Raw genomic sequence first — 91743 nt, 5'->3', positions numbered from 1 at the left:
TGTGCGCTCTGAAACAGCTTATTTCACCAGTTAATATGTTTTTTTACTCTGATGTTCGGATATGGTTAGAGGGTGCTGCGATTGCAACACCCCCTCAAACTATGTCCGTAAAACTATTGCCGCGCACGGTCAGATCATCTTGCTGATGGGTCCTGAACGACGTGCATACCTTTCCCCAGTGCGGACATAGGTGATGTCCTCGGAAAGCCCTGTTTTCAGCTTTATTTCGAGTTTCATGCTGTTTTTGTTTGTGGGAACTACGTCTATCCTGTCGATGATCGTGCGGGCAAGTTCGTCAACTTGTTCCTTTGTCATATCTCCTTCTGGACAGTACATAGTATTAAAATATTCTTCAATTTTTTTTAGCTCCGAAACATAGTCAACTTTCTCAGCGGCTGATTTTTCAAGCTCGGTGATGTCTTCTTCCAGCTGAGATATCAGCACGTTGGCATTGTCATTGCGCTTTTTGAATTCATCGCGGCTGATAGCGTCCTCGGTGTAAAGGTCAAGGAGTTTTTCACGCTTGGCTTTTTCCTTTTCAAGCTGAACTTTCAGCTCGTTTATCTGCTTCACGGCGTTCTTCTCGGCATTGGTCTCTTTGTAGATCTTCAGGAAGTCTGCCACATATTCTTCGATATGCTCAGCCACCATCTTGAAATGATCGGAGAGCATCAGGTAAAGGTCTTTTTCCATGATTGAGAATGATGAACATGACTTCGCACCCGAGCGCTTTTTCTCAGAGCATATCCACTGATATACAGGTTCGCCCTTTTCTACCGAGTTTGAATAACTTGTCCGCCAGTAGGGGACATTGTGAGCCCTGCACCATATCAATCCCGTGAACACGCTTTTATCCTTGAAAGAACGAGTTCGGCTTTTTATCGCCTGACTTCTCTCGCGAAGAATAACGTTGCACTTTTCCCATATCTCTTCGCTGACGATAGCGGGCACGACTTCACCTGTTTCGTCCTTGTACATCACCCATTCATCCTCAGGCAGAAATCGCTGTTCCCTTGTGCGGTAATCAGTGACTTTTACCTTGTTGCCGCAGTACCAGCCCTTGTATTTCGGGTTGGATATTATGCCCGTTATCGTGTTGTGGTGTATCTCTGTGCCGTTTCGTCCGCGGTAGCCTTTATCATAAAGCAGTTTCTGTATCTTTCGCGAGCTGTACTTTCCTGTGGAGTAAAGCTCGAATATCAGCCTGACCATTTCAGCTTCTTTTTCGTTTATGACCAGCTTGCAGTCATCCTTGTCATAACCGAATATCCTGTTGTTGCCCAGAACATTTCCGCTCTCGATAGACCTCTTGTGTCCCCAGCGAACTCTCTCGCTCAGCTTGCGGACTTCGTCTGCCGCTATACTTGACATTATCGTAAGGCGCAGTTCAGAGTCAGTGTCGATAGTGCAGATGTTGTCATTCTGGAAAAATACACCCACGCCTGCTCGCAGAAGTTCGCGGGTATAGGTCAGGCTGTCCACGGTATTTCTGGCAAAACGGCTGACTTCTTTAGTCAGCACAAGGTCAAATACCCCTGCCTTGCCGTCCTCTATCATGCGCATAAAGTTCGCGCGGTTTTCAGCGGATTCGCCCCGCACACGGTCAACATAGCCATCAACATAAGTCCAGTGAGGGTTGTTCTTTATCATGTCGGTGAAGAAGTTTATCTGGTTTTCGATAGAGTTTTCCTGTTCATCGCGGGTAGTTGAAACTCGCGCATAGAAAGTTACTTTTATATCCAGGTCAAAGATGGTCTTGCGCTCCATCTTCATTTTGTTTGCAGCGGAATAAATATCCATTGTATCACCTCGGTAAATTTAAAAATAAATGATTTATCCGTACCAATATTATTTTAGCACAGACTTGCAAAAAAGTCAAGACTTGTATTATATCGTCCTTTGTGATATAATACACATTAACAAGGACGGTGGAGAATATGAAAGAAAATGAACTGATCTTGTTCGAGACCCCGGATCATTGTGTTACACTTAGTGTGAATATGGACGGAGAAACGGTGTGGCTGTCCCTCGAACAGCTTACCGAACTTTTCGGACGTGATAAATCAACGATATCAAGGCACATTAAAAATGTTTTTAACGAAGGTGAGCTTGAACGAGATGCAACTGTTGCAAAATTTGCAACAGTTCAAACCGAGGGTGAACGTGAGGTTTCGAGAGATATCGAATATTATAATCTCGACGTGATAATCTCCGTGGGCTACCGTGTAAAATCCAAGCGGGGCGTTGAATTCCGCAAATGGGCGAACAAGGTGCTGAAAGACTACATAATGCGTGGCTATGCTGTAAATACTAAGCGTATAGAACAGATAGGTGAGGTCATACGCATTATGAAACGTGCAGAAAATCAGCTGGATGCAAAGCAGGTGCTGTCTGTTATCGAGAAGTTCAACAGGGCTCTTGATCTGCTTGATGATTACGATCACCAGACATTGAAGAAGCCCTCGGGCAACAAAGCGGTGTATGTTCTCGGTTATGATGAGTGCAGAAAGGTCATAAACGAGATGAAGTTTGCATCAGACAGCGAGTTATTCGGCAACGAAAAGGATGATTCATTCAAGGGAAGTATTGCCAATATCTATCAGGAATTTGCGGGAGTGGAGATATATCCCACCCTTGAAGAAAAAGCGGCGAACCTGCTGTACTTTGTCACCAAGAATCATTCCTTTTCCGACGGAAACAAGCGCATAGCCGCAGCAATGTTTTTGTATTTTCTCGACAAGAACCATGCATTATTTCTGGACGATGAAAAAACGGAAAAGGCTATATCCGATCAGACGCTTGCAGCCCTCACCATAATGATAGCGGAATCCAAGCCCACGGAAAAGGAAATGATGATAAACGTTGTAATGAACTGCATGGTAAAATGATCTCAGTACCGCACATCAAAAACAGAATCATCATAGTAAAATGACCGCCGGATAACAGCGGTCATTTTCTTTTATGCTTTTAGCTTGCCGATCGCTTCCACCATGCGGCTGCACCGCTCAATGTCGATCATACCCTCCTTGTACAGCAGGTTAGCCCATGCTTCGAGAGTCTGCTTTTTCAGTGCAAGCTCAGCTTTTTTGTCTTTCTTTTCTCTCATATCACCGACTCCTTTTCTAGTATTATTGGAAAGGGTGTCAGTTTTATTCGATGTATTTTCGATCCTTTTGTTCTCGCAGTTTGTATTCAAATCTTTTTCTCCTTTCGGTTTGAAAGGAGGTGAAGTGCTGTTTCGGCGGGTGGCAATTCCGCTGAATCAGCTCCTGCCGTCAAGGCATTACGGCAGGTATGCACGGAGATGATGTTTTATTGCAAAATATAAGGATTTTTATCTGCCGAAGCTGGCAAAACTTCGGATCATGATTTCGGGTCAGCAGTAACATTTTCACCCGGACAAGGCGAACTACCGGGAGTATTTTTGGCGTCGATGTTCTGCTTGACCTGCTCGTTTTTGAGTTTTTCCCGTTCAGCCTGATCGTGTTTCAGCTGCTCGATAAAACCTCGGTTGCGGTTGTCGTTCATTATCCTGTCGAACTTTTTGATGAAATCTTCGGAAGAAAGTGAGTAACCGAAAAGCGACATTACGTGCTCGTAGATCTTGTTCTTTTCTTTTTGTTTGATCTCTTCAAGCTCTGCATTGATCTCTTTTTCGAGCTTTTCATAGGCTTTATAGGTCGGCTTCATATCTTCAAGGTTCTTGTCGATACGGTGTTCGGAAAATCTGCCCGAACAGCAGGTACTAAAACATAGAAATCACCCCTTGACCGAAGTACGATCATATCATTTTTTTCTTTAGGTATTACTCATTATCATGGCATTAAGTAACATCTGCTGAATATTACGCGAGTTTCATATATTTGTGTATGCGTTAGAGTATTGTTAAGGGTCACGGGTCCCCCTTAACGTCCGGATCGCAGTGGGAGGAATGCGATCTGGAAGAAAGTGGTAAAGTATGCACCTCTTTCTATACTTGCTTTGCAAATAGCAAATACTGCCAGTAGATTATACCTATAAACAGCTGCTTTCGGAACAATATGATACACCAAAACGCTTCTGTCGATCAGGCGTGAACTCGGCGTAATATTCTTGTTTAAAATATTTGCATCATGATGCATAGATTCACCGAACTGTTGTTCGATAACTGAATTATATCACATCGAACATAAGTTTGTCAATAGGGTGAAAGAACATTTGTTTGAGAATCTAAAAAAGCGCATTTCGGACTTTTGGGTTTCGTTGATTTTATCAATTTTGATAATCAAGCGAACAAAAAAGTTTTTTACCTCTGCATCCGTTCATTCGCAAAATTACATATTTGTACTTCTCGACAAGATGTGATAATAGCTGAATGCACAATTGTCATAAGATATTTTTGTGTGATTTTTTTCTTTCAAAAAGGGAAAAGTCCGAAAATAGTTACCACAAACGGAGAAATATGTGATACAATATCTAAAATAAAAAGTATAAGAAATGGGGTGAGAATATGAACGAGTTTTCAAAGCACATACTTGACTATGAATTCAGATGCAACGAAGTTCTTGAACGTATCGAATATATTGATGACTATACTGCATTCAAATTAATGCAGAAACATTTTCCAAAATATGATAAATATAGCAGCATCTATTCTTTGATAAGCGATTATTCCGAACAAGTCAAAGAAGATTCAAACAGCTGCTTTGCTCTTCCAATGAGTTTTATGAAACAGCATTTAGTTTTGAATAGCGTACAAGATTCAAAGAAATTATATTATGATCTTATTGATAGCCTCATCAATACGCAGGGATATAAATTATTGATCGGTATAGATTATAACAAGTATGATGAGATCATAGATTCATTTATAAAAGCTGTGGATTTTGCTGTTTGTGTCGAAAAAACTTATTTCAATTATTCCGAAGAAGCAGTTATAGATATCGATTATAAACCGAGAGACGATAATCAGAGGATATTTATTGTAAAGAATAACAACGGTCTGACTGCTATGATCGAATGGTGTGAAATAGATTATGATTACCTGTTTGCTCAAAGAATCAGTAGATCCATTGAGATCCCGAAAAATATAACTGATAAAGTTATGGAGCTTTTGAGGCATGGATTACCCTTAGAACCGTATGGTCATCTCGCTTGGATATGCGATGACAGGTGGTGTGGTAATGATATTTTCAGGATAACTTTGTCTACCAAAGAAATGGATCCGCCTTGTAATAGTGAATGGTATTTAAGCGATCACGTCTATTTTGATAAAGGTAAAAATCCCGATAAAAAGGAATTAGCCGAGATGATGGACTATCTTTACGAAAACATGACCGATCAGGAACGTAAAATGTTTCCGTATAAACAAAAGGAGTAAAAACCATGAAAGTATACATTCAATCAAAACCCAACGGTATCCCTCACAACCATAATTTCTACAGTGCCTGCGAAGGCTTTTTTCAGATGGGCTTTGAGGTCATACCGTTTTCAAAACAGTCAGAAATTAAAAACAGCAATAAAGAAGATATCATCGTGGGGTATGTAAACAATGTCCGCGATCGTTTGTACGATTTCGGAATAATAACTCCCGAGATAGATTACCCCGAGTCGCTACAGAAATATCTTGGTCGGAAGATATGGACTTCGACGATAAACACCATCAACACTCACCCCGAACTTTGGCCTGTTTTCGTGAAGCCTGTTGAGGACAAAAAGTTCACGGGAGTGGTGGTCAGAAGTCCGAAAGACCTTATCGGGTGCGGCACATGTGGCACAGATGTCCCAGTGACCTGCAGTGAGATACTTGATATCCGCGCGGAATGGCGCGTGTTCGTCAGGTACGGAAATATCCTGGATGTGCGCAAATACAAGGGTGACTGGCGTCTGCATTACGAACCCGCAGTGATAGAAAATGCCATAAAAGAATTCACCGATGCCCCTGCGGGATATGCGATAGACTTCGGTGTGACAGCGGACGGAAAGACTTTTCTTATCGAAGTGAATGACGGCTATTCGCTGGGAAGCTATGGCCTGATGGAGAACTATTATGCCAAACTCCTCTCCGCCCGCTGGGCTGAACTTACGGGGACGGATGACGAGTGTGCGTTTGATCTGAGATGAAGGGCGGTGTTACTGTGTCTGCACATGAGAAGATAAAATTGCGTTTCACCTTTGATGAAACGATAGACGGATTGGTAAAAGGGCAGATCTATGATGCGGTGAAATGTGATGAAAAAGTCGGGCGGTTACCTGCTGTTCGGATCATATATGATGATGGTTTTATGCAGCTGTGTCCTGTCTTTTGGTTTGATCTGGTCGAAAACTATACTTATTTCATCGATGGGGACTGTGCTTTTGATTCATTTATATTGCATTCAACAATGTTTAAAGAGATCAAAATGGTAGATGTCAATTATAATGAGATAATTGCCGAAGCCGACCTGTACGAATCGAAATGGGACAGCGGATATGACATGGCTTGCATAGGATTGACAAATGGGTATTATTACAAACAAGATGAGATAAGATCAATTGAGATATTATAAAGGAGCTGATACCATGCTCGACAACTTCGACCTTTACATACGCTCCCTCAGCATCGACTGGGGTGCGATCCATGAAAACAGCTACCTGCGTAAGATACCGTCTATTGCTGCGCTTACCGAACTCGAATTCCACAATGCCGTGACTTTTTTCGTGGGTGAAAACGGCAGCGGTAAGTCAACTTTGCTGGAAGCTATCGCTGTGGGTTACGGGTTCAATCCCGAGGGCGGGACCAAGAATTACAACTTTTCGACTTTTGATTCGCACTCCGAACTTTGCGATGCGCTGACGCTGTCAAAGGGATATAAGAAAGCGAACTGGGGATATTTTCTGCGGGCGGAGAGCTTCTACAATGTTGCTACTGCTGAGGAGGAGTATGGCAGGCTGAGCAAATATCCTCAGCATTTCCACGAACATTCTCACGGCGAGAGCTTTTTGCAGCTGGCGCAGACGAACTTCAAACCGAATGGGCTGTACATCCTGGACGAGCCAGAAGCCGCCCTATCTCCCCAGAGACAGCTGACGCTTCTGCTGGAGATAGCTCGCTGTGTGAAAGAAGGCTCCCAGTTTATCATAGCGACCCACTCGCCGATACTGCTGGGTTTCCCCGATGCGGAGATACTGAATTTTGACGATGAACTGCGTCCGTGCAGATATGAGGACACCGAGAGCTATATCATAACTAAGATGTTCGTGAATGACAGGGAGCGGGTGCTCAGGCAGCTGATGGAATGAAAGAAATCACAGGAATAACAAATTATAGTGTAGATTAGAACAGTAATAAATAAAAATAGGTATGCATTTTAGATGTGGATCAGGCATGAAAAATCTGACCGATGATATCGGAATGATCCTTTGACCAAAATATACATTAATATGATCTTCTAATATGAATATGCAACGAATGATTAAGAAAATGTATCGAAATTATTGACATTGATATTGATGTGTGCTATCATATCTTGGGAAATATTGATATATATTGCCATATTTAACACGAGAATTTAGGAGGTCATTAAAATGCAGATGAAAAAAGTTTTAGCAGTATTGATGTCGCTTTGTATGACAGCAGGTGTTGTCAGCTATGGTGCGCCTATCATCACACAAAGTATAACCGCTGAGGCAGCTGATGCAAGCTGCTGCTCATTAAATTATGATACAGGCAGACTTACACTCAGTGGTCAAGTTGACGCTAGTGCTGTAAAGGCATATGCTAATAATAAGAATGTAAAATCCGTTGTAGCCGAAGAAGGAACTGTTTTTCCTGAAAACTGCAGTAAGCTGTTTCTTAATTTCAGATACTGTACTTATATGGATCTTTCAAAAGCGGACACAAGCAAAGTAACAAATATGAGTGATATGTTCAACGCTTGTTGTGAAATGAAAGAACTGAATATTAGCGGATTCAATACAAGCAATGTCACAAATATGCATGGAATGTTCTACTATTGTAAGGTTTTACCTGTACTTGATTTAAGCAGTTTTGATACAAGCAATGTTACGGATATGAGCAATTTTTTCTTTCTGTGTCGTAGTTTGACAACGATTGATATAAGCGGATTTGATACAAGCAAGGTCACAAATATGAGTTGCATGTTTCAAGAATGTTACAAACTGAGAGCAATTGATTTAAGCGGATTCGATACAAGTAAGGTTACAAATATGAGCAATATGTTCATGGGCTGTTCCGGTCTTTCTGCTCTTAATGTTAGTAGATTTGATACAAGCAAGGTTACAGAGATGCAATATATGTTCTATGGCTGTTCCGGTTTGACCACAATTGATCTGAGTAGATTTAATACAAACAATGTTACAAATATGAGTTATATGTTTTGGGAATGCCCCGGATTGACTGAACTTGATGTAAGCAGATTTGATACAAGTAAGGTTATAAACATGTGCTCTATGTTCAATGGTTGTTCCAATCTGACTACACTTGATCTAAGCAATTTTGATACAAGAAAAGTCACAAATATGAGCAGTATGTTTGCTGGTTGTCCTAGTTTGACCGCAATTGATCTGAGTGGGTTTGATACAAGCAATGTAACAAATATGAGCAATATGTTCAGCGGTTGTACCGGTTTTACAAAATTGGACCTAAGCGGATTTGACACAAGCAGTGTTACTAATATAAGTTCTATGTTTACTTGTTGTTCTAATTTGATCTCGCTTGATCTGAGCGGATTTGATACAAGTAATGTTATAAATATGGAGGGAATGTTCAATTACTGTATTTCTTTATACAGACTTGATGTAAGCAACTTTAATACAAGCAATGTCACGAATATGGATAATATGTTTTACGGCTGTTCAGGTTTAACTTCGCTCGATGTTAGTCGCATTGATACTAAAGGAGCTATTAAAACCGGAAATATGTTCAAGGGTTGTTCAAATCTTACTACACTCGACGTAAGTGGATTTGATGTAAGCGACGTAATATTTATGGATGGTATGTTTGAGGACTGCTCGGGTTTGACAGAACTTGATGTCAGCGGATTTAAAACAAACAATTTAACAAGGTCGAACAATATGTTTGCTGGTTGTTCGGGTCTGAGATCACTTGATCTGAGCGGTTTCAATACCAGCAAGAATCTGACCATGTACAATATGTTCTCCGGTTGTTCAAGCCTGATGTCACTTGACCTGAGCAATTTTGAGACCGGTAATATCACAGATATGAAAGAAGTGTTCAAGGGTTGTACCAATCTTACCACACTTGATATCAGCAACTTCGATACAAGCAAGGTAACAAATATGAGTGCTATGTTCGGTGATTGCAATAATCTGAAAACCCTTAAAATCGGTGAGAATTTCAAAATCATAAAAGAAGAGGCAAAGCTTCCTAATGGCGAAGGCTGGGTGAATGAAAATGCGCCTTCGACTGTTATCAGCGGCAGTGATGAATTTGCTGTTATTGAAAACAACGGCAGTAACACTTACAAGCGTTTCACAACGGTTGAAGAAGAATATGTGCCCACATATCCCAGAAATATCATGGTCGAATACAGCAAAGAATACCACCAGGTAAGATTCACATGGGATAAAGTAGAGGGTGCTGACAGGTACGGCATAGCAGTATATCTGGCAGGAAAGTGGAGAGTGCAGACACAGACTCTCACAAACACTACCTATACTTCTCCCAAGAACCTTACTCCAGGTAAGTCTTACAGAGTCGCTATCGCAGCAAGAGTAAACGGCAGATGGGATACCAAGAATGCTATCAAACATTCGGGTGTTGTTACTATAAAGTGATAGGCTTCACCGATCCAATTTAATAAAAAAAACAAAGCGGATAATCGTCCTATTCTGACGGTTATCCGTTTTATTATCGTAAGCAATCAAACCCTCCGCGCCTAGCTCACCAATGTCTAATAAAGTATAATAAACTCCAAGGAACACCATGAAGTAAATTGGACATTCCAAATTGGTCCATAAAGTTCATTGAAGTAGATTAGACAGGGGGTAAATATATGCAGTCAAAACGACAAGCATCACAACAATAAAGCATGAAGTACGCCTTCAGGAATGGTCTGCCCAGATCGAAGTGCAGCAGGCGAGCGGACTGACGGTCAGAGAATGGTGCGCAGAAAATGGGATCAAGCCTAACACGTATTACAACCGCTTAAGAAAAGTCCGGGAGCAGTATATCGAGAATTCTCCGACCATAGTTCCTGTATCAGTTCCTTGCTCAAACGAGAATATCCGCTTTGAGAAAAACGGACTTCAAATATCTCTTCCGGCAGATATATCTGCGGACACTCTGACCGCTTTGGTGCGCGAACTATGCTGAATGATCTCGCGGCAGACGCAACTGGCTATTCAGCAACACAGCCAACGGAGCGAAAGCGAGCGCGGTGCTGTATTCGATCATTTCAACTGCTCAGGCTAATGGTCTTGATGCTGAGAAATACCTGACCGAGCTGTTTTCACAGCCTGCGGGAACGATATTATTACCATGGAGGGAAGAAAATGAAACTTAGTAATGAAGATGCAAAGCTGTTTTATGAACTGTTTTTTCCACTGCTTGACTATGTGAACAGAGAATATCATATACTTCCTGAGGAAGATTATTTCGGGCAAGGAATGATCGACCCACAGGACGCTGCGGAGGTTGCCCACTTTTTATGGGATCGGACATGGATCATTGATGATTATCTTGAGCGATCGGATCTGCCCGAAGAACACATTGAGATACTTAAAAGCTGGAAAGGGTGCATCACCGGCAGATTTATCATTGAGCGAAATTTGAAAAAGGGATCGGTATTTATATCGATCGATGACAATTCTGTTTTTCTTGTAAACGGCATTGTCAGCAGTTGGGAGGAAATGCTGAGAAATGCACCGATGCCAACTTTGCTTGATGCAGCGCTTCTGCCATTTAAAAATGCGATCATTTCCGATGGCCTTGTATCTGTTATTCCGATCATATTCGGTCCTAACAGCAAAGCTGATTTCAAAGAAATATACATGGACGCAAAGAGAAATGGAGAAATCAAAGCCAGAATATGATGTTACAGCCGGGTGTTATCTGCCCGGCTGTTTGCTTTTATGATGCGAGGGTTATACGCTTACGTCGCACCTCCGAAGTTTTCCATTTTGATAACACAATTATATCAGATGGTTTTGCAAAAGTCAACATTTCACTGTGTGAACTATGTCAATTCCCTACTTTGAACCGATTGAATATTTTTCACATACGGCTCAAAAAAAGATATGTAATACGACAAAATATATCCACGAGGGCTTATTTGTTAATTTCACTTGCTGTCAAAACAATATAATTATATACTTATATTTTTATTATAAGCAACGAATATATGGAAGGATTTACCAAATGATATTGACGTTTATATTGCAGAGTGGTATAATGAAAATGCATTGATATATAGTTATCAATGTTGAAATTAAAGGAGGCATAATTATGCAGAAAAAAAGAATTTTAGCAGCAGTAATGTCATTATGTATGGTAGCAGGCGCAGTAAGCTACGGCGCACCCGTTATTTCGAACACCATAACCGCACAGGCAGAAACTTGTGCCGAGGGGTGTTATTCATTTGATGTACTAACAGGCACTCTTACCCTCATGGACGAGGTAAATGGTGATGCTATAAGAGACTTTATTTTCAAGGAGAATGTAAAAACTATCGTTGCGTCAGAGGGTACAATTTTACCCGAAGATTGTCGGAATCTGTTTTACAATTATATCAATTGTACTTCTATCGATCTTTCAAAGGCTGATACAATCAATGTTGTACGTATGGAAAATATGTTTGCTTGTTGCTCGTCTCTAACTTCGCTTGATATTAGCGGATTTGATACAAGCAATGTTGAAACTATGTATTTTATGTTCGCTGAGTGCTCGTCTTTGGCTTCGCTTGATGTAAGCGGATTTGATACAAGTAATGTTATATCTATGTGCGGTATGTTCGATGGTTGTTCCAGTCTTACTTCGCTTGACGTAGGCAGATTTGATACAAGCAAAGTTGAAAATATGTGCAGTATGTTCGAGGGTTGTTCAAGCCTGACCTCACTTGATGTAAGCGGTTTTGATACAAGCAAAGTTGAAGATATGGGTGGTATGTTCGAGAATTGCTCAAGTTTGACCGCACTCGATGTAAGCGGATTTGATACGAGCAAAGTTACAGCTATGTACGATATGTTCTATGGTTGTTCCAATCTTACGTCGCTTGATTTAAGTAGATTTGATACAAGTAAAGTAAGATTTATGGAAGATATGTTCCGTGATTGTTCAAGTTTGACAGAACTTGATCTGAGTAGTTTTGATACAAGCAATGTTTATACAAACATTTTTGTAAGTGCAGATGGTGTAAGTGTTTATGGAATGAATGGTATGTTCGCCGGTTGTTCAAACCTGACCGCACTGGATCTCAGCAACTTTGATACAGGAAATGTAACAAATTTCAGTGATATGTTCCGCGATTGTTCAAGTTTGACAGAACTTGATCTGAGTAGTTTTGATACAAGTAAAATTTATCCTGATTTTTATACATATCTTTGGGAAAATTCACTCGGTATAAGTGGTTATAGTATGAATGGTATGTTCGCCGGTTGTTCAAACCTGAACTCACTTGATCTGAGAAGTTTTGATACAAGCAATATAATTGATTTTACAGATATGTTCAGTGACTGTAATGAACTTAGATACATCATTCTTGGTGAGAATTTCAAAAATGTTCCCGAAGAAGCACATCTTATCAACGGTGACGATTGGGTAAAGGTCGGAGATCTTGCAAAAACATCCAGCGGTGATGGTGAATATGCTATCATTGAAAACGAAGGCAGCAACGAATACGTTAGATTTGTATACAAATACGAGCCCACATACCCCACCAACATCAAGGTCGAATACAGCAAAGAATACCACCAGGTAAGATTCACATGGGATAAAGTAGAGGGTGCTGACAGATATGGTATCGCAGTATATCTGGCAGGAAAGTGGAGAGTGCAGACACAGACTCTCACAAACACTACCTATACTTCTCCCAAGAACCTTACTCCCGGCAAGTCCTACAGAGTCGCTATCGCAGCAAGAGTAAACGGCAAGTGGGATACTGCAAATGCTATCAAGCATTCCGGTACTGTTACTATAAAATGACATAATTTTGATTTGATCTAATATATGCAAAACGGATAGGCGTAACTTATAATACGTCTATCCGTTTTTTAGTAACCATAGATTCCTTTGTACCTACCATTACGAAGTCTATCTTCAACAGATACTTTTACTATCCATCAATCATGACAAGTGATGTAGAACCCGTAGTTCTCTATAAGAATATGAATATTCGCTTGATTTTAAATGTTACTTTTAAAGCATGATTAAGTATAATATATTTTATAATAAATCTAATAAACAGTTAATTGCGTAAAATCTTTTAGCATTAAAAAGTGCCTAAATGCCAACTTGTACAGACAGTAAAAAAGTCTCTGAATGCCCGATTTTTCGGGAGTTTTTACGTATAAAAGACCATTGTTGTTCTGGGGTCATCATATTGCTATCATTGCCTGAACTTCTTCAAGCCTAGGCGGATAAAGCGGCAGCGGAAATCGCGATATCGCCACAGCTGAACACGCACTGGCAAACCGCACAAGCTCATCATCGCTCATACCTTTCAGCAGACCATAAACACAGCCTGCCTTAAATGTATCCCCTGCACCCAGAGTGCTTTTTACCTCCACATCAAAGGGCTTCATGCGGTGAATCTTTCCGCCCCGCCTTGCGTAAAGCATATCATCTCCGCCCTGGGTTATTATGGTTAGCCCCTCGCTCTCAGACTGCATCTGCGCCATTACTTCCTCCGCAGACATTCCTTCGTAGCGCATTGAAGTACACTCCCGTGAGACCACATTCACAGCCGCATGGCGGTGCAAAAAAGAACTGTGTGGCGTATCTATGGTCACATAGGGCACATCATTCGCCATGCAAAGCTTTGCCGCCAGCAGGGATTCTTCACCGAAAAAGGGGTCTATACCGGCAGCGCCGCAGCCTGCGATATCTTCTTCACGGGGTATGCTCCACCATCTTTTACCGCTTGAAAACAGCTGCTGAAATCTGCCCATGGGTGAGCGCACAAGACCTGCTATCACCACGTAGTCCATCACACCTGCATCGTCCTGCAAAGTTCCAAGTGATGAAAGATCAACGGACTTATCCTTGTAAAACTCCCTCAGCATCGGCGCAACTTCGCTGCCTATCTGCGTACCGTCCATTTTCGCGGACACTCCCAGTGATGCCAGCACAGTTGCCGCAGTACCTGTCTCACCACCCGGCAGAAAAAAATGCTCGCCTATCTCGGAATACTCATCGGGTCTGAGAAAGCCGTCTTTCAGCAGAAATGAATGTGTTCCAAGTATCTGTCCGTAAAGATATGCCTTGTTTTTATCCGCCATTTTCTCTTGACCTCCATTTTTACAGCCTTTATTCTACTGTCCTCATCTGATCTGTCAAGCTTTCCTTGTTTATCCTGTGCAATGTTATAACCGATGCTATAACAGCCGCCACAAATGCCACAGCAGCCGCTATCCATACCCTGGGCACAGGCTCTGCAAAGTTCACAAGATCACCCAGTTCATCGTCAAGCTTCACACGTTTCAGCACCAGCAGGGTCAATCCCATAAGAGCCTCTATCAGCCCTGTTGCCAGCACGCCCGATGTCAGCGAATACTGTAAACACTCCACAACTGTCATGCCGTACAGCTGACCTCTCGTCATGCCCATACACTGCATCGAAGCAAGCTCCGATTTGCGGTTCAGCAGACCTGTTGAAAGGATATTCACCATATTTACCAGAGCTATCATGGCGATAAGCACACTCAGGAAAGCCGAGCCTATCTTTATCGCACCCACACCCGAACGCATTTTCAGCAGGTCGCCGTGATAATCCTCGTCAAGAGTCATCAGCCATGCATTGGACTTCACAAAGCTCTTGGCTTTTTCATAGTCATCGTCGTTTATAAGGTCAACATGGATATACTCCACGCCCTCCAGGTTTGCAAGACTTCCTTTGCCAGCAAGCGTATAAGCGCTTTTGTTGTAGTAATCCAGAGTGCTTGCCAGTATGTATGCACTGCCAGACAATTCTTCCTCGGATGTCTTCTTTTTGCCCTCCTCGGTCTTGAACATAGGTGCAGCGGCAACTATATTTAGCGTAGTCGGATAAAGCTCCGTGGTGAAACGGTATTCCAGCTTTTTAGCACCTGTATTGTAGTCTTCGGTCATATACTCCTTGACATTTTCCTTTTCCTCAGCGCTCATAGCTGAATACTCTTCATCAGAGATAACGGTCTTCTCCATTACGCCGACTTCTATCTGCATAGGTTCATCATAAAGCTGTGCAGGTTCTTCATCGTTTACTGACATCATAATGTACGCGCCCTGCTCGGTGAGTTCATCATAAGTCACGGGCAGTTCGCCCTGGAATTTCTTTTCAAGCACACCTCTGGGATAGTATCTCAGCACGCAGGTCTGCAAAGTGCCGTCTGACATCTGTACATAAGAGACCTGTTCTTTGCAGAAATCATTCACCTCAAACAGACCGCTGTCCATTACAGCATCATAGCCTTCCTTGTAGCTTCTGGGCTTTTCCTGCTCGCTCTTTATCGCTATGCCCATATCATAATTGAGACCTACGATATCCACCAGCTTTTCAAAGGCGTTCAGTGACTGTTTCAGCACTATTGTGAATGATGCGAACAGTGCAATAGAAACTGTCAGCGATACTACAGTTATAACAAAACGCTTGGGCTGACGGCTGTTGTTGCGGGATGCGAGCTTGCCTTTCCAGCCGAACATCGAACCGAAGAAAGCTGCCTTTCTCACCTTTACAGTCTTGTCGCTGTCCCCGAATATCGCCTGTACAGGGGTCTTTTTGATAACTCTCATACCTGTCTGGTACGCCGAAAGGAATACCCAGACAAGTCCTGTCACCGCGGCAAGTACCATCATCAGCGGGTCGATATGCAGATGCATAAGTTTCTCAGCCTTTTCTGCGGTGAAAAACGTCTCTGCAACACCACTGGCTTCTACAACTTTCAGAGTGCCCTCACTTACTCCGATACCCAGCAGCATACCCAGAGGCAGTCCGATAACGCTTAGGAACAGACCTTCAAAAGTCACCATGCGGACTATCTGCGCAGGCTCAGCACCTACGCACTGCAATACGCCAAAGTGCTTTTCCCTCTCCTTTGAGCTTATCTCAAAGGCGGTATCGATCATAAGTCTAAGTGCGATGGCAAGCAGCAGTACAAACACGAAGAATGCCGCAAGGTCGCGGACAGCTTCGTACCTTGATGAAAAATCAAGCCTGTCAGCGCTTATCAGATCGTAGTTAACATCTATCTGCGATGTATCGAACTCCTCGTAACGATCGCTGTAAAGCTGTTTTTCAGGGAAAAGTTCGTATATAAAAATACCGATATCCTCGTGATAGCTTTTTATCATCGCCTCAGCCGATACTGTGCCGTCCGCCTCGTTTATACGTTCGCAGGAGCTGAGATCGTCATTAGCCGCCAGCTCATCGTATTCCTCATCGGTGAGCTTCATAAGTTTGAAATGGTAAGGCTTATCCATATACACCGAGCCGCGCATTATCCCGCGGAAAGTTGCATAGCCCGTAAACAGCAGCGTCATCAGCGCAAGTGCCACAGTTATGCTGCATATGGTGAAGATGCTGTGGCGCTTCTGTGCCTTTATGTATTTCAGCGCCAGTGATCTCTCGAACATACACCTCACCTCCCCGACTTCGTAAGCTCGTCGTTGACTATTTTGCCGTCGGACATGGTGATTATGCGGTCGCACTGTCTGGCGATATTGTCATCGTGGGTTATGATGATCATGGTCTGACCCAGCTTGATATTAGATTCGCGAAGCAGCTTGATTATCTCAGCCGAGTTCTTGCTGTCAAGATTGCCCGTAGGTTCGTCTGCAAGGATAACATCAGGCGCAGTAAAAAGTGCCCTGCCTATGGATACCCTTTGCTGCTGTCCACCGGAAAGCTGTGACGGCAGATGTCCGCTCCTGTCTTTTAAGTCCATAAGCTCCAGCATTTCCTCGACCTTTGCAGGGTCGGGCTTTTTGCCGTCCATAACGGTCGGCAGAGTTATGTTCTCAGCCGCCGTAAGCACAGGTATCAGGTTGTAGAACTGATATATCAGTCCCACCCTGCGCCGCCTGAACACGGCAAGCTCCTTGTTGTTCTGTGAATATACATCGGTGCCGTCGATGATCACTTTGCCCGAGGTAGGACGGTCAACACCGCCGAGAATGTGAAGCAGTGAGGATTTACCCGAACCTGATGCACCTATGATAGCAGCCATCTGTCCTTTTGGTATTGTAAAGCTGACATTATCCACTGCTTTTACGGCATTTTCGCCGTCTCCGTAGGTCTTGTATATAGCTTCGGCTGTAAGAAAACTCATGGTATGATCCCCCCCATTAATATATTAGTAATATTATACCATAAGTTTTCGCTTATTTCAATAATTAAACACAATTTTTTATCCGATATAAGTATAAAATGCATAATACACCTGAAAGCCCATGCAGCCACTCCACAATCCTGTATTTTTCAGTAAAGTATGTTACAAATACATCAAACTGACCTAAAACCAAACTTCCCGCATTATAGAATCTATACTCTCGATATTGATAAAGGGGCGGGGATATGATATAATATCTTTAAATAAAGACAACAACTATCAACAAACGAAAAGAGAGGACACAATGGATATTTTCAGAAAAAAAGAAAAAGAGAGCATTTACTCTCAGTACAGTGATTATAAACGTTCAGACAAGGGGCAGATCAGGCTGCGCCCTATAACAGAATACGAGTACGAGTCTATCCCGTCAAAATACAAGTCAAAGCTTCGGCTGTTTATGGGTAAAGGCGGTATAGGACTGCTTTTTACGGCTTTTTTCGTGCTGGGGAGCATCAAATATACGGCTGATCAGTTCATAAGCGGGAACAAGGACAGGTACATAAGCCTGATGATATTCGGCAGTGTCGATCTGTTCATGCTGGTGATCTTCGCCATGATAACAGCGTTTCACTTTGACAAATTAGTTCACCGCGATTCACTTGCAGCGGCAGGCGAGGTGCTTGAAGTAAATGTTGTGCGCAGAGGAAGAGGCGGCATAATGTACGCCGATCACACCATAGCCGTACACGCCACCCGTGAGATAGTGGTCATAAGGTATTACAAACCCTTTTACGCAGGCACTACTGTGCTGATAGTGAAATCACCGAAAATGAATTTCAACCTTGTGCCGATATCCCGTGATGCCGCGGATATGAACTACATTGGCAGTGATTACAGTGCCGAGATCTCCGAACGCAGCACAGCCAATATCGGCAACCTCAGCGAATATCAGAAGACCCCATTCACGGCGGTGCGCAAGCATTATCTGGACAGAGAGGAGTTTCTTTCCATACCGAAGAAATACCGTTCCGTGAGTCCATTCAGCCGTGGTCTGGCAAGCGGAAGCTGGGTAGTATTTACTGCGATAACAGCCTTCATGTGCGTACTACTCGCGAAGTTCATCCAAGCCTGCGACATTGAAAAAGCTTTCCCGCTGTTCGGCGGAGTACTGTGTATTATGATAATCGAGCTTTTACTGACAAAAGAAGTCTTCCGCACACCACTGAAACTTGGCAGGACCTACTGCCTTGACTGTGTTGTGATACGCAAAGAAAAGTTCTCGGGACAGTGCATAGTAAGCATCATACTTCCCGATACCAAACAGTATGTGGATAATATCAGGATAGACCCCATGGTTTTCGACAGTATTGAGACCAACACTAATGTAAGGCTGTATTTTAATATGAAGTATGGCGATGCAAAGTATGTTAGCGGGATAGTTTGAGCGGGAAATCAGATCGGCGGAAACTTCAAAAGAAACATAGCACAAAAATACGAGCGTGGACAATTTGTATTGTCCACGCTCTGAATTTTTAAGTTTATTCACACATTAAGTTTCTGCTATCAGCTTTTCTACACAGGTTTTCGGCGCATGCTTTACATCAAAAAGCAGGGGATACTGCTTTACAGCTGGTGCATTGTCATGAGGTACAAATCCGTCCATCCATGTGTAGTCATCGGCTACGCCCCATGTGGTCACGCAGTCTATCACATCGCTGTAACTGCGGTATATCTCGAAAAGTTTAAGATAGATATCCTCTATCGCTGCAATATCCTCGGGGCGTGAAGCTTTCAGCCTTTCGATATCCTCTGCACTGGGCGGGAAAACGTTATGCCCAAAAGTCGCCATGATGGATACATCAAGCTCGGTGATATGCAGGCGCAAACCAAGTCCAGCGTATATCTCGATAGAGCGTTTCAGCTCATCATAATCGGGAGAGCCGAAATAATGCTGCTGCATACCAAGTCCGTCCACGCGGCAGCCCTGTTCTTTCAGGCGCTTTATCAGGCTGACTATCCTTCCGCGCTTTGCGGGATCGCACTCGTTATAATCATTATAGAAAAGCTGCGCATTTGGAGAATACTTATCCATCGAACGGAAAGCCGCGGCGATGAAATCAGCACCGCAGAGCTTGAAATAGTCGCTGTCGCGGTAGATAGCTGCATCGCCCTCAGCACCCTCGGGGACAGCATCGGTCACAGCTTCGTTTACAACGTCCCATGCGTAAACATCGGCATTGTAGCGTTCGCACAGCGCTTTTGAATGCGCATCTATACGTTGATAGATAAGCTCGGGAGAAGCAGTCTTATCGCCATCCTTGAACATCCATGCGCCGGTCTGATTATGCCATACGGGGGCATGGGCGCGCACCTTGATACCCAGTGCTCGCGCTGTATCGAAGATCTTGTCCGCATCACCGAAAGTGAATTTGCCTTCCTCTGGCTCGGTGGAGATGTATTTCATCTCATTCTCGGGAGTTACGCTGTTGAAGTGTTCGCGCAGAACCTCGGTGTAGCTGTGGATATTTCCGCTGGCGACTGCCGCACCTATCTTGAAATACTTTTCGTAGCTTTTCGCAAGTGACAGGATATTGCTCATGATAAACCTCCTTGTTATTTGTTTTTTCATATTATAGCATACAATTCTAAATAGTTCAACCACTTATTTCCAATTTGTTGGATATTGTATTGATTTTACTACTGTTTGTGAAAATGTAACATTTAGCTGTATTGAAAAGTCTTTACGGCTGTGCATATAAACAAATTGAATATAACGGGGTTGACTATGACGTAACGTAATAGTATATAATGTAATCACACGAGGAGGTAAGGCTTATGAAAACAGTAAACGAGGTAAGCAAGCTGACAGGGGTAAGTATACGCACCCTGCAATACTACGACAAGATAGGTCTGCTGACACCTGCGATGCGCACGGAGGCGGGTTACAGGCTGTATGACGATACTGCGCTGGAACGTTTGCAGCAGATACTTCTTTTCCGCGAGCTTGAATTTTCCCTCAGCGATATCAAAGCCGTACTTGAAGCTCCCGATTTTGACAGAAAAAAAGCCCTGACCCAGCAGATAGAACTTCTGACGCTGAAAAAACAGCGGCTTGAAGCCATTATCGGTCTCGCTCGTGAAATAAGAGACAAAGGAGAAGATATTATGGATTTTAACGCATTTGATACAAGCAAAATAGAAGAGTATACCAGCCGTGCAAAGGCAGAATGGGGCGATACCAAAGAGTACGAAGAGTATGCCAAGAAAAGCAGTAAACGTACCAAGGAGGACGAAAACAACATCGCATCAGGGCTGATGGCTGTCTTTGCAGACTTTGGCAAACTTAAAGACGGTTCACCCGATTCTCCCGAAGCCGCTGAACAGGTGAGGGTATTGCAAAAGTATATCACCGAAAACTACTACCACTGCACCGATGATATACTCATGTCACTGGGACAGATGTATTCTGCAAACGGTGAATTTAATGAGAATATCGACAATGCAGGCGGCATCGGCACAGCGGATTTCGTGACAAAAGCGATAGGCGCGTATATAGGTAACAAGTGATAAATAAGAAAGGACAGCATTTTATATGCGATGCTGATATAGAAGTTTTTCGCCATAGTATTTCTAATGTAAGGTCAGAAGTACTATGGAGTTTCTGTTGACATGGCAGTAATACTGTGTTATAATGAATGCGAATACAAATCGGATCTGCATCGAGAGGAGCTATAAAAATGATATTATCCGATAAAACGATTATAAAAATGCTTGATGAAAACTCTTTGGTAATCAAACCGCTTATAAAAGAACAAATACAACCCGCAAGTGTTGATATACGGTTAGGCGATACATTCAGCGTTGTTGATGACACTCCTTCAGGAATAATTACCTTGGACAATAAGATAAGCTATAAGACCATTAAAACCGATACTTACTTGATTTTACCCGGGCAATTCGTTTTGGCAACAACGATGGAGTATTTTGAGCTGCCTGATAATCTAACGGCATTCGTTGAAGGCAGAAGTTCTCTTGGTCGAATGGGGTTGTTTATTCAGAATGCAGGGTGGGTCGATCCCGGCTTCAAAGGTGAGATAACATTAGAATTATATAATGCAAACAAATGTGCAATCGAGCTTAAGTGCGGACGTAGAGTAGGACAGTTAGTATTTGCAGAAATGGACGATCATGCACTAAATCCATACAATGGAAAGTATCAAGGACAAACAGGAGCAACAGGCTCAAAGGTCTTTATGGATTCAGATAAATCCTGATTTATCTGAGCAGGATAATTAATACAATGCCCCGAAGCGATTTGAAACGCTTCGGGGCAAAACTTCTATATGGGTATCTGTCATATGTGCTGTCCTTTTATATGTACTATATAGAAATATCATGATATGTCCGATCAGTATTTTCCTGCCACGGTTTTTACTATGTATATCAAAAAAAGATGTGCGGGATAGAAAATGTAGAAAAACCATTTTGTAAAAGCGGGATTTTTACCCTTTTCGCCATTGTAGAACAAAGTAACAATAAAATAACCCGCTATCAGGAAACAAAGATCGATCACCGAACCCACAATGCATAAATTAAAATACTCTGTCAGACCTTTTGAGTAATAAAGTGATGCGGCAGGCAGTGTTGTAATTAACAGGCTGCCAACACTGCATAGAGTGAAAAGTGAAAAGCGAAGTGTTGGTCTGTCTTTGAAATAATACAGTATCAGTATGATCGGGATACCGAAAATGAGCCATTGTATCTTCAGCAGATATGTAACTGCATCCAGAATTACAACAAGCGCGATCTTTGCCCACAGATTCAAATTGCTTTCGCACACTACCAGCGAGATCAATCCGAGAAACAATGTGAAGAATACATTCAGGTACGTATACATACCTGATAGAACCAGCGTTCCGTTGCACATCAGGCAGTATGGTATCTGAGTTATTACCGCGAATATGAACAGCCTTGATGCATATTTCTTTACCGAATGAGTATGCCTGAATCCTTCGGCAATGAAATAGAAAAATATCGGCGAGGCTATCAGTGAAGCTTGTGCCAGCAGAAAAAGGATCAACGAGTTCCTTAAACTTGCTGAAACACCGCAGTAGAAATCTACAAAATGTCCGATAGACATAGGTATTATGGCTATAAATTTGATCATATCACGATCAATGATCTTGTACTTTTGGTTTGTTTGCATTATGACCTCCCATTTTAAATTGGAAAAAGCATAATTATATTTCCAATTATTTACTAAAATTATAACACAAAAAAACGCAAATGTAAAGTCCCTGCGCGGGTTTACTCATTCCTCGATCATTTTCAGAATATCGCAGTATACCTTATGCTTTTCCTTTTCATGCAGGATATCATGGCGCATACCGTTGTACATCTTTCCGCGTACATTGGTGTAGCCTATCTTTTTCAGCAGGTGAAGCGCACCGATGAATCGCTTTTTTGAGATAGCACATGGGTCATTCGCACCGGAGAAGAACCTTATTGGCATATGGGGATTCTGCGGGGTGTAACCGCCGGAGTATGTCAGCATTGACATTTTGAGCATCTCTTCGTAACCGCTGAGGGTGAACCTGAACCTGCAAAGTGGGTCGTTGTTGTGTTCTATGACTGCATCTCTTTCGGTGTTTGTCCAGGCGTTTTTCAAGCCCTCTTTGCGGAACTTGAATTCGTAGTTTACGCCGATGATGAGCAGGTCAGCAAGCTTTGAACGTGCTTTTTTGCCCTCCAGCCGTTCAAGCGACCTCAGCATCATCAGCCCCTGACGTATCTTGCGGGACTTTGATGGCGAGCCGATAAGGCAGAGCTTGTCGATATCAGCGTCGTACTTCCTGATATAGCACCTTGCCGCCAATGACCCCATGCTGTGTCCCAGCAGTACGAATGGCAGGTCTTTTCTGCCGCAAACGTCCTCGGAATATCGCTTGACTTCCAGCGTTATCTCGTGAATGTCCTCGATAAGCGCCTGATGCCCGCCCTCGTAGAGATAGCCTCTATCCTGGGGATGATGTACGCTCTCGCCGTGACCGCGGTGGTCGTTGGCGATGGTAAGATATCCGTTAGCCGCAAGATATCTCATAAACGGCGCATACCGACCCTTGTGCTCGTTTTTGCCATGTACCATCTGTACGATGCCTTTTATGCTTTTGGGGTCGGTGGGTTCTATCCTCAGCACTCTCAGCGGAAGTCCGTCAGTGCCTGAAATATGAGTATAGGTGGTTTCGATTATATTTATAAGACTGTTCATGCGCCCTGCTCATCTCTGTAAACTTCAGCACGGATTATCTTTCTGGTGGTGTTTTTCAGGAAGGGGTACTTCCTTACTACAAGCTTTGAAAGCTGTTTGTAGGTTGGCTGCTGTTTGTTGTAATCGTTAAGTATCTCCTGAAGCGCATTTCTGATTTCTTCATCGCTCATACCTCCGGTCATATCAGGGTCGGGGAATATCCTTGCAGTCAGCAGATTGTCCTCGCCCGTAACCACTATCTCACCGATGAGGTCATTCAGTGCAAGACGGTTCTCTATCTCCTCGGGAGAGATATTCTCACCGTTTGAGAGTATGATAAGGTTCTTCACCCTGCCGTTTATGAAAAGGAAGCCGTCCTCATCGATGTAGCCCTTGTCACCAGTGTGGAGCCAGCCGTCTTTGAGAGTTTCTTCGGTCTCTTTCTCCATTTTGTAGTAGCCTTTCATCACGCTGGTACTGCGCACAAGTATCTCGCCGTCCACGAATTTTATCTCAACATTTGGCAGAGGTCTTCCGATCGAACCGGGCTTGCTGTCGCCTATCTTGTTGGAGCTTATAACTGGTGAACACTCGGACATTCCGTAGCCCTCGTAAACATCTATGCCGTACTTGTTAAATTCTTCGATGTAGTATGGTTCAAGATGTGCGCCGCCCGTGAATATGTATTTCAGGTTCTTGCCGAAGACTTTCTCGGATACCACCTCAGGCGGGATAGATGGGTCAAGAGTTCTCAGACGCTTGTAGATGGTCTCCACCATCAGCGGCACCATCAGCATAACATCGGGATTGAATATAGTCATATTCCTTACCATGTGCATCAGCGAATCATTTATGCAGAGAACAGCACCCATCCAGAAACCGTTGAGCCAGTCCATCACAAGGCAGAAACAGTGATGCACGGGAAGTACACTCAGGAAGATAAGCCCCGGGTCCATATCGTAAAGTATGGCTTCGATATTTGTGTAAAGATTGCTCTGTGTGAGCATAACGCCCTTGCTTTTGCCTGTTGTTCCCGAAGTGAAAACTATCATTGATATATCATCTTCTTCGGGGGCAGAGGGTTCATCAGCACCCTCGCCAGCGGCTATCAGGTCTTTTAGGGATTCTGTGCCTTCAATGGCTTCATCCGAAAGCATCCATATCTTTTTGACCTTTTTACATTTGTCCTTTATCTCGGTCGCAAGTGAAGCGAACTTAGGGTCAAGGAAAACACCCTCAGAATCCGAACGGTCGATAAGGTCGATGAGGTCATGGGCAGGCAGTGCCGAATCAAGGGGAACAGCGGTATTTGTACTTGTCACCACCGACATATAAGCTTCTATCCACTCAGCCGAATTAGTGCCTACCAGCGCGATATGTCTGTGCTCAAATCCCAGTGCATAAGCGCCTTTTCTCAGCCCGCTGATGACTTCATCAGCCTGCTTGTAGCTTATCTCTTTTATATCCTTTTTTACCAGCCAGCGCACAGCAGGGAGGTCGGCATAGTCTTTGGCACTTCTGTTCCATAGGGTGTGAATGGTCTTTTTCATGCTATCACCCCGAATCAGCCTACATACTCGTTAAGCAGGCCGATAGCATCACCTACAGTGCGGATATTGCCCAGCTTCTGCTCGTCAGCACCGAAGTCGAATTCTATATCGAACTCGTCTTCAAGGTCGCCGAGGAATGTCATAAGATCAAGGGAGCTGAGTCCCAGGTCTTCGCGTATAGCCATTTCAGGTGTTATCTCACCAACGTCGCCTTTGCAGTAGCGTGAAGCGATCTCTTTGAATTTCTGTTCCATAATAAACTCCTTTCGGGGGATATCCCCATTATATATAAACTTTCTTTTGTCTTTTAAACCATGTCGATTATCTCTGAAATAGTCCTGCCCGGGTCTTCGATGCCCCTGAACAGTATGCGCATCATGTAGTAGTACATCAGTTCTGCGTCCTTTTCAGTCAGGTGTGCTGTCTGATAGTGGTAGGAAAAATTCAGCTTTCTGTCAGGCAGATGGGATACCGTGAGGTACATCTTCTTAGTTGCCGCACCGTTGGCGAACCACTTTACATAAAGGGGGAGCTTCTGTGCGTTGGGGTCAAGGTCTTGGGAAGTCATGGGCGGCTGATAGGTGAGATATACGCTGACATAAGTAGTATCATCAGGGGTGTTGTAGCGCTTCTTCATCTCATCGCGGATAAACTCTGGATCGTATCCGCTGAACATATATATGCGGTTCTGATGGTTCTGTATCTTTCTCGCCGCATCAATGAAAGTGGTATCGCCCGAAATTACTGTTCGGCAAGGGAAACAGAGCGTTCTGCTTCCGCCCGAGGTCAGCTCATCATGGGTGGAGCGCCTTGATATGAAATTCTCCACCGTGATATCCTCCTGACCGCCGTTCACCTTTGAAAGATAGGTGCGTATAACCAGCAGTATCAGGTTGGTAGGGGATATCTGATTGTGCAGGCAGAAGTTTATCGCCCTCTGCATACTGTCAACTTCAAGCTGATAATCCTTTACTGCAACGAAAAGCTCTTTTCTCTCGATATCGGCGGCACGGAGATTCGGGGCGTTGTGCTTCCTGCGGGCTTCCTCCAGTACTGAAGTTCCCTGAATATCCGAATAAAGGGGCTCACCCAGTTCGTCAAGCTCTTCGTCCCAGAAACGCTTTGCCTTTGCGTGACGCTTTTCATTTGATGCTTTTTCAAGGTCGTTTATCAGCACTTTTTCAAAATCCGCCAGGGGAGCAGGCTCTTCATCTCCGAATTTGAAGTGCTTGTAAAGGTTCATGATATCCGTAGCCATGACAGCCACACCAACCGAATCATTCAGCCTGTGATCCATATGCACGAAGAACCCTGTGTAACCCTCGGGGAGCATTACTATGCGGAATTCGCACATGGGTATGTCGTCGCCGTCAAAGGTCTCATAAGCCCAATTCTGCATTATGTCGTCAGCTTCGGGCAGGGTCATATCCCTCAGGTCGTATTCCTTGATCTCCTCGGGCTGATATTCGGCTATGTACTGTTTTATTTCGCCGTTATCATCGGGCTTTGTGAAACGCAGTCTCAGGCACGAATATCTCTGCTTTTCCAGTTCGATACATTTTTTCAGCAGACCGATATCCAGTTCAGCACCGAAGGCCGCTACTATACTTAGTCCCGACACCTGCTGTGTGCCGTATTCCTTTATCCACCTGTAGTGCATTTTCTGCGCGGCGGTAAGTTCGTATCTCTTCTCCATGTTGTTCCTCCCGACATTTGGATTTTTGTCGCTCTCGCTTTTACGAGGTTAATTATACACCTGATTATTGACTTTGTCAATTATTAACAATGCTAAATATCATGTTCTGTAACAAAAAATTTTTGTTATATACACATATGCTATGGAATTTTATGGAAATGGCACTGTTCTTATCCTAATGGAAACTTGCTATCAATATAGAACAACAGCGTATAATATGCAGAAAAGCTCCAATTACTTGTATATATCGCTATAATATTCGCATATTTCCATAAATTGCAACTGATTGTTGCGTAATTTCAAACTCCTGTTGGTAGAAAAACGATTTCGGAAGTGGTATTATATTTTCAGAAACAGGGAAGTGCAAAGCTTTCGTTTCAGTGGGGATATTTAACAATTTGGTCATGTTTTGTCACTTTCAAACTGATATTATAAATAATAATTGTTCGTACTTATTGACAAATTCTCTAAGATGTAATATAATCATAATGTTAAATAGCCCATACGTCAAAATTACTGTCATAATTGGCAGAACAAAATTGATTTCTTTAAGGGAGGAAACCAAAATGAAAAAAATTCTGGCATCTGTTCTGGCGTTAACAATCGTATTCGGAGGTGCGGCAGTTCTGCCCGAGGGTACCATAAGTACTTTCAGGACAAGTATTACCGTTTCTGCGGAGGACCTGCAGACCGAGGGTCTGTTCCAGTACTACATCGACACGGAAACCGACAGCGCTGTTCTGAGCAAATTTCTGCCAAAGACTGACAGCAGTAACTATTCTGCAGTTGCTGTTGTGGATATCCCTGCAGAGATTGGCGGCAAGCCTGTCACCAAGCTGGGCGAAAAGCTGTTTATGAACTACAAGGAGCTTACAAGCGTAACTATCCCCGATACTGTTGAGGTCATAGACGAGGATGCTTTTTATGGCTGTTCAAATCTTCAGACGGTTGATTTTGGTGCAAATGTAACCGCGATCGAATTCATGGCATTTGCCGGCTGTACAAAGCTCAAAAACTATGATCTGCCTGCTAATATCGAAAAGCTCGGAACAAAGTGCTTCCAGAATACTGCAGTTGAGAGCATAACCATTCCTCTGTCACTCAAAACTGTCGAAACATCGTACCTCAGTCTTGATGCAGGTCCTTTCGATGGCTGTGAAAACCTCAAGACTGTGAAATTCAATGACGGTGATTACGAGCTCCCTATGGCACTGCTTGCAGGCTCTGGCGTTGAGAGCGTAGTTCTCCCCGATATGATAACTGTAGTACCGGATTATTTCTTTGCAAACTGCAAAAAGCTCACTTCGGTAACTATACCATCTTCCGTTACGACCATAAACAACAGTGCTTTCCGTTACTGTGAGTCACTTACTCAGATAGATCTGCCAAAGTCCCTTACAAAACTGGAAACATATGCGTTCTCAGAAAGCGGACTGACTTCTGTGACCATACCCAAATCGATAGAGGTAGCAGAGGTAGGCTTCCTTAATGCAGAAAAAGGACCTTTCTATAACTGTCCTTCTCTGACTGATGTTACTATAGAAAACGGCATCACAGTTATCCCCAATGGACTGCTCGCAGGCCTTAGTGCGATGAAACAGATAACCATACCCAAGACAGTCGTTACTATTGGCGAGGGCGCTTTCCGTTCTACGGGTCTGACATCCGTAGAGATACCCAACAGCGTAACAGAGATAAGTACATACGCATTCGCGGACTGTACCGGCCTTACAAGTGCAAAGTTATCTAAAAACCTCAAAATACTTGGCGCAAGCTCTTTCGAGAGCACAGGCATCACCGAGATAGATATTCCTAAGTCTCTTGAATCCGTTGACTGTGCATTATTAAGCAATGATGGTCCGTTCAGCAAGTGTGGATCCCTTAAAACGGTCAACATTCCCGACGGTGCTGTTGAAGTTGTAAACAACCTGCTGGCATATGCTCCTGCTGTTGAGGAGGTAAATCTTCCCGATACTGTTGTCAAGATCAGCGATCATGCTTTTGATAATTGTACTGCACTTAAAAAGGTGAACTTCGGCAGTAGCATTGAAGAGATCGGCGAATATGCTTTTGCTGAGTGTGCTGCTCTCACAAATATCGATATTCCCAAAACCGTTACAACTATCGGAACAGGCGCATTCAAGAAGTCTGCTCTGACCAAGGCAGTGCTTCCGGCTTATCTTAAAGAAGTTCCCAACTCCATCTATGAAGGCTGCACTCAGCTGACCGAAGTGACAGTATCCGAAAGCTGCAAAACTGTGGGAAACAAAGCATTTGAGGGCTGTACTGCTCTGACTAAGGTCAATTTCAGTGATAAGGAGATAATCGAAAAGATAGGTAGCTATACCTTCAAGGACTGTACCGCTCTCACCGAGATGACCCTGCCTATGGGAATCGAGAAGATGGGCAGCAGTGTATTTGAAGGTTGTGAGAATCTTGAAAAGGCAGTTCTTCCCGACAGCCTTACTGAGATGGGCGATGCCTGCTTCAAGAACTGCCCCAAGCTGACAGATGTCACCCTCAGCAGAAGACTGGAAGTTGTACCGAACGAAACATTCCGCTATGACCAAGTTCTCAAGGAGATAAAGATACCTTATTCAGTAAAGAAGATAGGTAACAATGTTTTCGGTGAGTGCATATCCCTCAAGGATATCTATGTAGGTTCCAACATCACTGATATCAGCGAGACCGCATTCAGCTATTTTGATGAGAACTTAGACGGCGAAACTATCACTCTCCACGGCGTAAAGGGTACTTATCCCGAGGACTATGCAGAAGTTCACGAGATGAAGTTCGTAGCCACCGATATCAAAGATGATACTCTCGGTGATTATGTAAGACCCGAGTATGTTGAACCAAAGGATCCCGGTGAGAGAAAAATGGGCGACATAAACGGCGATGGCAAGGTAAATGTTACCGATATCACAAAAGTTGCCGCATTCATCAAGGGCAAAAGAAAGCTTGACGCTGATGCTTTCAAATTGGCAGATATAAATAAGGACGGCAAGGTCAACGTCAGCGACCTTGCAAGGATAGCAGCTGCTGTTAAGGGATTAAGACCCCTGGAATAAGACGCTGTGTGCTGTAAAAACAGTGCTGAGATATCCTGATATCAGCAGATAAATAAAGCCCCCGAACGGTTCGGTGTGAACCTCGGGGGCTTAGTTTTATCCGTATTTTTTGCATTTACTCGTCGTCGGTATCAAGCCCGCAGTTTAGCAGCTGCGTATAGGCTGCGTTTGCCTGCTGACTTTCCTTGCGTTCGCGCCAGGTGTCTATCTCGCTTTTTATTGCCAGCATTTCATCGACGATCAGTTCGGTCTTTTCGGGGCGGACATAATTCACGTACCACGCCATGCGCTGTATTCCCTTGGGACTGCCGATGTACTTTGCTATGGTATCAGCAAACTCAGTGGGATAGCCTAAGGATTCCAGTGCCCGCCTTAGTTCATCGCGGCTGTCCGCCCACTGGCTTTGGTTGTCGGCTGTGCTGAAAATATCTTCGTTCATGCCCATGTACCGTTGCGGAAGATAGCTTCTCTTGTGCCGTCGGGTCTTATGCCGTCTATCGAAAGATCATCAGCACCTACCATGAAATCAACATGAATTATAGAATCGTTTATGCCACGCTCTTTAGCCTGCTCAACGGTCAGGCTGTCGCCGTCGGGAAGAACCTCCTTGAATCCCATACCGAGGGCGCAGTGACAGCAGGCATTTTCATCGAATAGTGTTTCGTAGAACAGGAAACCGCACTGATTGACTGGGCTCTCTTTAGGCACAAGTGCGACTTCGCCCAGCATACAAGCGCAGTCGTCCATTTTTATCATCTGCTCCAGAAGCTCCTGACCTTTGCCTGCCTTGCAGGAAACAGCCTTGCCGTCCTTGAAAGTGATGGAGAAATCCTCGATAAGCTGGCTGTTCCAGGAAAGAGGCTTCACTGCTACGAGAGTGCCCTCGCATTTGCCTGCATATGGTGAGGTGAATATCTCCTCTGTGGGTATGTTTGGGATATACTCAGCGCCGTTCAGGGGATTGAGGTCTTTTGCACCCTCCCATTTAGCGCCCTCTATCAGGCTTACCCTGAAATCCGTGCCGTTGGAACTCTTGTATTCAAGCGAGGAAAATCCCTGCTCATTCAGCCATGCCGCCTTGTTTACGATGGTATCCATGTGAGTCTTCCAGTCGGCAACAGGGTCGTTGTCCTCACTGACGCGGACAGTCTTCAGGATAGCTTCCCACAGCTTGTCAACAGCATTCTCGGCATCGGGAAAGCACTTCTTCGCCCAATTCTCCGAGGGATGAGCTGCTATCACCCACTGGTGCTTGCCCTCGATAGCGTTGCGGTAGGGCTTGAAAACAGCCTGTCTGCTCTGTGATACTGCGGATATCTTCTTGGGGTCTATGCCGTTCAGTGCATCGGGGTCGTCGGATACGATGAATATCCTGCATGGCAGGTCATCCACCATCTGCTTCATTTTTGCTTCTTCCCAGGGCAGAACTTTTGCAAGGGTATCCTGCTCTGCGTACATCAGGTCCAGCCTGTTCTGCACATCGCTTGTCCAGTTCATATTGACTTTCTCAGCACCAGCCTTGTAGCATTCCTCAGCTATCAGCGCCGCGAATTCGTGCTGTTCAACAGCCGCTGTCAGCTGAACTATCTGCCCACGCTGAACGTTTGCTCCTGTCAGGACTATCAGCCGTGCGTATTTTCTCAGCAGTTTTTCAGATATTGCCATTTAAGTATCCTCCGTTTTATTTCATCTATCGTTTGACCCGCCCTTGTCAGCTGACAGGAGCGGGTCAGTATTTTCATATCAAAGTTTCATTATGTGCATTTAAAGATATTTTATATCTTGAAGCACTTGTTGATGTCCTTGACCTCGCCGATAACGAAAGCCACATCGCCCTCCAGCATCGGCGAATCAGGTGACGGCAGGAAAACAGAGTTCCCGCGTTTGAAAGTCACTATATTTATATTGTATTTCTTTCTGATATCAACCTGTGCAAGGGTCCTGCCGTACCAGTCCTTGGGTATCTTCAGCTCGTATATCGAGTAGTTGTTGTCCAGCTGGATAAAGTCAAGTATGGTTTCGGAAGCGTACTTTGTTGCAATTCTGATAGCAGTCTGCTTTTCTGGGTAAGCTACTTCGTCAGCGCCCACCATTCTCAGGAACTTCATCTGAACATCGTTTGTAGCCCTTGCAAGAACGAACTTTGCACCAAGCTCTTTCAGTGTGCAGGTAGTTTCCAGCGATACCTGGAAAAGTCCGCCCACAGCGACTATACAGATATCATAATTGCCCACACCCAGTGAACGCAGGAACTCAGCGTCCGTGCAGTTGCCTATCCTTGCGCTGGTAACGTAGGGCAGTATCTCGTTTATGCGGTCTTCGTTAGAATCAACTGCCATTACCTCACAGTTGAGTTCGCACATTCTTCTTGCGATATGGGCACCGAATTCGCCCACACCTATTATCAAAGCAGTTGTCATTATTTATTCTCCTTTCGGTCAGCCTACGGAAATCTTTTCCATGGGCAGTTTGCTCTTAATTGTCTCGGGGGAGGGAAGTGCCGCGTAAATAAGCGTAAGTGCACCCACTCTGCCGAAGAACATCAGTATCATCAGCAGTATCCTTGAAGCAAGGGACAGCGTAGTGGTTATTCCAAGAGTAAGTCCTACAGTGCCAACTGCCGAGCCCGTTTCAAACAGGCAGGTGAGTATGGGCAGACCCTCAATGCGGCTGATGACTATTCCGCTTGTTATGAACAGCGTGAGATATGTAAACAGTATCGCCGCTGCATTACGCACAGCTTCCTCGGGAAGCCTGCGCTTGAAGCACTGAACATCGTTCTTGCGACTGAATACGGTTATAGCCGAGAAGAACAGTACAGCGAGAGTAGCAGTCTTCATACCGCCCGCTGTGGATCCGGGTGAACCGCCCACCAGCATCAGCATTATCATCACCAGTGTGCCCGAACCTTCCATAGCTGCAAGATCCTGTGAGTTGAATCCCGCCGTTCTTGCCGTTACTGACTGGAAAAGGGAGCTTATAACTCTGTCGCTCATGGGCAGACCGCTGTATTCGCAGAAGAAAAAGTATACAGCAGGTACGAATATCAGCAGCAGGGAAGTTAAAAGGACCACCTTGCTCTGGAGACTGTATTTCTGGAGATGGTGCTTGTGGGTCTTGATGTCGTTCCAAACAAGGAAACCGATACCGCCCACGATTATCAGCAGCATTATTACTATATTAAGATAGATATTGTCGTGATAAGTACACAGTGACGAGAATGGCTGGCGTACACCCATAAGGTCGAAGCCCGCGTTGCAGAAAGCGGATATGGAGTGCCATACCGAGTAACCGATGCCCTTTGCAACTCCGAAATCACTTATGAATACGGGCAGCAGCAGCAGCGCACCGATAAGCTCTATCATAAGCGAGGTTTTAAGTATAAAGCCCGTCAGCTTGACGATACCGCCAACCTGGGGCGCGGATATGGAATCCTGCATGGTACTTCGCTGTGCAAGACCTATCTTTTTGCCCGAAAGCCGCATGATGGTCAGACCAACTGTTATAACGCCCATGCCGCCTATCTGTATCATCAGCAGTATTATAGCCTTGCCGAACAGCGACCAGTAAGTAGCTGTGTCCCTTACCACCAGTCCTGTAACGCAGGTGGCAGATACCGCCGTGAAAAGGCAGTCCGAGAATGGCGTAAATGCTCTGCTCCGAGAGGATATCGGCAGCATCAGCAGCAGTGCGCCAAGAATTATCATTCCGAGAAAACCGAATATGATTATCTGGAATGAATTAAGATGTTTGTTTACTTTCTTTTTTTCCATATTGTTGTACACCTCATTTTTTCGATACGTTATAAATTATATCATATTTGAGATTAATATGCTATTAATAATTTGTAAATAATATTAGTGGTGCATGGTGATGCAGTAGCTCACGAATATATGAATATCTTCTGTAAATACGGCGCTGACTGATGCATGATTGAAAAATCTTTATTTCCCTCCGCCAGGTTTATTACCAACACAGCAAAATGAGGTATGAATGGCAGATCAAAATATCTGAATTTTGTATTAAATGCCCTTTACAAATAAGTCGTGATGTGATATAATATCTTGAAGAATGTTTAAAGGAGGATTTAAAGTGCAGAAGGCATATCTAATTCTTGAAAACGGCACAGTTTTTGAGGGCAAAAGCTTTGGCGCTGTCGGCGAAGCTGTTGGTGAGATAGTATTCACTACCGCTATGACGGGCTATCTTGAGACCCTTACCGATCCCAGCTATTATGGACAGATCGTTGTTCAGACATTCCCGCTGATCGGCAATTACGGAGTTATCCCCCAGGATTTTGAAAGCAGCCGTCCCCATGTAAAAGCGTATATTGTAAGACAATGGTGTCAAGAGCCCAGCAATTTCAGATGCGAGGGTGATCTTGACATTTTTTTGCGCAATAACGGCATTGTCGGTATGTACGGTATAGATACCAGACGTCTGACAAGGATAGTCAGAGAGCATGGTGTAATGAACGGTAAGATAGTTACTTCCACCGACGGCTCTGTGCCCGAGGAAGTAAAGAACTATAAAATAGTAGAGGCTGTAAAGAACACCACCTGCGATAAGGAAGAGACTTTCTCCCCCGAGGGTGAGACTAAGCGCCGTGTTGTTCTGTACGATTTCGGAGCAAAGGCTAACATCGGCAGATGTCTTGTCAACAGAGGATGCGAGGTAACAGTAGTTCCCGCATACACCAAGATAGACAGGATCAAGGAGCTGGCTCCCGATGGTATCATGCTGTCCAACGGTCCCGGAGACCCTGCCGAGAACGTTGAGATAATCGAAGAACTGAAAAAGATAAGCGCACTTAAAATACCGACCTTCGGTATATGCCTTGGTCACCAGCTGCTGGCACTTGCCCACGGTGCAAAGACCGAGAAGCTGAAATACGGTCACAGAGGTGCTAACCAGCCTTGTAAGGAGACCGCAACGGGCAGAGTTTATATAACCTCCCAGAACCATGGCTATGCAGTTATCAGTGATACTCTGCCTGCCGGCGCTGAGGAGAGCTTCGTTAATGCCAACGACAACACCTGCGAGGGTGTGCGCTATACCAGCGAACCCGCTTTCTCGGTGCAGTTCCACCCCGAGGCTTGCGGAGGCCCTCTTGATACGGGCTTCCTCTTCGACCGCTTCTGCGAGTTGATAGACGAGTACAAAAATTCTCCCGAATCTGAAAATGTCTGACAGAAAGGATAGATAAAAATGCCTTTGAATAAAGAGATACGTCGTGTTCTGGTCATAGGCTCGGGACCTATCGTTATAGGTCAGGCAGCCGAATTCGACTATGCGGGCACACAGGCTTGCCGTGCGCTGAAGCAGCAGGGTCTTGAGGTAATACTGATAAACTCAAACCCCGCAACCATAATGACCGACAACGCTATGGCGGATAAGATATATATCGAGCCCCTGACACTTGAAACAGTCAAGAGGGTTATAATCAAGGAGCGTCCTGACAGCCTGCTTTCCACACTGGGCGGACAGACAGGTCTGACCCTTTCGATGCAGCTGGCTAAGGAAGGTTTCCTCGATAAGTATAACGTAAAGCTGCTTGGCGCTAACCCCGAGACCATCGATAAAGCTGAGGACAGACAGCTGTTCAAGGATACGATGGAATCAATCGGTCAGCCCTGCATACCCTCCAAGGTAGTAAATACCGTTGAAGATGCTGTTGCTTTCTCGAAAGAGCCCGGCATCGGATTCCCGCTCATCATTCGTCCCGCATTCACACTGGGTGGTACAGGCGGCGGTATCGTTAATAATGAAGAAGAACTCATCGAGATCACCAGAAACGGTCTGTACCTCTCGCCTATCACTCAGGTACTGGTAGAGAAGTGCATCGCAGGCTGGAAGGAGATCGAGTTTGAGGTAATGAGAGACTCCAAGGGCAACGTTATAACCGTATGTTCCATGGAGAATTTCGACCCTGTTGGCGTACATACAGGTGACTCCATCGTTATCGCGCCTGCTGTTACCCTTGCCGATAAGGAATATCAGATGCTGCGTTCCGCTGCACTGAAAATAATCGATACACTGAAAGTAGAGGGCGGCTGTAACTGTCAGTTCGCACTGAACCCCGAGACTTTCGAGTATGCCGTTATAGAGGTAAACCCCAGAGTTTCCCGTTCTTCCGCACTGGCTTCCAAGGCTACGGGCTACCCCATAGCAAAGGTCGCTGCACAGATAGCTATTGGCTATACTCTCGACGAGATAAAGAATGCCGTAACAGGCAAGACCTATGCTTGCTTTGAGCCTGCGCTGGACTACGTTGTAGTTAAGCTGCCCAAGTGGCCTTTCGACAAGTTCGTTTATGCTAAGCGTGAACTGGGCACCCAGATGAAGGCTACAGGCGAAGTAATGGCTATCGGCACAACATTCGAGCAGGCTATAATGAAGGCTGTTCGCGGTGCCGAGATAGGTCACGACTGCCTTATCTCGCCCAAGATGCTTGAATTCTCTGATGATGAGATAAGATCAAAGCTGCATGAACCCAGCGATGAGAGAATGTTCGTTGTATACGAAGCACTCCGCCGCGGCGTGAGCGTTGATGAGATACACTCCATCACTATGATAGACGAGTGGTTCCTCAACAAGCTCTGCAAGCTGATAGATATGGAAAAAGAACTGGCTAAGGGCAACGTTTCCAAGGAAACATACTTTGAAGCCAAGAAGATGGGCTATCCCGATAAGGTAATCGAGCGCATCTCGGGCGAAAAGGTCAAAGAACCTGCTCACGCAGTATTCAAGATGGTTGATACCTGTGCTGCCGAGTTCGCTGCCAATACACCTTACTTCTACTCCACCTACGATGACGAGGACGAAGCTGCCGAGTTCATCGCTGAGCAGAAGCAGAAGAAGGATACCGTAATAGTTTTCGGTTCGGGTCCTATACGTATCGGTCAGGGCATCGAGTTCGACTATGCTTCCGTACACTGCGTATGGGCGCTGAAAGAGCATGGCTATGATGTAGTTATCGTAAACAACAACCCTGAGACAGTTTCCACTGACTTTGATACAGCTGACAGACTGTACTTCGAACCTCTCACCAACGAGGATGTTATGAACATTATCCGCGTTGAGAAGCCTGTGGGTGTAGTTGTAGCTTTCGGAGGACAGACCGCTATCAAGCTGACCAAGCACCTCAACGAGAACGGTGTTAAGATACTGGGTACACCTCCTGATTCCATCGATGCTGCCGAGGACAGAGAGCGTTTTGACGAACTGCTTGAAGACCTGCACATCAAGCGTCCCGAGGGCTTTACCGTTATGACTTGTGAAGAAGCTCTTGATGTAGCTGATAAGATAGGCTACCCTGTACTGATGAGACCTTCCTATGTGCTTGGCGGACAGAATATGATAATCGCCTTCAACGAGGCTGATATCAAGGAGTACATGGCTATCATACTCGACCAGGGTATCGAGAACCCCGTGCTTATCGATAAGTACCTCATGGGTATCGAGCTTGAGATAGATGCTATCTGCGACGGCGAGGAGATTCTTATCCCCGGTATCATGGAGCATATCGAGAGAACAGGTATCCACTCGGGTGACTCCATAGCTGTTTACCCCGCTTGGAACGTATCCGACAGACTTATCGACAAGGTAGTTGACTGCTCTAAGAGACTGGCTCTCTCCCTGAAAACAAAGGGTCTTGTAAATATCCAGTACCTCATCTATGATGATGAACTGTATGTAATAGAAGTTAACCCACGTTCTTCAAGAACTATCCCCTATATATCCAAGGTTACAGGCGTGCCTATGGTAGATCTTGCTACAAAGGCTATGCTGGGCGAAAAGCTCCGCGATATGGGCTATGGTGTAGGTCTGCACCCCAATTCGCCTTATGTGGCTGTTAAGGTGCCTGTATTCAGCTTTGAAAAGCTCATCGGCGTTGATAACCACCTGGGACCTGAGATGAAGTCTACTGGTGAAGTTCTGGCAGTTTCCAGCTCACTGGAAGAATCTCTGTACAAGGGTCTGACTGCTGCTGGCTACAAGCTTGAGCAGAAGGGCGGCGTGTTCATCACTGTCCGTGATTCCGATAAAAAGGAAATTCCCCAGACAGCTAAGATGTTCGCAGACCTTGGCTTCACCATCTACGCTACAAAGGGTACTGCAAAGGTGCTGAAAGAACACGGCATAGATGCTATCCCCGTGAACAAGATACACGAGAGCGACGAGAACACCCTCACCCTCATCGAGAGCGGTAAGGTGAACTACGTTATCTCCACTTCTTCCAAGGGTCGTATCCCCTCGCGTGATTCTGTTAAGATCAGAAGAAAGACAGTTGAGTGGAATATCCCATGCCTGACTTCCATAGATACTGCAAACGCTATCGCATCCTCCATCAGGAGCAAGTACAACGAGAGCAACACTGAGATAGTTGATATAAACAATATGCGCCGCGAAAAGACCACTCTGCACTTCACCAAGATGCACGGCTGCGGCAACGACTACGTTTACTTCAACTGCTTCGACCGCATGATAGATAACCCCGAGGGCTTTGCGCTGAACCTTTCCGACAGACATTTCGGTATCGGCGGCGACGGCGTAATACTGGTATGCCGCTCAAAGGTAGCCGACGGACGTATGAGAATGTTCAACCTCGACGGTTCAGAGGGTAAGATGTGCGGAAACGGCATACGCTGTGTGGCTAAGTTCATGCGTGATAATGGTCTGGTTGACCGCGACCTGATGACCATAGAAACACTGTCGGGCATCATCAAGGTCAAGCTCAGCAGACATTACGGCGAGGTAAATGGCGCTACCGTTGATATGGGTGCCGCTATCCTTGATCCAGTAAAGATACCCTGCACTCTCCCGGCTGACGAGAACGGTCACGTAGTTGACAGGGAAGTTGAGATAGCAGGCGAGAAGCAGCGTGTTACCTGCGTATCCATGGGTAATCCTCACTGCATCGTATTCATGAACAATATCGACGATATGGATATCGAGAAGGTCGGTCCTCAGTTTGAGCATGACGCTATCTTCCCTGAGAGAGTGAACACCGAGTTCATCAAGGTGATAGACGCTCATACCCTGAAAATGCGTGTATGGGAGAGAGGCTCGGGCGAAACATTTGCCTGCGGTACAGGTGCCTGCGCAGCTGTTGTTGCAGCAGTGCTGAACGGCTATTGTCCCAAGAACGAGGAAATAACAGTAATGCTGCGCGGCGGCAACCTGAAGATCCGCTACACAGACGAAACTGTATTCATGACAGGTGAAGCTGTTACCGTATTCGAGGGCGACATCAGAGTATAAGTTCTTCTATATACAGCGATTATCAGCAAAAAGTTGTACGTTTTTGTACAACTTTTGCAGAAATATGTCTGAGTTAAAAATAAAAACATATGTCTGTACAAAGTCTTAGTGCAGGATATGTGCATAATAACAACAAAAAGCGCCTTGCCGAAATGACAGGGCGCTTTTGTGAAAGGTACGGTGATCCATGGCACTTCAATACTTTCTGGCTGGGCTGATCTTATTCGTGCCCGGTGCGGCGATGATATTTATAAACTACTATCTGATATTCAAGGGAAGATATAACAGAAAACACCCCGAAAAAGCCGATAGCTATGTTCCCTCGGGTGCGCCGCTTTACGGCGGGATATTGTGTGCTGTGGGAGTGCTTATTTCGCTGCAATTCAAACACAAGTGGCTCGCACTGATACCATTGCTTGCTGACCCGGGAGGTATCTCCGGGATAGTTTATTGTTTTATAAGCGAGCTTTTCCCCCGTAATGACAGCAAAAAGTAAAGTCCGACTTTATGAAAAGCGAGTTTTTGGGCTCCGGTATATAATTACAGAAAAACCGCCGTACTAAGTATGGCGGTTTCGTTTTATCTATAATTTAAATCCCGGTTCTTAAAGAACTATAAAAAAGAGAATTATTCAGTACTTACCTGACAGTAACGGTGAAAGCTCTGCTGTTTACATTGGAGAGATCCCACTTGCCGTTTACCTTGGCACCAATCATCATCTTGTAGGTCTTGCCGGGTCTCAGCTTGGGTGAAGTGTAGGTGGTGGTATTCGCAGAAATATTCTGATCGATTATCTTCCATTTGCCTGCGAGATATACAGCAACACCGTAGCACTGCGCGTTAGGGATCTTGTTCCAGCTCAGCCTGAACTGATGATAGGTCTTGTTGTATTGGATAGAGGAGAGTTTGGGATAAACAGGCTTAGGTGTTACAACGATGCTGTTGGAGAAATCCTTGACGTATTTTCCATTCAGCATAGGGATAACAGATACTCTGTACTCTGTATTAGCGGTCAGACCACTGAGTGTATAAGTAGTGTCCTCTGTCCTGTCCAGCATCTTCCACTCGCCGTTGATATAGCCTGCAATAGCGTATCTTTCAGCGCCTTCTATCTCATTCCAGCTGAGTTTGACAGCATTATAGCCCTTCAGATAACTGATAACTGGAGGTGTGTATACAGACCGAGTTTCAGCACTTGCATTTATAGCCGCAACGCCGCCGATAACGCCCACAGGTACTGCGCCGCTTATCATCATGACTACACAAAGACCTGCTGCTACTCTCTTCATTTTATTTGATGAATTCTTTTTCATTAAATTTCACCTGACCTTTCTACATATCATTGACGTTTGCGTTATAAATTGCTACATTCGTATGAATCTTGTTCATTCGAGTTCCTCCTTCTTCCATATTTATCAAGCAAAATGATAATCAGCTTGATACTTATTAACTATATTATAACAATCGCAGAAACATTTGTCAAGAACTAACTAAAAATCCGATTTAAAACTTTAGAAAACTTGTTAAAATAACACTCGAATTAAAAAGTCATGCAAATCGTAATGCCTCTACATTTGATGACACGGCTTTGTACGATTAAGTCGTAAATTAGTTGGTTAGTCATGCAAAACTATTTTTCACAAAATGCTTGTATTTTACAGCAGAACATGGTATAATATTACTGTTATATTTTTTTTACCGAATGGAGGATAACAAATGAGCGAAGAAAGAATACCAAAGAGAAGCGAAGTCGCTAAGGAGAACACCTGGGCGCTGGAAGATATTTTCCCAGCCGATGAAGCGTGGGAAAAGGCGCTGGAGGACTTTAAAAAGCTCCCCGAGACTATCGCATCATATAAAGGCAGGCTTGGCGAGAGCGCCGATACTCTGCTTGAATATTTAAAGCTGTGCGATGAGATATCCGTATCTGCTGATGCACTTGCAAACTACGCCCACCGTAAGTCCGATGAGGACACCGCTGTGGCTAAGTATCAGGGTTACACAGGTCAGCTGATGAACGTATATGTAGCTATCGGTGCGGCGGGAAGCTTCGAAACCCCCGAACTCATCGCTATACCCGATGACGTGCTGGAGGGCTTCTACAAAGCTAACAGCGGTCTTGAACTCTATCGCAGACATCTTGACCGTATCCGCCTGAAAAAAGACCATGTCCTCTCCGAAGCAGAGGAAAGACTTATCGCCATGACAGGTGAGATGGGCAATGCCGCCGATAAGATATACTCCATGTTCTCAGATGCCGACCTTAAATTCGAGGACGCTGTTGACAGCAAGGGCAAGACCCATCAGGTTACTCACGGCAGTTATATCCCGTTGGTAAAGGATGCTGACAGAGAACTGAGAAAGTCCGCATTTTACTCTATCTACAAGGGTTACGGCAGTTTCCGCAATACCTGTGCGGCAACTCTCGATTCTCAGATGAAAGCGCTGGAATTCTATTCAAAGGCGAGAAAGTACAGCTCAGCCCTTGAAAGCTCGCTTTCAGCCAACGAAGTTCCTGTGGAGGTTTACCACAACCTCATTAAGGCAGTTCACGATAATATGAACTATATGTACGATTATGTGGCTCTGCGCAAGAAGCTTCTCGGTGTTGACGAACTGCATTTCTATGACCTCTACACACCGATAGTTTCGGATTTCACCATGAAAGTCACCTTTGAAGAGGCTAAGGAGACTGTTCTGAAAGCCCTTGCACCCATGGGCGAGGAGTACATCTCGATACTGAAAGAGGGCTTTGAGAACCGCTGGATAGACGTTTATGAGAACGAGAACAAGACAAGCGGTGCGTATTCTGCGGGCGCGAGAGTTCACCCCTTTGTACTGCTGAACCATAAGGATACCCTTGATTGTATGTTCACGCTTGCACACGAGATGGGTCACGCACTGCATTCATATCTCTCCAACAGAACTCAGCCTGTGGTATACAGCGATTATGTTATCTTTGTGGCTGAGGTGGCTTCAACCTGCAACGAGGCACTGCTGATGCAGTATCTGCTTGCCCACACCGAGGACAAGAAAGAGAAAGCATACCTGATAAATTACTTCCTCGAGCAGTTCCGCACCACTCTGTACAGGCAGACCATGTTTGCTGAATTCGAGCTGAAATGCAGTGAGATATGCGCTTCCGGTGACACGCTCACAGCAGACACTCTCTGTCAGATCTACGGCGATCTGAACAAGCTGTACTTCGGCGACGGAATAGTTCTGGACGAAGACATCAAGATGGAGTGGGCACGGATTCCTCATTTCTACTATGATTTCTATGTATATCAGTACGCAACAGGCTATTCGGCGGCGATTGCGCTTTCTCAGCGTATTCTGAAAGAGGGTGCTCCCGCTGTTAAGGATTATATCGAGGGCTTCCTATGCGGTGGCTGCTCGGCTGACCCCATAACTCTGCTGAAAAATGCAGGTGTGGATATGTCCACCACTAAACCCGTAACCGATGCCCTCAAACTCTTCGGTGACCTCATCAAGCAGATGGACGAACTCAGCAACTGATCTATTGTCTGGAACGGAATATCATAAAAAAACGGAGGATAGTTTTTCATCCTCCGTTTTGTGTTATATTATTTCTTTTACTAAGGGTACAAATTTCAGTACTCTTGTTATCACATAAGACACTGCAAAAGTTATCAGCATTATTAGAATAAGCGTAACTGCGCCGCCGTGTGCAAATGGGTCAAACTTCATCACTGCGAAGATGTGCTTGTACACGATCATGTGTATCAGGTAAATCCCGAAAGAGCACTTATCTATCTCAGCTGCCGCTTTATCGATGAAAGGTATCTCCTTGCTCTTATCGAAAGACTTGAACAGGGCGAATACTCCAGCAGAAGCAAGCACGGTATGTGGTGCGAAGTACTGATCCGCGATATTTTTCACACGCTCAGCAGTTTCTGCATCTGCTGTGTGCAGACGGTAGTAGGTCATGAAGATCATTCCCGCCGCGCCTATCAGTATGAATATCACGCTGAGTATCCGTCCGATTTTAAGCTTTTCATTGTGTATCGCATATCCCATGAAGAAATACAGTGGGAAGATGCTGTTGATGAAGATATAGAACACCAGCGTGTCACAGCCGATAAGCGTTTTAGCCGCTGTTATCACAGAGTTTGCTACGAACAGCAGACCCAGCATATAAAGCAGTTCCTTTTTGTCAGCCGACTTTGTTATGATGCGGTAGATCGGCAGCGTGAGGTAAAAAGCGATCATCAGGTAAAGGTACCATGTGTGTGACCAGCTCATGCCGTTTTCTGTGAAAGTATCTAACACCGCGTGGCGCACACCCTCAAGCAGATGCGCTGGCTTGAAGTCCTTCTGGTAAACTGCGTGGTCATACACCGCAAATATCTCGGCGAAAGAAAACAATGCTATCACCATTCGCGGCATATACTTTCCGAAGAGCTTTTTGAAGTCGATCTTCCGCTTTTCGTCCAGCATCAGCGCACCGCTCACCATCATGAAAGACGGAACAGCCCAGTACATAAGGTTGCGCACCGTGAACAGGGTGGTCATTCGCTCGATATTATTCCTTGCGAAAGCACCGCCTGCCATGTAGCAGCCGTGCAGAACCACCACCGCGATGCAGGCAAGTGCCTTTATTCGGCTGAAATACAGTATCCTGCTTTTCTTTTCAGTGTCCTTGCTCATATCAGAATGTGAAAGCGTCGTCGCCTATGCAGCCGCCGTCGCCATTGCCGCCATTATCGGTATAGGTGTCACCACCGTTGTTGTAATCGACATTGTTATCATAGTTGTTATAGTCGGTAGTATCATCGTAGTTATTATAATCGTAGGTGTTATCGTTGTAGTTAGGATCGATCTCACCGGGAGCATACTCGCTGTATTCAAAACCTGATACATACTTGCCTTTGATGGTAACTGTTTCGCCGTCCTTTGTCATGCACTTTAAGGAAGGTTCATTTACGTTGCGGCAGAGCTGTATGTAAGTATAATCACTTGTGTTTACGCCTTTGATATCGAAAATAGTAGTATCCTCGGTACCGTATCTGATAGTCAGATCCTGACCCGAAGGAATCTCAAAGCCCATGGACATACCTGTGGAGATAAAAGCACCCTCCTCGATCAGATCAGCAATACACTTACCATCCTTGTCGAGTACCTGTATAAGAGTTATAGCTACGCCAGCGTTGTTGTTGAACTCAACGTGGATCTTCTCAGCGGTCTCTGTTACCTTTGGGGCTTCATCAACCTTGCTTTCAACTGGTGCAGGAGTTACAGCTACTTCCTCATCTGATGTGCTTACTTCAACAGCGGCAGCAACGGAAGAAGTGGTATCTTTTTTGGACTCTTCATTCTTCTTGGTATCGCCGCAGGCGCTCATGCTCAGTGCAGTAACAGCTATTACCGCAAGGATAGATGCTTTCTTCATGATCATATTATTCATTTTATTTTCCTCCATTATATCAGCTCATTATCACTCGTTTATGTGTACCGTTTATGTCGTACATCAATGTACCCTTATCGCCGTAGGATATGGCGAAGCCGTTCTTGCCGGTTTCGGACTGGAAATCGGGGTCGAAGATGTAGGACTTGCCATCGCCTTTGAAGTCGTTTATCTCCACCCATGAATGGTCGACTTGTCCGTTGCGGCTAAGTGTGCAGCTTGCGATCTGATGAGCGTCGTAGCCCAGCATTTTAGCCATTTCACAGAAGCAGGCTGCCATTACGTAGCAGTTGCCTACGTGTGCGTCGAAGCCTCTGTCAGCATACCATTCCATTCCCGGAGAACCGTCTCTCGGCAGCCATTCGCCGTTTATGTAATATGCATAAGGCATTGCGCACCAGTTGAATGCCTTTTGAAGATCCCAGCCCACCTTATCGAGTACAGCAGCAGCCTTCGCATAGTAGGGAAGTGTGTGTACCTTGACTTTAGGCGACTTATCAGCATTTTCATAGCTCTTGCCGATGGTGTTAACTGCCAGAACTCTGAACTCATAGTCCTTCTCGGGCGATACGTTGATTTTCAGGCTGCGCTCTGAGTACTGACCATAGTAGTGTTCCTTGCCGTCAACTTTATAGTACACGTTGTAAACGTCTGCATCGGCAGCAGATTTCCATGTCAGCTTGACATAGTTACGCTCGGACACAGCTTTTAACCCTGTCACGTTTTCAGGCTTGACACGCAATTCGCACTCGTATCCGTCAGAGTAGCTTTTAACGCCGCGCTTGCTGGGAGTATTGTAATATTTGAATGGCATCACCTTTACAGAGATGATATCGTCATCAGCCCATCTTAGCTCATCTATAGTGAGCTTATTGTTGCGGGTCACGCGTTTCTCGGACCTGCTTTCGCCGGTGATCTCGATATCGTAACCGTTTGCGCCCTCAACAGCTGTCCAGTTGACTGTAACATCTCCACGCAGTGATACGATGTTATCAAGCTTGGTAAATTCCGTCGTTGCTGGAACGATGCTGCTTTCATCGACAGTTTCCAGCAGATCCAGCCAGTTCATGAGCCTTATGCCCTTGATCTGAGCCAGCATCTGACTAAGGTCAGCAACATTTATGGTGCCGTTACCGTTGACATCAGCCGCTTTCTGACCTTTTACACTCAGCATCCTTTTCGCTTTGATGTGAGCCGCAACCATTGCTGCGTCAGTGACATTGACCTTGCCGTCGTTGTTTACATCGCCCTTTGCGTAGTCTTCTTCGGCAGTGGATTCTCCGTCTGTCGAGGTTTCATCATCTGTTGTGACAACATCCTCAGATGCATAGCCCTCAGCCGCAGAGATATCCTGTTCTTCCGCACTGTCAGCGAATGCGCACACAGCTGCTTGTGAGAATACAAGCGCTGCAGCCGCTGCGGCAGCACAGACTTTCCTTGAAATATATGTCATGTATTTCCCCCATTTCTGTTTGGTTGAATCATCGACTTTATTCAAAGTCAACCAATATTATACCATACACAGAAAGCCGTTCCATGAACAAAATGTAAAAATTACCGATGCAGAAATACAATTTGCCGAGAATTGCGGGTTTTCAGGGAAAATTCTTTACTAAAATATGTAATTATCACAGTCGATTCAAGTGATGATGAGGAATCCCAAGTATAAAAAGCTGAACCCAATAAACCCGGAATTTCGTCGGAATAATACAGCTTTCTCAGCAACGGCAGGGTTGATTTTTCAATCGGGATATGGTATAATAAATTTTCGGAAAAGAGGGGTGATGAACTTGGAGAATGAGCCTATATACGTGTTCCCGCCTAAGCTTTCACGGACTGAAAAGCAGGCTAAGGCACTGAATGATCTTGCGGAACACAGAAAAATGTCCAAACAAATGTACAAAAATCTCATTCTTGCGGGAGTGATATTCGCTCTTTCGCTGTTTGTGAAGTTCATCATTATAAAGGTACTGCTAATGCTCCTTGCGGCAGGCAATGCGGCGGTGGGAATTATTTTGTACAGATACTACACTCTCTCAAGGGATACAAGGTTATATACACGTATCTATACCGACAGACTTGAACATCTGCAAAAACTGGGTCTCATGGGGGATATGCTGAAAGTCACCCTATATTACGATGAAGTCGAGCGTTCATCTCAGGACGGCAGGGGCAATATGTGTTTCAAGCTGAAAAAGTGTGAGAAGTCGCAGTTTACAAAAGTCAGCAGAAAGGGCGGCGAGAGCGATCATCAGCCCAAGGACAGCCTTGCGGTGCTGAAATTCATCGACACCAAGTCAAAGCTCACTCTGATAGAAAAGCTGCATGAGGAGATAAAGTATCCGAAGAAAAATTATAACGTCATCACTGACGATGACGATTTATACAGTAAGGAAGATATGGAGTGGGATCCCCTCCATAAGCACGGTTTATAGGAAGTGGTAAAATGAAAGCAAGGCTCAGCTCACCTTTGCCGAAGGTGGCGGCGGGGGTGAATGTCCCGCAGGAAAAGGCTGAAATCATCGCCGAAGTAATGGCGGCAGTTGGCGGTAAGTACACAGCCTCGGCGAAAGATTGCGGTGCAGACAGTGTAGGATATGTGTGTGGACTTTCGGGGTATACCGAAAGCACGGCAAGAACGGAAGTTACCGAGGAACTGCTTATCTTCTCGGGACTGGACAGCAAAGACCTCAACAAGGCTGTGACTATGCTGAGGAGCAAGTGCTGTGATATTCCGCTGAAAGCTATGGTAACGCCCCATAACAGGGACTGGACGGTGTCCGCATTGGCGGGCGAACTTGCAAGGGAGCATGAGTATATGACCTCCCGCGGAAAGCGTGAGAACGATGGTTAAAAGTAAATACAAGGCAGTATTTTATATAGTACTATCGGCATTTTTCTTTGCGCTGATGGGGCTGTTCGTGAAAAAATCAGGTGATCTGCCCACAATGCAGAAAGTCTTTTTCAGAAACTTTTTCGCACTGTTCATCGCGCTGGGTTCGCTGAAAAAAAGCGGCACGAAGTTCGAGATAGGCGACAAAAAGAACCATGCTGTGCTCTTTGTGAGAGCTTTCGGCGGAACAATCGGCATGGTTGGAAATTTCTACGCCTTGGGCAAAATGCACCTCTCGGACGCGCTGATGCTAAACAAAATGTCGCCGTTTTTCGTTATTGTTTTCTCATTCATTTTCCTGAAAGAGAAGCTGACGGCATTTCAGGCGCTGACGGTGGCGGGTGCTTTCTTCGGAAGCCTATTCATCATCAAGCCAACTTTCTCGAATGTTGAGCTTTTTCCCGCGATATGCGGATTTTTAGGCGGAATGGGCGCAGGTCTTGCCTATACTTGTGTACGTTATTTAGGACAGCACGGTGTGAAAGGCCCTGTGATTGTTGCGTATTTCTCGGCATTTTCAAGCTTGTTTGCACTGCCTTTCCTGATAATACAGTTCAAGCCGATGACACTGGCGCAGTTCCTTTGCTTGCTTGCGGCGGGCATTTCGGCGGCAGGCGGACAGTTCTCCATAACCGCGGCATACTCCCACGCCCCCGCGAAAGAGATATCGGTGTATGACTACTCACAGGTGATATTCTCGACTATACTCGGCATACTTTTCCTGAACCAGTTCCCCGATAAATGGAGCTTTGTGGGCTACGCGATAATCATCACGATGGCGGTGCTGGTGTTTTTTTACAATAATTTTTGGCATGAGAAGCATGAAAACAATTATATAAATAAGCCAGATAGTATATTTAAAAAGCTTTATTATGTCCTAAAAGGAAAAAGTAAATGAAAAACGAGTATGAATAATGAATATATTACAAAAGCCGAATATGAGTTTAACATGATAAAATACAATTTTGTGGCTGTAATAATATGTGTCAGTATAGCAATTGTTGCCTGGTTTTCCATGTATAATCATATTGTGTACAGTTATCTTGGTGCCGCTGTTTATATGGTTAATATTTTATTACTTGTCTCTAATATTATTGCGATGATCAGTCATATTCTGAATAGTATGAAATACATGATACAAAAAAAGCGTGTACTGAAAAATGGAGAATCTAATGTTGGTCATATTATTGATAGGAAAAAATTCTACAAAAACAAAGGCAAATACTGTGTTTTAACAGTATCTGTCGGTGATGCTATCCCGAAAATAATAACAAGTACGGTTTACATTGATGCAGATTGGTATGCTGTTGAGTATTGTGACGTATACCGTTGCAAAAACGAGTATATCCTTGATGATTTCAGATGATCGTCGCTGAGTTTTTATGGAAAAATAATTTGTCACTCAAAAGAATAGAAGTCTATCGCGAATCACAAATGTAAAATTTCTGTAAACCCCTTGAAATCCCCGAAAGAATATGCTATCATATACTTTGTAAATAAATATCACATCAAACACTATGACCAAGAGAGTACGTACTCAACACGGATTTCAGAGAGAACCGCCATTGGGCTGAAAGCGGTTTATTTCGCGGAGTGCCGAAGTTCACTTGTGAGTGGCTGTGCCGAAGGCTTTGGCTTGTAAGCACGGACGCTGAGCCTGCGTTACGGGAAAGGGGAATGTTGGTTCCTCAGGGTGGTCACATTCAAGTACAGCTTGAATGTATACAAGAACGTCATTATCGGTCTTGTCCTGTTTTTTGGACAAGACCGTTTTTGTTTCAGAGGAGAGAGTATGGAATACAGGCTTTGCTTTGATACGATACCCGAGCAGTTCGATAAATGGCGCATACATTACAGCCCCGAGCTTTTTGAGCATATCATCGCCAAGGCGGGCATAGGCAGGGGCACAAAAGTGCTTGAACTGGGTCCCGGCACGGGGCAGGCTACCGAGCCTGTACTTTCCACTGGCTGTGACTATACTGCCATCGAATTAGGCGAGAATTTCGCCGAGATGCTGCGCAGGAAGTACGGCGGGCGGGATAATTTTTCGCTTATAAACGATGATTTCATCACCCATGATTTCGGCGGCGCGAAGTTCGATTTTATCTACTCCGCCGCGACGATACAGTGGATACCCGAGGATATCGCCTTTTCAAAAACTTTTGAACTGCTGAACAGCGGCGGTATGCTGGCGATGATGTATCTCCACGGAGACTATCAGACTACCGACCCTGCGCTGTTTGCGGATATCCAGAAAGTCTATGACGCATACTTCAAGCCCCCCACAAACTACAAGGGTGGTTTCGTTTACGATAATGCCGTGAACTACGGCTTCACCGAGCTTGAAACGAAGAACTTCAAGGGCAGGCGCGAGTATACTGCCGATGAGTACATACAGTACATCGGTACCCACAGCGACCACATCATGCTTGAAGAGCCCTACCGAACTCCGTTCTTTGAGGGCGTATACAAAGCTGTGATGTCCCACGGCGGAAAAGTTGTTTATGACGATACTTACATACTTAAAACAGTACGTAAGCCATAAGATAAATCAAGTTAAGTATATTTTTTTAGGAGGATAAACATGAAAGAACAGTTAACTAGCATCGAGGAACGCGCAAAGTCCGAACTTTCGGGCATCAGCGACATCAAGCTGCTGGAGGATTTCCGTGTAAGGTTCCTTGGCAAAAAGGGCGAGCTGACTGCTATACTCAAGCAGATGGGCAAGCTTTCAGCTGAGGAAAGACCTGTTATCGGTCAGCTGGCAAACAAGGTCAGAAGCGATATCGAGGAAGCCCTCAACGCACGTAAGGAAGAACTGAAAAGCAAGGCTGAGGAAGAGCGTTTGAAAGCTGAAAGACTTGACGTTACACTCCCCGGCAAGAAGACCAAGATAGGCAGAGCTCACCCTCTGCAGGTGACTCTCGAGCAGGTTGAGGAAGTATTCCTTGGCATGGGCTTCGATATAGTTGAAGGTCCCGAGGTCGAGACTGACCACTACTGCTTCGAGGCGCTGAATATGCCTAAGCACCACCCTGCAAGAGATACTCAGGATACATTCTATATCAACGAGAACGTACTGCTGAGAACACAGACTTCCTCCGTTCAGATAAGAACTATGGAGAACAGAAAGCCTCCTATAAGGATAATCTCTCCCGGTCGTGTTTACCGTTCCGATGCTGTTGACGCAACTCATTCACCTCTCTTCCACCAGATAGAGGGTCTCGTTATCGATAAGGGCATCACAATGGCTGACCTCAAGGGTACTCTCGAACTGCTTATGAAGCGTCTTTACGGCGAGGAAACTCAGGTAAGATTCAGACCTCACCACTTCCCTTACACCGAGCCCTCAGCAGAAGTTGACCTCATGTGCTTCAACTGCCACGGCAAGGGCTGTTCCATGTGCAAGCAGGAAGGCTGGGTAGAGCTTCTGGGTTCAGGTATGGTACACCCCAAGGTGCTTGAAGAATGCGGCATCGACCCCGAGGTTTACAGCGGTTTCGCTTTCGGTATCGGTCTTGAAAGAATCACCATGGGACGTTACAGCATAAACGATATGCGTCTGCTTTACGAAAACGACATGAGGTTCCTGGAGCAGTTCTGATATGGCTGAACGATTCTGAAAGATATATAGCAGGAGCATACTGCAGACAAAACCTATACTTTCAGAAAATTCGGTGATAATAATACTTTTGCAGACTATGCTTTCGGAGAAGTATGCGATACGCTGAAAGACTGCTGTCCGAATGTTGAATTTGCAGAAATGTAACGAGAATAAGCTTACTTTTTACAGCAGAATATCGATAAAGTGAGGTGCAGACCATGATCGCATATGCTGAACTTGGTGCGGAAACGATAACCGACCGTTTCCCCGAATTAAGGGAACAGACCGAAGCCGAAACAGTTGATGGCGAGTTCCTTCCCCATGTCGTTTTCGGGAATGTTTTCAACAGGCTTACAGCAGAACTGCTGATGCGTGACGGTTATTTATCAGACGAAACTCTGCACCGTATTTTTGATATGTACGAAGAGTTTGCGGCAGAGGGTGATGAAGAAGTACAGAATCTTGTACAGGTAACTCTGCTGGAACCCCTGTGGGACGATAAAACTATCTATGACAGGGCAGAAAAACTCCTTGGTGAACATACAAGAGAACTGTGGAACTGCATCGGAAGCTACCTTCGCGAACCGTCGTAATCACAAATAGTTCTGCATATTCGTACTGACCCCAAAACGTTTAGCTAAAAAACTATCTGTATAAGGGAGAGTGAGATATGAACGATTACAAGAATAACTGGTTCTATAAGATGTGTATGGGACATCTTGTCATTCATTTTGTCGCTTTTGTTATCGGAATTTTTGTTACGATAGCAGGTGTAAAGTCACTGCTGACGACGGTGACAAAGCTTGGAAGTGCAATAACGCTTTTAGGAGCTGTTTTGCTGGCTTTTGGCGGCATTGCAATTTTCTCACTTTACCCTAAGCTCAAAAAGGTTATGAAAGAATTGTCGGAATACGACCTTAACAGTCTGGGCACACGTTCTCCCGAAAAGATGTATTACGACACTTTCTACGTGACGGACAGATTCCTATGCGCACCGGCATATTTTGCTTTGCTGCGTTATGATAAGATAAAGAATGTGTCTGTGTTAAAAATGCCTTGTCCGCGTTCAAACGATTACACGTACTATCTAAGAGTTTTCATGGATGATAACAGCAAGGTCGAAATACGTATCGAAGACAGTGTATCTTTCTTGGCAGAGCAGAGAAAATTCATGTGTATGCTTGAAGAAAAGAAAAATCTCACTCACAGTGAACACTGATCTAAGCGGAGAGGAGTTTTCGGTATGAAATTAATGAGCTTTATTAGAACATGGTTCTTCAAAAAAGCCTCGAAATTGGTAAAGTTCCTTCTTTTAGGTAGTATCACTACTCTGGGTTTTATCGTCTGGTTTATAACTCATCTGGTACGTGAACACGTAAAGCCGATCGTATGGCTTCCGGCACTGTGTTTGATCGCGCTGTTGCTGTATCTGTTGGAAGGGGTGCTCGGCTATTTCAAAAACACTTATTTCGCCGGAATGAAGCGATGTTTGACTCGGCTTGACAAGGATGATGTAAAGACACTTTGCGGTGCTGCACCCGAGTGCAGGTTTGAAAAATTCTATTTCACAGATAAATTTCTTTGTGTGCCGGATATATGCTTTCTTACAAGGTACAGCGATATTGAAAGTATCGATATCGCACTTAAACAGAATTATGACGACGGAGCCATCGGAAAGCTGGTGGCGGAAGGTGATGTCTACGGCAAGATAAGCATCAAAATTAAGGGCGAAAAAGACAGCCATATAGTGATTGTGAAGGAAGGCAGATATATCAAAGGCAGGTTTGATTCTTTCACTAAGCTTATCGAGGAGAAAAAGTAAAAAACGTATGTATGGTTCAGTCGCCAGAGTTGCGGCTGGCTTGGAAATAAAAATAATTTAAACGGAGGATAAATAAATGGATCTTTCAATGAGATGGCTCGCAGATTATGTTGACTGCGATATGCCTATAAAGGATTTTGTTTCGGGTATAACCCTTTCAGGCTCCAAGGTGGAGTGCTACGGCGTTGAGGGCGATTATCTGGAGAATGTTGTAGTAGGTCAGGTCAAGGAGATAGTTCCTCACCCCAATTCTGACCATATGTTCATCTGTCAGCTGGACGTTGGCGAGGGCGCTCTCGTTCAGATAGTTACAGGTGCACAGAACGTTAAAAAGGACGATTTCGTTCCCGTTGCAAAGCACAAGTCCACCGTACTTCACGAGGGCAAGACAGTAAAGATCACAAAGGGCAAGCTGAGAGGCGAGGCTTCAAACGGTATGCTCTGCTCTCTGGGTGAACTGGGTCTTTCCGTGCACGATTTCCCCTACGCTATCGAAGACGGTATTTTCATTCTGGGCGATGATTGCGACAAAACAATAGGCAAGGATATCCGCGAAGCTATCGGCTTCAACGATACTACCGTTGAATTCGAGATAACATCCAACCGTCCCGATTGTATGTCCGTTATCGGTCTTGCAAGAGAGACAGCAGCAACTTTTGACAAGGAGCTGAAAGTCAAGAAGCCTGAATTCAAGGGTATCGACGGCGATATCAATGAAATGCTGAAAGTCAAGATACACAACACCGACCTCTGTAAGAGATATATCGGCGCTGTTGTAAAGAACGTAAAGATAGGTCCTTCTCCCAGATGGATGAGAGAAAGACTCCGTGCCAGCGGTGTGCGTCCTATCAACAATTTCGTTGATATCACAAACTACGTAATGCTGGAATACGGCAGACCCATGCACGCTTTCGACCTGAGATATGTTGAGGGCGCTGAGATAAATGTCCGCAATGCAAAGCAGGGCGAAAAGATAACAACTCTTGATGGCATCGAGAGAGAGCTTTCAGAGGAAATGCTGGTCATCGCTGATGCTAAGAAGCCTGTTGCGGTAGCAGGTGTTATGGGCGGAGAGTACAGCGGTATCATGGACGATACTACCACTGTTGTATTTGAATCTGCCTGCTTCGACGGTGCAAGCGTTGCTACAACTGCTAAGAAGCTCCGCATGAGAACAGATGCTTCCTCAAGATACGATAAGGGTCTTGACCCCCACGAGTGTTATGAAGCCCTCATGAGAGCTTGCCAGCTTGTTGAAGAGCTGGGCGCTGGTGAAGTTGTAAAGACTGTCATCGATGAGAATTATCAGAACGAAACTCCCCTTAATGTTGAGTTCAGCGCTGACTGGATAAACAAGTTCCTCGGAACAGATATCCCCGAAGCTGAGATGATCGACATTCTCAATAAGCTGGAATTCACCGTTAAGGATGGCAGAGTATACGCTCCCTGGTTCAGAGTTGACATCGGATGCAAGGCTGATATCGCTGAGGAAGTTGCGCGTATCTACGGCTACAACAGCATTCCCGATACCATAATCAGAGGTGTAGCAAACGCACAGCGTACTCCTAAGCAGAACTACGAGCGCAAGGTAAAGGCAGCAATGCTCTCAATGGGTCTCAACGAGATCGAGACATTCTCTTTCATTTCGCCCAAGTATTTCGATAAGATAGCTCTTCCTGCTGACAGCAAGCTGAGAAATACCGTTACTATAATGAATCCTCTCGGCGAGGATACCAGCGTTATGAGAACAACTATCGTTCCCTCTGTTCTGGAAGTTGTTGCAAGGAATTTCAGCTATCGTAACCCCGAGTGCTATGTTTTCGAGATGGGTAACGAATATATCCCTGTTGAAGGTGAAGTTCTCCCCAACGAGCCTATGAGACTTGGTTTCGGTTTCTATGATACCACCGACAGTTCCGCTGATTTCTACACCCTCAAGGGTATGGCAGAAGGTCTGCTGAATGCAGTTGGCGTTGATGAGGTTGAGTACGAGAGACCCGATGAGAACTGCGAGTTCCCCGAAGTTTCCGCATTCCACCCCGGCAGATGCGCTGTTATCAAGGTCGATGGCAAGCAGGTAGGTATGATCGGTGAGCTCCACCCCAAGGTTATGGAGAACTACGGCATCGAAGCAAGAACTTACATAGGCAAGATAAATATCCCTGAGCTGATGGAGCTTTCCTGCGATACCAAGACTTACAAGCCTCTGCCTAAGTTCCCTGCATCCACAAGAGACCTCTCTGTTGTATGCGATGAAGAAGTTCCCGCTGCAGCACTTGAGAAGGCTATCAAGAAAGCTGTTGGCGGCATACTCGAAAGCGTTACCCTCTTCGATGTATACAGAGGTGAGCAGATCGAAGCAGGCAAGAAGTCAGTTTCTTACTCCATTTCCATGAGATCTCTCGAAGGTACACTGACCGATGATCAGGCTGATAAGGCAATGGAAAAGGCTATCAAGGAGCTTTCTGCTATCGGAGCAGAGCTGAGATAAATATTAATTGTAAAAATTCTGTTGCGAAAATTGTGCAAATTTGATAAAATTCATTATACCCCTTGTTATTTTCCAAAAAATAGAGTATAATAATAAAAAGGAACATATACGCCCGCGGTAACGCAGCGGTGTGATCCTGTATAGCAAGGAGATGAATCATATGAACGACAGAACAATGGAATTTTCGCTTCAGCGTGATAAGGAATCCGAACTTAAAAAGACATTGACGGAAGTATATGATGCGCTGAAAGAAAAGGGCTATAATCCTGTAAATCAGATAGTAGGATATATCCTCTCCGAGGATCCCACCTACATAACCACATATAATAATGCCAGAAGTCTAATTCGTCATATTGACCGAGATGAACTGCTTCAGGCACTTGTGAAGAATTATCTTCAGGACTGATAATAAGCTGTCAAAGAGGATGGAAAATTGAACCGCCCCACATTGTGCGTACAGCACAAAAAAGCCCCTATGATAATTGAATCAAGCAACAAACTGGCTTCGCAATTCAAGCGGAGTCAGTTTTGTTTTGAGTTGAATGCATTGGTGATTGTAAAAGTATATGTAATCATCAATGAGCTGCTTTGCTTCTGCAAAAGTCTTTATCTTCATACTGTAAATGCATTCGGTTTTGAGTATAGAAAAGAAATTTTCTGCTAAAGCATTGCATATGGATTCCCTCGTCTTGACATCGATGGCGTAATGTGATATGCTTTAGTTAGGTTAAAATACGGTTGTGAAGTGTATTGAAACCCTTGGTCACTGTGGAGCTGCAACTCTGCAGTGACTTTTTCTTTAGCCTTCGCTGCTTTTATCGTGTTCAGAACAAGGTTTATGTTCTGAACGGTAGAAGTCTTGTATGCAACTATGCTGCGGTCATAAAGGTCTCTGATCACCGAGAGATACAGAAAGCCCTGTGATGTTCTGATGTATGATATATCAGTCACCCACTTCTGATTAGGTCTGTCAGCGTTAAAATCACGGTTAAGAAGATTATCGTATCTGTGCAAAGCCTGACTGTAATTGCAGTATCTTCTTCGTCTGACAACGGAGAGAAGGCTGTACTTATTCATTATACGTAGTATGATCTTAGGGTTATGGTGTGCGCCATGGCGTTCAAGCCATATCGCAACACGTCGATAGCCGTATGTCTGCTTTGTCTCTGCTTGACACTCCCTGATAAGCTCGGATAGTTCAAGATCCTTTGCAGGCTTGTCCATACGCTTAACAAAGCCGTAATAGCCGCTGCGTGATACTTCAAAGAATCTGCACATCTCGCTGATGCTGTATTTGTCTTTGTGACGGTAGATAACAAGATATTTTACCTCCGGTCTCACTTCCTTTCTGTAAGCGAGAGAAAATCCCGCATAAGCTCATTTTCCATTTTTAACCGATTGTTTTCCCTTTCTTCTTGTGCTGTCTTTCTATAAATTTCTTGATCTGTGTTCGTGTAAATCCAAGTCTGTCCCCAACTTCCTTATGCGTTAGTCATTGTTCCTTAAGTTCAAATATTTCTTTCTCATACTGCTGTATGTGTCTGTAACTTCTTGCCATAACAAAACCTCCTATGGTTTTAATTATACCATAGGAGGTCTTTTTTGCCATTGTACGTTTTTTATGGTTCGGTTCAATTCATGCATACGCCTTGAATTATTTGTGCTGTTTGCGGGCTTTCTTTATCTCATACATCTGCTCGTCTGCACGCTTGATGACACTATTGAGATCCATGCCCTGAGTTATGGGCTGAGAAAATGCGCCGCAGCTGGCTTTTATCTCGAATTCCTCGTTTTTGCTGCTTTCTTCCAGTATTGAGTTTATCTGTGATATTATCGTATCGCTGTTACATTCGCCTATTATCAGCGCGAACATCTCATCTCCGCCGAAGCGCACACAGTATGCATCGGGGGGACAAGCCTCTTTCAGTGCTGAAGCGCCCTTAGCTATCGCCTTGTCGCCTGCATCGTGACCGTGGTTGTCGTTTATGTACTTCAGTCCGTCGATATCCAGCATAAGCACTGTAAGCTGTTTGCCGAAATTCACAGGCTTTTCCAGCTCGCTGTCAATGACTGCCTTGAAGCCCTGCCTGTTATACAGCCCTGTCAGATTGTCATTGAGGTACATCTGTGCTATCTTGCTGGATAAAAACCGCTGATAGCGCAGGGTCATAAGTCCGCCCAAGCCAAGATTAAGGGTGTTGGTGACACTTGCCGACTTTGAATATTCGGTTATGTCGTATCTATGGTAGGAGAATACGGTATATCCGAAGGGCTTGTTAAGATAGTCAAGGATATTGAATATCAGCGGGTAGTGGCTTTCGATCAGGCTTTCTATGCCCGGGGCTATGTTTTCCGCATCGAAATCCTTTATCTCGTCGGGATAGTGGTATGAGTCATATATCACACACATATCGCTCATATCCATTTCCGTATCTTCAAGGAAGAAATTACGGTCTGTCAAAAGGCAGTTCTTGCTGATGATACAGCACATCTCTTCCGTCTTATCGCCGCGCATACAGTGTACGGCAGACTCTATGGATTCGGACAGCTGCATCTTTACGGACATCTCATAAAGCACTCGCATATCGTCTTCGTATCGGTAGAAACCGATATTGAAGCTGTTTGTTACATTATCGTCTGAGGGACAGCCTGCACAGCCGCAGGATCTCTTCGGCATAAATTCGGGAACAACAGCTATGTTTTCGCATTTTTCTCCATTGAGCCTTGAGGTGATAGCCTTTGTTACGGCATTTGCAAGCTGTGTGCTGCTGCATGAAGCGGTAGTCAGCGTAGGAGAACATATATCGCCTTCAAGTATTCCGTCAAATCCTGTAACGATAATATCCTCGGGTATACGGATATTCGCTTCCGTAAGTACATCCATGACGTTTATCGCCATTATATCGTTAGCACATATTATAGCTTGTGGAAGTTCATCACGTTCAAGCAGCTTTCTCATAGCCTCACGTGTAGGCACAGCCCAGAATTCACCGTAGCTTACCATGCTTTCATCAAAGGGGAGACCGTTCTCTTTCAGTACTTTTTTGTAGCAGTTAAGCCTCTCATCGGAGAAATGGTTGTTCCTGATTCCTGCCATGAAATGTGATCTGGTCACGCCGTGATCTTCTATAACATGGCGGACGACTTTTTCAAAGCCTGCTGTGTAGTTGTAGTAAACATTGGTGGAGCCTTCGTATTCGGCATCGACCACAATAACGGGAACGGAATTGAACCGTGCCTGCGCGATAATACTGCTGCTGACGGTCCTGCTCTTTATCTTCTCGTCCATGAGTACAACGGCGTCGATGCGGTCATATGGAATAAGATCAAAAACGCCTGCCTCTGAATTGGTCGTGTCTTCGTTCCAATAAAGGTCCATATTAAGCGTGTAAATGAACAGGCGCATATCAAGGTCATTCAGGCGCTTGTTCAGCTTTTTTATGTAACTATGCTGCTGAGAATCGTATATTCTCGATGTGCATAGGGCTATAATTTTTTTGCCGTTTATCATGGTTTCACCACCTTTGCTATATTATACCATATATTCACAGATTTTTCAATAGACTTTGAACGAATTTTTTGAATTTAAGTTATTCATTCTTTTAACTTATTCAATTATAGATGTCCTGATTTGTCTGAATTAGAAAAATATCCCGCGGCAGATTTTTTTCTGCGGCGGGATATATATTCGATTATTTCGATCAGCGTGAAGTGGCTAATCAGCGCTGACCACGCGGTCCTTGCCGCTGTGTTTGCCTTTGTACAGCCTGCTGTCAGCACGGCTTATCACTTTTTCTACGTTGTTTTCAGGGTGTCCCTCACATATACCTATCGTCATAGTGACAGAGAATTCTTTACTTCCTATCTTGAATCGCTGTTTTCTGACACTGCGTACTATATTGTCGGAGCAGACCATCCCATCTGCCAGTTCAGAACACGGCAGCACAAACAGGAATTCTTCACCGCCCCATCTTGCCACGTATCCTCTGCTGTCTATATTATCTGTAATGATCTTTGCTACATTTGAAAGCACGTCATCACCGATATCGTGACCGTAACTGTCGTTGATCTTCTTAAAATCATCGATATCGCCAATGCCAACGATGTAGTTTTTTTGTTTTTTGCGGCTCTCGTTAACGACATTATTAAGTATCCTGCCCATTTCACGGCGGTTGTTCAGCTTTGTAAGGGGATCGGTGGAAGCCATTATTCTTAGCTGTTCGTTCTGAATTCTCGCCTTGCATTCATAATAGTAATTCATACAGGTAAATATCAATGCTACGTATATAAGCACAAAAGAGCCTATCAGAATATTTATGGCATAAAATACGTTCGTGTATGATGATCCGCTCATATCATAACGCTCACGTCCGGGAATAATATAGATGAATCTCAGCAGTCCGTAGGTCGGCACGGATATTAACATTATTGCGAATGGTATGATCTTGTTTTTATTGGGTACCAGAAATGCCAGTGGTATTATCATAAGCAGGAACATACAGAAATCGGGTTTCAGTCCCACGCATACTGTTGCCGCTACCGCATGAAGGATTATCTCTATCATTGAAGCATAGACCAGATTTAGCTTTTCCTTAAAAAAACGGGCAAGGATTATCAGCAAAGCATAAAAGCTCACGCTGCCAATGTTGAATTTTACCATTGAATGTATATCTGCCAAGTTAAACAGCACAAGATAAAGCGCGTGTGCCACCAGACAAGCGACAAGCGGGAAAAAATACAGAAAGAACACGACCTTCTTAGATACTTTCGTATCTATTTTTTCAATAAATGCAAGATCTTTTTTATATTGCTGGTCGGTATACATATCATCACTTCGCTTTCTGTAAAAGGATATAGTATATTTATATGTTATTATACCATAAAATCATACAAATTTCAATAGTTTTTGAACAGATTTTTCGTAATAAAGTTATTCATTGTTTTAACTAATTTAACTTATTCCGCCCGGAAATACTCCTGAGCATAAAAAGCCACCGCATCTGACCGTATGCGGTCGGATGCGGTGGCATATTTTCGTATTGTTTCGCAGCTTTTTGAGATACCCGGTATATCTTATTTAAGAACACCTGCAAGTACATCGTAATTCTTCTGCATAAGTGAGAGATAGCTTGCGCCGTTCCCGATATCTTCATTTGATACTGACTGGAGAGAGTTCAGCTCAGCGATATCAACATCTTTGCCCGAAGTGCTTATGATAGTATTTGCGATATCCTTGCTTGAATTTTCAAGGGTGAATATTGTCTTGCTGTCAAGCTCTTTTACTTTATTTGCAAGAAATACCACGGTATCGAAGCTTGCTTCCGTTTCAGCGGAACAGCCGATGAATGCAGCAAAATAATCAAGACCGTAATCATCAACGAAATAACGGAATGGGAATCTGTCACCGAATATCAGCGTTTTTACGGAAGAACCGTCAACAAGTGTCTGGAAGTTGTTGTCAAGCTCCGAGAGCTTTGCAACGTAGCTGTCGAGATTAGCCTTGTAATCATCGGCATTATTGGGATCGATAGCTTCAAGATTCTGCTCTATCTCTGCGCTGAGTACCATGGCGTTTTTCAGTGAGAGCCATACGTGCTCGTCATATTCTTCTTCCTCTTCTTCGTGGCTGTGGTCGTGTCCGCCTGTCATTTCATCAACGATATCTTCGGCAGTCAGGGATGCGGGATAGTAGGTAGGGAAGTGATCGCCCTCTTCAACGAGGGTATCAAAGCCGTCGTTGCCGCTGTAAAGGTGGAAATGCTCGGGCTCGGAGGGTTCGATGTTGTGATCGCTGAATACGATGTACTTAGCGGCGCTGTCGTCCCCGGACTTCTTTTCAAACTTATACCTTACCTGCTTGGTGCCGTCGTCCTTTGTCCTTATATAGAATCCGCTGTAATCATACTCAGCCTTGATGGACTTATCCGCTGTCACATACTCCACCTCGGGGGCGTTGATATTGATTGTCACAGCGTCGGTTTCATAGGCGGTGGTGTATTTCTTTTTGTAGTCCTCAGCTGTCATGGTGTCATCTTCCTCGGCTTTGTGCTCCCAAACTTCATCAAGAGAACCGTCCAGCAGAAGGGGATAGGTTGACTGCCAGCTTCCGTTCCATTCGTCAAGGGTACGGTCTTTTACATCACTGTCTTCAAAGTCGGTCTTATGCTCGTGCTCATGCTCATGTTCGCTTTCCTGCATACCCTCTTTGAGTTCTTCCACCTTTGCCGAGTCACCCAGAACTTCCATGAGGTTAATGACCTTCATATCCTTGTTCTGTGAAGTTTCAAGCACATCTTCAACCCATTCGTCTGACTCTCCGCCAACATATACGAAGAGGTCGCAGGTGCTTATCTTCAGAATATCCTCAGCAGTTGGCTGATAGCTGTGAAGATCAACGCCGTTATCGAGAAGATAGGTGAGTTCCACATTGTCAGCATGATCGCCGAGTATCTCTTTTGTCCAATCGTACTCGGAAAATATTGTGCAGACTACACTGAAAGACTCAGAACCGTCAGCAGCAGATTTTTTACCTTTGCCTTCCGATCTATCCGCAGAAACTGACGAACAGCCTGTGATACCGGCTGCTGCCATTACGAGTGTCAAAGCATAAATGCCGATTTTTTTCTTAAACATAAAATTGAACCTCCGAATCGAATAACCTGATAAGGGCACAGAAAAATGTGCGCACTTACCCTTGAATGTAATTTACATACTATTATATGGTTTTGCTATTCAATCCAGAAGCTCCACTTTAAGGGAAATAAGAGTTATATGTGCGTGGCGGGAGCAGACTGTGATCTTGCATAGTGCTGCAATGATAAAGGTCATAAGAGCGAGTATGATCGTACCTGCAACTGCTGTACCAAGTTCATGAAGTGTTTTGTGAAGCTTTGCAAGTTCCAAGCATACAGAGCAGTCCTCACCGCCGCAGTCATGCTCGGCGTGAACGATGATAAATGCAGATGAGCAGAATATCACAAGGCTGAATACTGTCGCTACTATCCATGATAGGGCTATATTTCTTCTCTTTGACATATCTGCTCACCTCGCATAATCTGTTTCGGTTTTATATTATATATGCTCATATTCTTTTTGTCAATGATCCTGCGGTATATTCTATTCATTCGCTAAAATGAGAGCTACTCTCAAATTAATTTTGTAAAAATAGACAAAGAAAAAGTAAGCTATCCGAAACTCTTTTTGAATAGCTTACATTTTTTAGTATATTATTTTTCAGCCTGCTGAACTGTTATTCACACTGGCTGAATCTGCGGTCTCACAGTCCGCGGAGGAGAGTGTTTCATTTTCGTTATCATGAGGTTTTCTGTGGGTCAGACTGTATGCCATGAACAGGGCAGCAACAGGTATAATCATCATGCACCCCGCACCGCTGGATACTATCTGAAGAAAATCCTGGCAGAATACCTTTGAGTTGATTATCTCGGAGAATGGGTACTCGTATTCACGGAACCAGATAACAAGTGTCATGAATTCACCGATGTAGGCGAACAGGAGGGTGTTGGTGGTAGTGCCGATTATATCTCTGCCAATGTTCATGCCCGAGATGAACAGTTCGCTCATGGTGAGGTGGGGATTATTCTCATGGACTTCAAACAGCGCCGAGGTTATGGCGATAGCGGTATCAGTTATGGCGCCGATAAGTCCTGTCAGCATCATGGCAAGGGTGACTTGCCGCATATCCAGTCCGATATCAGGACTGTACCAGCATATCTCTTCGGTGTTTTCATCGGCAAATCCCTGAATATGTGAGCTTGAACCTATATACAGCATTACTGCCGCAAACAGCAGAAGCACCGCTGCTATCGCCGCAAATGCTGTCACGGTCTTGATGTTAACGCCGTTTATCCAGAAAAGTATCACTACGCCTATGACTGCACAGCCCGCTAACGTCACGGCAACGGCATTAACTCCGCAGGCTATCAGGAAGACGGTTATTATCAGTATGATGATGTTTCCATACATTGCAGCGAAGGTCTTGGCGCCCCTGACACCGCCAACTGCTATCATAAGTATGAAAAGTATAATTCCCAGTATGAATTCCATTACGCATCGCCTTCTTTCGGCTGAGAGGTCATGCTTTCCTTGCCTTTCAGCATATGGGTCGAAATGAAAATGGCAATTGGTATCGAGAGGACTATGCCTATGCCGCCTACGAAAGCACGGACTATTTCAAGGTCGAGGTAATTGTTGAGAACGTCAGTAAGCGTAACATTGTTCCTGAGTGCCAGAATTACCAGTGGTATGCAGCCGCATACGTAGGTAAAAAGCAGTACGTTAGTCATGGTGCCCATGATATCCTTGCCAATCTCACGTCCCGAATGCCTGAGAGCGGAAAAAGTGATACTGCTGTCTCTGTCTATAAGTTCTGACATTGATGATGACATGGTTATGGAGATATCCATTATCGCACCCAGACCGCCCACAAGCAGTTCGGATATGAAGATCTCCTCATATGGTTTGATAAGGTACTGCATCTGATCGAAGCGCACGCCTCTGCCTTTTGTGAGTTTCAGTACGATGTAGGCTATAGCGATTGTTACAGCAGTTCCGCACAGCGCAGATACCACTGCAGCCGCAGTTTTTCTGTTGATACCGCTGACGATGACCAGTGATGACACAGTGAAAAGCACTGTCGCCACAAGACAAAGTCCGAAGAGGTTGAGACCTTTGTAATAAAATTCGATGGCAACGGCGAAGATCAGCGCGTTTAATGTCACTGAAAGCAGGGACAATGTACCTTTTTTACCGCCGACCATCACAATGGTCAGCACGAAAAGCATAGTGACACCGACAGCATAAACATCACGCTTTACACCCGTACATACGGCCTTTAGCTCTTCGCCCGAACTATTGACATCGACAAATAACTTATCGCCCTTTGAGAATTTTTCATCGGTCACAAGTGAGGAAGAATATTTATTTGTCACTGTTGCAAGTTCACCCTTGTGCTCGCCGTTTTTAATTTCAACTGTCAGCCGCTGAGTGTACTGGTACTCAGTTGAATTTATCAGGGCAGGGGAAGATCGTGTGAAGTCTTCCGATACCGAAACGACCTCGGCTATAGTCCTGTCATAAAGAAAATAGTCGTTCCCGGTGAATATCACCGCCCCGATGCAAATAATGAACAGTATCAAAAAAGATACCGCTCGTTTTCTGCCGATTTTTTTCAGCAGAATATTTAAGTTCATATCTATCATCTTCCTTGTTAGTATTTCAAAATTATGCCCATTATTATTATATCCAATCACAGTAGGTAAGTCAACCATCTATCACATTATTAATTGAAAATGCTTTCGTATTAGCGTATTGATCTTGAAATGAAGCCTTGATTGTGTGAATAATCACAATTAATTTTTCTAATTCCTAGTAAAATTGTAGTAATTTGTACGACTTTTTTTTGGACGCTGTTTTTTCTCTTGACAGAGGCGTATTTATGATGTATAATAAGCAAAGCCTACCAAACCTATATGAAATATATATTTGAGATAATTTATATGTTTAGTTATATTAAAGATAGGTATTATTATAATAACGAAATCAAATTATTGATACTGAAAGGAAGAATATTATTATGAAGAAAAGATTACCTGCATTTATTATTTCCGCCGCACTGGCGTTTTCTGCTGTTTCCTGCGGAAAATCAGATAGTAAGGATAGTGAAAACACAATAAAGATAGCGTATCTCCCCATCACTCATTCGCTGGCAGTTTTGGAAGAAGCTGAGGAGCTTGAAAAGGAATCGGGGCTGAAAGTTGAGCTTGTAAAGTACGGTTCATGGGCAGAATTGCTGGATGCTCTCAATTCAAACAGAGTTGACGGAGCATCGGTGCTGATAGAGCTTGCGATGAAATCCAAGGAGGAAGGCATAGGGGTGAAAGCAGTTGCACTGGGACACCGTGACGGAAATGTTATCGTTGTTTCAAACGATATTGATTCTGCCGCTGACCTTAAAGGCAAGACCTTTGCAATACCTCACAGACAGTCATCGCACAATATACTGCTGAATGATGCTCTGGCAACAGCGGGTCTTAATATCGGCGATGTAAATGTTACAGAGCTTGCGCCCACCGAGATGCCCTCCGCTCTGGCAAGCGGTCAGATAGACGGTTACTGCGTTGCTGAACCCTTTGGCGCTATGGGCGTGAACCTTGGTGTAGGAAAGGTACTTTTCAGTTCTGAAGAGCTTTGGGAAGAATCCCTCTGCTGCGGACTGGTGCTGACTGACAAGTTCATTGATGAGCGCTATGATGATGCAAAGTCTTTTGTTGAAAGCTATAAGTCGGCAGGAAATGCCCTGGATAAGGAAAAAGCAAAAGAAGTGGCAAAGAAGTACCTGAATCAGACAGATGACGTGCTTGATACATCTCTGCAGTGGATATCCTACAACGATCTTGACATAACAGAGGAAGCTTACAACGAGCTTGCAGATAAAGTCAAGGAGTACGGACTTTCCGATAACCCTCCTGCTTATGCGGATTTTGTAAAAAATGATTTTTGATAAGGCGTGATGAATTTGAAAAAATTACTCTCTCTGAAAAATGTTATTATATCGGTCTCGATACTGATATTGATATGGCAGCTGCTGTTCACTGTCAGCAGTTATGACAAGGCACTGTTCCCGTCGCCTAAAATGGCATTTGATGCTCTAATAGAATTGATAGAGAACGGAAAACTGTTTGAAAACATAAAGACAAGTATGTACCGTTTCGTTACGGGATATTTCAGCTCGGTTATAGTTGCGGTGGTACTGGGTCTGATACTGGGCAGGATACCAAAGCTTTTTCAGTATATCAATCCTGCGGTGCAGCTTTTGAGACCTATATCACCTACAGCATGGATGCCATTTATCGTTCTGCTGTTCGGTATCGGTGATGTTCCTGCTATCGTTATCATATTTATTGCGGCATTTTTCCCTGTTTTGCTGTCAACAGTATCGGCGGTGGGTAATATCGACCCGGTATACCTGAAAGTTTCAAAGAACTTCGGTATAAAACAGCCTGCGCTGACATGGAAAGTGATTTTCCCTGCGGCTTTTCCCCAGATAGCAAACGGTATCCACCTTGCGCTGGGAACTGCATGGATATTCCTGGTTGCAGGCGAAATGGTTGGCGCACAGTCTGGTCTCGGTTATCAGATAATCGATGCGAGAAACAACATCCGCGCGGATATACTGCTTGCAACGATACTCGTTATCGGTATAATCGGTATACTGCTTGACGGTCTGCTGAAAATCATTGAAAAGGTGATACTTAAATCATGGGGAGGTGCTGCGTGATGTATATTGAGGTCAAAGAAGCCTGCAAGAATTATGTTCAGGACGGCAAGGAATTTGTTGCCCTTGATAATGTATCTCTCAGCATCGAAAAGGGAGAGTTCATATGCCTGCTGGGACCCTCTGGCTGCGGAAAAAGCACACTGCTGAATGCTCTTGCGGGTTTTGAAAAGGTCAACAGCGGAAGCGTTAAGATAGACGGAAAGGAAGTATCTGCGCCCTCCATAAACAATATAACAATTTTCCAGAACTACGGACTTCTCCCTTGGAGAAATGTTCAGAAGAATGTTGAACTGGGACTTGAGTCCAAAAAAGTTCCCAAGTCTGAACGTGCTGCCATAGCACAGAAGTATCTGGAACTGGTGGGACTCAGCGGGTATGAAAAGCGCTATCCCAAGCAGCTTTCGGGCGGTCAGCAGCAGAGAGTTGCTATCGCAAGAGGTCTGGCGGTAGACCCTGATATCATCTTTATGGATGAACCATTTGGTGCGCTTGACGCTATCACAAGAATGAAACTTCAGGAAGATATCCTCAGTATCTCTCATGAAGAGAAAAAGACTATCATTTTTGTTACCCACGATATCGAAGAAGCGGTATATCTGGCTGACAGGATAGTTGTAATGATGGCAGATCCCGGCAGGATAAAGAGTATCGTAAAAGTACCACTGGGCGAACACCGCAACAGGACAGGCGAAAACTTTTTATACGTCCGTGACCGTATATTTGAACTTTTCAATATGAAGACCGACGAATATATAGAGTATTATATCTGATTTATTGTGCATTAATTTACCGACCTTTAATTGAAAAATTCATACTATTGTGATATAATATAAAACTGATAAATTTAATGAGAGGCTGGTATTATGAGCGAGAAAAAACATAACCACTGTCATGAACATGAGCATCATCACGAACATGAGCACGAGCATGACCATCATTCACCTGCGCATATCCATTCACACAGAAATATCATAGGTTTTGATGAACACGGTATCCCGACTGTGATACTGAAGGCAAGCCACGGTGAGGGTGAAGCTGATGACCCGCAGGCATTCATCAGGGACTATATGAATGCTGTTACGGAGTATAAAAAGACTTTTCCCTCGAAACAGGATGTCATCGATCAGACCCCTGACCCTGCTGTAAGGGAGATGCTGCTGCGTATGGAGCAGCTTGGTATTGATACTGCTTTCGACCGTTTTGATCAGCAGAAACCCCAGTGTAATTTCGGACTTGCGGGTATATGCTGTAAGATATGCAACATGGGTCCATGTCGAATCACTGCAAAATCTCCTAAGGGTATATGCGGTGCTGATGCTGATCTTATCGTTGCGAGGAATCTACTGCGTTCAGCTGCGGCAGGTGCTGCACAGCACGGTATGCACGCTAGAGAGGTAATGCTGGCGCTGAAATGGGCGGCAGAGGGTAAGCTGGATGTGCCGATACTTGGCGAGCAGAAGATACGCTCCACCGCTGAGGCTTTCGGTATAAAGCAGAAGAACCGTCAGCTGAAAAATGTTGCGAAAGACCTTGCTGATGCACTTCTTGAAGATATGTCAAGATCGGTGCCCGGCGAGTACAAGACCATCTCAGCCTGTGCTGTCCCCGAAAGACAGGAAGTCTGGAAAGAACTGGATATCCTGCCCATAAGCGCATACCACGAGGTTTTTGAGGCATATCACAAATCGGGATGTGCTACTGACGGCGACTGGAAGTCGGTTATGCAGCAGTTTTTGAGATGCGGTCTTGCTTTCACATTCTCGGGAGTTGTGGGCGCGTCAATAGCAACCGACAGCTTGTTCGGTGTAGGCGACAGAGTTACTTCAAAGGTAAATATCGGTGCTCTTGAAAAGGGTTATGTAAATATCGCGGTACATGGTCATCTGCCACTGCTTGTCAGCCAGATAGTTGAAGCAGGAAAGCGTGAAGACCTGATAGAACTCGCCAAAAAGGCAGGCGCAAAGGGCATACGCTTTTACGGTATATGCTGTTCGGGACTTTCGGCTATGTACAGATACGCGGGTGTCATACCCCTTTCAAATGCTGTTTCCGCCGAACTGGTACTGGGAACAGGCGCTCTTGATCTCTGGGTTGCCGATGTTCAGGACGTATTCCCCTCCATTATGGAAGTTGCACACTGCTTCAAGACTACCGTCGTTACCACCAGTGAGTCGGCAAGACTTCCCGGTGCTGAACGCTATGAATACGATCATCATCATTCAAATATCGGTGAGACAAAGGCACTCGCCGAGAAGATCGTTCGCCGTGCTATCGAGAGCTTTGAAGCAAGAAAGGGTATACCTGTATACATACCGCCCTACGAGGTGGAAGCCGAAGTCGGTTTCTCGGTGGAGTATATCCACAGACGTTTCGGCAGCATGAAGCCCCTTGCGGAAGCTATCAAGGATGGCAGAATTCTGGGTATCGTGAATATGGTTGGCTGTAACAATCCCAAGGTGCTGTACGAAAAGTGCATCGTAGATGTTGCAGACGTTCTGCTGAAAAACAATGTTCTGATAATCTCCAACGGCTGTGCTTCCTTCCCGCTTATGAAGCTGGGATACTGCGCAATATCGGGCAAGGAGAAAGCAGGAGAGAGCCTTAGAGAATTCCTTGAACCCGATCTGCCCCCTGTATGGCACGTAGGTGAATGTATCGATAATACACGTTCTTCTGGAATATTTGCGGGAGTTGCAGGTGCGCTGGGTCATAAGATGTATGAGATGCCTTTTGCATTTTCTTCCCCCGAATGGGGCAACGAAAAGGGCGTAGATGCGGCGCTGGGATTCAGACTGAACGGCATAAGCTCTTATCACTGCGTTGAAGCCCAGATATACGGCTCAAAGAATGTTATCGAGTTCCTGAAATACGGTACACTTGAAACCCTCGGTTCGTCCATGAATGTTGATACAGACCCTGTCAAGCTGGGCGAAAAGATAGTTGCTGATATGAAAGCCAAGAGAAAAGCACTTGGTTGGGATAAATAATATGGAGGAATAAAAATGGCTTGTTTTATAGTGCCTGCAACAGAGGCGATAGTTACAACTGTTATACAGAAAGTGGCAGCGAAAAAGGAAAGCGCTGATAATAAGAAAAGCGGTGAGCTGAAACTCAGCTTTGCCGATAAGCTGAAATGGCTCAACGGTATGCTCTGGGGCGGTTCTGGACTGCTTGCTTTTGAGCACGTATGGCATGGTGAGGTCACACCGTTCTTTCCTTTCCTGACAGCGGCGAATGATCCCGCTGATACCGCAGAAATGCTTCACGAGATGGCGACATCGGGATCTGCCATGGCGATACTTGTTACCGTCGTATGGGCTGGTCTGGTGATAGTATCAAATAAGATAACAGCTTCCGATAATAAATCCGAAAAGAAAGCGGGTGCAACGGCATGACACTTCTTATTACTGTAATTGCGGCTGTGGTATCCACAGTTATCTGGTATTCAAGCGAAAAGGCAAGAAAGCTGAAAACAGGCGTTCTGCTGTATATGTTCTGGGGCGCATCACTGATGTGGCTTGTTGATGCAGTAGTCGAATATCTTGAAAGCGGTGCTGAGTATTTTCAGCCTGCGGCAGCTGATATGCTCAATGATACTTTCCTTGGTCTGTCTGTTATCGCGCTTGCTCTGGTCGTATGGGTCATCGTTCTACTGGTGAAAGACCCCACAGGCGCACTTAAAAGTGCTATTCTGGATAAGAAAGCCAAGAGCAAATAATTGTGTTCTGTTGGCGAACGATTATTAATAATATCACCGCTCGTATTTTGGGTACGGGCGGTGTTTGTTTTATACAAAAGTAAACGGCAGTTTCCGAAGAAACTGCCGTTATAGGTTCTGTGAAATTATATTACTTAATAGTAACAGTTATAGCGTTCTTGATAGGATCGGCTGTGTTCCACTTACCGTTGACTCTTGCGGCAACAGCAACCTTGTAGGTCATGCCGGGAGTCAGATTCTTGGGAGTTACATAGTTGTTGGTCGTGATGTTGGAAGTCTGAACTCTCCACTTGCCGGCAAGGTATACAGCGATACCGTACTTGTCTGCACCCTGAACCTTATCCCAGATAAACTGTACCTGGTGATACTGAGTGCTGTAATTTACTTTAACGTTCTTAGGATAATCATTGTTCTGAGGCTGGGGCTGGGGATCAGGATCAGGATGTGAAGTGGAATAATAATCACTGAGGGATATACCATTTCCGGACTGACCCAGCTTTATCTTGTGATCAAGGCTGATGAACTTACCCTTTTCGTCCTGCCACAGTGAGGGTTTAACGAACTCATACTTTTCTTCGTCCCAGTGATCCCAGTTGCAGTCGCTGGCGATAAGTCCGCCTGTATCGCTGGAATTCTCGTTGAAGCACCAGAAGGTGTGGTGGATACGCTTATCGATCATATAGTCACGAAGAACTTCCATCCAGTGTTTGTTTGCGCCGGAGGGGTCGTTCACCTCGTCGATACGTCCGCCCCACTCGCCCATCAGCAGAGGAGATATCTTCTCTTCTACCAGGAATGCCCATGAGTCGTACCAGTATTCTTTCAGCAGAGATTCTCTGTCGAACTTATAGCTTGTGTAGTTGGGACCCTTACCCTGCAGGTGGAACCATGACTGCTCATAAACCAGAGGGCCGTAGTCATGAGGTGAGTAAACCAGCTGGCTCTGATATTTACCGAGGTTTACAGGATAATCTCTTGCACCGCGGAAGTTGCCGCCCCACCAAGCGCCGTGGTAAGGCTGATAATCGGGGTCGCCGTAATGAGCATAATCGGTGGAATTTGAATTCCAGTCAAAGCCCTTTTCAAACTTAGGATAGCACTCGATACCCTCGACCATTATAAGCAGGTTAGGGTTCTTGTCGAGGCAGGCTTTAGCGCCCTTTTCGGCGGCATAACGCCAGTTGTTGGCATCTTTGGAACCGTCCCACTTAGCAAAGATACCATCGTCCTTTTTGCCGTGAGGCTCGTTTTTCAGGTCGATAGCGATAACGGTATCGTCGTCCTTGTAGTAATCAGCGAACCATGCCAGTGCATCCAGCCAGTCCTGCTCACTGTATTTGTCATCATACCACAGGGCGTAGTTATGACCTGCAGCGTTCGTAGTAGCGCAGTGGATATCCATCATTATCTTGATGCCGTTCTCTCTGCACCATTCCACAGCCTTGTTCCAAATATCAAAGCTGTACATCGGCTTGCCGCCCACTTGACCGTCAATGGTAAGCTCGGGGTTCTTCCACTCGTTTATCTTGATGATAGGATCGGGGTCGCCGTTTTTCCACTGCAAGAGTATCTCGGTGGACATTGGCACACGGAGCAGATTGAAGCCGTGGTCAGCTATCTCGTTGAGCGCCTGATGCATATTGATGCTCCATACGCCGTCAAATACCTGGCTTCCTACGTTATAGCCGAACCAGTTTACACCTGTCATCCATACAGGATTGCCGTTCATATCAACAACTTCGGCATTTTCATTTACGTGCAGCCAGTCATCGTGATAAGAATCTGGAGTTGCTGCGCTCGCGGTGATCACAGCAGCGCTTTTTTCGGCTATGCCTGAAACCGGAGCGAGGACTATCGTGCAGGCAGAAGCTGCAGCGGTCAGTCCTGAGACGATTTTTTTCAACATAAAATACATTCCCCTCTTCTGCTGCCTGCTATTTGAATTTCTCAGGCAGTTTAATATGCTGATATTATACAATATTATAAGTGAATTGTCAATAAGTAAAAAGATTTTTCCGCGAATTGACCGATATCTGCTTTATATTTTCGTGACTTTGATGAAATCGGTTTCAAAAATGGCGGAGGATAAATGCTGTAATAGGTTAAATCCTGAATGGGTATTAAAACTGTTGTCATCTTTCAGCTTTTTATTTTAGCTCCATGACATTTTTTACCAATTAGTATTCAAGGCAATGTTAAAATATTAGCTTTTGTAGATATAATCATCGGTGCGCTTCATGAATGTGTGGATAACTCTGATGTTACGGCGTTTTGAAGATGTTTTGTTTTGTAAGATAACATTTAATTTCTGATAAAAATAATAAAAAATTGAACGAAATAATATCCATATTTTACACCAAATATCCATGATGTGAGTTGACCGATTTAAATGAATTTAGTATAATTAAATAACAAAATGGGATATGTGTCAATTTAGTGGCGCGATTCTTAATTGTTTTTATACATATCCGGAGGGGGAATTGACATGAAAATCAGCTCGAATGTTAAAAAGCTGACTACCGCGGCTTTAGCGGGCGCTATGCTTTTTACACAATCAGCATTCCCGGCAGATGTTGCTATCGAAGCGAATGCCGAGGACAGCTATTACTATTATGATACCTTTGAGGACAGCAGTGATAACTGGGAGGTAAGAGGTTCAGGTGAGTTAACGCTCAGCGGCAGACATCCTTATGCAGGTACTAACGCACTTCTCATAAAAGACCGTACCAGCGCATGGCAGGGTCTTCAGAAGACTCTTGATACTTCGTACTTCATACCCGGTCAGAGCTATAGCTTCAGTATACACGTAGATTACGAGGAAGGCGAAAGCCAGCAGACTTTCCTGCTCTCACTGCAGTATACAGATTCGACAGGTACTGTAAACTACGCTCACATAGCTCAGGGCACAGCTTCCCGCGGACAGTGGATGGAGCTTTCAAACCCCAGCTTCCAGCTTCCCGATGACGCAAGCGACATGGTACTTTATGTTGAGACTGTTGACGTTACCGGCAATTTCTATATCGACGAAGCAAAGGTAGTTAGTGTAGGCGGTTCAGGCAGCAGTTCAAAGCCCAAGCGTGACGGCAGAGGCGATGTAAATTTCGACGGCGATATAGATGTTATGGATCTTGTTCTTGCTAAGCGCGGTTTGATGAAAGGCTTTGAGGACTCGAATGCTGAAAAGGCTGCCGATGTTGACAAGAGCGGTGAGGTAAACAACGATGATATCAGTGCACTTCAGGATTATATCATGGGTAAGATAGACAAGTTCCCGACAGTATTTAAGATGGATCTCACAGAGATGGCAGGCAAGTTCGGCAGCGTAAATCTTGCAACCTGCTACAAGAAGTCCGGTGAAAACAATCCTCTGATATCCCAGTACTTCGGCGCAGATCCCGGAGTTATGGAATACAACGGCAGAGTATACATATTCATGACAGACGATCATCTGCTGTACAGCAATGGTCAGCTCAAGGATATCGAGTACGGCACTATAAACTGCCTGCGATGCATATCCTCTGATGATCTTGTTAACTGGACAGATCACGGTCTCATCAATGCAGCAGGTTCAAACGGTCTCTGCAAATGGGGCGGAAACTCCTGGGCACCTACAGCCTGCCACAAGAAGGTAAACGGCAAGGAGAAGTTCTTCCTGTACTTTGCAAACGGCGGTAACGGTATCGCTGTACTGGAAGCTGACAGCCCCACAGGTCCCTGGAGAGATCCTATCGGCAAGGCTCTGATCTCCCGTCAGACTCCTAACTGTGGTAACGTTGAATGGCTGTTCGACCCTGCAGTACTCGTTGACGATGACGGCACAGGCTATCTGTACTTCGGCGGCGGTGTTCCCAGCGGACAGAACGCTCATCCTAAGACTGCAAGATGCGTAAAGCTCAGCGATAATATGACTTCTATCGTTGGTACTCCTCAGTCTATCGATGCTCCTTACCTCTTTGAGGACAGCGGCATCCACAAGTTCAACGGCAAGTACTATTACAGCTACTGCTCTAACTTCAGCACCAACGGCAACCCCTACGGACTGACAGGCGGCGCTATCAACTACATGGTCAGCGACAGTCCTCTTGGACCCTTCACCTACAAGGGCGAAGCATTCAAGGGAATCGGTGTGTTCTTCGGCACAGGCGGAAACAACCATCACACATTCTTCAAGTTCAATAATCAGTGGTACCTGACATATCATGCACAGTACTTACAGGACAGCATGGGTCTCAAGGGCGGCTACCGCAGCACTCATATCGATAAGGTAACAATTAATTCCGATGGTACTATCCAGGCTGTTACAGGTACTAAGAAGGGCGTAAGTCAGGTCAAGTCCTTTGATCCTTACAAGACCCAGCGTGCAGCTACATTCTCGCATCAGGGCGGAATCACCATCAGCGGCAGCGGAGCTTCTTCTCTTGTACAGGCTAAGAAGGGCAGCTGGTACCGCGTTCAGGGTGTTGACTGCGGAAGCGATGCTCAGAACCTGACGATCAAGGCTTCCTCCAGCACAGGCTGTATCGTAAAGGTATGCACAGGCAGTGCAAGCGGAAAGGCTGTTACATATGTTGAGATACCCGCAGGTTCTTCTATGCAGGAAATCACTGTTCCTGTTGTAGATCTCAGCGGCAAGAACGATCTCTACTTCGTATTCAATAACAATGCATCTGTAGATAGTTGGAGTCTCAGCTAACATATAACATTTCCCCGATAAAGTATCCTCTGTCACTGTGACGGAGGATACTTTTCTTGTGTTGATTTACAGCAGATAAAAAAGATCATCGGAATATCAATGAACTCCGATGATCTTTTGTTTATGAGTGAAATTTTATTTACCCGTGATAAGAATCATTGCCTCTTTGAATTCGCGGTACATATACAGCGAACCCAGCGCCATCATAGGCAAGCCTTTTTCTTTGGCGTGACTGTACGCAGCTGATACGCCGTCTGGAAGCTTTTCAAAGCTTTCGGCGGGTATGCCTTTTTCTGCAAAAACTTCGGCAAGAGCGGCGCTGTCCAGTGCTCTGGGATTGTCGGGAGTTACGGTGTATACCTTTTCGATGAACCTGCCCAGCATATCCGTATACAGTTTGTAGTCCTTATCCGCCATAACGCCTATAAGCAGAACTACCTTGTCGGGAAAATACATTTCAATACTTTCTGCCGCACGTGCGATGCCGTCGGGGTTGTGGGCACCATCGAAAACAACATAAGGATCGCGGCGAAGCACCTCAAACCTGCCCTGCCATACTGTCTCCGCAAGACCTCTGCGCAGGCTGTCAGTACTAATCGTCAAGCCTGTTTTTCTCAGAATATCCACACAGCACATAAGGTTTACGATGTTATCGCGCTGATATGTGCCACACAGTGGTACGCTGAAACGTTCTCCGTTCCAGTTGAAAGATATCCCATCAAGGCTGTATTTTATGTCTGAAAGCGGGCTGTCATCATACAGGGCAAGAGGAGCGTCAAGCTGTTTTGTATGCTCTGATATCACAGTGAGTGCATCACTGTCCTTGCCGCCGAAATATACGGGGCAGCCGCGTTTGATTATACCGGCTTTGTGTCCTGCGATCTCTGCTATGGTATTGCCAAGAAATCCGCAGTGATCAAGGGCAACATTGGTTATGACCGAAAGCAGTGGAGCGCTCATAAGATTTGTAGCGTCACCGTCGCCGCCCATGCCGCATTCCACCACGGCGATATCACAGCCTTCTTCAACAAAAAGTAGATAAGCCGCCGCCGCTATAACTTCAAACTCGGTGGGCTTTTCCGCCATGGATTCCGCAATTGGCTGGATAGTGGCGATAAGCTCGGCAAAGCGCTTTTTTGAAATTTCAGCGCCATTTATACGATAGCTGTCAGTCACTCCCGTCATAGCAGGGGAGCAGAAACTGCCTGTCCTGTATCCCGAACTACGCAGTACCGATGACAGCATAGCTGCAAAAGAGCCCTTGCCGTTTGTGCCCGAAATATGTACTATCTTCAGCTTTTCCTGAGGGTCGCCCAGCAGATGCAGAAGTTCTCTTACACGGTCAAGCCCCAGAACACTGCCACGTCCTGCGGCGGTTTTCAGATAATTAAGTGCTTCTTCGTACATCATCTTTTTGTTATCCTGCCGATCTCTTTCATAAAGCTCTTATTCTGCATCAGTCCCCATACTATGGTCGTATCGATCACTGCACTGATAGATGCGGTGATAACACGGAAAACTATGGTCTGGAAAGGTGTGCCGTATGCAATATACAGTCCCAGAGACTTGATTACCATTGAACCGACAGCATAAGCAGAGATAACGCTTATGAATATCTTGACCCACTGCATACTTCTGTCTGTGCTTATGTATTCTGTGTCGTTTTTAGTTATCTGTCTATAAACAAAACCGGAGATAAGACCGATGCACAGTGCGCCCAGAGTTATTATGGGATTTATAGCATAACCGTGAAGTATGCATCCTACGATATCCGCAACGACTGCTGTTGCCGCGCCTATCACAGGACCGAAGAAGATAGATGCAATTACGATCGGCAGATTCTCAAATCCTATTCGTATGCTGTTTCCGACAGGGATAGATAGGAACTTGCCCAGTATGATACTGAGGGCTGCGAGTATCGCCGAAGCTGTCATAACAGCCACCGTCCCGAATACCCTGATGTTGTTTCTTGCTGCTGAATTGTTTGTCTGCATAAAAATAACCTCCTTTTCCACATCATACGACAGAAAAGAAGGCGTATAGGCAGATATACTGCCATGAGTCTTTTATCTATTGTCCTATGAAGCGGGATGCAAAATACGAACCGCAAGCCCACACGATATCTGCACGGCTTTTCGTTTGACTGACAACTCCCCGTTCAGTCAACACTTAACGAACGTAATTTTACTCTTCAAAAGTAATTGCAGTTTAATCTGCGTGTATATTATAACGAATTTTTACAGTTTTGTCAATAGATTAAACAACCGGTAGAGTTGTACATTTGTAAACAATAATCGTACAACTTGAATATCCTTTATTAATGTATAAAAATGCTGTGCAATATTGTGCAGCATATCCGTTTGCGAAAAATTATCTTTTTATAATAATGTAAGTTTTTCACAATTTTTATATTGACATTAATTGTTTTATGTTGTATAATTATTTAATAGAAACAGCTGTCGTAAATAGTTCTGAACGCATCGGGTCATGCCCGCAGCTGACAGGATATGAAAGGGGTGATGATATGTCCGAACGTAAAACTATTTGTTTTCTGACTGCTGTTCCCGAATCGGTACACGCCAACAGACTTGCATCAGGTATATTTGAACAGTGTCAAAAATACGGTTACAATGTTGCTGTTTTTTCTGCAATGATATCACCGGATTTCTTTTTCAGAGAATATGCCGAGGGCGAGATGACTATATATGATCTTCCTGATTTTTCAAGATTTGACGGGATAGTTATTGATGTGATAAGCCTTGTGCTGCAGAACAGGATCGAGTATGCCGAGATGATCTGCCAAAGGATAAAAGAACATACGGATGCTCCTGTGGTGGGAGTAGGTATCCCTATCGGTGATATCAGAATGGTCAGAAGCGACAATGACCTTATGTTCCGTGAGCTCTGCCGCCATGCTGTAAATGTTCATGGCTGCAAAGAGATATGTCTTCTGACCGGACAAAAGGGAAATCCCGAAGCCGAATCACGCCTTGCTGTTATGCTGGACGAGCTTGCAAAGCTGGGGTTACAGGTCAGGGACGAGCATATCATCTACGGTGATTTCTGGTATTTCAGCGGTCAGAAACTGGCTGATGATATATTATCTGGTAAGATATCTATGCCCGATGCGGTTATAGCTTCAAGCGATCATATGGCTCTGGGACTTATGGAGGAACTGCGTGCCAATGATGTCAGAGTTCCCGAGGATATACGTGTACTTGGATTTGAAGCAACTCAGGAAGCTCTCCTGAACAGCATATCCCTTACCACGATAGAATCGAACTTTGCAAAATGTGCTGCAGATGCAGTTGACATTATAACCGCTGAGATCGAACCTGGTAAGGAGATAATTCCTTACCAGCTGAATCTTGCAAATATGCTTCATCTTGGCAAAAGCTGCGGCTGCAAGCCCGATATCGAAAAAACACTGGATATGGTAAAATCATCCATGTACTTTATCTCAAAAAACTACTCAACGGATCTGTTTCAGGATAATATCGACATCGGTATGCTGATGGAGAGTTACATACCCGAAAAGCTTACCGCATCGCAGACACCTGACGAATGCATAAGCAATCTATATGATGCCGCGTACATTCTTGCACCCTATGAAAATATTTATCTGTGTATGTGCGAGGATTGGCTGGATATGGAAGTAAAGGACAAGAAAGGCTATACCGACAGAATGAAGCTTGTCATGCGCAGATCAAAAGAATGCCGCGGTGATCATTGTTCCAACACCTATGCAAAGGTGTTCAGCACAAAGGAAATGCTTCCGGAAATGTTTGAAGATAGTGACATTCCGTATGTGTTTTATTTTTCGCCTATGCACTTTGGCAATTATACTCTCGGATATTCTGTGCTGCAAAGAAAGCTTTCCGATAAGGAAAAGATCAATCTAGTATACCGCAACTGGCTGAGATTTGCAAACAATGCCCTTGAAATGGTGCGATCAAAGCATCATTTTGTGGATATGTCATTCCATGATAAAATGACGGGACTTCTCAATCGCAGGGGAATGCAAAGTGAATTTGAAAAAATGCGGAAAAATGCTTCTCCCGAAGATAAGCTGTTTGTCTGCGTGATCGATATGGATCGTCTGAAATACATAAACGACACTTTTGGGCATCAGGAGGGCGACGAAGCCATCAAAACTATCGGTGATGTGGCAGCTTCGATAACGGACGAACACGAGCTTTGTGTCCGTGCGGGCGGAGATGAGTTCTACATTATAGGCATCGGGCCGTATGATGATATCGTTCTTGATATGAAGAAGGAGCGGTTCTATCAGGCGTTAAAAAAGAATACGGAAAGACTTGAGAAACCATATGCCGTAACTGCCAGCATCGGCGCAGCTTTGAGCCTGTTGACCGACGATGTACGTCTTGACAGCCTGATACTTGAAGCTGACGAAGCTATGTACTACCACAAAATACTCAGAAAGATGAACGATCACAAGGTCGACATCCGTTAGTTATGATCAGCTCCGTTTTGTGCTGTGTGCGCAAAACGGGGCGTTTTTGTTTAAGATGAAAAAATTTGAAATCAAAAAAATAAACGAATACAAGTCTTGCCGATGACGTTTTTTGACCGAAAATGTTAGCTAAATGACCGTATATGTTATTGTCAGCATTCGGATTATATGTTATAATATTTAATAATACATTTATCCGAAATTTTTATCCAAGGACTAAGGAGGAATAATTATGAAAAAGCGCAGGATCAGCGCTGCTCTGCTTGCACTTAGCCTGAGTATCTCGGGCATGAGCAGCATCGGTGCAAATGCGGCGGGGCAAAGAGTATCCGTACACGACCCGTCTATCATCAAGACTAACGGTATGTACTATGTATTCGGTTCACATATAGATGCGGCACAGTCGAGCGATCTAATGAACTGGAACACTTTTTCCAACGGCTATGCACGCACCAACAATGTGGAGTTCGGCAATCTCTCGGATAATCTGAAGAAAGCCTTTGCATGGTCGGGTGAAGACCTTGAGGACTGCGCAGGCGGATTTGCTGTATGGGCTCCAGATGTAATATGGAATCCCGATTTTAAGTGCCCCGACGGAACCCGCGGTGCTTATGTGATGTACTTCTGCACAAGCTCCACATACAAGCGCTCGGTTATATGTTATGCATGGTCAAAGAATATCAAGGGCACTTATACCTTTGGTGATACACTTATTTATTCTGGTTTTTACGATACTGACAGCTATGTTTACAGTTCCAGCAAGAGCGTAAACCGCAAATATACCTCTACCAATATAGATGAACTTATGGCTAGCGGTGAGGTAACTTACAATAACAGCTGGTTCAGTAATCACGATTTCAATAATCAGCTGTTTCCAAATGCCATCGACCCTACTATCTATTACGGTACTGACGGCAAGATGTATATGACTTATGGTTCATGGTCAGGCGGCATCTTCACGCTGGAGATCGACCCCGAAACAGGCAAGTGTATCCACCCGAAAACAGGAAAGACATCTGACGGCAGAATGGTGGACAGCTACTTCGGCACGAAGATAGCAGGCGGCTACGGCAAATCGGGAGAGGGTCCTTTCATCGAATACAATGCGGATACAGGGTATTACTACCTCTGGACGACCTACGGCGGACTGACTTCCACAGGCGGATATAATATGCGTGTTTCCCGTTCAAGGTCGCCCCTTGGTCCTTTCGTTGATGCCGCAGGTAATCAGGCAGTGCTGAATTCCAACACCAGTCTTGATTCCGTTGGTCTGAAAGTTATGGGCAACTACAAGTTCTCGACTCTTGATAAGGCGTACATGGCTTGCGGTCACAATTCTGTTCTGCGGGATGATGACGGTCAGTGGTATCTGGTATATCATGCAAGGTTCGATGACGGCTACGAGATACATCAGGTTCGTGTCCATCAGATGTATTTCAATGCTGAGGGCTGGCCTGTTGTTACTCCCTTTGAATACGCCGGCGATAAGCTTTCAAAGGGCGGATACAATGAAAGTGATATCGTCGGAAAGTATGAATATATCAACCACGGAAATGCAACCAACGGCAATATCATCAACTATAAGACCATATATCTGAATTCAAACGGAACTATCTCAGGCGACGCAAGCGGCACATGGAAGCAGGGTGGAACTACCGCCGATGCTACTCTCGTTATCGATGGCAAGACCTACAAGGGTTATTTCTACGCAGGAAAGAATGAGAAGGGCAAAAAGGTCATGAGTTTCACCGCTGTGGGCAGTAATAACCAGACAGTCTGGGGTGCAAAGAACGATCAGTTCAGCGGCACTGAGCGCGCTTGGACAGGGGATTATACCAACGCGGGATACGATCTTGTGTACAATACTGATTCCGTAACGAATGAAAAACCGGGCGCTTCATTGAAAGTCAGCGGCACTGATCTGCTTTCGGGTGTCAGCTATTATATCGTGAATAAGAACAGTAACCTTTCCCTTGACCTGCCAAACGGCAGTACCGCCAACGGTACGAATATCCAGCAGTGGGATCAGAACGGCTGCTTTGCACAGCAGTTCCGTATCATTGCTGAAGATGGTGGCTGGTGCCGTATCGCATCGGTAGGCGACGAGTCTATGGTTATTTCTGTGGCATACAATACCGGGGCTGACGGTACAAATGTTGAACTTTCCACCTACACAGGTGCAGATAATCAGCTGTTCAAGGTAGTTGAAAGCAACGGTTATTATGCATTTCTGACCAAGTGCTCGGGTGCGAAAAGCTCACTGGATGTGTTTGAGTGGTCAAAGGAAAACGGCGGAAATATCGCCCAGTATCCTTACAATACTTTCGATTGTCAGCTCTTCTCGGTAACACCTGTTTGTCCTGCTGTAAACGACGGCGTGTACAGTTTCCGCAGAGTATCTGACGGAAAGGTGACAGGAAACCGCAATGTCAAACGCCTCAGCGATGGCAGATACACTCTCACAGAGGAAAACGGAAAGAGCGGAACTTATACTATAAAGTGCAATGCGGACGGAAGCTACAAGCTGGTGGATGCCAACGGTCAGGGATCAGATTATGTATTTGAGCCTGTTGCCAAGAAAGCTTTTGTGATAAACCCCGTTGTTACTATAAGCGGTGACGTTGACGGAAACGGTGTATTTAATGAAAATGATGCCGATATGCTTCACAGATATCTTGCAAAGCAAGGCGGTCTGAATGATGCTTCACAGGGCGACATCAACATGGACGGCAGGATAGATATCATGGATCTTGTTGAAATGAGGCGTAAGCTTCTGGGACGCTGATCATAAAAAATATAAGCAAAAAACTCTCTGCCGATCGCTCGGTCAGAGAGTTTTTTGTAAGGTGATCTTTCAACTAAAGAGGTTATACTCAAGATATCTTTTTGATAACGAGATCGGTGATGGTAACTGTAACGGGAGCATTCACACCACCGCAGGTGAATACGCAGGCAACATTATCGTCAGTAGGTTCGGTCATTGCGAAAGTCTTGGAATAATGCTGCTTCTGAGTTGTAAAGTTCAGAGGTGCGTAGAAGTACTGATCGTAGGGGTCATAATTCTGCTGGAATTTATAGCCCATCTCTACGGACTTGTCTGCCTGATAATCGAAAGAGATCTCGTAAGTTGCGCCTCTTTCGAGGGTAATGTCGGGATACATACCCTGAACGTGCCATACGTCTGTGCCGGAATTCTTCACAGCGATCTGAAGACCGTTGCTCAGATTCTTGAATGTTGCAGACGCGCCGTCATCAGTATTTGCCCAGCCTGAGAACTTGGAAGCATCAGACGCCATATTTGTGCCTGTTGTAACAGTAGGTTCTGTTGTTGTGGAACCGCTTGAGGAAGAAGAACCTCCGCTTACCTTGACAAGAGAAAGATTTGTGACTGTTACCTTGTAAGGAACGTTCACGCCTTTGCCGCCCAGATTGAATGTTACACGGCAGGCATTGTCGGTCTTGGAAGTATAATCAAAAGTAGCGGTGTAATGCTGAGATGTTGTAGTCCAGTTAAGGGTATCGCTGTAATAGGATAAATAATCGCCGTGACCCTGATTTACGATAACCGTTGTGGACTGAGGCTTATTGCTGATATAATCGAATGAGAGCTTATAAGTTGCGCCCTGTTCAAGGGTGATAGCATCATAGAAGAACTGTGCGTTCCATTCGTAATTGCCGCCCTTATCGACCTGCATTGCTACGCCGTTGTCAACATAGAACAGCTCACCCTGACCGCCCTCTGAGGTATCGGTCCAGCTTGCCCAGTTGTCTTCGTTGGCACAGAGATTGTTCTCATCTGGAACAGTCTCGGGGTTCAGTATTGCTCTTTCCATCTCAACAAGGTCGAGGATATCTATCTCGCCATCCTTGTTGATATCGGCTTTCATGCTGATATTCGTGCTCTTTTTTATCAGATAATTCCGGAGCAGTTCCTTGTCGGTATCGTTGAGTTTGCCGTCGCCGTTGATATCGCCTTTGACCTCTTTCTGAGGATCAACGTTTACCTCTGAACCTGCAGCTGCAAGCATAGTGTTCAGCAACTCGGGCTGAGTAACCTTAAGTGTACGGCGGTTGTAGATCTTATACTGTGAACCGTTATCCCACCAGATGCAGCACATACCGTAATTTGTGCACTTCTCTACAAGGTACTTTGCCCAGGAAGTGATCTGATCCATATTGTTCTTGTTTGCACAGCCAAACTCACCGATGATGACAGGTATGCCCTTCTGGGAGAATGTTCTGTTTAGGTTATCAAGCACATTATCCAGCGGAGATTTTGTCCACGATGTTATCTCGGGATAACTTTCGTGTGTAAATTCAAATGGCTGATAAACGTGAGCTTCAACAATCAGTCTGTCGCTTATCGTATCCTTGGGCAGGACGTACTGACTTGTGATCTCATTGTTTGCACCGCCGCAGTAGGTGTTGCAGATCAGATTTCTCTTAGCGTTGTTTCCACCCGATTTTCTAACAGTATCAACGAATATCTGGTTGAGATCGTTGGAGATGGGGCAAGCTTCCGAGCTTGGTATCCACCACTGATTTGCACTGTCGTCCAGTATCTCGTTGAAGCCCTCAAACAGAAGCTTGTCGCCGTAATCGGCAAAATTGTCGCTGACCTGTTCCCAGATAGATGTGAACATGGCTTTCTTTGTCTGAAGGTTCGTGCTGTTCGCTTTCAGCCAGCCCTTTTCACCTGTATCATGATGTACATTGATGATGCAGTACATATCATCTTCAAGTACATAATCAACGATCTCTTCCACCCTGTTCATCCATGTTTCGTCGATCTTGTAGGTGACAGGATCCATGTGTTCGTACCAGGTTACAGGTACACGTACTGTTTTTACACCCGATTTCTTTACCATGTCGATCATGGCTTTGGTCGTAGCGGGATTTCCCCATGCTGTTTCGGAAGATGTGCTTCCTCTGTTAGCGCCTATCGTAGTGCCGGAATAGCTGTCCAGCGAGTTGCCGAGGTTCCACCCCAGTCCCATATCGGCAACAGTCTGCTGAGCGTTTTTCTCGAAAGCGGCTTCAGCACGGACAGGCTCAATGGCTGAAAGACAGGAAACTGCCATTGCACAGACCACTGAAAGCGCAAGAGTCTTTTTGCTTTTAGTCTTCATAAAAAACTACCCCTTCTAAATCATAAAGTTTTGCTTTTTCAGGTCTGCTGTATTCTCCTCTCATTTACGCAGCAGACCAGCTTTTTGTTGCTGTCACAGCCTTATCTGACCATTTGACTGCGATGGGGACAGAAAAAATCAGCCGTGTATTAACCTGTTGCTAAGTGTGTGCTGAATTAACCCCTTGTAGATAATGTACATTTATTCGCTTGCACCTTGTGAATAATGCGCATAAAGCTGTCCCCTGAACTAAATTTATTATACACTGTTGACAATGATAATTCAATGATATATAATATAACTTGAATGATGTTTTTAGAAAAAATCAGGTGATATATGATGATTATCAATAATGTAGGCTATAATCACAGGCACGATACGGACTTTTTTATCGAGCGTCCCAATGGCAGCGGAGACTGTCTGCTGCTGATACTCAAAACCGATACCATCTTCACGATAGACGGTCAAGATATCTTTGTTCCGAAAAATTCATTCTTTATATATCCTCAGGGAATGGCGCAGTATTACAGATGCGTTCCCAAGCATGAATTTGCGAATGACTGGGTACACTTTCGGTTCGGTGAGGGTGAAGAAGAGGAATTTCTGAAAAGAAAGATACCCTATGCCAAGGGAGTGCCGTCGGATTCAGTGGAGTTTTTAAGCTGGTGCATCAAGGCTATAGCCGATGAATACACCTCGGGGTCGCCCTATGCGCAGGAGAATATGGAGCATTATATGTGGCTGATATTCAACCGCGTCAGCGACACGCTGCATCTGCCAGACAAGGAGATAAAAGATGCCGAACATGAGATGCTGCTGACTATCCGCCACAAGATATATGCCGAGCCTTACATACCGCGTTCGATAATGTGGGCGGCACATGAAGTCCGCATGAGCCCTGCTTCATTTCAGTATTATTATAAGAAGAATTTCGGTGTGACATTCGTTCAGGATTTCATAAATGCCAAGACGGAGTATGCGAAAATGCTGCTGACTTCCACAAACCTGACAGCCCATGATATAGCAGGAAAATGCGGCTATCGGAATTATGAGCATTTCACGCGGCAGTTCAAAGAGCGCTGCGGTATCACACCACTTGAATATCGCAAGCAGAAGAAATGATCCTTATAGGTATAAAAAAAGCACCTGCCGCCGACATTGATGTCGGTCGCAAATGCTAGTCGTCTATGAGCCCGCTTGCAGTTGTTCCCAACGTTTCAAGCATAGCGGTTATTTCCTCGTCAGCCGCAGGAGGCGGCTTTGAGGTCGGTTCGGGTGTTTTGGTCATGGGGTTACCTCCGTTCGGGTATGAAAAAACCGCCTAACTAAGTTAAGCGGTTTTATACTCTATTGTTTTGCCTATAAAAGTTTCTTTTGCTTTAACAGCAAGTGCATTCTGCAAATCATATACAATTTCAGCTTCATATGTCATGCCATCAATGATTACAATATTGCTGTTCCACGAAGTGGGTGGAGTTGAATCGAGAATAAGTACGGAATATTTATCACACGGAAGTTGTTTTACTATTTTACTCATTCCACTCACCTCGCTTTTTCATTTCTTCCATTTGCTTGATGTATTCTTTTAACCAATACTCGGTTTCATATACCTCATCGGGTGGAATATGATATTTTTCGGTCATAGTTAAAAGATACTTTTTGGCATCTATTTCATTCATTACTGTTCGTTGAACAACACCATATTGAGCATTTAGCCCATTACGATTTTGGTAGAAGTGATGAACCTCTTCCAAAACATCAGAAACTGTAGCATCTGGTCTAAAATAAATAACATCGCCTATTGTTACAGCTCGACTTTTTTCTTCTTCAAGGTGTTTCGTCCAAACTTCATCCGCAAGACGTATATCTGCACCTCTTTTAATTGCGGGATTGACAATTTTGTTGTATGTCGGCTTATCAATTATTTGTCGCCCTTCACTTGATAGCCGACGATGTGATTTCCCTTTTCTGTAATATATTATACCACGTTTATCATCATAAGTCAACTCTTTGCGAGCCAAAATCTCGGACTGTTTTGCCTGAGCTTCGACTTTTCCGAAAACTGTCGGCTCTTTTCCCGAAGCCTTGCTGATACGCTCGTCTTTATCGGCTTCCCATGTTTTCTTTGACCACACGTCCTGTCGCTGTCTGCCGTTCTTGTAGGTAACAGAGCAGCCGCAGTTATCGTGCCGTCTGAAAACGTCCTTCGGGGTATCATCGGGATAGGCATATCGACCCGCCATCTTGGTACACCACTCACAGCACTTGCCGTCGGTCTCACGCTCGATGTAGCATTTCAAGCCTGCTTTGTTTCTCAGCTCTGCATTTGCCTTCATGTAGTCTAGGTCGCATTGACAAAACCGCAAAAAGTTTACATTCAAATTTGAAAATTTTTGTAGACAAAGGCTTTGTTATATGATATAATAAAATCGTTATATTGGATAAAACATTTATATAGCCGGTGGGGCTTATGTTTTTGTCCTGTATGGATGTGTTTTTAATTAAATGAGATGGAGAGTGTGAAAATGAAAACAACAGGAAGAAAAATTATCAGAACAACTGCTTTAGCTATTGCAGTTATGGCTGCGTCCGTTTCTTCGATGGCAGCTCAGGGTGTATTCCCTAATGCACAGATAACAGCAAGTGCTGCTTACGGACCTACCGATACTAACTATACTGTGGGAACTTCGGGCAATCTGAAGTACTATAAATATTCCGACCATATCGAGGCTTACAGCTGTACCGACGGTACTACCTCGCTGACTATCCCTTCAACTATCGATGGTCTGCCTGTTACCGCTATTGCGAGATATGCATTCCAGTGCAGCTCGCTGACCAGCGTGACCATACCCGATTCCGTTAAGACCATCGGCTACTATTCTTTTTCGATGTCTTCAAATCTTCAGTCCGTAACTCTGCCTTCAAGCCTTGAAGTAATGGAGATGCACGCTTTTGATTACTGCACCAGTCTCGATACTGTTAAATTCCCGAACAAGCTGGTAGAAATACACGACAAGTGCTTTGATTCCACTCCCTGGCTGAAAGCACAGCGCGAACAGAACCCTATGGTTATCGTTAACGGCGCACTTATCGATGCTAAGACCACCAAGGGCGAGGTTACTGTACCTTCAAGCGTTAAGTACGTTTCTCCCAGCGCTTTTGCAGGAAACAACGATGTTACTTCCGTTGTTTTCCCTACAAGCGTTAAGGAAATCGGTGACAACACATTCTTCTACTGCGAGAACCTGACTTCGGTTGATGCAAAGGGTGCAACTTACATAGGTCTGATGGCATTTTCATACTGCAACAGGCTCAGCGAGCTGAAGCTTTCAAGCAACCTTACAAAGATCGATGGTTATGCATTCTCTGATGTAAACAGCCGTGCAACTATCACATTCTACGGCACACAGGATAAGTGGAACAGCATTGATAAGCCCTCTGATTCGTCTTTCCTGAACAATGCAAACGTGGTATTTGACAATTCATCCTTCGGTGATCCCGATCCCCAGAATGATGATTATCCTAAGAATGTCAGAGCTATAACCAATTCCAAGTATCATCAGATCCAGTTTATCTGGGATAAGGTCGATGGTGCTGACAAGTACGGCATAGCTGTATATCTGGCAGGCAAGTGGAGAGTTCAGACTTCCAACATCACCGCCAACAGCTATGTAACTCCCAAGAACCTGACTCCCGGCATGACATACAGGGTCGCTGTTGCTGCAAGAGTCAACGGCAAGTGGAACACAACAGATCCTATCAAGAATGCGATAACTGTTACTGTAAGGTAATTATCGGTTTTGGAGAATATAAAAACGGCAGTTCAATAAGTACGGTACGCATAAAGAAGTTTTACGCCATAGTATTTCTGATGTAAGGTCAGAAGTACTATGGCGTTTCTATTGACAGTACAGAGATGATGTGCTATAATTGTTACTGACAAAAATCGGAATTTATTGGAGCAGTTGATATGAAATATTGGATTTTTTTTATCATATTTGGTCTTTTGAATATTTGCACATTAACAGAATACAAGCGTAATTCAAAAAGATATAAAGAAAGTAGCGACGAGAGGATTAAAAAAATATTACTATTAAATGTCATATCTATGATTGCGGGTATTACAGCTACTGTACTTTGTTTGATATTCGCAGTTTATGATAAATTCTGATTTAGCTTAGCAACATAAATATTCACAATGCCCCTGAGTGCTTTGTAACACTCAGGGGCAAAACTTCTATATAGGTATCTGTCTTATGGACTGCCGTTTTTGCGTTATGTGCGTAAGATCTTCAGTAGCCGATCTTGTCTTCGATGTCACGGTATTCATAGAAGACCTCAAGACATTCTTTGCGGTCGAGTTCTTCAAGGATATCAGCGGGTTCGGTATAAAACTTCTGATCACGGAAACCTATCATGTCAGTATCGGATATATTACAGCCGTAGTAGACCTTTCTGATATTCGCCCACTGTATAGCCCCAAGGCACATTGGGCAGGGTTCTGCTGTGGTGTAAAGTTCACAGCCTGAAAGATCAAAAGTGCCTAGATTTTTGCAGGCGCTATGTATTGCCATTATCTCACCGTGACAGGTCGGGTCGTTTTGCAGTACAACTTCATTATGTCCTCTGCCTATTACCTCACCGTCTTTCACGATAACGCACCCGAAAGGACCGCCGTGTCCTGCCCGGATACCGTTTCTTGCTTCCGTGACAGCTATTGCCATAAATCTATCCATATCTGCACCTCCCGAAGTTGCTGAACTGTGTTTTTTATATTATACCACAAAAGCTTGATCGATTCAAGCTTTTTGGGAAATGAAATGCAGATCGGTCGGAGATTTTTATATTTGTAAATACAAAATAGTAACGGACAACCGTTCATGAGAGCGGCTGTCCGTTATTATATCATATTCCTTCTGAAAGACATTAAGTACATTTTTGAGCGAACACAGCACGGATTATTCCGTTTGTGTCGTGATTTCATCATTACTGCGGAAGTGAAGCTTTTGCAGCGATCTTATATATCTGCGTAACATCTTCGGATGACAGATGTACAAAACCGCCTGTTCTGCCGTCGCCGAGGCCGAATTTTTCGGTGAGGGCGGGAATGTCCTCTTCCTTAGCGCCGAGCTCTGCAAAGTTTATTGGCATACCGATATCGTGCAGGAATCTGCGGAAAGCCTTTATGCCTGCAAGTGCAGTGCTTTCGGGGTTCTCGAAATCCATTTTGCAGCCGAAAACTCTTACTGCCATCTGGCAGAAACGCATGATATTATGCTTGTAAACAAACTCCATCCATGCGGGCATGATAACGGCAAGTCCCGCACCATGAGCGCAGTCATACAGTGCTGAAAGCTCATGCTCGATTCCGTGACTGTTCCAGTCCTGTTCTCTGCCTACGCCTACGATATTATTGTGAGCCACCATTCCTGCCCACATGATATTCGCTCTTGCCTCATAGTTATTGGGGTCAGCGATTACTCTGGGAGTTTCTTTCACCATGGTCATGAGCACAGCTTCGCAAAGACGGTCGGTTATCTCGACTTCGGTTGTGTTGGTGAAATATCTTTCAAAAACGTGCGCCATAATATCCGTAGCACCGCAGGCTGTCTGATAAGCGGGAAGTGTCTGGGTCAGCTCGGGATTCATTACCGAGAACTTGGGGCGCAGAGCATCAGAGCCAGCACCTCTTTTGAGCATACCGTCCTCTTTGGTGATAACTGAATCTCCCGAACCCTCGCTTCCTGCCGCAGCTATAGTCAGAACTGTGCCCACAGGGAGAGCTTTCTCGATACGCTTACCGCTGTAAAAATCCCAGAAATCGCCGTCGTATGGAACGCCTGCAGCGATAGCCTTGGAAGAATCTATTACCGAACCTCCACCGACAGCGAGAATGAAATCAATATTTTCCTTGCGGCAAAGATCGATGCCCTTGTATACAAGACCGTCACGGGGATTGGGCTGTACGCCGCCCAGCTCGCAGTAAGCGATACCGCTGTTTTCAAGGGACTTCTTTACTCTGTCCAGAAGCCCCGACTTTACAGCAGAACTTCCGCCGTAGTGGATGAGCACTTTGCTGCCGCCGAACTTTTTAACATAAGTTCCGCACTCATTTTCTCTGTCTTTTCCGAATACAAATTCTGTGGGGCTGTAAAAATTGAAGTTATTCATAAATGTCCTCCTTTAGATCAAAGTCCGATGGAACCTGTGTAAACGGGTATATCGCTTTCAGCTTTCTTTACTGCTTCTTCAAGGGTCATTCCGTGGAAATATCCTGCCGCAAAATTTCTTCCTGACTTTTTGTCATCGACGAACGCACCGACCACAACTCCTGGGAGAGCACTGTCAGGGTCATTTGGTGCATGAGGACCGCCGAGGTCAGTTCTGCACCAGCCCGGATCGGTGATATTTATGCATATGTCCGTGCCGTTGTATTTCGATGCGAGATCCATAGTCACTTTATCAAGGGCGGCTTTGCTGGCACTGTAACCTGCCTGTTCGGGTTCAAGGCGGATACCGCTGGTGGTGTTAACGATCCTTCCGAAGCCTGTTTTGCCCATTTTTTCGAGGAAATGATAGGTTATCATCATTGGTGCTATGGTGTTTATCTTGAAGCTTTCTGTGTAATCAGAAGCAGGCGTATCTAGGTATTCTGTTCTGTAGGCCACCTGAATGCCCGCATTGTTAAGTACGATATCAACTGTCACACCGAGAGCGTCGATATCGGCAAGCATTTTTTCTACCTGTGCTGTGTCAGAAAATTCAGCACCCACAGCATAAGCCTGTACACCCAGCGCTTTTGCTTCTGCTACCACCTTTTCGCAGTGGGCGGGAGTTCTGCCGTGAACTATAAGATTGCAGCCGCGTTCAGCCATGAACAGAGCCGCTCTGTATCCGATACCTC

77 protein-coding genes, 1 pseudogene and 1 riboswitch (1 of these 79 cut by a window edge) are annotated in these 91743 nt (G+C 44.8%); of the genes and pseudogenes, 40 read left to right on the top strand and 38 right to left on the bottom strand.

What is annotated here, in order from left to right; all coding sequences use genetic code 11:
* Nucleotides 1–129: 129 nt before the first annotated feature.
* Nucleotides 130–1800 (bottom strand): recombinase family protein, encoded by a 1671-nt coding sequence (locus tag BM265_RS04770; protein WP_074960428.1) that lies wholly within the window; start codon nucleotides 1798–1800, stop codon nucleotides 130–132.
* A gap of 137 nt (nucleotides 1801–1937) precedes the next feature.
* Between BM265_RS04770 and rhuM the strand changes: the two genes are divergently transcribed.
* Complete coding sequence (gene rhuM / locus BM265_RS04765; protein WP_242940775.1) at nucleotides 1938–2888, top strand: virulence protein RhuM/Fic/DOC family protein; 951 nt, start codon at nucleotides 1938–1940, stop codon at nucleotides 2886–2888.
* 71 nt (nucleotides 2889–2959) lie between these two features.
* Here the strand turns inward: rhuM and BM265_RS19955 are convergent, their stop codons facing one another.
* Nucleotides 2960–3106, bottom strand: coding sequence for a hypothetical protein (locus BM265_RS19955; protein ID WP_170844250.1), 147 nt, complete (start codon nucleotides 3104–3106; stop codon nucleotides 2960–2962).
* A 257-nt stretch (nucleotides 3107–3363) separates the two neighbouring features.
* Nucleotides 3364–3690 (bottom strand): hypothetical protein, encoded by a 327-nt coding sequence (locus BM265_RS04755; protein ID WP_074960426.1) that lies wholly within the window; start codon nucleotides 3688–3690, stop codon nucleotides 3364–3366.
* Between the two features lie 799 nt (nucleotides 3691–4489).
* On the opposite strand from BM265_RS04755, the gene BM265_RS04750 reads away from it, so the two are divergent.
* The 9 genes and pseudogenes from BM265_RS04750 (at nucleotide 4490) to BM265_RS04710 (ending at nucleotide 13141) form a co-directional block, all read left to right on the top strand.
* Nucleotides 4490–5359: a hypothetical protein gene (locus BM265_RS04750; protein WP_074960425.1), complete on the top strand. Its 870-nt coding sequence runs from the start codon at nucleotides 4490–4492 to the stop codon at nucleotides 5357–5359.
* Between the two features lie 5 nt (nucleotides 5360–5364).
* Nucleotides 5365–6102 (top strand): ATP-grasp domain-containing protein, encoded by a 738-nt coding sequence (locus tag BM265_RS04745; RefSeq protein ID WP_074960424.1) that lies wholly within the window; start codon nucleotides 5365–5367, stop codon nucleotides 6100–6102.
* A 14-nt stretch (nucleotides 6103–6116) separates the two neighbouring features.
* Nucleotides 6117–6527, top strand: a complete 411-nt coding sequence (locus BM265_RS04740; protein WP_143098671.1) for a hypothetical protein — start codon at nucleotides 6117–6119, stop codon at nucleotides 6525–6527.
* Between the two features lie 13 nt (nucleotides 6528–6540).
* Complete coding sequence (locus tag BM265_RS04735) at nucleotides 6541–7260, top strand: AAA family ATPase (RefSeq protein WP_074960422.1); 720 nt, start codon at nucleotides 6541–6543, stop codon at nucleotides 7258–7260.
* A gap of 285 nt (nucleotides 7261–7545) precedes the next feature.
* Entirely contained in the window at nucleotides 7546–9777 is a 2232-nt protein-coding gene (locus BM265_RS04730) for a BspA family leucine-rich repeat surface protein (RefSeq protein WP_081358361.1), read from the top strand.
* Nucleotides 9778–10069: 292 nt separating this feature from the next.
* Complete coding sequence (gene tnpA, locus BM265_RS21065) at nucleotides 10070–10315, top strand: IS66 family insertion sequence element accessory protein TnpA (RefSeq protein WP_431767984.1); 246 nt, start codon at nucleotides 10070–10072, stop codon at nucleotides 10313–10315.
* A 10-nt stretch (nucleotides 10316–10325) separates the two neighbouring features.
* Nucleotides 10326–10505: pseudogene (locus BM265_RS04720) on the top strand (IS66 family transposase); the annotation flags it as partial.
* The gene (locus BM265_RS04715) at nucleotides 10495–11034 is read left to right on the top strand and encodes a hypothetical protein (protein ID WP_074960420.1); all 540 of its coding nucleotides are present in this window, start codon (nucleotides 10495–10497) and stop codon (nucleotides 11032–11034) included. The pseudogene BM265_RS04720 and the gene BM265_RS04715, both read left to right, overlap by 11 nt.
* Before the next feature lie 412 nt (nucleotides 11035–11446).
* Nucleotides 11447–13141, top strand: coding sequence for a BspA family leucine-rich repeat surface protein (locus tag BM265_RS04710; RefSeq protein ID WP_074960419.1), 1695 nt, complete (start codon nucleotides 11447–11449; stop codon nucleotides 13139–13141).
* Nucleotides 13142–13533: 392 nt separating this feature from the next.
* Here the strand turns inward: BM265_RS04710 and BM265_RS04705 are convergent, their stop codons facing one another.
* From BM265_RS04705 to BM265_RS04695, 3 genes are read right to left on the bottom strand one after another with little or no spacing between them, the layout of a single operon-like run.
* Nucleotides 13534–14436: a carbohydrate kinase family protein gene (locus BM265_RS04705; protein WP_074960418.1), complete on the bottom strand. Its 903-nt coding sequence runs from the start codon at nucleotides 14434–14436 to the stop codon at nucleotides 13534–13536.
* 28 nt (nucleotides 14437–14464) lie between these two features.
* Nucleotides 14465–16768, bottom strand: coding sequence for an ABC transporter permease (locus BM265_RS04700; RefSeq protein WP_074960417.1), 2304 nt, complete (start codon nucleotides 16766–16768; stop codon nucleotides 14465–14467).
* 5 nt (nucleotides 16769–16773) lie between these two features.
* Nucleotides 16774–17463 carry an ABC transporter ATP-binding protein gene (locus BM265_RS04695; protein WP_074960416.1) on the bottom strand — a complete coding sequence of 230 codons (690 nt, stop codon included), beginning with the start codon at nucleotides 17461–17463 and terminating at the stop codon, nucleotides 16774–16776.
* 304 nt (nucleotides 17464–17767) lie between these two features.
* Here BM265_RS04695 and BM265_RS04690 point away from each other — a divergent pair, with 304 nt between their 5' ends.
* Nucleotides 17768–18907 (top strand): hypothetical protein, encoded by a 1140-nt coding sequence (locus BM265_RS04690; protein ID WP_074960415.1) that lies wholly within the window; start codon nucleotides 17768–17770, stop codon nucleotides 18905–18907.
* A 105-nt stretch (nucleotides 18908–19012) separates the two neighbouring features.
* Here BM265_RS04690 and BM265_RS04685 read toward each other — a convergent pair whose 3' ends face one another.
* Complete coding sequence (locus tag BM265_RS04685; RefSeq protein WP_074960414.1) at nucleotides 19013–20062, bottom strand: endo-1,4-beta-xylanase; 1050 nt, start codon at nucleotides 20060–20062, stop codon at nucleotides 19013–19015.
* A 236-nt stretch (nucleotides 20063–20298) separates the two neighbouring features.
* On the opposite strand from BM265_RS04685, the gene BM265_RS04680 reads away from it, so the two are divergent.
* Complete coding sequence (locus BM265_RS04680) at nucleotides 20299–21030, top strand: MerR family transcriptional regulator (protein WP_074960413.1); 732 nt, start codon at nucleotides 20299–20301, stop codon at nucleotides 21028–21030.
* Nucleotides 21031–21200: 170 nt separating this feature from the next.
* On the top strand, nucleotides 21201–21737 hold the full coding sequence (dcd, locus tag BM265_RS04675) for a dCTP deaminase (RefSeq protein ID WP_074960412.1): 537 nt from the start codon (nucleotides 21201–21203) through the stop codon (nucleotides 21735–21737).
* Between the two features lie 134 nt (nucleotides 21738–21871).
* On the opposite strand, the gene BM265_RS04670 is transcribed toward dcd, so the two are convergent.
* The 5 genes from BM265_RS04670 to BM265_RS04650 form a co-directional block, all read right to left on the bottom strand.
* Nucleotides 21872–22669 (bottom strand): TraX family protein, encoded by a 798-nt coding sequence (locus BM265_RS04670; RefSeq protein ID WP_074960411.1) that lies wholly within the window; start codon nucleotides 22667–22669, stop codon nucleotides 21872–21874.
* A gap of 105 nt (nucleotides 22670–22774) precedes the next feature.
* Nucleotides 22775–23731 (bottom strand): alpha/beta fold hydrolase, encoded by a 957-nt coding sequence (locus BM265_RS04665; RefSeq protein WP_074960410.1) that lies wholly within the window; start codon nucleotides 23729–23731, stop codon nucleotides 22775–22777.
* The gene (locus BM265_RS04660) at nucleotides 23728–25260 is read right to left on the bottom strand and encodes an AMP-binding protein (RefSeq protein WP_074960409.1); all 1533 of its coding nucleotides are present in this window, start codon (nucleotides 25258–25260) and stop codon (nucleotides 23728–23730) included. Before BM265_RS04660 ends, BM265_RS04665 begins: the two co-directional genes overlap by 4 nt.
* A 14-nt stretch (nucleotides 25261–25274) precedes the next feature.
* Nucleotides 25275–25514, bottom strand: a complete 240-nt coding sequence (locus BM265_RS04655; RefSeq protein ID WP_074833754.1) for an acyl carrier protein — start codon at nucleotides 25512–25514, stop codon at nucleotides 25275–25277.
* A 53-nt stretch (nucleotides 25515–25567) separates the two neighbouring features.
* Complete coding sequence (locus BM265_RS04650) at nucleotides 25568–26956, bottom strand: condensation domain-containing protein (RefSeq protein ID WP_074960408.1); 1389 nt, start codon at nucleotides 26954–26956, stop codon at nucleotides 25568–25570.
* Between the two features lie 566 nt (nucleotides 26957–27522).
* Here BM265_RS04650 and BM265_RS04645 point away from each other — a divergent pair.
* Nucleotides 27523–30027: a leucine-rich repeat protein gene (locus BM265_RS04645; RefSeq protein ID WP_074960407.1), complete on the top strand. Its 2505-nt coding sequence runs from the start codon at nucleotides 27523–27525 to the stop codon at nucleotides 30025–30027.
* 115 nt (nucleotides 30028–30142) lie between these two features.
* Here the strand turns inward: BM265_RS04645 and BM265_RS04640 are convergent, their stop codons facing one another.
* The 4 genes from BM265_RS04640 to BM265_RS04625 form a co-directional block, all read right to left on the bottom strand.
* Nucleotides 30143–30472, bottom strand: coding sequence for a hypothetical protein (locus tag BM265_RS04640; protein WP_242940774.1), 330 nt, complete (start codon nucleotides 30470–30472; stop codon nucleotides 30143–30145).
* Complete coding sequence (locus BM265_RS04635; RefSeq protein WP_074960406.1) at nucleotides 30463–31692, bottom strand: aminopeptidase; 1230 nt, start codon at nucleotides 31690–31692, stop codon at nucleotides 30463–30465. Before BM265_RS04635 ends, BM265_RS04640 begins: the two co-directional genes overlap by 10 nt.
* A 110-nt stretch (nucleotides 31693–31802) precedes the next feature.
* Nucleotides 31803–32447, bottom strand: a complete 645-nt coding sequence (locus BM265_RS04630) for a potassium channel family protein (RefSeq protein ID WP_074960405.1) — start codon at nucleotides 32445–32447, stop codon at nucleotides 31803–31805.
* An 18-nt stretch (nucleotides 32448–32465) separates the two neighbouring features.
* Complete coding sequence (locus tag BM265_RS04625) at nucleotides 32466–33800, bottom strand: TrkH family potassium uptake protein (protein ID WP_074960404.1); 1335 nt, start codon at nucleotides 33798–33800, stop codon at nucleotides 32466–32468.
* 298 nt (nucleotides 33801–34098) lie between these two features.
* Here BM265_RS04625 and BM265_RS04620 point away from each other — a divergent pair, with 298 nt between their 5' ends.
* The 3 genes from BM265_RS04620 to BM265_RS04610 all read left to right on the top strand — a co-directional run bounded on the left by BM265_RS04620 (nucleotide 34099) and on the right by BM265_RS04610 (nucleotide 39787).
* Nucleotides 34099–35217 (top strand): carbamoyl phosphate synthase small subunit, encoded by a 1119-nt coding sequence (locus tag BM265_RS04620; protein WP_074960403.1) that lies wholly within the window; start codon nucleotides 34099–34101, stop codon nucleotides 35215–35217.
* A gap of 18 nt (nucleotides 35218–35235) precedes the next feature.
* Complete coding sequence (gene carB / locus BM265_RS04615) at nucleotides 35236–39291, top strand: carbamoyl-phosphate synthase large subunit (protein WP_074960402.1); 4056 nt, start codon at nucleotides 35236–35238, stop codon at nucleotides 39289–39291.
* 187 nt (nucleotides 39292–39478) lie between these two features.
* Nucleotides 39479–39787: a hypothetical protein gene (locus tag BM265_RS04610; protein WP_074960401.1), complete on the top strand. Its 309-nt coding sequence runs from the start codon at nucleotides 39479–39481 to the stop codon at nucleotides 39785–39787.
* A gap of 142 nt (nucleotides 39788–39929) precedes the next feature.
* On the opposite strand, the gene BM265_RS04605 is transcribed toward BM265_RS04610, so the two are convergent.
* The gene (locus tag BM265_RS04605) at nucleotides 39930–40604 is read right to left on the bottom strand and encodes a fibronectin type III domain-containing protein (RefSeq protein ID WP_074960400.1); all 675 of its coding nucleotides are present in this window, start codon (nucleotides 40602–40604) and stop codon (nucleotides 39930–39932) included.
* A gap of 403 nt (nucleotides 40605–41007) precedes the next feature.
* On the opposite strand from BM265_RS04605, the gene pepF reads away from it, so the two are divergent.
* Entirely contained in the window at nucleotides 41008–42810 is a 1803-nt protein-coding gene (gene pepF, locus BM265_RS04600; protein ID WP_074960399.1) for an oligoendopeptidase F, read from the top strand.
* A 63-nt stretch (nucleotides 42811–42873) separates the two neighbouring features.
* Here pepF and BM265_RS04595 read toward each other — a convergent pair whose 3' ends face one another.
* Genes BM265_RS04595 through BM265_RS04585 form a run of 3 tightly spaced genes read right to left on the bottom strand, consistent with a single transcriptional unit; the run spans nucleotide 42874 to nucleotide 46172 of the window.
* Nucleotides 42874–43962, bottom strand: coding sequence for an acyltransferase (locus BM265_RS04595; RefSeq protein ID WP_074960398.1), 1089 nt, complete (start codon nucleotides 43960–43962; stop codon nucleotides 42874–42876).
* Between the two features lies 1 nt (nucleotide 43963).
* Entirely contained in the window at nucleotides 43964–44719 is a 756-nt protein-coding gene (locus BM265_RS04590; RefSeq protein WP_074960397.1) for a hypothetical protein, read from the bottom strand.
* Nucleotides 44720–44738: 19 nt separating this feature from the next.
* Nucleotides 44739–46172 carry a dockerin type I domain-containing protein gene (locus tag BM265_RS04585; protein WP_074960396.1) on the bottom strand — a complete coding sequence of 478 codons (1434 nt, stop codon included), beginning with the start codon at nucleotides 46170–46172 and terminating at the stop codon, nucleotides 44739–44741.
* 331 nt (nucleotides 46173–46503) lie between these two features.
* Between BM265_RS04585 and BM265_RS04580 the strand changes: the two genes are divergently transcribed.
* From BM265_RS04580 to BM265_RS04565, 4 genes are read left to right on the top strand one after another with little or no spacing between them, the layout of a single operon-like run.
* A complete protein-coding gene (locus BM265_RS04580) occupies nucleotides 46504–47154 on the top strand; it encodes a hypothetical protein (RefSeq protein ID WP_242940772.1) in 651 nt (216 codons plus the stop codon).
* Nucleotides 47155–47165: 11 nt separating this feature from the next.
* Nucleotides 47166–47573, top strand: a complete 408-nt coding sequence (locus tag BM265_RS04575; protein WP_074960395.1) for a DUF3783 domain-containing protein — start codon at nucleotides 47166–47168, stop codon at nucleotides 47571–47573.
* Nucleotides 47566–48510, top strand: a complete 945-nt coding sequence (locus BM265_RS04570; protein ID WP_242940771.1) for a DMT family transporter — start codon at nucleotides 47566–47568, stop codon at nucleotides 48508–48510. The genes BM265_RS04575 and BM265_RS04570 overlap by 8 nt, the downstream gene beginning before the upstream one ends.
* Nucleotides 48511–48519: 9 nt before the next feature.
* A complete protein-coding gene (locus BM265_RS04565; protein WP_074960394.1) occupies nucleotides 48520–48978 on the top strand; it encodes a hypothetical protein in 459 nt (152 codons plus the stop codon).
* 237 nt (nucleotides 48979–49215) lie between these two features.
* Here BM265_RS04565 and BM265_RS20355 read toward each other — a convergent pair whose 3' ends face one another.
* Nucleotides 49216–49377, bottom strand: a complete 162-nt coding sequence (locus tag BM265_RS20355; protein WP_207646262.1) for a hypothetical protein — start codon at nucleotides 49375–49377, stop codon at nucleotides 49216–49218.
* Between the two features lie 27 nt (nucleotides 49378–49404).
* On the opposite strand from BM265_RS20355, the gene BM265_RS04560 reads away from it, so the two are divergent.
* The 7 genes from BM265_RS04560 (at nucleotide 49405) to BM265_RS04530 (ending at nucleotide 55935) form a co-directional block, all read left to right on the top strand.
* Nucleotides 49405–50157 carry a class I SAM-dependent methyltransferase gene (locus BM265_RS04560; RefSeq protein ID WP_074960393.1) on the top strand — a complete coding sequence of 251 codons (753 nt, stop codon included), beginning with the start codon at nucleotides 49405–49407 and terminating at the stop codon, nucleotides 50155–50157.
* Between the two features lie 39 nt (nucleotides 50158–50196).
* Entirely contained in the window at nucleotides 50197–51216 is a 1020-nt protein-coding gene (pheS, locus tag BM265_RS04555; RefSeq protein ID WP_074831415.1) for a phenylalanine--tRNA ligase subunit alpha, read from the top strand.
* A 218-nt stretch (nucleotides 51217–51434) separates the two neighbouring features.
* Nucleotides 51435–51809, top strand: a complete 375-nt coding sequence (locus BM265_RS04550) for a DUF7674 family protein (protein WP_074960392.1) — start codon at nucleotides 51435–51437, stop codon at nucleotides 51807–51809.
* Between the two features lie 77 nt (nucleotides 51810–51886).
* Nucleotides 51887–52435, top strand: a complete 549-nt coding sequence (locus tag BM265_RS04545; RefSeq protein WP_074960391.1) for a hypothetical protein — start codon at nucleotides 51887–51889, stop codon at nucleotides 52433–52435.
* A 24-nt stretch (nucleotides 52436–52459) separates the two neighbouring features.
* Nucleotides 52460–53038: a hypothetical protein gene (locus BM265_RS04540; protein WP_074960390.1), complete on the top strand. Its 579-nt coding sequence runs from the start codon at nucleotides 52460–52462 to the stop codon at nucleotides 53036–53038.
* Nucleotides 53039–53114: 76 nt separating this feature from the next.
* The gene (gene pheT / locus BM265_RS04535; protein WP_074960389.1) at nucleotides 53115–55529 is read left to right on the top strand and encodes a phenylalanine--tRNA ligase subunit beta; all 2415 of its coding nucleotides are present in this window, start codon (nucleotides 53115–53117) and stop codon (nucleotides 55527–55529) included.
* Nucleotides 55530–55689: 160 nt separating this feature from the next.
* Nucleotides 55690–55935, top strand: a complete 246-nt coding sequence (locus tag BM265_RS04530) for an IreB family regulatory phosphoprotein (RefSeq protein ID WP_013498984.1) — start codon at nucleotides 55690–55692, stop codon at nucleotides 55933–55935.
* An 81-nt stretch (nucleotides 55936–56016) separates the two neighbouring features.
* Here the strand turns inward: BM265_RS04530 and BM265_RS21060 are convergent, their stop codons facing one another.
* The 8 genes from BM265_RS21060 to BM265_RS04495 form a co-directional block, all read right to left on the bottom strand.
* Nucleotides 56017–56205, bottom strand: a complete 189-nt coding sequence (locus tag BM265_RS21060) for an IS3 family transposase (protein ID WP_431767985.1) — start codon at nucleotides 56203–56205, stop codon at nucleotides 56017–56019.
* On the bottom strand, nucleotides 56190–56870 hold the full coding sequence (locus BM265_RS04525; protein ID WP_207646951.1) for an IS3 family transposase: 681 nt from the start codon (nucleotides 56868–56870) through the stop codon (nucleotides 56190–56192). Before BM265_RS04525 ends, BM265_RS21060 begins: the two co-directional genes overlap by 16 nt.
* A 313-nt stretch (nucleotides 56871–57183) precedes the next feature.
* Nucleotides 57184–59040, bottom strand: coding sequence for a GGDEF domain-containing protein (locus BM265_RS04520; protein WP_074960388.1), 1857 nt, complete (start codon nucleotides 59038–59040; stop codon nucleotides 57184–57186).
* Nucleotides 59041–59244: 204 nt separating this feature from the next.
* Nucleotides 59245–60189 carry a GGDEF domain-containing protein gene (locus BM265_RS04515; RefSeq protein ID WP_177219539.1) on the bottom strand — a complete coding sequence of 315 codons (945 nt, stop codon included), beginning with the start codon at nucleotides 60187–60189 and terminating at the stop codon, nucleotides 59245–59247.
* Nucleotides 60190–60602: 413 nt separating this feature from the next.
* Nucleotides 60603–62162, bottom strand: a complete 1560-nt coding sequence (locus BM265_RS04510; RefSeq protein ID WP_074960386.1) for a metal ABC transporter solute-binding protein, Zn/Mn family — start codon at nucleotides 62160–62162, stop codon at nucleotides 60603–60605.
* Nucleotides 62163–62261: 99 nt separating this feature from the next.
* A complete protein-coding gene (locus BM265_RS04505; protein ID WP_074960385.1) occupies nucleotides 62262–62564 on the bottom strand; it encodes a hypothetical protein in 303 nt (100 codons plus the stop codon).
* Nucleotides 62565–62762: 198 nt separating this feature from the next.
* Nucleotides 62763–63593, bottom strand: a complete 831-nt coding sequence (locus BM265_RS04500) for a YibE/F family protein (RefSeq protein ID WP_074960384.1) — start codon at nucleotides 63591–63593, stop codon at nucleotides 62763–62765.
* Complete coding sequence (locus tag BM265_RS04495) at nucleotides 63593–64738, bottom strand: YibE/F family protein (RefSeq protein WP_074960383.1); 1146 nt, start codon at nucleotides 64736–64738, stop codon at nucleotides 63593–63595. Before BM265_RS04495 ends, BM265_RS04500 begins: the two co-directional genes overlap by 1 nt.
* 383 nt (nucleotides 64739–65121) lie before the next feature.
* Between BM265_RS04495 and BM265_RS04490 the strand changes: the two genes are divergently transcribed.
* The 6 genes from BM265_RS04490 to BM265_RS04465 all read left to right on the top strand — a co-directional run bounded on the left by BM265_RS04490 (nucleotide 65122) and on the right by BM265_RS04465 (nucleotide 70543).
* The gene (locus tag BM265_RS04490; protein WP_074960382.1) at nucleotides 65122–66048 is read left to right on the top strand and encodes an ABC transporter substrate-binding protein; all 927 of its coding nucleotides are present in this window, start codon (nucleotides 65122–65124) and stop codon (nucleotides 66046–66048) included.
* Between the two features lie 15 nt (nucleotides 66049–66063).
* Nucleotides 66064–66825 (top strand): ABC transporter permease, encoded by a 762-nt coding sequence (locus BM265_RS04485; protein WP_081358357.1) that lies wholly within the window; start codon nucleotides 66064–66066, stop codon nucleotides 66823–66825.
* A complete protein-coding gene (locus tag BM265_RS04480) occupies nucleotides 66825–67595 on the top strand; it encodes an ABC transporter ATP-binding protein (protein WP_074960380.1) in 771 nt (256 codons plus the stop codon). Before BM265_RS04485 ends, BM265_RS04480 begins: the two co-directional genes overlap by 1 nt.
* A gap of 93 nt (nucleotides 67596–67688) precedes the next feature.
* Nucleotides 67689–69812, top strand: a complete 2124-nt coding sequence (gene cooS, locus BM265_RS04475) for an anaerobic carbon-monoxide dehydrogenase catalytic subunit (protein ID WP_074960379.1) — start codon at nucleotides 67689–67691, stop codon at nucleotides 69810–69812.
* Between the two features lie 15 nt (nucleotides 69813–69827).
* Complete coding sequence (locus BM265_RS04470) at nucleotides 69828–70220, top strand: hypothetical protein (RefSeq protein ID WP_074960378.1); 393 nt, start codon at nucleotides 69828–69830, stop codon at nucleotides 70218–70220.
* A complete protein-coding gene (locus tag BM265_RS04465) occupies nucleotides 70217–70543 on the top strand; it encodes a hypothetical protein (RefSeq protein WP_074960377.1) in 327 nt (108 codons plus the stop codon). Before BM265_RS04470 ends, BM265_RS04465 begins: the two co-directional genes overlap by 4 nt.
* A 130-nt stretch (nucleotides 70544–70673) precedes the next feature.
* On the opposite strand, the gene BM265_RS04460 is transcribed toward BM265_RS04465, so the two are convergent.
* Complete coding sequence (locus BM265_RS04460; RefSeq protein WP_081358356.1) at nucleotides 70674–72449, bottom strand: glycoside hydrolase family 5 protein; 1776 nt, start codon at nucleotides 72447–72449, stop codon at nucleotides 70674–70676.
* A gap of 579 nt (nucleotides 72450–73028) precedes the next feature.
* Between BM265_RS04460 and BM265_RS04455 the strand changes: the two genes are divergently transcribed.
* Nucleotides 73029–75236 carry a family 43 glycosylhydrolase gene (locus BM265_RS04455; protein WP_074960376.1) on the top strand — a complete coding sequence of 736 codons (2208 nt, stop codon included), beginning with the start codon at nucleotides 73029–73031 and terminating at the stop codon, nucleotides 75234–75236.
* 135 nt (nucleotides 75237–75371) lie between these two features.
* Here the strand turns inward: BM265_RS04455 and BM265_RS04450 are convergent, their stop codons facing one another.
* Together BM265_RS04450 and BM265_RS04445 are read right to left on the bottom strand one after the other, a co-directional pair.
* Nucleotides 75372–76646 (bottom strand): bifunctional folylpolyglutamate synthase/dihydrofolate synthase, encoded by a 1275-nt coding sequence (locus tag BM265_RS04450; RefSeq protein WP_074960375.1) that lies wholly within the window; start codon nucleotides 76644–76646, stop codon nucleotides 75372–75374.
* Nucleotides 76643–77230 (bottom strand): folate family ECF transporter S component, encoded by a 588-nt coding sequence (locus BM265_RS04445; RefSeq protein WP_074960374.1) that lies wholly within the window; start codon nucleotides 77228–77230, stop codon nucleotides 76643–76645. Before BM265_RS04445 ends, BM265_RS04450 begins: the two co-directional genes overlap by 4 nt.
* 87 nt (nucleotides 77231–77317) lie before the next feature.
* Nucleotides 77318–77430, bottom strand: a riboswitch (THF riboswitch).
* Nucleotides 77431–77760: 330 nt separating this feature from the next.
* Here BM265_RS04445 and BM265_RS04440 point away from each other — a divergent pair.
* Together BM265_RS04440 and BM265_RS04435 are read left to right on the top strand one after the other, a co-directional pair.
* Nucleotides 77761–79710: a GGDEF domain-containing protein gene (locus BM265_RS04440; RefSeq protein ID WP_074960373.1), complete on the top strand. Its 1950-nt coding sequence runs from the start codon at nucleotides 77761–77763 to the stop codon at nucleotides 79708–79710.
* Between the two features lie 232 nt (nucleotides 79711–79942).
* On the top strand, nucleotides 79943–82495 hold the full coding sequence (locus BM265_RS04435; RefSeq protein ID WP_074960371.1) for a family 43 glycosylhydrolase: 2553 nt from the start codon (nucleotides 79943–79945) through the stop codon (nucleotides 82493–82495).
* Nucleotides 82496–82583: 88 nt separating this feature from the next.
* On the opposite strand, the gene BM265_RS04430 is transcribed toward BM265_RS04435, so the two are convergent.
* Complete coding sequence (locus BM265_RS04430) at nucleotides 82584–84839, bottom strand: cellulase family glycosylhydrolase (protein ID WP_074960369.1); 2256 nt, start codon at nucleotides 84837–84839, stop codon at nucleotides 82584–82586.
* A 339-nt stretch (nucleotides 84840–85178) separates the two neighbouring features.
* Between BM265_RS04430 and BM265_RS04425 the strand changes: the two genes are divergently transcribed.
* Nucleotides 85179–85961: an AraC family transcriptional regulator gene (locus BM265_RS04425; RefSeq protein WP_074960367.1), complete on the top strand. Its 783-nt coding sequence runs from the start codon at nucleotides 85179–85181 to the stop codon at nucleotides 85959–85961.
* 208 nt (nucleotides 85962–86169) lie between these two features.
* Here the strand turns inward: BM265_RS04425 and BM265_RS04420 are convergent, their stop codons facing one another.
* Both BM265_RS04420 and BM265_RS04415 read right to left on the bottom strand, forming a co-directional pair.
* Nucleotides 86170–86376, bottom strand: a complete 207-nt coding sequence (locus BM265_RS04420) for a hypothetical protein (RefSeq protein ID WP_074960365.1) — start codon at nucleotides 86374–86376, stop codon at nucleotides 86170–86172.
* Nucleotides 86369–86974, bottom strand: coding sequence for a hypothetical protein (locus BM265_RS04415; RefSeq protein ID WP_207646950.1), 606 nt, complete (start codon nucleotides 86972–86974; stop codon nucleotides 86369–86371). The genes BM265_RS04420 and BM265_RS04415 overlap by 8 nt, the downstream gene beginning before the upstream one ends.
* 390 nt (nucleotides 86975–87364) lie before the next feature.
* On the opposite strand from BM265_RS04415, the gene BM265_RS21055 reads away from it, so the two are divergent.
* Entirely contained in the window at nucleotides 87365–88630 is a 1266-nt protein-coding gene (locus BM265_RS21055; protein WP_074960361.1) for a leucine-rich repeat domain-containing protein, read from the top strand.
* 501 nt (nucleotides 88631–89131) lie between these two features.
* Here BM265_RS21055 and BM265_RS04400 read toward each other — a convergent pair.
* From BM265_RS04400 to BM265_RS04390, 3 genes are all read right to left on the bottom strand, one after another.
* Complete coding sequence (locus tag BM265_RS04400; RefSeq protein WP_074960357.1) at nucleotides 89132–89575, bottom strand: nucleoside deaminase; 444 nt, start codon at nucleotides 89573–89575, stop codon at nucleotides 89132–89134.
* 250 nt (nucleotides 89576–89825) lie between these two features.
* Nucleotides 89826–91010 carry an iron-containing alcohol dehydrogenase gene (locus BM265_RS04395; RefSeq protein ID WP_074960355.1) on the bottom strand — a complete coding sequence of 395 codons (1185 nt, stop codon included), beginning with the start codon at nucleotides 91008–91010 and terminating at the stop codon, nucleotides 89826–89828.
* Nucleotides 91011–91027: 17 nt separating this feature from the next.
* Nucleotides 91028–91743, bottom strand: the 3' portion of a protein-coding gene (locus BM265_RS04390; RefSeq protein ID WP_074960353.1) for an SDR family NAD(P)-dependent oxidoreductase. The gene runs 46 nt beyond the window's last position; the window shows 716 of its 762 coding nt (coding positions 47–762); its start codon lies off the right edge, out of view — the gene reads right to left on this strand; the stop codon is at nucleotides 91028–91030.

It is taken from the genome of Hominimerdicola alba (assembly GCF_900112155.1).
Classification (GTDB): Bacteria; Bacillota; Clostridia; order Oscillospirales; family Ruminococcaceae; genus Hominimerdicola; species Hominimerdicola alba_D.
Note: the sequence above shows the minus strand (reverse complement) of the source record. Positions and strands in the feature narration are given on the sequence as shown.

Excerpts from the sequence above, each read along its gene's own strand:
- BM265_RS04770 (WP_074960428.1), bottom strand. The coding sequence starts at position 1,800 with ATGGATATTTATTCCGCTGCAAACAAAATGAAGATGGAGCGCAAGACC.
- rhuM (WP_242940775.1), top strand. The coding sequence starts at position 1,938 with ATGAAAGAAAATGAACTGATCTTGTTCGAGACCCCGGATCATTGTGTT.
- BM265_RS19955 (WP_170844250.1), bottom strand. The coding sequence starts at position 3,106 with ATGAGAGAAAAGAAAGACAAAAAAGCTGAGCTTGCACTGAAAAAGCAG.
- BM265_RS04755 (WP_074960426.1), bottom strand. The coding sequence starts at position 3,690 with ATGAAGCCGACCTATAAAGCCTATGAAAAGCTCGAAAAAGAGATCAAT.
- BM265_RS04750 (WP_074960425.1), top strand. The coding sequence starts at position 4,490 with ATGAACGAGTTTTCAAAGCACATACTTGACTATGAATTCAGATGCAAC.
- BM265_RS04745 (WP_074960424.1), top strand. The coding sequence starts at position 5,365 with ATGAAAGTATACATTCAATCAAAACCCAACGGTATCCCTCACAACCAT.
- BM265_RS04735 (WP_074960422.1), top strand. The coding sequence starts at position 6,541 with ATGCTCGACAACTTCGACCTTTACATACGCTCCCTCAGCATCGACTGG.
- BM265_RS04730 (WP_081358361.1), top strand. The coding sequence starts at position 7,546 with ATGCAGATGAAAAAAGTTTTAGCAGTATTGATGTCGCTTTGTATGACA.
- BM265_RS04715 (WP_074960420.1), top strand. The coding sequence starts at position 10,495 with ATGAAACTTAGTAATGAAGATGCAAAGCTGTTTTATGAACTGTTTTTT.
- BM265_RS04710 (WP_074960419.1), top strand. The coding sequence starts at position 11,447 with ATGCAGAAAAAAAGAATTTTAGCAGCAGTAATGTCATTATGTATGGTA.
- BM265_RS04705 (WP_074960418.1), bottom strand. The coding sequence starts at position 14,436 with ATGGCGGATAAAAACAAGGCATATCTTTACGGACAGATACTTGGAACA.
- BM265_RS04700 (WP_074960417.1), bottom strand. The coding sequence starts at position 16,768 with ATGTTCGAGAGATCACTGGCGCTGAAATACATAAAGGCACAGAAGCGC.
- BM265_RS04695 (WP_074960416.1), bottom strand. The coding sequence starts at position 17,463 with ATGAGTTTTCTTACAGCCGAAGCTATATACAAGACCTACGGAGACGGC.
- BM265_RS04690 (WP_074960415.1), top strand. The coding sequence starts at position 17,768 with ATGGATATTTTCAGAAAAAAAGAAAAAGAGAGCATTTACTCTCAGTAC.
- BM265_RS04685 (WP_074960414.1), bottom strand. The coding sequence starts at position 20,062 with ATGAGCAATATCCTGTCACTTGCGAAAAGCTACGAAAAGTATTTCAAG.
- BM265_RS04680 (WP_074960413.1), top strand. The coding sequence starts at position 20,299 with ATGAAAACAGTAAACGAGGTAAGCAAGCTGACAGGGGTAAGTATACGC.
- dcd (WP_074960412.1), top strand. The coding sequence starts at position 21,201 with ATGATATTATCCGATAAAACGATTATAAAAATGCTTGATGAAAACTCT.
- BM265_RS04670 (WP_074960411.1), bottom strand. The coding sequence starts at position 22,669 with ATGCAAACAAACCAAAAGTACAAGATCATTGATCGTGATATGATCAAA.
- BM265_RS04665 (WP_074960410.1), bottom strand. The coding sequence starts at position 23,731 with ATGAACAGTCTTATAAATATAATCGAAACCACCTATACTCATATTTCA.
- BM265_RS04660 (WP_074960409.1), bottom strand. The coding sequence starts at position 25,260 with ATGAAAAAGACCATTCACACCCTATGGAACAGAAGTGCCAAAGACTAT.
- BM265_RS04655 (WP_074833754.1), bottom strand. The coding sequence starts at position 25,514 with ATGGAACAGAAATTCAAAGAGATCGCTTCACGCTACTGCAAAGGCGAC.
- BM265_RS04650 (WP_074960408.1), bottom strand. The coding sequence starts at position 26,956 with ATGGAGAAGAGATACGAACTTACCGCCGCGCAGAAAATGCACTACAGG.
- BM265_RS04645 (WP_074960407.1), top strand. The coding sequence starts at position 27,523 with ATGAAAAAAATTCTGGCATCTGTTCTGGCGTTAACAATCGTATTCGGA.
- BM265_RS04640 (WP_242940774.1), bottom strand. The coding sequence starts at position 30,472 with ATGGGCATGAACGAAGATATTTTCAGCACAGCCGACAACCAAAGCCAG.
- BM265_RS04635 (WP_074960406.1), bottom strand. The coding sequence starts at position 31,692 with ATGGCAATATCTGAAAAACTGCTGAGAAAATACGCACGGCTGATAGTC.
- BM265_RS04630 (WP_074960405.1), bottom strand. The coding sequence starts at position 32,447 with ATGACAACTGCTTTGATAATAGGTGTGGGCGAATTCGGTGCCCATATC.
- BM265_RS04625 (WP_074960404.1), bottom strand. The coding sequence starts at position 33,800 with ATGGAAAAAAAGAAAGTAAACAAACATCTTAATTCATTCCAGATAATC.
- BM265_RS04620 (WP_074960403.1), top strand. The coding sequence starts at position 34,099 with ATGTTTAAAGGAGGATTTAAAGTGCAGAAGGCATATCTAATTCTTGAA.
- carB (WP_074960402.1), top strand. The coding sequence starts at position 35,236 with ATGCCTTTGAATAAAGAGATACGTCGTGTTCTGGTCATAGGCTCGGGA.
- BM265_RS04610 (WP_074960401.1), top strand. The coding sequence starts at position 39,479 with ATGGCACTTCAATACTTTCTGGCTGGGCTGATCTTATTCGTGCCCGGT.
- BM265_RS04605 (WP_074960400.1), bottom strand. The coding sequence starts at position 40,604 with ATGAAAAAGAATTCATCAAATAAAATGAAGAGAGTAGCAGCAGGTCTT.
- pepF (WP_074960399.1), top strand. The coding sequence starts at position 41,008 with ATGAGCGAAGAAAGAATACCAAAGAGAAGCGAAGTCGCTAAGGAGAAC.
- BM265_RS04595 (WP_074960398.1), bottom strand. The coding sequence starts at position 43,962 with ATGAGCAAGGACACTGAAAAGAAAAGCAGGATACTGTATTTCAGCCGA.
- BM265_RS04590 (WP_074960397.1), bottom strand. The coding sequence starts at position 44,719 with ATGAATAATATGATCATGAAGAAAGCATCTATCCTTGCGGTAATAGCT.
- BM265_RS04585 (WP_074960396.1), bottom strand. The coding sequence starts at position 46,172 with ATGACATATATTTCAAGGAAAGTCTGTGCTGCCGCAGCGGCTGCAGCG.
- BM265_RS04580 (WP_242940772.1), top strand. The coding sequence starts at position 46,504 with ATGAACTTGGAGAATGAGCCTATATACGTGTTCCCGCCTAAGCTTTCA.
- BM265_RS04575 (WP_074960395.1), top strand. The coding sequence starts at position 47,166 with ATGAAAGCAAGGCTCAGCTCACCTTTGCCGAAGGTGGCGGCGGGGGTG.
- BM265_RS04570 (WP_242940771.1), top strand. The coding sequence starts at position 47,566 with ATGGTTAAAAGTAAATACAAGGCAGTATTTTATATAGTACTATCGGCA.
- BM265_RS04565 (WP_074960394.1), top strand. The coding sequence starts at position 48,520 with ATGAATAATGAATATATTACAAAAGCCGAATATGAGTTTAACATGATA.
- BM265_RS04560 (WP_074960393.1), top strand. The coding sequence starts at position 49,405 with ATGGAATACAGGCTTTGCTTTGATACGATACCCGAGCAGTTCGATAAA.
- pheS (WP_074831415.1), top strand. The coding sequence starts at position 50,197 with ATGAAAGAACAGTTAACTAGCATCGAGGAACGCGCAAAGTCCGAACTT.
- BM265_RS04550 (WP_074960392.1), top strand. The coding sequence starts at position 51,435 with ATGATCGCATATGCTGAACTTGGTGCGGAAACGATAACCGACCGTTTC.
- BM265_RS04545 (WP_074960391.1), top strand. The coding sequence starts at position 51,887 with ATGAACGATTACAAGAATAACTGGTTCTATAAGATGTGTATGGGACAT.
- BM265_RS04540 (WP_074960390.1), top strand. The coding sequence starts at position 52,460 with ATGAAATTAATGAGCTTTATTAGAACATGGTTCTTCAAAAAAGCCTCG.
- pheT (WP_074960389.1), top strand. The coding sequence starts at position 53,115 with ATGGATCTTTCAATGAGATGGCTCGCAGATTATGTTGACTGCGATATG.
- BM265_RS04530 (WP_013498984.1), top strand. The coding sequence starts at position 55,690 with ATGAACGACAGAACAATGGAATTTTCGCTTCAGCGTGATAAGGAATCC.
- BM265_RS04520 (WP_074960388.1), bottom strand. The coding sequence starts at position 59,040 with ATGATAAACGGCAAAAAAATTATAGCCCTATGCACATCGAGAATATAC.
- BM265_RS04515 (WP_177219539.1), bottom strand. The coding sequence starts at position 60,189 with ATGGTAAAATTCAACATTGGCAGCGTGAGCTTTTATGCTTTGCTGATA.
- BM265_RS04510 (WP_074960386.1), bottom strand. The coding sequence starts at position 62,162 with ATGTTTAAGAAAAAAATCGGCATTTATGCTTTGACACTCGTAATGGCA.
- BM265_RS04505 (WP_074960385.1), bottom strand. The coding sequence starts at position 62,564 with ATGTCAAAGAGAAGAAATATAGCCCTATCATGGATAGTAGCGACAGTA.
- BM265_RS04500 (WP_074960384.1), bottom strand. The coding sequence starts at position 63,593 with ATGGAATTCATACTGGGAATTATACTTTTCATACTTATGATAGCAGTT.
- BM265_RS04495 (WP_074960383.1), bottom strand. The coding sequence starts at position 64,738 with ATGAACTTAAATATTCTGCTGAAAAAAATCGGCAGAAAACGAGCGGTA.
- BM265_RS04490 (WP_074960382.1), top strand. The coding sequence starts at position 65,122 with ATGAAGAAAAGATTACCTGCATTTATTATTTCCGCCGCACTGGCGTTT.
- BM265_RS04480 (WP_074960380.1), top strand. The coding sequence starts at position 66,825 with ATGTATATTGAGGTCAAAGAAGCCTGCAAGAATTATGTTCAGGACGGC.
- cooS (WP_074960379.1), top strand. The coding sequence starts at position 67,689 with ATGAGCGAGAAAAAACATAACCACTGTCATGAACATGAGCATCATCAC.
- BM265_RS04470 (WP_074960378.1), top strand. The coding sequence starts at position 69,828 with ATGGCTTGTTTTATAGTGCCTGCAACAGAGGCGATAGTTACAACTGTT.
- BM265_RS04465 (WP_074960377.1), top strand. The coding sequence starts at position 70,217 with ATGACACTTCTTATTACTGTAATTGCGGCTGTGGTATCCACAGTTATC.
- BM265_RS04460 (WP_081358356.1), bottom strand. The coding sequence starts at position 72,449 with ATGTTGAAAAAAATCGTCTCAGGACTGACCGCTGCAGCTTCTGCCTGC.
- BM265_RS04455 (WP_074960376.1), top strand. The coding sequence starts at position 73,029 with ATGAAAATCAGCTCGAATGTTAAAAAGCTGACTACCGCGGCTTTAGCG.
- BM265_RS04450 (WP_074960375.1), bottom strand. The coding sequence starts at position 76,646 with ATGATGTACGAAGAAGCACTTAATTATCTGAAAACCGCCGCAGGACGT.
- BM265_RS04445 (WP_074960374.1), bottom strand. The coding sequence starts at position 77,230 with ATGCAGACAAACAATTCAGCAGCAAGAAACAACATCAGGGTATTCGGG.
- BM265_RS04440 (WP_074960373.1), top strand. The coding sequence starts at position 77,761 with ATGTCCGAACGTAAAACTATTTGTTTTCTGACTGCTGTTCCCGAATCG.
- BM265_RS04435 (WP_074960371.1), top strand. The coding sequence starts at position 79,943 with ATGAAAAAGCGCAGGATCAGCGCTGCTCTGCTTGCACTTAGCCTGAGT.
- BM265_RS04430 (WP_074960369.1), bottom strand. The coding sequence starts at position 84,839 with ATGAAGACTAAAAGCAAAAAGACTCTTGCGCTTTCAGTGGTCTGTGCA.
- BM265_RS04425 (WP_074960367.1), top strand. The coding sequence starts at position 85,179 with ATGATTATCAATAATGTAGGCTATAATCACAGGCACGATACGGACTTT.
- BM265_RS04420 (WP_074960365.1), bottom strand. The coding sequence starts at position 86,376 with ATGAGTAAAATAGTAAAACAACTTCCGTGTGATAAATATTCCGTACTT.
- BM265_RS21055 (WP_074960361.1), top strand. The coding sequence starts at position 87,365 with ATGAAAACAACAGGAAGAAAAATTATCAGAACAACTGCTTTAGCTATT.
- BM265_RS04400 (WP_074960357.1), bottom strand. The coding sequence starts at position 89,575 with ATGGATAGATTTATGGCAATAGCTGTCACGGAAGCAAGAAACGGTATC.
- BM265_RS04395 (WP_074960355.1), bottom strand. The coding sequence starts at position 91,010 with ATGAATAACTTCAATTTTTACAGCCCCACAGAATTTGTATTCGGAAAA.